We start from the raw sequence: 115,343 nt of genomic DNA, 5'->3' as shown, positions 1-115,343 counted from the left end.
ATGATCGCCAGCCCGATCGAGATGACAACGCCCACGCCCATGTTGATGCCGAGCTGCGCGAGAAAATAGCGGGACAGCCGGCGCGCGGCTTCGTCCATGGCGGTGGTGGCCCGGTGAAGATCGCGCGAACCGAACAACCGGATCAGCCGGTCGCGGAGATCGCCACGCTGCAGCAGGATAAAGATGGCGACCACGAGCACAATGCCGGTGGTTTCCAACGGACTGATCACCGGCGATAAAAACCGCTGCGCTAGCTCCACGGGCGACGGCGACGGTTCGTGGACTTCAACCGGCATGGGTGAATCAATGGGCGAGGCGGCGGGGTTCTCTTCGCTCTTGCGAATCTCGTCCTGGCGATTCGGCGAAAAACGCTTGAGCGCTGCCGCGGTCTTGCCCAGAAACTCGTCTGCCCGGCCGATCGTCTTCTGCTGCACGGCGTCGATCTTGCGTTCCACCGTGACCTGGTACTGCGGCAGGTCACCCGCCAATTGCGCCACTTGGGCACCGATCAGCGCACCCACGGCGGTCAGTACCGCCAACGCCGTCAGCACCGCCACGATCACCGACGGCACCTGTCCGAACTTCAGCCGCCGTAACAAGTCGACGAACGGCGCGACGAGGAAGCTCAGCAAAATGGCAAGGATGATCGGAATCAGCACCGCGCGGCCGAAATACAGTGCGCAAATCACGACCACGCCGATAACCAACGATGTCAGCGTCCGCAACCCCGGTGCTTCGGGTGGCAAGACCGCGGCTAACGGCCGGCGGGGCACGGGATCTGGATTCATGACATCGTTCTCATTGATAACGGCGTAAGGACATAAGGAACAGCGCGGGATTGCAGGCAATAACGCACTCGCCACCCTGAGCGGGATTGTGGCACGCGTACGTTTTCGGTCTCGACGGCCGCAAGCCAGTGTCCGGCAGCTCGGGTATCGAAGGAATGTTGTGTAGTCGCAGCAAGCGACGTGCCATTTGCACCGAAAGGTGAGTCAATACAGGAGCAGCAAAGTGAGCCTTTACGGGAGCACGGGTCATGCCGTAACGGTCAGTCGTCCAGCGCGCCCAGCGTGACCATCCTGCGGATCCGGCTTGCCATGGATTCGAGCGTGAACGGCTTGGTAATCATTTCCATGCCGGTATCGAGGAAACCATTCGTCCGGGTAGCCGCTTCGGCATAACCCGTCATGAACAACACTCTCAGCCTGGGCCGCGTCGCCCGCGCGGCGTCCGCCAGTTGCCGGCCGTTCAGCCCGGGAAGCCCGACGTCGGTGACCAGCAAGTCGATTCTCGCATGCGAGTTCAGGATAGCCAGTCCGGATGGGCCGTCGAAGGCTTCGAGCACCTTGTAATCCAGATCGCGCAGGATCTCGCACACGAGTTCACGCACGGACGCGTCGTCTTCCACCACCAGGATCGCGTGCCGCCCGGCCGCCCGATGCGCGTCGTTGAGTTCGCTCGCGATTTCCTGCTCGCAGGCGTCACCGGAAAAGCGCGGCAGGTACAACCGGATCGTGGTGCCGGCGTGGGGCGCGCTATCGATTGTTGCAATCCCGCCCGACTGTTTCGCAAACCCGTAAGCCATCGATAACCCCAGCCCCGTGCCCTGGCCCAGCGGTTTGGTTGTATAGAACGGATCGAAGGCGCGTGCCTTGACGTCAGCGGGCATGCCCGCGCCCGTGTCCGACACCGATACCACCACGTAAGACCCCGGGGTCACATCGGGATGGCACGCGGCAAAGTCGTGGCCGAGTTCCACGTTGTCGGTTTCAAGGGTCAGGCGGCCGCCTTCCGGCATGGCGTCGCGCGCATTGATCGCAAAATTCAGCAGCGCGTTTTCAAGCTGGTTCGTGTCGCAGCGCGTGAGCCAGAGATGCGGGTTCGGCACGACGCGTGTCTCGATCGCCTCGCCCATCGTGCGCTTGAGCAGATCGTCGATGGAATGCAGCAGTTCGTTCGCGTTCACCGGCTTGGGGTCGAGCGGCTGGCGCCGCGAAAACGCCAGCAGCCGATGGGTGAGCGATGCCGCCCGGTTGGCTGCACCGGTCGCCATTGAAATGAACCGGTCGATGTCGTTCGTGCGGCCGAGCTGGGTGTATCGGCGAATCAGTTCGAGCGGTCCCGTGATGCCCTGCAGGAGATTGTTGAAATCGTGCGCAATTCCCCCCGTCAGTTGCCCGAGCGCCTCCATTTTCTGCGCCTGGCGCAACGCTTCCTCGGTTTGTTGAAGCGCCCGCTGGGTTTCCTTTTCGCTGGTGACGTCGCGGCCGTTGCCGTAGAGCGTGTCGCCTTCGGGCGCGGCGACCCACGATACCCACCGGTACGATCCGTCCTTGTGGCGGTTGCGGTTCTCAAACCGTACCGGTCCCGACCGCGACGCCGACAGCAGCGCGGCTTCGGTGGCTTCCACGTCGTCGGGATGCACGATTTCCGCGAAAGACTTGCCGATCAGTTCGTCCTCGCGAAAGCCGAGAATGTCGGTCCAGGCCGGATTGACGGCGCGCAGCACGCCCGCACTGCTCGCGACAATGAACAGGTCGCGCGAGTTGCGCCAGATGCTGTTGCGCTCGCGGGTGCGGGCGTCGACTTCGGCGGCCAGCGAATCGTTCAGGCGCCGCAATTGCGCCTCGCTCACCCGCAGGCGTTCTTCGAAGCGCTTGTGCCCGGTGATGTCGTAAGTCACGCCCAGATAACGCAAGCCGCCCGCGCTGTCTTCAATCGCCTCGCCACGGCGCGCCATCCAGCGCTCCTCGCCGTTGTCCGGGCGGCGAATCCGGTACTCGAGATAATCGAGCGCACCGGCAGGCGTGTGGAGATGACCCGCGCGCACGCGGTCGCGGTCATCGGGATGCACGAGTTCCAGCAGGTCGTCGAGATGGTACTCATGACGCGGCGTCAAACCCCATTGCCAGCACAGCTCTTCGGATACCGCCAGGCGCCCGCTATGCGGAAACATCTCGAAGGTGCCGATCCCGCCCGCCTGCTGTGCAATGCGCAGACGCTCTTCGCTTTCGCGCAACGCCCGGTCGCTCGCATGGCGTTCAATGGCGAGCGCCGTGACGCTCGCCACTTGCGCGATGTCGTCCAGCTCCTCTCGCGACGGCGCTTTCGGCACAGCGTAATAGTTGGCGAAGGTGCCGAGCAGGCGGCCATCGGCCGCGCGTATGGGCATGGACCAGCAGGAGCGCAGGTCATACTGGCGGGCGATATCGCGGAAAGCCGCCCAGACCGGGTCGGTCTGGATATCTTCCACGATCACCGGCTCGCCCCGGAACGCCGCCGCCCCGCACGACCCCATGAGCGGCCCGAATTCGAGGCCGTCCACAATGCGGTTGTAGTCGTCGGGCAAACTCGGCGCGGCGCCGTGGACAAGGCGCTTCCCCGTGACATCGACAAGCAGCACGGAGGCCCGCAACGGCTGTTCAGAGCGGTTTTCCACGCGACGAACCACGTGCTCGAGCACCTCGCGCAGCGGCATGCCTGCAACGACGCGCCCGAGCACGGCCCGCTCGAATTCGAGCTGGTTCAGCGTGGAAAACAACAGGGGTTGTTGCATGGTCGGAAGCAAAAGCCGGTCAGTCAGGCAGCGCGCGACGAGCGAAATGTTCCAAATCTTAGCACTCGGTATGCCTACGTTCCGGTTTGCAAAATTACGCCTTCACGTAGTGCGCCTATTGCCCCCATCCAGATTATGTTTTAGGTCCGCGGCATGCATCGTGCGAGATTGGAGGGATTGAAATAACGCGCATGCGCAATGGATTTGTAATGGCTGTGGAGTCACCCTGTATCAATCTCTGCAAATTCGATGGAAAAAACTGAAGAACAGGACCCGCGCAAAAATTATCGATGAGCGGCCCAAGCGCGAGGCTAAGCTAAAGAAGGCGAACAAGCGACGCGACCCGCACATTGACGTGAAATCGCGCGTTTCCGACGCTCTCTCGACACTGTTTTGACACCACAAAAAACGCGTGCCTGATTGACGCGATAAGGCGGCAAGGACACGAAAATCCCACCCACTCAGCGAGTTCAGTCATGACCCTCATTGTTAAATCGAAACGCGTTTTATCAATATCCGCCGCGGTGCTCGCCACGTCGTTCGCCGCTCACGCTGTCTATGCGCAAAGCATGGGCATGAGCATGGGTTTGAGCCCCAACGACGACATGCACGCACCGGCTAACAGCACGAAATTGATGCCGAATGCGCCGCTTGGCAGCGAGTATCCGACGCACGGCAATCAGCAAGCGGGCGAGCTGAACCTGAATCCGACCGATCCGCGTGCGCAGTTGATCAACGGCTTGCCTAATAACACGCAAAGCGGTGGTTATGGCTCGCCGCTGGCGGGGAACAAATCGAATGTGCCTCAGGGGTATTAGGTCGTACGGTTCGACGTTGAAAACCACGGTACTTCGCGCAGGCAGTCAGTTCACGCGTGTGCAAGCACGTTGACGAGCTTGCCGAACGGATCGCGGACGTAGAAACGCCGAACGCCCCAGGGTTCATTGGCGGGTCCGTATTCAATCGGGAAACCCGCTTCTTTCATGCGATTGAAGGCGGCGTCCACGTCATCCACTTCAATCGACAGGTCAGGCACCGGCGTGCCTGACCCGCCTTGCGACGCCACGCTGACCTGGACGCTCATGTTCACATCGGAACCAAACGTCTGAATCCAGCCGTGGTCCATCAGCAGGTCCAGACCCAGCACGTCCTGATAGAACCGCCGGGCTTGAGCCACGTCTTGCGTGCCGATGTTGGCGACTATTCGCTTGACCTTCATCTTTACCTCCTCGCCTGGCTTTCGGGTACATACGGTAAGGGCTTCGCCTCAGGATGGGTGGTCGTGTTGTCGATAACCTTGTCCACGTCCGCCGTTTTCGCGAGTTCGGACAGGAACTTATCCTTATCGAAGCTGGGCAACACACAACCTTGCACGTAGATAAACCTGCGCTGCAACATCAACCATAACGACGATTGCTCGCGCCAATGCGTGGCCATATTGATCGTGCTGAGCCGACGCTGAACCGCTTCGGCGATCTCGGCATCGTAGCGATACGAGTTGGACAACCTGCAGCGCCCCTCCACCCAGCAGCTATTGCCCCGTTCGATCCGGTAGTGCGCTTCGCTTTGCCATTCCTGCTCCGTCTCCATTGGCCCCAAAGGTGCCGGGCACTGCGGTATCGCTTTGGAGATCCGGAAAAACGGATCGTTTCCGCGGTTGCTGCGCAGGTCATCGGCAAGCGCCGGCTGGCTCGCTATCGATGCCAGCAAACACCATGCACAGCGCCGGATGAACGGTCCCATAGTCTTGGCCTGAAGCGGTTCCTGAGCGGTTGCGCCAAACGTCTTGACGAATATAACCGATGGAGTCAGGCCGGCGAAAGCGCGTCTCAGCACACGATCCTGCGCCCTCCAGGGACTTTCCAGCCGGCATCCTTCAGCGTTTTCCCTAAGTCGCTCCGCGTTGACATTCTTCCCGGCAGCGACCAAACTTGCCCTCAAGTGTGATCACACATCACAGTTAGTTTTATCGACGATACGGCGCGGTCGGCGCGTCCCCGTCGTGAATGCCCGCGACCCTGGAACGTCGGGTAGCTGACGTAATAATTAGCATGGCTAATTTAATGGAGCGGCGCGGGACTGCCTGACGTCGCCCGAACCATGACTGCAGAGGAAGAGTAATGAGCGTTCTAAACATGCTTCAACCGCGTTCGGGCTTGCGCGTATTGGTGACCGGCGGTGGTTCGGGCATCGGTCTGGTCATCGCCCGTGCCTTTGCCGAAACGGGCGCCCGCGTGCATGTCTGCGACGCAAGCCAGCAGGCGCTCGACACGCTGCGAGCGGACCCAGCCAATGAAGCCATTTCCACCACACACGCGGACGTTGCCGATAAAACTGCTGTGGCCCGCGTCTTCGCCGAGGTGGAAAGCAAGCTCGGCGGCCTCGATGTGCTGCTCAATAACGCGGGGATTGCGGGGCCGACTGGCGGTATCGACGAGATGGATGTGGAGCAGTGGGAACAGACCGTCGCGATCAATCTGAACGCACAGTTCTACTTCGCGCGCCTCGCGGTGCCGCTGCTCAGGAAATCCGCGGACGGCGGCTCGATCATCTCGATGTCTTCGGTGGCGGGAAGGCTCGGTTATGCATTCCGCACGCCTTATTCCGCCACCAAATGGGCGCTGGTCGGCCTCACCAAGAGCCTCGCGATCGAACTGGGACCGCACGGCATTCGCGTCAACACGATCCAGCCGGGCATTGTGCGCGGACCCCGCATGGAGCGCGTCATTGCGGCGCGCGCCGAGCAGCTCGGTTTGTCCTACCCCGAGATGGAAGCGAAGTACCTGGAAAAGATCTCGTTGCGCCGCATGACGACGCAAGAGGAAATCGCGGCAACCGCCCTGTTCCTGTGTTCGCCGGGCGGCAGCGGCATCTCCGGCCAGTCCATCTCCGTGTGCGGCAACGTCGAAGTGCTCTGACGCGCTGAATCACTCATTCGCACTCCTCATTCGCAAAGGAATTCACCTTGGCTTCAACTCGCAAAGTCATCATTACCTGCGCGCCGACAGGCGCCATCCACACGCCGTCAATGTCCCCATACCTGCCGGTCACGCCGCAGGAAATTGGCGATGCCGCGCTGGCCGCCGCCGAGGCCGGCGCCGCGATCCTGCATCTGCACGCTCGCGATCCGAAGGATGGCCGGCCGACGCAGGACCCGGCGGTGTTCTCGGAATTCTTGCCGCGCATCAAGGCGAACACCAACGCGGTCATCAACCTGACCAGCGGCGGCAGTCCGCACATGAGCGTGGAAGAACGGCTTCGGCCCGCCCATCATTTCAAGCCGGAAATAGCATCACTGAACATGGGCTCGATGAACTTCGGCCTGTATCCCATGCTCGACCGGTTCAAGGACCTCAAGCACGACTGGGAGCGCCAGCACCTCGCCAACAGCCGCGACCTGGTCTTCAAGAATACGTTCAAGGACATCGAGTTCATCCTGACTTCTTGCGGCGCGAACGGCACGCGCTTCGAGTTCGAGTGCTACGACATTTCGCATCTGTACAACCTCGCGCATTTCGTCGAACGCCAGCTCGCCAAACCGCCGTTTTTTATCCAGAGCGTATTCGGCTTGCTGGGCGGTATCGGCGCGCACCCGGAAGACCTGATGCATATGCGCCGCACCGCGGATCGGCTGTTCGGCAAGGATTACGTCTGGTCGATCCTCGGCGCCGGCCGCAACCAGATTCCGCTTGCAACGCTAGGCGTAGCACAAGGCGCGAACGTTCGCGTGGGCCTTGAGGATTCGCTGTGGATCGGGCCCGGACAGTTGGCTGAATCGAGCGCTGCGCAGGTGCGAAAGATCCGGCAGGTGATTGAAGGGCTGTCGCTGGAGGTCGCGACGCCGCAGGAAGCCCGCGCCATGCTCGGACTCAAGGGCGCCGACAACGTGAATTTCTGAGCCGGGTTTCACCGGGCTTTTACACGCTTTACAACAAAAAAATCAGCAGGAGACAACGACGATGCGGATCGAAGGAAAACACACCGGCGGCAAGCGGCCGCTTGAGCGCGGTCCGGATGTGCATGCCCCATGCACGCCAGGCGAGCAACGCTTGTTCCCCGGACGCCCGGCGTCCCGTCGATCCTGATCGGAGTTTCCCATGTCAAGACCTCAAGCAAAACCGCAGACCGCCGCACCACTCGCGCACGCGGCCGTCACGCAGTTGATGATCCGCAAGCTGATGCCGCTGCTTGTCATCGTGTATGTGATCAGCTTTCTCGACCGTACGAATATTGCGCTCGCCAAGCATTCCATGAGCGTGGACCTGGGCCTGTCCGCTGCCGCCTATGGGCTCGGCGCAGGTTTATTTTTCCTTTCGTATGCGCTCCTTGAAATCCCCAGCAACCTGATCATGCATCGGGTAGGCGCACGCCTCTGGATCACGCGGATCATGATTACCTGGGGCCTGCTCTCCATTGCGATGGCGTTCGTCCGTGGCGAGACATCGTTCTACGTGCTGCGCCTGCTGCTCGGCGCCGCCGAAGCCGGCTTGTTTCCCGGCGTGATGCTGTACCTCACCTACTGGTTCAATCGCGAGGAACGGGCACGCGCCACCGGCTATTTCCTGCTTGGCGTGTGTCTGGCCAACATCGTGGGCGGACCGCTTGGCGGTGCGTTGCTCGAACTCGACGGCCTGCTTGGCTGGCACGGCTGGCAATGGCTGTTCGTGATCGAAGGACTGCCTGCCGTGTTGCTGGCGTTCGTCGTGTGGAAGGTGCTGCCGGACGGACCTGCGTCAGCGCGATGGTTGTCGAAGGAACAGGCCGACGGGCTTGAACGCCGCCTCGCGGCTGAACGCGAAAGCCAGGCAAGCGGCGGCCGCGGCAGCCACTCGCTGCGCAGCGTGATAGGCGACAAACAGGTGTGGCTCGCGATCTTCGTATACTTCTGCCATCAGCTCACCATCTACACGACCATCTTCTTTTTGCCGGGCATCATTGGTGCATCGGGGCATTTTTCGCCGTTTGTCATCGGCGTGCTGACAGCCTTGCCGTGGATCGCTGCGGCTATTGGCGCCGCGACGCTGCCGCGCTTTGCCAGCACGTCTTCACGCAGCCGGCAAATCCTGACCGGCGGGTTGGTCGTGATGGCGGCCGGCCTCGTGATCGCCGCGTATTCAACGCCGGTCATCGGACTGCTTGGCGTGTGCCTGTCGGCGTTCATGTTTTTTGTCGTGCAATCGATCATCTTCACGTTTCCGTCGTCGCGCTTCAACGGCCCGGCGCTGGCCGGCGGCCTGGCGCTGGTCAACTCATGCGGCTTGCTGGGAGGCTTCGTGGGACCCACGGTCATGGGAATGATCGAGCAGTCGACCGGGAACCCCATGAACGGCCTTGGGACCCTTGCAGGGGCACTATTTATTGCCGCGCTATGCAGCCTGCGGTTGCGTCACGGCGCCGAGGACCGCGTGAAGTCCGCCGATGGCAGGCCACCGCTGGCGGAATCACACTAAGTCGTGGCCGACTGGCCCATGGATATCGTTAGCGTCCCTAACCCTTTTACATCGCGCCCGATCGCATTGCGTCGGCACGTGAAGCGCGTTAACGATTTCTTCATCTTGCGTCGATGGAGTTCCTTACAGCGGCGCCGCAACATGGCCAAACGCGATCCCGACTGTGCAGCGCCCAAGCGTTGAACCTCCCGGTATCGCCTTTTTCGGCCAGCGGCTTGCTGACCGGACCGATCTTGGCTTTTGGGAGAAATCAACATGAAGACGCTTAGAATCGTGGCGGCATGCGCGGTCGCCCTCGTCGCCGGACAGGCATGGGCGCAAGCTCAGCCAGCCACCACAGAAACCGCGACCGTACAGCCTGCTCAGGACGTTGGAGGCGTGACGGACATGTCAAGGAGCGCTGCAGGCGCACCGATGGGCCTGACGCGGCAACAGGTCTATCAAGACCTGCTCCGTTCACAACAATCCGGAGAACAAAGCCGGTTGCAGGACCTCTATCACGGTCAGTGACCGCGGCATGGACTCGTGTTCTGCATGACGGGGCGAGCCGGCGCGCTGAGTTTCAACAAGGCGCTCAGCGTGCCGGGAATCCAAGCCGAGGCTCGCGGCGCCATGCATCAATAGCCGATTCTCTTTTCTACGTTACGAAAGCGCCCTGTTGACCGATAGCGATTGAACCACGCGTTGGTGCGCAGCTCGGTCAGCCGGGAAGATCGTTCTGCCAGCGCGATGTCGAGCCAGTGAAACATTTCGTCCGGCTGTCCCAGCCGGGCGTAGATCTCCGCAAACAGCAACGGCGACGTATAGCTCCTCTGCCGCCTCGCCAGCAAGTCCTGCAGATACCATTGAAGCACCCCGTCGTGCCCGCCCGCTTCCCACGCGGTCCGGATCAACTCTGCCCGGGCGAACTCGTTGCAACGCGTCAGCGCCTCGACGGTCGCTTCGACCGCTTCCTTGTACGAGCCCTGCGCTTCGAACGCGATCGACAGCATCTGGTAGACCAGCGACGACCGGTTGCCATGCCCCTCGGTCAGAAACTCCCTGGTGACCTCCTGGTACCGTCCGGCCAGTACCAGCCCGAAGATCCTTGAGCCTTCGAACGTGAGCGGGTCGAGTCGCTCCGCACGCTCGAACTGCGCACGCCCCTCCGTCTCCCGCCCAAGCGACATCAACAGGCGCGCATAGAGGCGGCTGGTTTCGGCGAGGTTGGGATTCAGGCGCAGCGCTTCGAGAAATTCCGCCTCGGCCTTGCGCCAGTCCCAGTCGTAGAAATAGTGCACGCCCGCCATTGCGTGATGCGCTTCCGGAAGGTCCGGGTCCAGTTCCAGCGCGCGATGCGCGGTTTCCCTGGCTTTCGGATAACCTTGCGACGGTACGAAGAAGCCATGCGTCACGGTCGATCCATAGATATTCGACAAGCCGACATAACCGAGCGCGTAAGTCGGATCACGCTCGATGGCGTTCTCGAAATAAGCGAGCGCACGCGTGAAGTCCTCGCCGCTCAGCCCGTGATGCGCGGCGAACCCCGGGTGAAAATGAACCCGGCGCAGCCAGTAATACCTTCCGTGCAGGTAGGCGTCGTGCGCCGCCGGATCGAGGGGCAGACACCTTGCCAGCATACGCCGCTGCTGCTCCGCGAGCGTCGGCAATACGTCCCGGGCCAGCGCGGTGCCAACCTCCTTCTGCATATCCAGCGAACCGCTTGCCGCCGGCTCATAAGCGCGGCCCCAGACCTGCGTCTGATCGGTGCAGCGAATAAGCTGCGCCAAAACGCGAACGCGTCCGCCCTCCCGCGTGAGCGAGCCTTCGAGGACATAGTCGACCGCCAGTTCATGCGCCATCTGCCCAATGCTCTTGTTGGATCGCCGGTAACTCGCGGCGGTGGTCCTGGCGATGACGTTGATCTGGTCGACATGCAGCACGCCGATATTGGCCGAGGTCTCGTCGGCGAGGGCATCGCAGAAACCGTCCTGGCTCAGGTCACCGCTCTTGTTCTCAAAGGGCAGCACCAGCACGCGAACGGCGGCGGGCGGGGCGGCTTGCGGTTCCGCCGGCGACGTCCGCACACCGTCGAGACGATACCCCTTGCCTTTGATAGTAAGCAGATACTTCGGGTCGTCGGGATTCTCACCAAGCGCAATGCGGATTTTCCGGATCGCTGTGTTAATACTGTTGTCGGTGTCACGGAACGCGTTGCCGCTCCATAGCACCCTGACAATGTCGGCGCGCGTCACCAGTTCGCCGCCGCGCGATGCCATGAAAATCAGCAGTTCCATAGGCAAGCGTTCCAGTCGGATGTGCTGCCCCGCACGGCGCAATTCGTAGCGCTCCACATCGAGCTCGATGTTCCCGATCCTGATGGCTCCCTGCGTCTTCATGTGCCCTCCCAGCGAGATCTGTTTTTATGTGCGCTCCCTATCAAGCGCTAATGCCTCCGCTTGCATGTTTCATCCCGAAAGACGCCACGAAGGCGAGCGTCGCGCACAACACCATGAATCCGTGGATAACAAAGTCAAAGGTCTCGAGCGCTCCCCCCATGCTGACGAGCAAGATCGTCCAGCGCCGGCGGGTGGCCATCATCTCGTTTCGGATCGGGAGCGAATCGTCGAGCATAGCCTTCCTCGAATCATCAGGCTCGCACGGCCGCGCAGGGACCAGAGCGGGTGGCGTCATTTTCTGCGTATGAGCGCTAACCCTCTACTATCCTAGAACGCGAGAACATGCCGTATCCGCCATTCTTGTAAGAATGTTGGCCGACGCTCGGGGATGGTGCATGGAGTGGAATATGCAGAGTGGAAGCGTGGAGCGATGCAGTTGCGAGTGGCCAATTACCAGGTCATGTTCTTACTAGTCCGGCATGCCCGATTCCGTTTTTCAAAAAACGATCTGGTTAGTACGCCGGTGCCTTTCTCGATCACGGGAGTAGCGTGGGAGATTTGAATGACGGTCGTCTCGAGCCGAGCAATAAGCTAAGCATCCCGACGCATATTGGCCGGAAAAACGCGGTTATTCCCGCGTTCGCATTAATGCTGCACTCGCCGGGGACCGGCAATTGCTACCCGGCGGAAGGCCGGTCCCATGCAGGACCGCGGACTATTTCACCAGCAGGCGGGTTCGGATAAAGCCGGGCTCCCTGGCCAGTGCCTGTATCAACTCGCTGGACGGCGTTCTATCCAGGTCCGTCACTACATAGCCGGTCTCGCCCTGTGTTTGCAGATGCTGGGCCACAATGTTGGCGCCCTCCCCCGCAAGCCGCGTGTTGAGCGTTGCAAGCGCACCCGGTGCGTTGCCGTGGACGTTGAGCAGGCGCGCGGGTGCGTCCAGCGGACCGGGATTGACATGCGGAAAATTGACCGATCCCACGGTGTCGCCGGTCGTCAAGAACGAAATGAGCTTCGTTGCGACTTCGGTTCCGATGTTCTCCTGCGCTTCCTCCGTGCTGCCGCCGACATGTGGCGTCAGGATCACATTCGGCAAATGCTGAAGCACGCTCTTGAAGACGTCGGCATTGGTCTTGGGCTCTTCCGGGAATACGTCGATAGCGGCTCCCCCCAGCCGCTTCGCCTGCAGCGCTTGCGCGAGGGCGTCGATATCGACGACCGAACCGCGCGATGCATTGATCAGGATCGCACCGGTTTTGAAACAAGCCAGTGTTGCCGCGTCGATCATGCGCTTCGTCTGGGCCGTTGCGGGCACGTGGAGCGTCACCACGTCGGCATGGGAAACCGCGTCGGCAAGCGATTGCGCCGCTCGGGCAGAACCCAGCGAGAGCCGTGCCTGCACGTCGTAATACACAACCCGCATGCCCATGGCTTCCGCCAGCACGCCGACCTGCGAGCCGATATTTCCATACCCTACGATCGCAATGGTCTTGCCACGCGTCTCGAACGATCCGCTTGCTCCCTTGGCCCACGTTCCGGCATGCGCCAGCACGCTCTTCTCCGGCACGCGGCGCAACAGCAGGATAGCTTCGGCGATCACCAGTTCAGCGACCGAGCGCGTGTTCGAAAACGGCGCGTTGAAAACAGGGATTCCTACATTCGCCGCTGCCTTCAGATCGACCTGCGATGTTCCAATGCAGAAACAACCGATTGCGAGCAGATGACGCGCGGCATCGATCTCCTCGCGCCGGAGATGCGTTGCCGAGCGAATTCCGACCAGGTTATGGGCCTGGAGCGCGCTCATTAAATCCCCACCGGCGAGCGCACCCGCGCGGCGCTCGACCTCCAGTTTCGCTTCGCTGAAACGCGCAACAGCGGTGTCGTGGATATTTTCGAGTAGAAGAACAGAGGTCATAGAACGCTTATGTGTCAGTGACGTGGGCCATGCAAATGCCCAGCAGGGGGTGTCCGGGTAACGCCCGCCATATTGGCGCGCTCGATCACGCCGGACAGATCAACGCCCTGGCTTCGGACGTCACAACGATGTTACCGCTTGCCGGACATTCGTATTTTCCACCCTACTGCCCATGTGGCTTTTGAGCCGTCGTGTATTTTCGATCATCACGCTGTCTGCTGGCTCAGGGCAGGTCTTTGGGCGAACCGGTATGCTTGACGCTTGTTTCTTGCGTTTCTTGCGTTTCTTGCGTTTCTCGTGTTTCTTGCGTTTCTTGCATACCCGACGCTAATGCACCTGCCAGGACAAAACACCGTTATTTTTCTTGCGATGACCCAAACGTATTGCTTACTCATGATTGCGGTAGTCCGTCATGAGCCGCCCGCAAAGGTAAGTCGTACTGCCGCAGGGAGCTGCTTTATAAGTGGCGGTCCCCTTATCTCACGCGAAGAAGTGTTGAGAGCGCCGGCCTTCACGCATAACCCGGGCAGGAGTTCATGCCAGTGAACGCATTTTCGAAACGCACGTCCCGCACCTATGCGATGCCCGAGCGCAGCGATCGGCTCGACTTCTACATTCGTGACCAGACTTTGCGCTCGGCGATCAGGGAACCGCACAAACACGATTACTTCCAGATTCAGATCAACCTGGGTGGTGACACGAAGCAGCAGATCGGCAATGTCACGCGTCCGTTCCCGACCGGTGCAGTTGCGTTCATCGCGCCGCACCGGCTTCACATGATTCCGCACCCTGAACACTCGCGGTTCATCGTGATCAACTTTGCGCTGGACTTCCTTGGCCTGGATGTCGATGCAGTCGATGGCCGGATCGACCTCGGCAGTATTCCCATCGTCCGGTTTCCGGAGCTGGCGCCCTTCCGCTTTCAGGACGAAACGGATTTCACGCTGACCGGGTCCGATCTCGCTGAAGTCGAACGCATCGTTCATCTGATGATGGAGATAGACGGCGCGCGCGGCTTCGGCGCGACCAGCCGGCTTCGAGGCTATCTCCTGCAATTGATCGGGCTGGTTTGCGTACGGTACGCCGACCCGCTTATGCGGCTGGCGGCACTCGGAGAGCGTGCGGTCAGTCGCCGCGACTCCATCAGCAAAGTGATGCGTCATGTTCTGGCGAACCTGGAAGACGACACGCTTTCGTTGAGGTCAGCGGCGCAAGCGGTAGCGTTGACGCCCGGCTATGTGGCCCGCCTGATGAAAAAAGAAACCGGCAGGACCTTTGTGCAATGGGTGACGGATCAAAGAATCAGCCGGGCAAAGGCGTTGCTTGCGGACGATACACGCCGCGTCAAGGACATCGCATTCGTGGTCGGCTTTCGCGACGAGGCTTATTTCACCCGACGCTTTCGGCAAGCTGTGGGGACGTCGCCTACGGAATACCGGGCGTTGCAATTCGAGCTATCAACTCTTGCCCGGCCTTTGGAAGGGGCGGCCCGGGATAGGGCAATTTAATCCAAGGCGTAGGACGGATTTGTCCTGCATGGAACGTTGCTCGAAGCATATCGTTTGCGGGTGTCGCGGTGATCCGCGCCGAACAACCTCCACCTTCGAGTTCGCCGATATGACCGAATACGTATTCCCCGCCCCTCAGACTGTTACTGTGCCCGTCACCGGATCGAGCGCCGCCTTTCCGGTCCGCCGCGTTTTTTGCGTAGGACGCAATTACGCGGATCATGCACGCGAGATGGGCGCCAATCCCGACCGCGAGCCGCCGTTCTTCTTTACGAAACCCGCGGACGCCGTCGTGCCCGCAACGGGAACACTGGCGTACCCGATGCTTACCGAGGATCTGCACCACGAGATAGAGATGGTCATTGCCATCGGCCAGGAGGGTCGGCAGATCGACCCGCAGGACGCGTTGTCGTATGTATTCGGCTACTGCGTGGGCGTTGACCTCACGCGTCGCGACCTGCAAGCGGTCGCAAAGAAGATGAGCCGCCCGTGGGACTGGGCCAAGGGTTTCGACGAATCCGCGCCGGTAACACCTATCCGTCGTACGGCGAACATCGGTCATCCGGGCAGTGGCCGCATCTGGTTATCGGTGAATGGTGAAACGCGCCAAACGGGTGATCTCGGCGATATGATCTGGCCGGTTGCGGACATCATCAGCCAGGTTTCACAAGCGGTTGTCATCAAGCCCGGCGATCTTATTTTTACCGGCACGCCTGCGGGTGTAGGAGCGTTGAAGCCCGGCGATAAAGTCGCCGGCGGTGTCGACGGGATTGCCGAATTTCATTTTGAAATTGGCAACGCTCAAGGCTGATTTTGCCCTTCACTATGCCAGCAGCTTCTTCCGTACGCTGTACTTAGCAACGTGCGGTTTTTCGGTTTGGGCCCAGGGCGAATCCAGCAAAAGTATGGGTGGATTCGCCGCTTCCTGGCCCGCTTCCTGGCCCATCTCCAGCCAGCGCGCAACGCTCCCGAATAACCTCACCTATAGGTCGTCGATAAGGATCCTGGGTTTGTACTTGGCGCCGCGACAAACTCATTGCGCGACTCATTGCGCGGCTCGGCCAGGCCTCTCGTGTGATGCCGGTAACGACTCCGCATGGCAAACGTCCTTTTCGTCTGGCGTTATTTTATCAAGCCGCTGTTTTTCATCGCTGCAACGCGTGCGCCGACTGTGTATAACATCGACACACAGTTCCATTCATCGCAACGGAGACAGCGAAACATGAACAGCCCTATTCCGCCTCGCGAGCAGCATAAAGACGAGCATCACCACTTTCGTTTTCATCTTCCATACACGCACCTTTCGTCGGTATTCGGCGACGACTGGTTCGCACTAAAGGCCGAGCGTTTTGCTCGTTTTTTCGGAACACCGACATTCCTGGTCGGACAAACAATTATTGTCGCCGGCTGGATTGGCATCAACGTCGCGGGACTGACGAAGTTCGACGTTTATCCTTTCATTCTTCTCAACCTCGCCTTCAGCCTTCAGGCGGCTTACGCCGCGCCGTTGATCCTGCTTGCACAAACGCGGCAAGCGGATCGCGACAAGGTCAATGCCGACGCTGATGCGCGGCATCGCGAAGACCTGGCCTCCGCGAATGAGCAACGCCAGTTGCAAGCGGCACGACAGACGGATCAGCTCGTAGCCCTGGTCGAGCAAAATACCAAATTGACCGAGATCACCAAGCAAATGAGCGAACGTATTGAAGCGCTCACGCGCGAGGTGCATAACCGGATAGAGCAAGGAAACATCAAACCGTGAGCAGACAGAGGGCTAGCCTCCTGATCGCCGCCGCTGTCTTTCAGCAAGGTCGCAAGATGGCAGCGGCGAGCAGGCTATGAGGAGAGATCGGTCCCATTGCAATATCATCTGCAATCCGAATTAAAACCTGATTTCACCGTGGGTTTAGGCACTTCGCCCTTGGATTCGGGCGCGGGCGCAATGGTCGCTCGAACAAACACGTTTCGGAATAGTCAATTCAGCACGCAAAAGCCGGAAGTAAGGATCCGTTAGTTCGCTGGTCGACGATAAAACCTCGCAAGACTGATTAACCTCCGCTCGGGGTGTGCAATCCAATGCGCTTCCAATAGATTCTGGTCCCGGTCGGCCCTCCATGCGGCTTGAGCGCGTAATCGGGTATCTCTCCCGCGAGAGTGAATCCGAGACGCTCATAAAACGTCGATGCTCCGCCGTCGGTAGCGGTATCCAGAACCAGCAGCGTGCGTCCGCGCTTTACGGCCAGTTCCTCGGCTGCGCGCATCAGCGACGCCGCCACACCTCGCCCGCGATGGCTGAGACAGGTCATCAGTTTTGCGATTTCCGCCCGGTGCGGCTGGTTGGGCGGACAGTCGAGCAACAGGGTAACCGTTGCGACCAGTCTCTCATCGTCCCAGGCCCCCAGAACAATTCGTTCGCCACGAGCCGCGGCCGCCAGCGCCGTGGACCAGAACGCTTGAGCCGCGTCAGGCTGCAGTGGATGCATGAAGCTGACCGAGCCGCCATTGGCGACCGTCTCGATCAATAGATTGCTGAGCATCCCGAGGATCGCCGGCGAAGCACATAGTTCGTTGATTTCAATTTTTGACATGACGGCTAGGTCCGGGAGAGAACGACAAGGTAGGTACACGTTGAAGTGGTTTCGTTAGCCAGGGTCACCTCCGAGGGCGGACCAAATCCCAGGCAATCGCCCGCTCCCAGATCGTGCCGCTCGCCGCCCTCCACAATGACGAGATCGCCCACCAGCACCCATACAACCTGACGGATATGCGCGTAAGACGAGGATGGCAACACCACTTCCCGTCTGGCCGGCAGATCGACCTGAACGATCTCCACTGGGTGGTCCGGATTGTTGAATACCTGCCTGCGGAGATAGCCGGTCTTCGGATCACGCCAAAGCGGTTGATCGGCTGCCCGTGACAAACGGTCCCCATTGCCTTCGGCCCTCACCAGAAGTCCCGCGAGCGTCAAGTCGAAGGCAGCAGCCAGTCGCACCAGCGTGACCGCGGTGGGACTTATCTCCTCGCGTTCAATCTTGCTGATCGTGGCCTTGGCGACGCCGGAGGATTCAGCCAGATCCGCCAATGACCATCCACGCGCGCTTCGTTCCAGCCGAATACGGCGAGCCAGGCGAGGTCCGGTATCGTCTATTGATGATTTCATGTCGTCCATCATAGTAGACGATGGGGTCGCGCGCAAGACGCGCACAAAACGCAGGCATCTGCGCTTTGAAGGTCTGAGGGTTGGGAACCGCCTGTCTGTCTGAGCGGTCCGTCAGCGATTGCAACAACGCCTGTGGCCACGAAACCAAGGCCCGGAAGAAACCGCGCTTGCCGAGTTAATTCATTCAGCAATTGCCTTCTTGTGATCAGTTCCATGCGCGCCGGCTAAAGCCGGCGCGGCCTGTCGTCGATACTCGTCAGATTCAGACAGGTTTCGTAACCGGCACTGTGGCAGCCGGATCGCTCGTGCCCACGCGACCGGTTTCAACGTGCCCTGCCACGCGACGCTGGAATGCCGGGTTGGAAGGCATGGTCACCTGCAGGTCGTACCAGTTACTGCTGCACGACAGGTCCCAGTGATCCTCCGCGGTCTTGACCGCGGGCACCGTGATTGATCGCGGCGGCTGGCCGTAGGCAAGATCGGTGACCGTGAAGACTACCGGCGCGGCGCCCTGATTGCTGAGCGTCAGATAAACATTGCCGTTGGCCACGTCGTAGCACGTCACCATCTCGGGTTGCACGGCCGCTTCGGCTGTGACCGCGCCGGTGAAACGCCGGAAGTAACCGTTCGGACCGAATACGCTCAACGAGTATTGACCATTGCTGCCGACGGGCCAGGTATCGGAAAGCTGCTTGCCTGCTTCAACGGTATAACGCTTGGGCATCGCCGTCGGGTCGGCCGTGTACACATAGAAATTCGCGCCCACGGTGCCAGTATTCGCGAAGGTCAGCGTGTACGTCTGGCTTTGCACCTGCAGCGTGCCGTTCACATGCAGTTCATAGGGCAACGGGCGCGCCGGACGCGTACCCGGCTCCTGCGCGGCAATCACCTGCGGAGCGGTGGCGGCGGGTGCGGTCTGGTTGGTCGGCAACGCGCATTGCATATCGGCCGTTGCAATATATCCCGCCGTGCTTGGCAGTGCCGGGACGGTAGCATCGGCCTTCGAGAAATCGAACGCCGAGGTCAGGTCGCCGCATATCGCACGACGCCACGGCGTGAGGTTCGTCTCGATCACCCCAAAACGCTTCTCGATGAATTGCAGCACCGACGTGTGATCGAACACTTGCGAGCAGACAAAACCGCCCTTGCTCCAGGGCGAGACAACGGTCATCGGCACGCGGGGGCCAAGGCCGTAAGGCAGGTTGTCAGCGGTATAAGTACCGGCTTGCGCAGCGGTCACCACGGTATGGCGTTCGAGCGTAATGTCCGCTGTGCTCAGGCCCGAGCCCGGCAACGTGGGCGCTTGCGGCGGAACCATGTGATCAAAGAAGCCATCGTTCTCGTCATACATGATGAACAGCGCCGTCTTGCTCCAGACATCCGGGTTCGCGGTCAGGGCATCGAGAATCGACGAGATATATTCCGCGCCGTAGAGCGGCGTAAATTTCGGATGCTCGGAGTAGGCGGCGGGCGGCAGCAGCCAGGAGACCTGCGGCAACGCGTTAGCGACCACGTCGGCCTTGAGTTGCGTAAGCGTGCGCGCGACCATCGCCTTCGTGTTCAGCGCTGAACCGGCCGGCGCGTTCACGTAGTTCTGGAAGTTCGCCAGCACGTTGGTGCCGTAGTTGCCGCTGTAGTTATCGAAGTTCGTTCCCTGCTGATAGATCTGCCACGAAACGCCTGCCGCTTCCAGGCGCTCCGGATAGGTCGTCCAGTTGAAAGGCGCCATCTGGAGTGTGTCGAACTGGTTATCGACATAGTCCGTGTTGTCGAGCAGCGGACCGCCGCCGGCTCCGGTCGGGTCGACCATGCCGGTCATCAGGTACATTCGGTTCGGATGCGTGTTGCCGGGGATCGAACAAAAATAGTGATCGCAGACGGTGAACGCATCAGCAAGCGCGTAGTGAAACGGGATGTCCGCACGCACGTGATAACCCATCGTCATGTCGGTCTTCTGCACCGCCCATTTGTCGGCGCGGCCGTTATCAATCGCGCCATGCGTGGTCGCCCATGTATGCGGCAGCCCGCCAATACATTGCGCGTTGACGGCCGGGTTCGTCGTGTCGTAACGGAATGGGGTGATGGTCTGGGCCTGATTCTCCTGACGCGGCTGGAACCATACCGGCAACCCATTTGGAAGCGTCACGGGGAAGCGGTCGTTATACCCTCGCACGCCGCTCAGGTGTCCAAGGTAATGATCGAACGAGCGATTTTCCTGCATGAACACGACAATATGCTCTACGTCGTTGATCGTGCCGGTAACGGAATTCGGCTCGATCGCCAGCGCCTTGCGGATCGAGTCCGGAACGAGCGACGCTGCAGCGCCGGCACCCGCCAGGCTGGCGGAAATTTTCAGAAAATCGCGGCGGCTCTTCGTGACCATGCGCTTACCTTTTTTATGTTCTATCGGGAGTGATTGGCCGCTCGCGAGCCTAGAGGGCGACAAGCAGCCGTTTCAACAAACTATGGATGCAGTTTTCAGGACGTTCAGGATGACGAAGCAGGTGTGGCAGCTGGCGGACAGCTCATCTTGGCCGATACGGATGCACCACCGCACGCGGATTGACTCGGGGAATCCGAACTACCACAGGCGGACAGCAACAGTCCGGGAAGTATCGACGCGACTATGAGCGCGCAGAGTCGAAGTTTCGACGTTTGCATGGCTTTCTCAGGAGGGATCGGAGTGAACGGGTACGCTCGGCACGCACCCATTGATGCAGTACGCCAAAACGATGGCGCTGAGAATACAGACGGTTTATGACAGAGCGTTGGAAAGGATTGAAAAGATAAGATAAGGATTGCCGAGAGGCGGATGTCCTGGATCAGCTTCGATTCGGGGTGGTGCCATTGATGGATTCCGAGTCCGGCTCCGGCTCCCGAAAACACTCACCGATAAAGGTTGATGACGTCAGAGCGACGCTTCTATCAAGCCGTTTTCGAGCGCGAAGTCCCTAAACGTATCCGGTATCAAGGTGAGCTGATACGGGAGCAGGCCTGGAGCGCGGTCAATCGCTCCGGCGAGCCTCGTTTTGCACGCAGATTTAATCTGGACTCCATAGCAGACCGGGAATTTGAATATGCAGCGGAATGGGCGTCGACAGACCAAGTCCGTGGACCTTATGCGTGCCGGGACTGGAGACGATTGAAGCGCTTCAGACAGAGCACACGGTATTGTCTACGGTTCGACATCACCCGCGCGAACTCGACGGCGCGAAAACCAGCGTCTCAATGTCCGTGGCGAGATGTCACCAAAATCGGACTCGTAGCTGAAATCCTAGCGTGAAGGGCAGATCGCTGGAGGGGATGGGCGGAATCAGAATGATGTTCGCGCCAATACGGCCGTACTCCGCCATGATGACCGGCGCGAGGACCGGACCCAGTTTGTGATCGTGGCCTATGCCCCATTTGCCATAGTCGTATCCCGATATCAAACCGCCCATTGCAGCCAGCCGGACGTAACCCCAATGCGCGAATTCCGGCGCCCAGACACCGCCGCCATAAAACGAAGGCGCGGTAAGTGAGTTTCGAAAGTAGCCGCCTGTCAGTGCCCACTGCGGAGCAACCCAGCATTCAACGCCAATACCGGGGTTGAATTGATCAAAGTGTTTTTTGGGATGGACGTGATACGAACCGATCATCGCGTCCGCCCATAAGCCGTCGCTGCAAATCTCGGCGGCCGAGACCTTCGGTGTCGCTCCCAATGCCATCAGGGCCGCCAGCATGAGCGGAACATGGATATTTTTTGAGACAGTCGCTGACGTTTTCATTCGGCTCAAACCCGTGCGTTTCGCCGTCGCAGTCTCGCCGACCACGCCTTTTATATGAAGTTCGAGCGGAACTTTACATGAACGTCATGTGCATTTGTGTGAAATTGGGGAACGAGTTTTTAAGGACACAAACCGACGGTGGGTTTGTTTTTTTAGCTAATTCTTCTGGTTTCGATCGGTTTGATCGAGAATCGACACATGTCGTTGTTAACTTGTACTTCGCTGAGCTCCACATCGCCGAGTACCGGTAAATGAGATGTGGAAGTGCGCCGTTTGCGGTTAGCGTGATCAAAGCCGCATCGACTTGGCTCAGGGCCTGCCACCCATGCCCGGAACTTGATGCGCATAAAGTTTCCCGGCAGCCCACCGTCAAGGCGCGGAACCGTCGACAGGCAAGGGCTTTGTTTTCAAAACGCCGAACGCGCAAAAATTAAGCTTCGCACCTGGTTCGTATAAGAGGCTGGATGACAGTTCAAATCTGGCCGGACAATTCAAAACCCAACAAACATTTCCAACAAACCGCTTGTCTGTAACCAGTCAGTCGGAGCATACGAACCGTTCACGGTCACGAAGTAAGCACAAAAGGCCGTTCCAACTCGCATTGGAACGGCCAATCGTTTCAAACGGAACGCCCAGTGCGCGGGATAGCCCGCTAATCGCAGCAACCCGTCACAACCGTTCAATGTTTCTTGATCGCATCCTTTACGTCTTCGCGCGCGTCACCAACGCCTTTTTGCACCTTCCCGGCTGCCTGCTGCATGTCGCCCTTGGCTTCCCGGGCCTTGTTGCCCGTTACCTTGCCAACGGCCTCGTTGACTTTGCCCTTGACTTGATTCGCCACGCCGTCCTTCTGATCCTTGTTCATCTTGATCTCCTTTCATATTGAAGCGCGAGTCCCGATTTCGTGGGAGTCGCGGCGCCATGTCAGGGAAACCGCCCTGAACTGGTACCAGAATGGCGATTTCGACCGCAGCAGAACAGCCGCGCACGTCTGATTCCCACGTAGGCGGAATCGCACATACGCGCGCGGCGCTCAGCGCGACGCTAGAGGAACATTGCGATAAATACTGTATGTTTGTACAGTACATACCTTGGTGCAATGGCATGAATGGAGGAGACAGCAATGGACTTCGACGAAGATCGTATGGACACCCCCGAATTTGCACGCGTGGTGCGCGACCTTGAACGAATCACGCGCGATATAGCCGCGCGCTATATCGTGCAAGGCGTGCCCTTGACCTGGCGGCTGTTGCTCGCAATTGAGGCCGAAGCGCTCGCAGACCTGGGTTTTGCCGGGCGACATGAATCCGCACTGCGCGCGCTGTTTGCGCGGCCGGACGACATGGTTTTTCCTGAAACCGATGACCTCGTAGATTTCGGGGCATCGAATGCATTACCACCGGTGTTTGTATTTGCCGTCGATGCCTACGACTGTGCGGCGCGTGCTGGACATCCCGAGCTGGCAATAGCTGTTGCACATTGATAGCTAACCAGGTGATCGAGTGAGCTTCGAGCATGGCCGCCGGGAATCGACGGCCACGCCTTTGCCAATAACCATTGGAGTTTGCAGCGAAACTCCAATGCACAAATGCCAGGTCGCGATTTATGCGCCGGTTGCCGCACACCCATTGCCAGGACGCCGGCACCTGTTACTCGTCATGCAATAGCTCCGTCCGTGCTCAACAAGCGCAGCGTTCAAATGCAATGCAATGGACATTGCTTCCAGCTATCGCGTAATCTCCTATCTGGCAAATTCACAACTAACGGATTAACAAATCAATGACTGCTCCCGCCGAAAGCCACGGGATCTTCGATCACGAGCGCGCCAACTGGTACGCCGATCCGCGTAGCGCGTTCGACTCATGGATGGCGAAACAAGCATTCAAGGCATCGTCCGCCGACGTGTATCGAGCTCAATGGGGACTCTTCCTCGAGTGGCTGACAGTCAAACACGTCAATCTCCGCACGGTTGATAGGCTGGCAATCGAACAGTTCGTCACGCAGCTGGAAATCCGAAAACCACAACGCGTTCGTTATCTGCGCCTTATCGAGCGGGTACTCGACCATGTGCGCGAGATAGAAATGGCATCGACGAACCCGGCTCGCTTCATCGCCCAGGACGGCGAGGCTTCGTGGCGAGATGCCCGGGAAAACGAGCCAACAGGATTTCTCGCCCACGGTGAACGAGCAGCTCTGATCAGTTATCTTTTTTCCGCGATCGGTGATTTACCGGCAGGGCAGCGTTGGCGGGAGCGCCGTGATCGTGCCCTGGTCGGCACTTTTTTGGGCGGTGGTGTCAAAACGGGCGAAGCAGCAGCATTGACCGTTAGTAACTATGTATGGAATCAGCCATGGTTAGCCATCGAGGCGACGAATCCCGCGTTGAATCGGGAAACCCGGCTCGCGCCATTTGCGATCGCACTACTCGACAGTTGGGTCAGCGAGCGCAAAACAGTACGGTTACTCGGCAAACTTATGTTTCCATCCGCTCCCTCCGGGCGCCCGATGCATAAGGCGACGATGCTGCGCGCCGTCGATGCCGTAATCGAAGCCGCGGGCATTGCCAATTCCCGAACGGCGCGCGCGAGTCCGCAAACCTTGCGGAACACATTCGCAGCCGAGTTATTCGAAAGTGGCACGGCACCCAAGCGCGTGGGCCAATGGCTGGGGTTCCAGCAGCAGATCTCGGCGCACCGGTTGCATCGAGCATGGCAAAACTGGACAGGTGAGGAAATACGGGAGCGCGATTTAGCAGAGGCCCAGGCAAGCGGCCGCCAAGAAACCCACGGACTCGAATAGCATTCACCTCCCGAAAAGTCTCACCTCTCGGTTTGCTCACGGGCGTCGACCTTATCGGCGGAGTGGAAGCGGGCCACTGCAAGCAACCTGGACAAAGCCGTCCCTGACGAGCACTCACAATCCGGACAGGACAACTCGAACTCGTCATCGTGCTGCGCAAGTTCGGGCTCGCCGGTGACGCACGTGGGGCAGCGGGCCGGCACCGTGACAAAACCATCGATGTCCGCTCCCAAAGTCCGGATTTCCTCCATGGATAACCGTCCTCCCTCAACCATGGTGCAGATCAGCCGGGCGACGTTTTCGCTCGTTCCGCTTCGCCCGAGCAGCGCATCGCGCTCAAGGGCCAGCATGTCGAGTTCGTCCGATTGCTCGCGAATTTTCAGTTCCAGCCGGTCCGCGCGCGCCTTGGAAATGCTAAGTTGTTGAATAAAATCGAATTCCTTCTGGCTTGCCTGACGTACACCCGCTTGATAGGTCGCAGCCATGCCACGTAAGGAGTCAAGTTCCACGAGCATTGGTTTCACCCGCCGCTCGGCCTCGCTGATTGCGTCCTTGATCTGTTGCGCGTAATGCTCGGTGTTGTGCCTCAGTTCACCGTTTAACGTATCGACGCGGTCGCGTAGTGTGGCGTTGGCTGTTTGTTCTGTTTCAAGCCGTTGAGTCAGCGCGGCGTGTTCGCTTTCCAGCCGATGAATCGATGCATGCAGGCTGCTTTGCGCCTCCAGTTCGCGGCCACGAAGTGAACCCAACTCAATCTCCAGCGAGGAATTACGGGCTAATGCAGTATCGGCACGCGCTTCACTGCGGCGAAGCGCCTCTTCTACCGTCGCGCAGCGCACTTCGGCATCGCGAAGCCGGCTCATTGCCTCATCAATGTCATCTTTTGCTGCGTGGCGCTCGTCTTCGAGTGATCGAATCGCAAATTCCTGCGCTTCCTGGAAAAGTTGGCCGAGCAGTTCGCCGGCTCGTTCCTGCAGTCCTTCCGGAATCGCTCCACCTTCGATCCGAACGCGCGAAGCGGATCTGATCCGTGCCCAGAATGTGTCGATATCCTTTGGAATATCGCTTGCGCTACCGGTTTGTGTCAGGTCTCTGACGGTGGCCATTGAAGGGCGAATGCCGAAATCGAAGAAAAGCCGCTTGCACGCATGCTGCGACAGATCCTGCCGACGCGCACCATTGGTCCGCATCGCAGCGAGTTCAGTCCGCAGTACGAGACGTTCTGCGTCGTTCATGGGAAGCTCCGAGTCAATTTCGTTCGTATAATAATACTTTACGTATCAAATGCTACATTTTTAGGTTGAGCGGATGGGGTACCAGCTGTCGCTACTCTTTTTTTGGCTGGATAGTTGATATCACACAAGCGCTGCAGTGGCATCCGTGAAACATGTCGAGGTTAATCCCTCAAGCTGTTGATTACTAGCGTTTTTTTCAAACTTACGCCTTTCTGCCGATGTTCCACGGAGTCTTTGTTTCACGGCTCTCTTTCTTGGATCACTCAGCTGCTTGAGAGTATTAGAAGTAAACACCTTTGAACCCTAGTTAAAGACGTTAACGCCACGGCAAAGCCTTACCAGATAAGGCTTTCCGAGCTGATCGGTGAGTGTCTGCGGGATAGAAGGTGAGAGAACGCGGGGGTGATCGGTGTATAGGTTCGGGACCTAGCGTGAGGAGTCACGGGAGCAAGCGTGAGCGAGTTCGGGAGACAGGCGTTTTAGGAAGGTGAGGAAATACAGGGGCCATTCAGACGATGGACCATACACAGCAGTACGGCGCACTTCCGATTGTCAATCTGAGCAGTGAGCGTTTGCAGGATAACGAAAATTCGAAAATTTCAATCTGAAATAGGTAATTATTACCTATAGGTGAGGCTTTGCAGGGGCCAAACCGGTTCCAGGGTGAGACTATCCGGGCGTGAGGGGTTCGGAGGCCGTAGTTTGCAAAGCGAGCAATCCCTCTACGGTGAGGAAATACGGGAGAGGTGCGTGGCTCGGTTCGAGCCCTCCTATTTTGACGATGGTGCTGGTTTTAAGGGGTATTTCGAGAGAACTGGGCTAGCGGTGAGGGTTTTCGGGAGCAGCTTGAGGCCACTCCTGGACCGCGTCAGCGGCATTGGGGGATCTCAAAGGTGAGGCTTTTCGGGAGGGTATCGTTTCCATCGTAAGGCTTGAGGATCTCGTTCAGCAGATAGCTTGTCAACCAATGTTGGATTAAGTGTCTGATTTAAAAAGATTTTGTGCGGGCTCAATGTGCTTGTATCGCGACAAAGGTGAGTGTTTCCGGGAGTGTTGGCCTGGAGTACGAGGCTGTCTTTGCTGTGTTGAAAAGAGGCAAAGGTGAGCTTTTACAGGACCATATTTAGCTGAGTTTGGGTGCCGAGAGGGGGTCCACAGTGCTGAAATCGAGCAAATCGTCCGTTTGTGAGCCTAAAGGTGAGTGTTTGCGGGGGCCGATGGGGGACATCTATCGATGCAGCTACCCGCGCGACAGTCTAAAGGTGAGGTTATGCGGGACCGTGGATGTGGGGTGCGGAACCCTGTTTTGAAACGGCAACTCGGCTGAATAGGGCTCTCCGGCGGGTCTAAGGTGAGCTTTTGCGGGATCAATTGCGCGGCAACTGGCGTGCCATCGAGGGTTAAAGCTTTGATAACTCGACGATTACCGCAATTTCTCCGCGTTTTCGTGAGTTTTTACCGCGCAGGGAGAATTTCGTAAAAACCACAGGGACGCGTAAAAAATTTCAGGTGAGGAAATACGGGACCAGGTTTGAAGCACCTTGATGCGACTCCGCAGGCGCTCAATCCGTTTACCCGCATGGCACGGGGCATAAATGAGATGACGCATGACGGTGAAGGTGAGAGTTTTCAGGAGCGCACCTCAGTGAGTTTTGCGTGCTACATCCCCTTCACCACTACAGGGTGAGGGCGCACCTGTAGACGAGCTTCACCGTCATGAGTATGCTTTCCCAAAATTCTCCTGACTCCAGCATGGCAACCAAACGCGCGAAGAAGACCGATGTAGTGAGTCCGAGCTCGGCTGAGCTGCGAAAAGCCGTCGAAGCCATCGCTATCCAGCCAAAGAGCGGCAAGATCACGCTCTTGACCCGCAAGTTGTTCAACGTCCTGCTGGCTGTTGCTCAGCAGGCGGACGAATCGGGGGACACGTACCGCGCGTTGTTATCGGACATTGTCGCGAATTCAGCGTTCGATTCCAACGATACCGCGCTGGTGAAAGAGCATTTGCGCCGCATGGTGTCGGTTCAGGTTGAGTGGAGCACGGGCACGTCGAGTCAGAAGCCTGGACGTAAGTGGGGCATATCGACATTGATCGCAGACGCCGAAATTCTCGAAGACCCCGCCACACGCCGGGTGTGGGTCGAGTTTTCCTTTGCGCCGAAGATCAAGAAAAAGCTGCTCGACCCGGTGCAATATGCGCGACTGAGTCTGCAGTTTCAGAGCCAGCTTCGCAGCAGCGCGGGTCTCGCGCTGTACGAAATCTGCGTTCGTTATCTGACGAACCCGAGTCATCTCACCATGCGCGAGACCTGGGAATGGTGGCGGCCTATCCTCTCGGGAACGCCCGACACCGAAGCGGGCGACGAAGCCAAGCGCGAATACAAATATTTCAAGCGCGACTATCTTCGGCCCGCGATCGCGGAAGTTAATGCCGTTACCAACATTTTTGTCGAACTGATCGAGCATCGGGAAGGTCGGCGCGTGGCTGAAATTCAGTTTCGCGTAACGGAGCGCAAGCAGCCCATGCTGGCACTCGATGAACATCCGAACGTCTTCGACAGTACGCTGGTCGACCGCATGGTCAAGATCGGGATTCCGTTGAAAGATGCGCAAACGCTTTACGCGGACAGCGAGGAAAACCGGATTCGCGCAGCGTTGCAAATGACCGAGCAGAGAATGCGGAGCACGTCGCTGCCACCGGTACGAAGCGCCGCCGCACTTTTCAAGGACGCTTTGAAGAAAGGTTATGCGCCGCAGCTTGAAGCGCTGCCGGCCGCGGCGGCTCCAGCGAAAACCAGCGGAGCACCGGCCGACGACCTGAAGGCGCGTTTGCTGAGCGAATACTCCGTGTTTCGCCGGAAGGAAGCACGTGCGTTGTACGAGGAACAAGGTGAGTCTGAACGGGAGCTGGCGCGTCAGACCTTCGAGGAAGATGTATTGCCGGAACTCGGTGCCCACATGCGTGAAGATTGGCGCAAGCGGGGCCTGGATTCAAAGATGGGAGAAACCTCGTTTTTCGACTGGCTTGCACGGAAAACTTGGGGAGAGCCGACTGACGGTGACTTGCTGGCTTTTACGTTGAATCAAAGCCGAGTCGCGTGAGGCCCCGATAGAGGGACGGCTTGTCGCTGCGCTGTCCCTGCTTTCGTTTGCCCGTTTGCCCGTTTGCCGCTATCCCGCTTGCTTTATCGCTTTACCGTACCCGCTTGCAGTATTTTCTCTATCTGTTGAAGAATTTCGTCGCGTTTGTCTTTCGACAAACCACGCAAGCGCAACTCCAGCCTGTCGTCTCCATACGTCTTGAGATCACCCACGGCTAGCCCGTCCAGCTTGATTTCCAAACGTTGCGCGTAGCGTTGACGGCCCGCGGGCTTCGGTGTTTCTTGTGCGCTTGCACGGCCTTTCACAATGTCGGCGACTTGTCGTGTGCTCAGGTCATCCGAGGCAATCTTGTTGATCAACCGCAACGTGGCATCGGCGCCGCGCGCCGTATGAAAACGTGAAACCTGGTAAGCCATGTTGGACCCGAATCTATCCGGACGGGCGACCATTTCATGCATGACGTTCTCGGGTAGCTTGGCGATAGCCAAAGCCACGGCGATTGTTGATTCGTCCAGGCCTAGGTGGTCAGCGAGTTCCCGCTGGCTCTGGAAGTGCTTTTCATCGAGGAAACGCTTCCAGACGATGGCGTTATCGAAGACGGTCTGCGAGTCCCGCTGTACGTTCAGGTCATAACCCAGCTTGTAGCTTTCGATACCAATAGGAAGGTCGATGACGATTGCCTTCACCGTTTCCTTGTTGGCTTCCTTCAACGCCCGCACGCGTCGGCCACCGTCGCTGACGAAGAAAGTGCCGGGGTTTTCGTGATCGGGGATCACGTGAATCGCTTGCTGCTGGCCCTGTTTCGCCAGATTGACGGCCAGTTCTGCGATGGACGCCTTCAGATAGAAATGCCTGGGGTTGAATGGGCTCGGCTTGATTGCCTTTAGCGGCAACTCAATGACCTGGCCATGTACGTATCTGTTTTGCCGGCGCCACGCCTTGAACTGTTCCGACTCTTGCGTCGCTGGGTCAGCGTGAAACTCTTCTTCGGTGTAAGCGCTGGAACGACCGGTGACTTGCTTATCGTTGCCGGCCTCTTGATTGACGATTTCGTCGATAGCGTTGATCCGATCAAGGGCCGTGCGCTTTTCGCTGCTGGTGGTATCCGGCCGGGCTTTAAAGCCTTTTGCGAACTGGGTAGGTTTCATTCAGGATCCTTTATGCGCATAAAGTCAGGGAAGCATGGCGAGAACTTCGTCTGCGCACGCACGTATTTCAATGGCAGCCAGTCGCGCTCCCCGGTCGCTCATCTGAAGTACCGTCTGCCCTAGCGCCATTGCCTGCTTGTAGCACTCTCGGGTCGGAATCTGCGTTTTCAGCAAAGGAAAACCCAATTCTTCCAGCGCACGTTTCAGTTCGCGCGTCAGCATGCGTTTTTCCTCAGTTTTGTTGAGGAGAAACACGGCGCGCAGATCTTCATTCATGACCTGTGCTTGCTGAATGAGTTTGACGAGGCCCACGCTGGACCAATAGTCGGCGGGTGATGAGGATGTCGGGACGATCGCAACCGTCGCAGCGAGAAGGACAACGCCCGAAACCTTTTCCGTAATGGAGGGTGGGCAATCGACAACGATGATGTCGTAGTCGTTGACGAATTTCTTGATCTCTCGATGAATCTGGGCTCCTGCTTCCGACAGGTTCACGATAGGAAAAGGGATACCGCTGGCCTCGTCGGCCGCCGCGCTGGCCCAGTGAACCAGCGTGTTTTGCCCGTCTGCGTCAACGACAAGCACCCGCTTTCCTTTCTCGTGAAACGCCGCGCCTAGATGCATTGCTATCGTGCTTTTCCCTACTCCGCCCTTCTGCTGCGTGATTGCAATGATTTCAGCTGCCACGTTTTGCTCCCAAATTTAGCTTTGCGAATTTTACATTGAAAACTCAATTTTTCTAGAGATAACTCAGCTAGTTGGCTGTTCGGCCGGTTTTCCGTGGGGTTTATGCGCATAAAGTCCCCGCGTGCGGTTGCTTGGTCTCGCCGCGATGGTGTTCTCGAGCATTGAAGATGCGGATGGGCTGGCTAAGAGTGCGAAGTAGCGCAGCGCAGATCCCCTATGCCGCAGTCCAGCTATCTATATTCGGTCTGCGTGCCAGCGCGATTCCAGTCGATCCGGAAGCAATTCGTGCTCTGAGCGCCAGTCAGATTGATCGGGAAAACTTGGCTTTGGCTTTGGCTTTGGCTTTGGCTTTGGCTTTGGCTTTGGCTTTGGTCGAAGGTCTGCAGTCTGTTCTCTGGGTATTTCCGCAGCGCGTCGGCGTCCTCAACTTTGGCAGGAACGTGAGGCTTGGCCTCGGCATCGCCTTTTTCACCTCGATAATCTTTATCTGTGGCACAGCCCGCGGGAGTTCGGCTCCCTCCTGCTCGCAACAAAAGTCGTGCGATCTCCGGCTTGACTGAAAATGTCCCGGATCAAGGCACAGTGTCGGGCCTTATGAGAATTGAAGTTCAGTTGCGCCGTAATTACCGCAGCCGCGGCTGTGACGGTTGCGATATGGGAGCAAGCAACGCCGAGCCGGGAAGCGTACCGAGGCAAGCCAGCTTTATGCGCATAAAGTCGGGTATGACGACGCTTGGCGCGACGTGAGGCTATTCGTCGAGAAAAACGCTGGCCCCCTCCGGCGATATGACAAACCTCCAATACTCGTATCCGATTCAGTACCCCACACGTGGAGTCTCGGATACGTGAGCCGGTGTATCGCTCGACTGTCTACTGCGGGTGGTTATCGAGGTCTCTCCAAAGGCCTCCAAAGTCTGCTAGACCATGTGGTGTTCTGAACACGTGTAGTCCCGGTACAGATCCCAGCGGACTTCAGGTTCGCTGCAATTACCGGGCTAAGTTGAATTTATAGTAATTAAATTTATTAAATATGATCAACGCCATACATGGCGACCGCCGTTCGCCATCTTGGGAACGACCGCAAACCAGTGCACGCGACCCTATCCCGTATCCGCTACACACAAACCAACCCGACTGCCTCAAGCCTGGCTCCCGACTTGAAAGCCCAGCCCAGTCCAGCCCCCAATCCCGCCGCCCTAAAAACACCTCTAAACCCCTACGGCCTGAAAGCATCCCAAGTATTCTGTAAGCCATCGCTCGTAAAATCCGGCGACCGTACGGTGCCTGCGACTTATCGGCACCGACCGCGGCACCGACCGTCGCCGACACACGGAAAAACGGAAAAAAACGGACAAACGAGTCACTCCCTCCACTTAGCCAAGGGCATTTCAGTGCATCTGACCTCGACTCTCGCCGCGTGGTCCGCCCACGACACGCGTCTTCTCATTGCATGCGCGCTCGGTCTGGCGTCAATCATCGTTCTCATCAGCGCGCTGAAACTGGCGCCATTTCTCTCAATACTAGTCGGCACTTTTGTCGCGGGTTTTACGGCGAGCTTGCCGCTGGAGGCCGTCGCGAGCGCGTTCAGCAAAGGGGCGGGCGGCATTCTGGGGGACGTCGGCATCATCATTGCGCTTGGCGCGATGCTCGGCGCGCTGATGGCGGAATCGGGGGCGGCGGACCGGCTGGTGTCCACCATCCTCGACCACTCCACGCCGCGCACGTTGCCATGGCTGATGGCGCTGGTGGCGATCATCATCGGCTTGCCGCTGTTCTTCGAGGTCGGTCTCGTGATGATGGTGCCGATCATCTTCGTGATGGCGCGCCGCTCGAAGCAACCGATCCTGCGTATCGCGATTCCCGCGCTAGCCGGCATGACGACGCTGCACGCGCTGCTGCCGCCGCATCCGGGTCCGCTGATCGCGGTCAGTGCGCTGCACGCTGACCTCGGCATCACCATGGGACTCGGTTTCATCATCGCCATTCCCGCCGTGATTCTCGCCGGGCCGGTCTACGGCATGTGGCTGTCGAGCCGCATGCACGTGGAGGAGCCGGAGGAGATGGGCAAGCTGTTCTCATCGAAAGTCGATGCAAACGGTACGCTTGACGCGCCAGGCTTCGGCATCTCGCTGCTGACCATTCTTCTACCCGTCGTCCTGATGCTTGGCCGAACGGTGGCGAAACTGGCAATCCAGCCCGAAACCCTTCTCTTCGATACCCTCAATTTCCTCGGTGAGCCGCTTATCGCCCTGGGACTCACCGTTCTTTTTGCGATTGTCGCGCTCGGCTGGACGCGTGGCATGCCGCGCGACCGCGTGGGCGGCATCCTGCGTAAAAGCCTGCCGCCGATCTGCGCGTTGCTGCTGACCATCGGCGCGGGCGGCGGTCTCAAGCAGACGCTGGTCGCAGCCGGCATCAGCACGACGATCGGCAAGATCGCCATTGGCTCGCACATGCCGCTGATCCTGCTGGCCTGGCTGATCGCGGTGGCCTTACGCCAGGCGACCGGCTCGGCGACGGTCGCGACCACGACCACCGCGGGCATCATCGCCCCGGTCGTGGCGGGCTTGAGCGCGACCCACAACTCGCTGCTGGCACTGGCGATTGGTGCGGGTTCGGTGTTTTTCTGCCACGTCAACGACGCCGGTTTCTGGATGATCCGCGAGTATTTCGGCCTGCAACTGAAGCAGACGGTCTATGTCTGGTCGGTGTTGCAAACTATCGTCTCGGTGGTTGGCCTTGCGTTGACGCTGGTGATGTGGGGCGTGCTGACGTAAATCGTGGGCGAATTGGCAAGGCAAGGTCGAGCTCCGACTCTAAACTGCAAAAAAGGAGACATCGACCATGCTTGCCTTGCGCCCGTCTTGTGAATGCTGTGGAAAAGCGCTACTGCCCGACGCGCGTGACGCGATGATCTGCAGCTTCGAATGCACGTTCTGTGAAGCTTGCGCGCTGTCCCGGCTCAGCAACGTGTGTCCTAATTGCGGCGGCGGCTTCCAGCCCCGTCCGATCCGCCCGAAAGCCATGCTCGAGCGCCGGCCGGCCTCAACCGACATGCACCCGGCCGGCGTGAATGAACAACAGCATCGAACATTCCTCGATCGCTACAGCACGATCGAACCTTCCGAGCGATAAACGCCCATCGCGGCACGGGGTCACTGCGGCAATGTCGGCCTCAGGGCATTCCCCAATCTGAGCGGCGCTCATACCCGTACGCACGAATCGTCGATTCCTCTTCATCGATGCGCGCTCGCACAATCTGTTCATCGATCCACTCCATGAACGGAAAACACCATGCCAGCACCCCAAACCGGCCGCACCCTCCATATCGGCGAGGGCTTTGAAGGACCGGGCGTCAATCTCGCTCACATCAACGTGCTTGTCGGCCCGCGCAATGGCCCCGCGGGCCAGGCGTTCGCCACCGCGCTTGCTACGCCTTCAGCTGGCCACGCGCCGTTCGTCGTCATTGCGCAACCTGGCGTGCCGACCAAACCACTCACGCTGTATGTCAACAAAGCCCCCATCGCCGGCGAATTTCACGGCAATGCAACCTGGGGTGCATCGCAGGCGGGAATTGCGAAGGCGGTTGCTGAGTCGCTCGAAGACGGGACGTTGCCACCCGAAGCGGAAAACGATTGGGTCGTGGTATCGGCGAACTGGGTGAACCCGTCCACCGACGATCTCGACGCCGTCTTCCGCAACAACTACCGCGCGGCGAAAAACGCGATCAAGGCCGCCATGCTCGGCTTGCCGTCGAAGGAAGACGTGTTCGCCGCGGCGCGCGAAGTATCGAATCCCTTCTACACCCCCCGCTTGCCACAGGCAGCCCTCTAAAAAATCAGCGCGCCGGTGCCGTGCTCGGCAACCGTCGCCATGTGTCATGGAGACTCAAAGAATGGAATTCGTCCGTCTGGGCCAGTCAGGCCTGAAAGTGTCGCGTCTGTGCCTCGGCACAATGAACATGGGCACGCCGCAATGGAAGCCGTGGATTTTTGACGAGCAGAAGAGTGAGCCCATCGTTCGCCATGCTTTGGAGGCGGGGGTGAACTTCATCGATCTGGCGGATTTCTATTCGGCAGGCGCCGGCGAGGAAGTCGTCGGCCGCATCCTCGGACGCCTTGCGCGGCGCGAGGAAATCGTGGTGACCACCAAGGTGGGCTACGACATGGGCTCGTATCAAAACGCCGGTGGTCATTCTCGCAAGCACGTGCTTGACGGTATAGACGCTTCGTTGCGGCGGCTGGGAATGGACTATGTCGACATCTACATGCTGCATTACTTCGACACCGCTACGCCCGTGGAGGAAACCATGGGTGCGCTGAACGACATTGTCCATTCGGGCAAGGCGCGCTACATCGGGGTATCGACCATGTACACGTGGCAACTGGCGAAGATTGTCCAGATCTGCGAGCGGCATGGCTGGCACAAACCCATCAACATGCAGTTGCAGTTGAACCTTGCATACCGCGAGGAAGAACGAGAAATGATGCCGTATTGCGCCGATCAGGGACTGGGCGTGTCGGTTTTCAGCCCGCTGGCGCGCGGTCTTCTTACATGCGACACCGCGTCGACGCGTAACCAGACCGACTTCTTCACCTCGCAAATGTACGGCGACGCGGCGTCGCGCGAGATTGCGGCGTCGGTAGCCCGTGTAGCCAGGCGACGTGGCGTGAGCGCGGCGCAAATTGCGCAGGCTTGGGTGCTTCAGCGGGAAGGCGTCGCCAGCATGCTGGTGGGTGCGGATTCGCCTGCCCAGTTCGATAGCGCGCTCAGTGCGCTGGGAACCCGCCTGGACGCTGAAGAGTTGTACGAACTCGACCGCAACTACACGCCGTGCGATGTCATCAACGACTACACGGCAGCGTGTCGTACCGCACGTGAACCTCGCGCCCCGAAAGGCGACTTCGTTCAACCGATCAAGGACGCAGCATGAATCTGCTTCGCAAAGAGCATTACATCAACGGCGCCTGGCACAAAAGTGCCGAAACGTACGCCGTTCGCAATCCGGCCACAGGCGAAGTCATTGCCGATGTCGCGAAAGCCGGCGCAGAGCAAACGCTTCAAGCGATCCGCGCGGCGGAGATGGCGTTCCCCGTTTGGCGCGCACTCACCGCGAAAGAGCGCGGGGCCCGGGTCCGGCGTTGGGGAGAGCTGATGCTCGAGCATCGTGATGCACTCGCTGAATTGCTGACGCGAGAGCAGGGCAAGCCGCTCGCGGAAGCAAAAGGCGAGGTGGCCTATGCGGCGAGCTTTCTTGAGTGGTTTGCAGAGGAAGCAAAGCGCAGCTACGGAGACGTGATCCCGAGCCCGAAGCCGGGCTCGAAGATTATCGTGACGCGCGAGCCGGTCGGCGTGGTCGCGGCCATCACGCCGTGGAATTTTCCACTCGCAATGATTACGCGCAAAGCCGGTCCCGCATTGGCAGCAGGTTGCACGATGGTGCTGAAGCCGTCGGAGGAAACGCCGTTGAGTGCGTTGGCGCTCGCCATCCTCGCAGAGGAAGCCGGCATTCCTCCGGGGGTGTTCAACGTCGTATCCGGGAACGCCGTTGCAATCGGCGCGGCGTTGACCGCATCGCCCGTGGTACGCAAGCTGTCGTTCACGGGATCAACGCGCGTAGGCAAGCTGCTCGCCGCGCAATCCGCGGACACGTTAAAGAAGCTCTCGCTGGAGCTTGGCGGCAACGCGCCGTTCATCGTATTCGACGACGCCGATCTCGACGCAGCGGTACAAGGTGCGATGGCATCGAAGTTTCGTAACACAGGCCAGACCTGCGTCTGCGTGAATCGCTTTTTCGTCCAGGCGAGCGTGTACGGCGAATTCACTCAGCGCCTGACCGACGCCGTACGCAAGCTTCGCGTGGGTAACGCACTCGAACAGGAAGTCGATCAGGGACCGCTTATCAACGAGGCCGCTTTCACGAAAGTCGGCGATCACGTCGCAGACGCACTAAGCAAGGGCGCGATGGTACTAACAGGCGGGCGTCGCCATGCGCTGGGCGGGACATTCTACGAACCAACGGTACTCGCTCACGCCAACCGCACCATGTCGATCGCTCAGGAAGAAACGTTCGGACCGGTGGCCGCGTGTTTCCGTTTCGAGACGGAGGCCGAAGCAATCACGCTTGCCAACGACACCCCGTTCGGACTCGCCGCCTATTTCTATACACGTGACCTGGGCCGGGCGTGGCGGGTTGCCGACGCACTCGAGACAGGAATGGTGGGTATCAACGAAGGAATCATATCGACGGAGGTCGCGCCGTTTGGCGGGGTCAAGCAATCGGGCCTGGGACGCGAAGGATCGAAGTATGGCCTCGATGAATACACCGAACTGAAATACATGATGATCAGCGGCCTGACGGGCATTGAACGCTGAACACGAAACGCCGAACGCCTGAAGCCGATGGACACGCGCAAGCGTGCTAGCGGCGTGCGCCATTAGAGAACGTATAAGCAAGGAGACGCAGTGAGTCACCAGGACACATCAAGTAGTGCATTCCCGATCAGTCCACCGCTTCATGCGGGCACAACACCCATTCACCCGCAAGATCCACAGACGCCGAAACCCGTTTTACTCGACGACATTCCGCTGAATCGCTTCCACGTGAAGATCGCGGGCCTTACCTTTGGCGCTCACTTTACGGAAGGTTACGCGCTCGGCACGGTGGGATATGCGCTGGCGTCGATGAACCGGCAGATGCCGCTCGATTCATTCTGGATGGGTGCGATCGGCAGTTCCGCGCTGATCGGGATTTTCCTGGGCAGTCTGGTGTTTGGCCGGCTTTCCGATCGACTGGGTCGTCAGAGCATTTTCCTCAGCAGCTTCGTCATCATCACGGTCGCGGCATTCCTGCAATTCTTTGCTACGTCGCCCATGGAATTGTTCGCGTTGCGGGTGTTGATCGGCTTTGGCATGGGCGGTGACTTCACGGTCGGACATGCCATCCTCGCCGAGTTTTCTCCCCGCAAGCATCGCGGTGCGCTTCTCGGCTCATTCAGCGTGGTATGGACGATCGGCTATGTCGTGGCGAACGTGCTCGGCATGTCTTACGGAGACGCCGCGCCTGACGCCTGGCGCTGGCTGCTTGCTTCCGCGAGTCTTCCCGCGCTCATTGTGCTGCTGTTGCGCATTGGCACGCCGGAATCGCCACGCTGGTTGCTTGGCAAGGGACGCGTGAAGGAAGCGAATGACATCGTGCGCAAGCATTTCGGTCCTGGCGTGACGCTCGACGTCGAGGATGCAATGGCCGGCGCCAACATGAAATACGGTTACGCACGCCTGTTTCAGCCGGACCTGATCCGTCGGACCCTGTTCAACTGCGGCTTCTTCGTGTGTCTGGTTATTCCATACTTCGCGATCTATACGTTCCTGCCGGGCATCCTGAAGGTGATCGGGCTGAGCAATGGTTTCGGCGCGGACCTGCTGTTGAACGCCGTGCTCGTCATTGGCGCGGTGCTGGGAATCTGGCTGACCATCAAGTTGCCGCGTCGACACTTCCTGATCGGATCGTTTGCGCTCACTTGCGCGATGCTTGTGACCATGAGCTTGCTGCCGTCGTCCGCAACGCTCGCCATGATTGCTGCATTCGCCATCTTTACCTTGACGATGTCGGCGTTCAGCAATCTTGTGGGTGTCTTCCCTCCCGAATGTTTTCCGACGGAAGTACGTGCGTCGGGTGTCGGGCTCGCCATTGCGTGCAGTCGGCTCGGTTCGGCGATTGGTACGTTCCTCTTGCCCGTTGGTATTGCGGAGATCGGGTTTCATTACACAATGATGGTGTTAGCTGCTGTGCTGCTGATCGGCATGATCGTATCAATAGCCTGGGCGCCCGAGACGCGTAACCTCACATTGCGTGCCGCGAGCGGTTCCTCATAACCCGCTCGCCCACATAAGCAGTACCTCCCGAAAACCCTCACCTTTCTAAAAAGGCGTCCGCCCCGGACGCCTTTTTCGCATTCAAAGCCCCGCCAGCGCCTCCGTCCCTCCGCACCATTTCACTCTTAGTAATTCTCAATTTTGTCCTAATTCTTTAAGAGAGTTCCGAGGGTCATCCGAAGCTTGTGGTCTTAATATTCATTCACTCGCAGACGAACCAGTTCATCGCCTCTCACACGAATCCAGACGATGAAATAAATGGTGGCTCGCACTGCGCGGTCGGCATCAACTGGGATAGGAATCCTAAGCGCCGCAAGTATCTACATAACCCTTATTCATTTCTCTATTGGAAACGTTCATGAAATCCTTCCTCTCCACCGTCGCCGCTGCTGCAACCCTCGCTACGATCGCTCTGGCTTCAACCGGCGCCAATGCCGCTGACGGCACGATCACCTTCACCGGTTCGGTCACGGACACGACCTGCTCGATCGATACAAAAACAGCTGGCTCGGCTGACAAGAACGTCAAGCTGCGGCCGGTGACGGCCAGCACATTGGCTTCAAAGGGCGCAACCGCCGGCACGACCGATGGCACCGACATGACCTTCGTGTTGAGCGGCTGCTCGACCGAAACGAAGGCCGTGGCTCGTTTTGAAAACGGCCCGACGGTCAACTCGGACACCGGTTATCTGGAGAACCAAGCACCTGCTGGCGCCAAGAACGTTCAGGTTCGTTTGCTCAACGCATCACGTCTGCCGATCAACATCGTTACCGGCGAGAACAATGACATTGCCGGCAACGGCGTGCAGCTTGTTACGGGCGCAGCAGACCTGAAGTACTACGCCGAGTACTACGCCACGGGCAAGGCAACAGCCGGTCCGGTGAACACCTCGGTGCAGTACACGGTCGACTACCAGTAAGCCGTACGAGCAGGCATCTGCGGGTGCAGGTGCCTGTTTTTGATCGAAATTTCGAGATACGTTTTTCACGGAGAAACATCAATCATGAAGTCCCTGAGTCGAATTGCATGTGGTTTGGGTCTGGTTGCGGCGCTCGCGGCCGGCAGTGCGGGCGCGAGCGTGACCGTGGGCGGCACGCGTGTGGTGTATCCCCTTGAAAATCGTGAGGTGACAGTCAAGCTGACGAACGATCGGGCCGAACCGTCGCTGGTGCAGGTCTGGATGGACAAGGGCAACGCGGATGCGAAGCCGGGCGAGGCGAGCGCGCCGTTTGTGCTGACCCCGCCGATCTTCCGCATGGATGCGAAGAAATCGCAGACGATCCGGATGATGTACACGGGCGATGCGTTGCCGCAGGACCGCGAGTCGGTATTCTGGCTGAACGTGCTGGACGTGCCGCCGAAGGCGGCGAAGAGCACCGGTACCGCCGATGTCAACTCGCTGCAGTTCGCGTTTCGCACCCGCATTAAGGTGTTTGCACGCCCGAAGGGTTTGCCAGGCACGCCCGAGGAAGCGGCGGGAAAACTGACCTGGAAGCTGGTGCCCTCGGCTGACAGCAAGGGCTACGACGTGAAGGCGACCAATCCGACGGCGTACTACGTGTCGTTCAGCAAGATCGACGTAGTGGGTGCTGGCCAGACCTATACGAATGATATTGGCGGCATGGTCGAGCCACTCGGCACGGCGCAATTTCCGGTGAAGAACCTCAAGACGGTTCCCGCCAACGCTCACGTGAAGTACTCGGGTATCAGCGATTTCGGCGGCGCGCTGCCGTTCGAGGCGCCCATCGCACCGTAAGGCTCGCAAGGCTGCGTCCCCCACGGGGGCGCACTGAAGACGTCGCGAGCCGTACCCAAGCCGACGCCTTCCTCAACACCAAACACTCAACACGCGTTTTACCGAGCGGACTGTTTCTACAGCCCGGTGGGTCAAGTCGCGTCCGAATCGACCGAACCATCGCAGGCTACATCATGAAATTCGTCGCTCAACCCGCTTTCTCTAGTCAAGGCCAGGACCTGTTCCGACTGCGTCTGAAGCCGCTGGCCGCGATCGCTTTCTCGATGATGGCGTGCGCGGCGATTCCCCAGGCCGTGGCCGATGCCGCGGTTACACCGCAAACCCAGACGGGCGCAGTCGATGAAGTCAGTTTCGACAACATGTATCTGCGGGGCGAGGCGGGCAGTGCGGTTGACACGAGCCGTTTCACGCGCGGCAACGCGGTGTCGCCGGGAACGTACCCGGTCGACCTGATCGTGAACGGGAACCGTCTGGCGCGCGAGGATATCCGCTTTGCTTCGACTAACGGCAAGCTCGGCTCGAAGCCGTGTTTCAGCCGTGCGCTGCTGCAGCGCGCGGGGGTGGATCTGGCGAAGGCCGATGCAGCCGCCGGACGCACCACGACCACAGCCCATGCCGAAGCCTGCGATGAAATAGGCACCCTGGTACCGGGCGCAACGGTTGACTTCGACTTCACGCAACAGACGCTTGAACTGAGCGTGCCGCAGGCCTTCATGAAAAATTCCGCGCGTGGCTATGTGTCGCCCGAGCAGTGGGACCAGGGCGTGAACGGCGGTTTCATCAGCTACAACGCGAACACGTACCACACGGAAGGTTCGGGTGTGGGTTCGAGCCAAAGCTACCTGGGCCTGAGCGCCGGCGTGAACATTGGCGCGTGGCATATCCGCCACCAATCGTCGGTGTCGGCCGGCACGGGTCAGAAGACGCAGTTCGACAACATTGCGACGTATGCGCAGCGCGACGTGACGAAGCTCGGCGCGCAACTGACCGTGGGCGATGCCAGCACGACCGGCGAGATCTTCGACAGCATCTCGTTTCGCGGCGTGCAACTCGCCACCGACGACCGCATGCTGCCTGAATCGATGCGCGGTTACGCACCGGTCGTGCGTGGTACCGCTGAAACGAATGCACGCGTGACGATCCGTCAGAACGGCCAGGTGTTGCAGGAAACGAACGTCGCACCGGGTCCGTTCGAGATCAACGATCTGTACTCGACCGGCTACGGCGGCGACCTCGTGGTCACAGTGACTGAAGCCGATGGCCGCAGCAAGGAGTTCACGGTGCCGTTTGCATCGGTGGCGCAACTGCTGCGCCCCGGCGTCACGCGTTTCAGCGCGACAGCGGGCCAGTTGCGCAACGATTCGCTCGACACGAAACCCGTGTTCGCGCAGTTCACAATCCAGCGCGGCTTTACCAACACGATCACCGCCTATGGCGGCGTGGTGGCATCGACCGGTTATGGGGCGATGAACGTGGGCGGTGCGTTGAACACGGGCATGGGCGCGTTCTCGATGGACGTGACGGGCGCCTTCACGAGCATCCCGAACGCGCAGTCGATGCACGGCACGAGCTTGCGCGTGGGCTACAGCAAGTTTATTGCGGCTACCGACACCAACATCTCCGTGGCGGCGTACCGGTTCTCGACAGCGGGTTACATGAACCTGAACGACGCCGCGTCAGTGAGGGATATTGCGGACCATGGTGGCGATATCAACTCGATCTATCGGCAGCGCAATCGCATGCAGGTGTCGGTGAATCAAAAGCTGGGTGACCATGGCACGATGTTCGTGACGGGGTCGTCGCAGAACTACTGGAACCGGGGCGGTGCCGACACGCTGTTCCAGGCCGGCTACACCAACTCGTTCAAGTACGGCACGTACAGCCTGACGGCTGGGCGCACACGGTCGATGGACGGCACGATGTCCAACGACTTCATGCTGAGCACCACCATTCCGCTGGGTCACACGGCGCATGCGCCGATGCTGACCACGAACGCCTCGCACAACTCCGATGGCGCAACGAACATGCAGGCGAACGTGAGTGGTTCGCTAGGCGAAACGAACCAGTTCTCGTACAACGGATATGGCACGTATAACGCGGGAGGCACGTCGGCGAACAACGGCAATGCGGGGGTGAGCGCCACGTATCGCGCGCCTTACGCGACGTTGAACGCGTCGGCGAGTGGCGGTGCGGGCACGCGCCAGGTGTCGGCCGGTGTGCAGGGTTCGGTGGTGGCGCACCCGGGTGGGGTGACGTTCTCGCAGACGGTGGGCGATACGATCGGCATTGTGGAAGCACCTGATGCGGCCGGTGCAATGGTGACGAGTTCACCGGGCACGAAGGTGGATGGGCGTGGATATGCGGTGATTCCGTACCTGTCGCCGTACAGCATGAACGTGGTGGATCTTGATCCGAAGGGCACGTCCACGGATGTGGAATTTAAATCGACGTCAGCGCAAGTGGCGCCGCGTGCAGGCTCTATAGTAATGGTGAAGTACGAGACGGTGAGCGGGCGCGCGGCATTGATTCAGGCGCCGAAACTGGGTGGTGGAACGTTGCCATTTGGAGCGAGTGTGGAAGACGAACAAGGTAGGAGCGTGGGTGTGGTCGGTCAGGATAGCAGAATATTTGCACGCGGTCTTGAAGATCAAGGGGCGCTGACGGTGAAATGGGGCAGTGGTCCGGTCGAGCAGTGCCGGATCAGCTATACGTTGCCGAAGAAAGAGGCGAAGGCGTATAACCCCGGGTATTTGTCGCTGCAGTCGCATTGCGTGGCGGGGAGTGGCACGGGAAGTGAAACGGTGGCGAGCGGGGAACAACGTGTAGCGGGTACGGCCCAGCCGGCGACTGTTGCACGCTAGAGCGGGGTCACGCTGATGTCCGGTTGAGGTCCATATCGAACTTCAATCCTGAGCCGAGACTTGTGTTCAAACTGGCAGGACCGCTTCATGGCGCAGCCATTCCGCAAAGGCGGTCACGGTGCTGGCGTCGCGATGTGCTTCTGGCACGTCCAGCCAGTATCCGAACGGCCCGATGATATCGACGTCGGACATCCTCACGAGTGCACCCTCGGTCAGCTCATCGGCAATCATGTTCAGATCTACCACGGCGAGTCCCACGCCGCGTCGCGCCGCATGGATCGCCTGCTGCAGATTTGAAAATTCAATACCATTCTCGGCATAGCGCGGCGGTAGTCCTGCTTTCGCCAGCCAGTCCGGCCACAGGTTGAGGCGCACATCTTCGTGCAGCACGTGAAGCGCGGGCAATCGATCCAGCAGGATCTCGACCGGTGTCCCGGCGAATGATGCCGACCCCACGAGCGCGTGCCGCTCCACCGTCAGCAGTTCCGACCACCCATGCGCAGCAGCGTCGCGACCGAAGCGCACGCTGCAATGACACTCGTCGCTTTCCTGCGTCCGAATAGACAGATCGACGTCCGGCAACTGCTCCGCGAGTGCGCCTAGCCGCGACGAAAACCACTGCGTTGCGTAGGTGGGCGGTAACGACACAATCAACCGCTTGCGCTCGACCGTTCCCGTCAGGTGACGCGTTCCGCGCTCGATCACGTCAAATGCCTCGGTCACCGATGGCATCAGCAACACGCCGGCCTGCGTCAAGCGGATTCCTTTATGGTCGCGCTCGAAAAGCTTCACGCCCAGTGACTCTTCCAGTAGCCTGATCTGACGGCTTACAGCCCCTTGTGTGACGCACAACGCTCGCGCCGCGCGATTGAAACTCAAATGACGCGCGGTTTCTTCGAAGAAACGCAGCGCAATCAACGATGGAAGGTGTCGCATAGTGATTCCTTACCGCCCAACTTTCCCGGTTTTCTTTATGGCCGAGTAAACGTGCCTCCTGGATTGCGAACCAGAATCGCTCCTGCCCCGCGTTCGATCAAATTACCTTGGTTCCCGGTGCGAAACAATAGCCCGTTCGGTTGACGCTGAAACAAAATGAATTCTCATACTGGGCATCAGGAAACGTGAGAGCGGTTGCTGGAACAGGCGGGACATAGGCCATCCGGCTAGTGGTTGGGGGCGCGCGAATCGCCTATGCTCGATACATTCCCGATATGGAGGCCGCATGACCGTACGTAATCTCGACGCACTGTTCAACCCGAAGTCGATCGCCGTGATCGGGGCGTCGCTGCGTGTTGGCAGTATTGGCGAAATGGTGTGGTCGCGACTGAGCGCCGCCAACTTCGCGGGCCCCGTCTGGCCAGTGAATCCGAAGCATCGTCAGTTGAATGAGGCCGCGGTTTTTGCGGGCATCGAAGACTTGCCCGACGCGCCGACCGTGGCGGTGCTGTGCACACCGCCGCATACGTGGCCGCAGATCGTCGGGCACCTGGGGGAGCGTGGCACGCGGGCGGTCGTCATAATCGGGCAGGCGGGGGACCTGGAGGGTAAGGACTGGACGCGTCGCACGCTGGCGGCCGCTCGGCCGTTTTTGCTGCGCGTGGCCGGTCCCGCGAGTGTCGGCGTGATGACGCCCGCTTTGGGCGCTGTGCTGGGCGCGCCGTCATGCGCCATCGCGGCGGGCGGGGTGGCCTGGGTATCGGCGTCGAACGCGCTGACCAACGGCGTGATGGGCTGGGCGAACGCACGTGGCCTGGGTTTTTCGCGGGTGGTTGCACTGGGCGACGAGGCCGATGTCGACGTGGGGGACATCCTCGATTTCCTCGCAAGCGACTCTCGGACGCGCGCGATCCTGATGGCCATCGAATCGGTGCAAATGGCGCGCAAATTCATGTCGGCGGCACGGGCGGCGGCGCGCAACAAACCCGTGCTGGTGTTACGCACAGGCCACGACGATCCTTTCGACGCGCTTTATAGCGCCGCGTTCCGGCGCGCCGGCCTCGTGCGCGTGGATTCCCTTGACGACCTGCTCGACGAAATCGAGACCCTCGGCGTGGGTCGTGTGGCTGCGAGCGACCGGGCGACGGTTATCACCAGTGATTGCGGCGTGGCCGCTCTCGCGGCCGACGCTTTTGCCGCGGCCGGCGACGCGCTGGCGCTCTGGCCCGAGGCCGCGCGCGTATCGGTCGGCGCCGTTTTGCCGCGCGCCCGGCTTGAGAATCCGCTGCAACTGGGAGATACCGCAACTGCCGCGGACTTCGGCGCGGCGCTCGAAGCGCTAGCGCCGCATCGCGACACCGGCACGGCGTTCGTGGTCCACGCACCAACGCACACCGCGCCTGTCGCAGAAGTCGCGCGCATGCTGATCGAGCAGCAAAGCCACGCGTATCGCGGTTTGCTGACCTGCTTTTTCGGCTGCGTGGACCAGGCCACACGCGATGCGTTGCACGCCCATGGCATTCCTGTGCATACCACGCCCCAACGCCTGGCGCGGGGTTTCGCGCGGCTCGTAGACTATCGGCAGGGACGCGAGTTGTTGATGCAGACGCCCGACGGGCCACGTCCTCAGACGGTGGTCGCGCTGGACAGCGCGCAGGCTCAGGTCATGGCCGCGTTGGCGGCGGGCGTCGCGGAACTGGACGGCGAGCGGGCGTCGCGGGTGCTGGCGCAATTCGGCGTGATGGTGAAGGCGGGATCGGCGGGGCCGCGGAGCGAAGACGCCATCCAGATCGACGTCCGCTTGCTGAACCATCGTGTGTTCGGACCGGTGTTCGAGTTCAAGGCCGTTGGCGCGCTCGGGCTGCCCGACGCGCCGCACGAATTCGCGCTTCCGCCGCTCAACCCGGTGTTGGCACGCGATCTCGTGATGCGTTCACCTAGAGCGCGCGAACTCCCGGCGGAGAACTTGCTAGCGGCGTTGACAGCGTTGTCGCAGGCCGTCTGCGAGATCGAGCAGATTGTCGCGCTGCGGTTGACGGTATGCGTGACCCGCCAGGCGGTCCTGGTCTATGAACCGCATCTGACGCTCGCCGCGCATCGCACGCCGCTCGCCATTCAGCCGTATCCGCGGCAACTGGAGGAGATGCTCGACTGGAACGGCTTATGTATCACCGTGCGGCCTATCCGCCCCGACGACGAAGCCGCTCACAGCGCCTTCGTCGCCGCGATGACACCGGACGATTTGCGTCTGCGGTTTTTCAGTTCAGTGCGCAGTTTCGATCACACGCAACTTGCCCGGATGACGCAGATCGACTACGACCGTGAAATGGCGTTTATCGCGGTCACGGGTGAACACGACGCGATCGAGACGCTTGGGGTGGCGCGCGCTGTTGCAGATCCGGACAACGAGACGGCCGAATTCGCGGTCGCGGTGCGCTCGGATCAGAAGGGCAAGCGGCTGGGACTGTTGTTGTTGACGCGGATCATTGCGTATTGCCGGGCGCGCGGGACACGCTGGCTGGTCGGCGAGGCATTGCGCGAGAACACCGGCATGATCGGACTCGCGCGCCGTTTGGGATTCGAGATAACGGCCACTGAGGACCCTGGCGTGACCGGTTTCAGGATGCGCCTGGCCGCAGCCGATACCAATACCGAAGCCGATACCAACGGCAACGCGCTGCCGTCATGAAGGCCATGAAGGGGATCGGCGTTGAAAACCGGCCGCCGCAATGAGCGGCCGGAATGCGGTCGCGGTTCGCTTATCCGCGACTGCCGCTGTTCGAATCAAGCTGGCAGCTTGGCGAGCGCTTCGTCGACTTGCGCGCGAGATACGGCGAGTTCTTCCAGCCACGCATCGGCGTAGGCGCTGCCGGTTTCGCGCTCAAGACGTGCAATAGTCGCCGCGCAACGCGTAGTGTCCTTGGGCGTGGCAATAAACGCTTTCACCGACGCACCCGACGTGAACGCTTCGAACAACGGTACGCGAATGTCGTCCGGCAGTGCGCGAGCGGTCCATTGGTACGGCTTGCCGTTGAACGACAACTGCGGGGGCAGCACGCGCTCTTTCTTCGCTGCGGGAATCAGGCCGAAATTGCGTGCTGCATCGGCAATCTGGTCGGCTGTAAAGAGTTCGTCCGCGCCAATGTCGAACTGCGAGATAAACGTTTCGATCGACTGCATAGCGGCCGCGCGGTCGTCGCGCTTTTGCTGCGCGCGAGCGACGATATCGCGCAACTCGTCCGCTTCCTCGCTCGTGATCGTGAAGCTGGACTGCTTTTGCTGAAGTTCGGAGAAGCGCTGGAATTCGGGATCGGAGAGGAGTTTCGCCATTGCCTTGCGTAGAAAAAAGACGCGAAACGTCACGGGAAGCGACGATCCGCTTTTTGAGAGGGTCGCCATTCTAACGCGTTGCGCGAATCTGCAGCCTGCCGAATCCCGAACCGGATCTTTCAACCGAATCCGGCCGGTGAATCTTCCGCCTTCTATCCGCCGCCTTCTGCTACGTCCATGCCGCGCTCGAATCGCGCGAATCGCCGAACTCCACATCCGGTTCGCGAAACATCGACAGAGCCGCCGCCGCTTCGCCCAGCAGCGCGCTCACCTCGCTAATGGAAGGCGCCACGTATTCGTCGATACGCCTGAGATACGGACACGTCAGCGTCGCAATCGCCTGGCCGGACGGGCCGAGCAGCGGGAAACTCACGTCCATCACGCCGAAGGTTTGCTGACTTTCCTTATGGAGAAACCCATCCGCACGAATCTGCCGGTACGCATTTTCCAGCGCGAGCGGATCGAGCGCTGATTCACCCTTCACACGTGTGTGCTCCGCAAGCATATGGGCCCGCTGTTCGGCGCTCTGGAACGCGAGGATCACGCGTCCCGAACCGGTATCGATCAATCCAACCCGTGCGCCGAGCCGCACTGAAATCCCCCATGTTCCCGGCCCGTCGACCTGGGCGATCACAAGCAGATTGCCACGGTCATAGGCGGCGAGATGACACGACTGCTCTGCGCGATCGGCGAAACGCTGCATGATCGGCAAGGCTTCCGCGATCAGACGGTTCATCGGCGGGTGCCGGTGCGCGAGCGCATACAACTTCAGGCTCAGCGAATAACGGTCGCCCGCGGGCGAGCGCACCACGTACTGCCGCGCGACCAGCCGCTCGAGCATCCGGTACATCTCGCTGGCGTTGCGCCCGAGCGATTTCGTGATCTCGGCACGCGTGAGTCCATCCTTTTGCTCCGCGAGCAGTTCGAGGATATCGAGACCTTTATCCAGCGCGGGTGCTCGGTACCGGTCGGCGTCGGTGGGATCGTCTGCCTGCATGATGGCCTTCAGTTAGGTCGCTTAAAAGCAAGATGCTAAGGGAAAACACGGACCGCTCAACGGCGCACTTAGCTTGACTTCGACTTGTCCGCATATGAATAATACGTTCACTGATAAATGATTGTACTGATGCAAACCCGCGGCATTGCTCATACAACCGCCTGAATGCCGCCCGAATGCCGTCCGTTCTCAAGGAAGTTTCTGTGCAGCAAGTCCCTCACAAGCCCACTGACGCCCGGCTCATTCTGCAAAGCCCGCAGGACAATTGCCTGATAGCGGGCGCTCGTCTGGAAGCCGGGGAGCGTGTGCAGATCGAAGGGGAGATCGTCACGCTTGCGAAGACCATCGACCTTGGGCACAAAGTCGCACGGCGCGCGTTGCGGACCGATGAAAAAGTGCTTCGGTATGGCGCGATCATTGGCCATGTGACGTCGGACGTTCAGTCTGGCGAACATCTGCATACCCACAATCTCGAGAGCGACTATCTGCCGACGTACACCCACGACGCCGGCCATGCGTTCGTGGATCACCGGGACCGCTAAGCCAATGACGGCCACCACCCCTCCGCTGCTTCAAGGCTTCCTGCGCGCCGATGGCCGCAAGGGCATCCGCAATGTAATCGCGGTCGCTTATCTCGTCGAATGCGCGCATCACGTCGCGCGGGAAATCGTCACGCAGTTTCGTCCGGCGTTCGACGCCTTCGACGACCCCACGGCCGAGCAGGAACCACCGGTCCACTTGATCGGCTTTCCGGGTTGCTACCCTAACGGTTATGCCGAAAAGATGATGGAGCGGCTGACCGCGCATCCGAACGTGGGCGCGGTCCTGTTCGTCTCGCTAGGCTGCGAGAGCATGAACAAGCACTATCTGGTCGACGCCGTGCGCGCGAGCGGCCGCCCGGCCGAGGTCCTGACGATCCAGGAAAAGGGCGGGACGCGCAGCACGATCCAGAATGGCATCGACTGGATTCGCGAGGTACGCGCGACGCTCGCGCAGCAACCGAAGGTGCCAATGGCGCTTGACGAATTGATCGTCGGCACGATTTGCGGCGGCTCGGACGGCACGAGCGGCATTACGGCGAATCCCGCTGTGGGCCGCGCGTTCGATGCGCTGATCGACGCCGGCGCCGCCTGCATTTTCGAGGAAACCGGGGAGCTGGTCGGCTGCGAATTCCACATGGAAAGCCGGGCCGCGCGCCCCGAATTGGGTCGCGAAATTGTCGCGTGCGTAGACAAGGCCGCCCGCTATTACTCGACCATGGGACATGGTTCATTCGCGGTCGGCAACGCGGATGGCGGTCTCACCACGCAGGAAGAAAAGTCACTCGGCGCGTATGCGAAAAGCGGCGCATCGCCCATTGTGGGAATCATCAAACCCGGTGACATTCCGCCCGTCGGCGGTTTGTATCTGCTTGACGTCGTTCCCGATGGCGAACCGCGTTTCGGCTTTCCGAACATTAGCGACAACGCGGAAATCGGCGAACTGATTGCGTGCGGCGCGCATGTGATCCTGTTCACAACGGGACGTGGGTCGGTGGTCGGCTCAGCCATTTCGCCCGTCATCAAGATTTGCGCTAATCCGGCGACATATCGCAATCTCTCGGGCGACATGGATGTGGATGCGGGCCGCATCCTGGAAGGTCGCGCGACGCTCGATGAAGTCGGCCGTGAAGTATTCGATGCCACCGTGCGCGTGGCGTCCGGCGCCGCGTCGAAGTCGGAGTCCCTCGGTCATCAGGAGTTCATCCTGACCTACAAGACTTTTGAGCCGGTTGGTCCGGCGTGCCTGCCGGCGAACGCGACGCCGCGGTATGCGGTAGCGATTACTTCGATCTGAACCTGACTTATTGGCCCCAAGCAGCAGTCCAACGCAGCAGTCCAACTCATCAGGCGGACCCAATGAACCCGATCACAGGAAATCCCGTTGTGAAAAAGCGCAAAGTGGGCAAAACCTCGCTGGAAGTCACGGCGTTGTCGCTGGGCACTGCACCGCTGGGTGGCCTGTATCACGATCTTTCCGAGGCTGACGCGCAAGCGACCGTGGACGCAGCGTGGCAAAGCGGCATCCGTTTCTTCGATACCGCTCCGCATTACGGCCACACGAAAGCCGAGCACCGGCTCGGCGATGCGTTGCGCCGATACCCGCGTGAAGACTACGTGTTGTCGACGAAGGTCGGCCGTCATTTTGTCCCGCGCACCACGCCTTACGATGGCAGCGAAGGCTGGTCGGACCCGTTGCCATTCCAGGCAATTTTCGACTACACCTACGACGGCATTCTTCGATCGTTCGAAGATAGCCAGCAGCGCATGGGTATTGTCAATATCGACATCGTGCTGATCCACGATATCGGCCGCGCCACGCACGGCGACAACAATGCGCGCTACTGGCGGCAACTGACGGATGAAGGCGGTTTCCGCGCGCTGGATGAACTGCGCACATCGCGTGGCGTAAAGGCCGTTGGACTCGGTGTGAACGAAGGCGCGGCCATCCTGGACGTGATGGCTGAATTCAACATCGATTGCGCGTTGCTGGCGGGACGTTATACGTTGTTGGAGCAGGCGGTACTCGACGACTTGCTGCCTGAATGCGAGAAGCGCGGCGTCAGCCTCATCTTGGGAGGTGCGTTCAATTCGGGCATTCTCGCGCGAGGACTGACGTCCGATACAGCGCCAAAAGCCGACAACCGAAAGTTCAATTACGTCGATGCGCCGCCGTTGATTATCGAACGAGTCGATTCGCTGGAACGGATATGCCATGCGCATGGCGTCGCCTTGTCGAGCGCGGCCCTGCAGTTTCCTTATGCGCATAAAGTTGTGGCCACGGTCCTGATGGGCGCACGAAATCCAGAGGAAGTGCGCTTGAACGCGGCTTCGTTCGCCGATCCGTTGCCTGATGCTTTGTGGGACGAGTTGCGAGCGGCTGGTTTGTTGCATCGTGCGGCGCCTGTGCCGCACCTGGATCAAGCAGGCTCAGATCACGCTGACGCAGGCAAACCATGAGCGCTGAACGTATTGATGCGCATCAGCATTTCTGGGATCCGTCGCGTGGTGACTATGGCTGGTTGACGCCCGAGCTTCAGACCTTGTACCGGGTTTTCGGTCCTGATGACCTGAAGCCGCTTCGCGAAGCGGCGCACGTTGCGCGGACGGTGGTGGTGCAGGCTGCGCCTACGGTCGATGAAACGCGCTATCTGCTTGATCTCGCTCGCGACGACGCGTCTGTCGCCGGTATAGTTGGGTGGGTACCACTTGACGCGCCGGATAGCGTGGAGCTGATCGACGAACTGGCGCGCGAACCCAAGTTCAAGGGCGTGCGTCCGATGCTGCAGGACCTGCCGGATGACCGCTGGATCGAAAGTCCAGCTCTCGCTCCGGCAATTCGCGCACTGATCAAAAACGATCTCGCCTTCGATGCATTGATATTTTCGCGCCATGTCCCTTCGTTGAAGGTGTTCGCGGCGCGCTTTCCTGAGCTGCGAATTGTTGTCGATCATGGTGCGAAGCCGCAAATCAAGGACGGTCATGCGGCCTGGCAAAGCTGGGCGGACGGTATAGCGGAACTGGCCGCGCTGCCACAAGGGCTCGTTTGCAAATTGTCCGGTCTCGCGACCGAAGCCGCGCCCGGCTGGGCTGTCGCTACGCTGAAGCCTTATGTCGATCATCTCCTCGATCGTTTTGGGCCTGAGCGGCTGATGTGGGGCAGCGACTGGCCGGTGCTGAACTTGAACGGTGACTATTCACACTGGTTTGACGCGGCGCGACAGTTGACGTCACACCTTGACGCGTCTGCGCAGCAGTGGATCTTCGGGGACACCGCGCGCGAGTTTTATCGGCTGTGAAAGTTGAGCAAAACGCATGAAGAATGAGCGCGGTATACCCGGAATTCCTCAACTGCAATTGCAACGAAAGCAGAGGATGGTAAAAAGATTGGCGACAAAGCCGCGCGGGATTCCGTGACTCCGCACGCAGGAATCGCGATGCTATGGTTGTAACCCGCATCCGTTGAATCGTCGCTCACGACCGGCCGATTCATTTAACCGCAAGCGATCGAAAGCAAGCTCGAGCGACTTCACCCGATCAAAACAGCCGCTCAAGCTGAATATCTCGAAACCGAATCAAAACCTGAAAACTGAAGGATCACTCACGATGAAACTGCTGCGCTATGGGCCGAAGGGTCAGGAAAAACCGGGTTTGCTGGATCAGAACGGCAAGATTCGCGATCTGTCGAAGGTAGTCGACGACATCGCCGGCGCGGCGCTGTCCGACGCCACGCTGGCCAAGTTGCGCGCGCTCGATCCGGCCTCGCTGCCCGAAGTGCCGGGCGAACCGCGCATTGGCCCGTGCGTGGGAAGCGTCGGCAAGTTTGTCTGCATCGGACTGAATTACGCCGATCACGCAGCAGAATCGAATCTGCCTGTGCCGACCGAGCCGGTGCTTTTCGGTAAATGGACGAGCGCTATTTGCGGCCCGAACGACGACGTTGAAATTCCGCGTAACTCGAAGAAAACGGACTGGGAAGTCGAACTCGGCGTGGTGATCGGCCGTGAAGCGAAGTACGTCAGCGAAGCGGACGCGCTGGATTACGTCGCCGGATATTGCGTGATCAACGACGTCTCCGAACGTGAATGGCAGCTCGAGCACGGCACGCAATGGGACAAGGGCAAGGGTTTCGATACCTTCGGCCCGATCGGCCCGTGGCTGGTCACGAAAGACGAAATCGCCGATCCGCAGCAACTCGATATGTGGCTCGAAGTGGACGGGCATCGTTACCAGAATGGCAGTACCAAGACGATGGTATTCGGCGTGGCCGCGCTGGTGTCGTATTTGTCGAAGGTGATGAGCTTGCAACCGGGCGACGTTATTTCCACCGGCACGCCGCCGGGCGTGGGCATGGGCGTCAAACCGGCGCCGGTCTACCTGAAGGCCGGACAGACAATGCGGCTCGGGATCCAGGGCCTGGGCGAGCAGCAGCAGCGTACCGTCGACGCGAAATAAGCCGTTTATTGCGACGCAACCAGCCAAGCCGGCGAGCAAATTAACGCCGGGCCGGCGCGCTTAAAAAAAGGTCGTTCCAACGGTGGTTGGAACGACCTTTTTTACAGCAGGTTCACGGCGATAGCTCCGCGGTCAGGGCCGCAATGTTGCCACCGAATTAACCTTTAAACGCATAAAGCCAACGCCCCAACCCCCATTCACTCGTTAAACACCGGCTCAAGCTCCGCAGCCATTTCGCTGATCCGGTGAATGGTTCCCTGTGCGACCGCCACGAGCCGTTCGGCGCCGCCGTCGGTGACGTACACGTCGCATTGGCAGGTCGCCTGCGTCATCCCGGCGTAGACCACGCGCGCACGCGCCATCAACGTGCCGGAAACCGCCGGCCGCAAATAGTTGATCTTGTATTCGCCCGTGACCACTTTCGGTCCCAGGCGCAATGCGCCAGCGAAAGTCAACGCATTATCGACGAGATAACTCACTACGCCGCCGTGCACAAAACCGTGTTGTTGCCTGAGTTCGTCGCGGATGGTCAGACACAGCGTGAGACTCGAGGAGTCGACCTGCATGAGCTTCGTACCCAGCAAGGCGCTAAACGGCTGCGCATTCAATGCGCCCCGTGCGATATCGACAATTTCGGCCATTCGGACACTCCTACACTTGGTTTCGGTCCAGTCAGCGTGAGTCCCACAATCCGCACCGAGGCAGGAGCCTTCGTCGCGGTCCTGCACAAGACTGTAGGTAGCGCATGGTCACTCCGCAAGGACGATCTCAAAATCGTGGAGAAATTACCGGGTTTGCACGAACTTTCTCCGCGATTTGAAACGAAAGCGCGCAAAGCGTTCGGCATCGCGCTGATTTCTCCAGCCGCAATAAAAAATGCCTCGCGGCTTGGCGAGGCATTTGATTCCGCGAGAGCGCCGGGCGGCGGGCGCTGGACGTGCGTTGTCAGGGCAACGCGGCGTAGGCGGTAGCTAGGTGATAAGGCGTTGTCGACGGCAATTCCGCACGCATGACCAGACCTTCCGCCGACTGGCTCTCGATCCACCCTTGCGGTCGCAGAAAACGTCTGGCAAAACGCGCGATCTGCGCTGGCAGTTGCGCGCGCGCGGACTCATCCGCATGCGTCGCGAGAGCCCGCAGATATTCGGTCTGGGCCCAGATGCGCTGCGTCGAATCGATCACGCCGCCCTGTTCGTTCAGCGACGCCGCTACGCCGCCGGTCACCGGATCGACTCCGTGCCGCTGGACGAAATCGAACCCGCGGACTAGCGCCCGATTCAGGCCCGCTGCATCGAAAGCCGGGTGCCGGCTGGCTTCCGCGAGAAACAGCCACTCGAACTGGTGACCCGGTTCCAGCCAGTTATTGGCGCTGCCGATCGTCAATTCCGCGATGCAACCGCTTTCGTCATGCACAAAAGCCCGTGCGAATGCGGCTGCAAGCTTTTCCAACCGTCGATCGAACCGTGGATCCGCAGTCGCCTCACGGGCGGCGAGCCACGCTTCGGTCAGATGCATCAGCGGGTTTTGCAGCGGCGGCCCAAGCACCGTCGAAAAATCTTCCGCCATGGCCGAACTGAACAAGCCGTCAATGCCACCGCCACTGATTGCCATCCGCTCTTCAATCACCACCGACGTTTCCTCAAGCACCGCCAGCGCTTCCTCGGCCGCCGCCGCACCGGCCCGTTTCGCGTACTCCGCGCACGCAAAAATCACGAATGCGTGCGTGTAGAGGTCCTTGTGTCGCTCACGCGGCGCGCCGCTTGCGTCGACGCTATAGAACCAACCGCCGTTCTTCGTGTCCTGAAAATAGGTCCGAAGCGAAGCGAACAGCGTATCGGCGTGATCGATATCGCCTGCTTGCGAGAACACGAATAGCTGCCGCGCGCAGGCCATGGCGCGATAACGCTGTGGCGACAAGGGTGTGCGGCCGTCCTCGGCGACCGCCTCGAACGCCAGCCGCAACACCGTGTTGAAGCCCGGCCCACGCCAGATTGGCAGCACGACGTGGTGATAGTGCGCACGGAGGGCGGCGGCGCTCGGGGGTGTGGCGGCGGTTGGATCTGGGTCGTGCATACGGCTTACCGATGGTGGTTGCGTTTGGCAGTTGCGCGCGGCGGCGCGCGTGGAACCTGTCCGGTGCGCCGCCCGATGCGGGGCACCAAGGATAAATCAAAACGCGCGCGCTTCGGCACAACGGCGGTTTATCTGCGGCCGCTTTTGCATGGACGCCGCGCCATCATCCCATCACAGAACACTTATAAGGAGCAAATCCACTCATGTAGGCAACGTAGAACTCATTTCCCGCCTGGTGCTGGCCGCGGCGCTCGGCAGCGTGATCGGTTTCGAGCGCGAACGGCTGTCGTGGGCCGGCAGCGTGCGTGTGAAGCAGTTCGTGGTGCAGCAAAGCGACGATTCCCCCGATCCCGATGAAGTGCAGGTCGAGCTTTCGCGAGTATCGTCGAATGAATACGAAGCGATCTGCACACGGCTGCGCGCGCTCGAAACCGTACGGGAATTCAAGGAAGAAGGCCCGGCCTGAGACTGTGCGCATCCGCAGTCCGGGCGTGCAGGCATGCGACAATGCGGCCTCGAAAACCCATGCAGCCGCTTTTCCGTTGCGAGGCGCCAGGCCGGGCCGCTTCATCGGGCGTGTTGTTAGCCGCCCGGGTCGCGTCTGACCGCGTGCTGTCAATCATCGACTTATGCCAGATTCCGCCGTCAATCCCGCTCGCCAAGTTGCTGATCCTGCCGATACCGCCGGGTCGCGTCGTAACGCTCCTGCTTCTACGTCTGCTTCCGCCGGTCGTCCGGCTGAATCGGATGCCGATGCCAAGCTCGCCCGTGCCGCGCGCTCGGCGCAGCGTCTCGCGCAGCTGAGCCGGGCGCCCTACGGCGCGCCCACGCTCGACCTGTTTGCCGAAGACGCGGAGCGCGCCACGCTCCAGGCGTTGAATACCGATATCCGCCAAACTTCGTTACCCGGCTTCGAATTGCCCGAAGTATTCATGGCGGCTGTGCCTGCCGATGACAGCGTGTCGGCGTCGGCGCGGCCGTTGCGCGGCGGGGCGTTATCGAGCGTCGCAGCGCTGCGCGACGACGTGGAGGCGATGCAAACGGACAACCAGACGGCCGACGCTGCAACGCTGGACCTCATGTTCGACGATGTCGTCGCAACCCATGACGTGGTTGCCGGCCCGGTCCAGCCCGAACCGCTGGACGATGGTTCGCAAGGAACAACGGCCATGGCGGTATCGGGAGAAGGGCGTGGGCAAGGGTCCGGCAAGCGCGCATCGGCGGCGCGCGCCAGGAGTGCTGCGCGGAACGTGTCGATGACTGGTCCGTCACCGGTCGCCGTCGCATCCGAAGTTGAGACGGCGGCAGAGAAGGGCGAGCCGAGCGGGGCCGTCGCGCAAGTTGTGCCCGGGTCGCCGGGAGCACAGGGCACCACACCCGCCACGAAGCCGGCGAACGCCCCGTCCGCCACCCTCCGTGAAACTGCCCGCGCCGCAGCAAACCCGCACCGCGAGCCGCCGCAATCGCTGGCGGCGGCATTGATCGACGATGATCGCCGAACCCGCCCAACCGCCTCAAACACCCCTCAGGCGGCCTCCCGCGAGGCCTCGGAACTCGATACCGCTCGCGCGACCGCGTACGCGGACACCATCGACGCGTTGTATGCCGTGATAGCGGACCAGCGCGGCGCGGCGGCGGTCTTGTCGCGGCGGGTAAAAACCGTCTTGATGATCGTGATCTGCGTGCTGCTTGTGAGCGTCGCGGCGGGTGTGGCGCAGACCATTGCGCTGACTCGCCTGGCGCGTGAAAACACGGTGCAGCAACAGCGCATCGAGCAATTGATGCTGACTCAGCAGGCCACGCTGGCGTCTTTCTTCGATACCGATTCGGCCACCGTCGAGGTTCCGAACCGGGGCAATGCGAGCGCAGCCGCCGTCAACAAGAACCCGGACTCCGTGCCATACAGCCGTGCCGCGAAGCGGGCTCAAAGCAAATCGCATTGATAGTCAGAACGCGCATGGGCAAACCCACCGCGCGCCGAACACCGGTATCAGCGTTTCAGACCGTCGGCGTGTTCAATCAACAAGCGGCGCAGCAACACCACCTGATTGACGGCGTCCGCTTCGAGCAGCGAGAGACCCTGTTTGGGAAAGACTTCCTGAGCATCGGGTCCAGCGCTGCCCGCATCACTCCCGATCCGCTCTTCGATACCCTTGCCGACGCTTTCAATCCACGCCGCAAGATCCCGGTTCGGAGCCGCACCCGCACGGCCAAAGCGAGCCCGGGTCGCCGTGCCCGCCACCCGCCGCAACAGCGCGAGCGCCGTTGAGCCGGTGCGGTCGTCGTGACTCGTATCGAGTTTTTCCAGCCTCAGGCGAGCCAGCACCTCTTCCGCGTTATTGCTGGCCAGCCCCGCTGCACGACGCAGCCGTTCCAGCTCGATCTCACTCTCTTCACCCCGTCCCAGCGATGCGCCAAGATAATCAAGGTTCGCGGACACGGCCTTTGCCAACCGATCGCTGAAGCGGCTGGGTTCGCGGCTTGGCCATAGCAGGAAGGTGGCGAGCAGCGCGATCACGCAGCCGAATACATTGTTCTCCAGGCGTATCACGGCGTAGGTAAGCTCGGCGCCACCCGGTGCCGCAAAGTCGGCGACCAGCACGAAGGCCGGTGTGATGAACAACACGAACAAGCTGTAGCTGACGGGCCGCAAGGCCATCGTTGCGCAGACCAGCGGGAACACCACCAGCGAGATCGCTATCGGTGAATGAACGACCAGGCCTATGGCGGCCGCGAGCAATCCGCCTACGATGCTCCCCGCCGCACGCTCGATGCTGCGCGGCCAGCTGGTCGCAATGGACGGCTGCAGGATCAGGAGCGTGGCCATCGTCGCCCAGTAACCGAAGGGCAGATGCAGCAGCCTGACGGTCAGGAAGGCTGCTGTCGCGGCTACCCCGACGCGAGCGGCATGGCGCGCGCCTATCGATTGCGTCGATGCATTCGCCTTCAAGGTTTCCACGCCACGTTTCAAGGTCGTGAGTGCAGCCGGCCACATGCTTGCGCGTCGCCGAGCCGGGGATTCAAGCTCGCTGAAGTCGATATCGAAGCGCAACGACACGGTCTCGCTCAACGCAACTTCAAGCTGGCGCGCGAGCGCCTGCAGCCGGTCGCGCAGGGCGGTGGGCGGCTCCCAGGGTTGATCGGCAATGGACCGTGCGAGCCGCGCGAGAACTTCGGCGAAGGCGTCCAGCACACGCACTGCACGCGGCAGATTGGGCAAGCGATGATGGCCGCGCTCGCAGGCATCGGTGACAGCAATCAGGTACGCGAAGATCCGTTCGCTGTCGGCGAGCGCGAGCAGCAGCATGTTGTACGTGTCCCGCCGGTCTGTCTTCGATGACGGCACGCGTGCAAGCGCCTTGCGCGCCAGTTCGATGCCGCTGCGGGCCTGGCCCCGGAAACGCGCAGCATGCGAGGCCCATTCGCCGAAACCGGCGCTTTCTCGCTTGAGCAACCGGGCGCTGTCGCTCGCGATATCCGAGAGGCTCGCATAAGCCGATCGCATGGCCGCGCGGCTGGCGCCGAACGGATGGATCCGCCACACGGTGAAGCTGAGCGCAGTCGCGAACAGGCAGCCCACGAAGTAGAGCGCGAGGAAGCGCAGTTCCCCGCGCGATCCATGGATGGGCTTGTCCACCATCACTGCGCAGGCAGTCGCGGCAAGAATGGAGACCTGGGCGGACGCCGCACCCCACACACGCCCCAGTGCGCCGAGAAACGAAAAGACCAGGACGGCGAGCGCCGCAGCCACGATGCCCACGCCGGACGCATACGCGGTCAGTCCCCCGCAGACGGTGGACAGCACGGCGAAGCCTGTCATGGACGCAAACCGCATTCGATTTGAGCCGGCGGCATCGGCGAGACAGGTCCAGAACGCCCCAATGGCCGCCCACGAGAACTCGGGCATGTGCAGCAGGTTGCCGAGCAGCAGCATGGCGGTGGATGCGAACGCGGCCCGCAGCCCTTCGGACAAATCGGCCTGGCTTAACGCGAAGGAAACCATCCAGACGGGCCGGTGGCGCGTGATGGAATCGAGCGTCCGGGAGAACGCTTTTGAGCGGCGGCTTGCCGCTTGTCGAGACTGCCGGTGGAAGTTGCGAAGGCGGAACATGGCCTGGCTTATCAAGGGGTGAGTGCCGGTAATCGGGTGGTTGCTGCGTGACCGGGTGGTTGCTGCGTGACGCGCGTGAACGGTTCTATCCGGGGCGCGTGTGGATCCTGAACACCGGTTCGGCCGCGCGGTGGTTGCGCAACAATTTTCGAAGAACAAAAATCCGAGCCCAAAGAGTCAATGTAGAAGTCGATGTAAATCCAGCCAAAAATATCAGGTGCCCGGTGTTTTTCGCGAACACGCGGTTCCCGGCCGTGGTCCCGTTTCCAGTCACCCCCGGAATCCAGTAATTCCTGCTGATTTCAGGCCCTGGATCCGGTTCGGATGTGGCGAAAACGCAATTATGTAGAAAAACTACCAAAGAAATGTTGCGTTGCACTAGGAATAAATTAGTGAAAACCCTATAATGACATCTAAGGGATAACCCTTGAACAACCATCAGGAGTTTGACATGAGCTACCTCTTCGCATTGCTGCAAAAATTCGCATCGCTGTTTGAATCGCCGCATCTTCCGATGGACTCGGACTACTCGTACCAAGCCCGTCAGCAAGAAGCAGAGCGCATCCGCAAGTCGCGCGGCACCATCATGGGTATTCGTCTGTGAGCTGCAGGGAAGACAGGCCGGACGGCAGAAAAAACTGAAGTGTTGTTGCTTTGTGCTTGACAAGGTTTTTTCGTAGTGCGGTCCGCCTGTTTTTATTGTTGTAGATTATGTAGTTTTTCTAGCTTTAAGTTTTACCGATCGCCACGCTTGAGTTCCCACGACTCTGCGGCCATCACGTCGCTTTTGCGCGACACTCCTCTCCAGCGCCGCTCGGCGCATGTCTCCCAGATCGTTCCCCGTTTTTCTCTCCTGCCGTCTGCCCCAGCCAAATACCCGCCGCATATTTTCGTTGCTTACACGCCGACGGACGAAAGAGTGCCAGGCTGCCTCGTTGGACCGGCGTAAAGGCGAATGAAATCAGGGGTTTGAAAAATTTCAAGTCAATCCATACGCGCCAGGTTCATTGATACGAACTCTTACAAGCGCTCACGTCGTGCAATATGGCGCCCAGCTAAAGTGGTTTCAACGACGCGGCACCTGACGGCACATCCGCCAACGGCATATTGTTCCGGCTGGCCGCGCGTCCTGAAACGAAATCAAGCTGAAAAGGGAGAATAGTCATGAACACCTCACGCTCGATCATTGCCGCGCTGCTCACCGGCGGCGCGCTTTTAACTGCTACGACCGCGTTCGCGCAGGTCGATAACGGCATGATCCACGGCCCCGTGCCCCAGCAAGGCTATGCGCAACCCCGCATGGTGCAGGCCGACGTGGTGATCAACCTCGGCTGGCATGGCGACCGCTATTGGGACGGCCACCGCTACTGGCAGCGCGACGAATGGATGCGCCACCATCCGCATGATTCGGGTCCTCCGCATCATCCGCAGCATGGATACAACCACGACGACCACGGTCCGGATCACGGTTAAGCGCTGGCCACAGGGCCTCGCCGCAAAAGCCGGCTTCCCGCAAGGGAAGCCGGCTTTTTTTGGTCTTGGCCTTCTCCGTGGAGGGCGGAACAGGACGATCAGCGTCAAGTCATAGGTCAGTCCTAGGCCATTCGCTGCGCGGCGCGATATGAGGCGCTGCGCTATCCTTCCTGACGCGGCCTTGAGAGCCGCATCGAACGGCTTTGGTGCGACCCTTCGGGACCGGAACCGGCTGTCAATCGCAGCTCGGAATTCAAGCATTGCGGGGAAAATTTGAATCAAATCACTATCGGCGTGGTGGGCAGCGGCTTGATGGGTGTCGGCATTGCGACGCAAGCGGCGCTGCACGGCTATCCGACTATCGTTCACGACATAGACGCCGCGCGGCTTGCGTCGGTGCATGGAAAAGCAGAGGCGATCCTCGACGAATTGATCGACGCCGGCGTATTCAATGCGGACCATAAACAGGACGTACTCGCGCGTATTGAAACGACAGACCAACTGGAGCGGGTGGCCACGGCGGGTTTCATCGTGGAAGCCATTCCGGAAGTGCTCGAACTGAAAAACCGCACCTACCGGGCTCTCGAACCGCTGCTGCGCGAGGACGCTATTTTCGCCAGCAACACGAGCGGCTTTCCGCCCGATCTGCTTGCGCAAGTACTGCAAAACAAGGCGCGTTTTGTGATCGCGCATTTCTGGAATCCGCCGCACACCATTCCGCTTGTGGAAGTGGTGCCGGGCACCGAAACGGCTCCGGACGTCACGCGCCGCACGGCTGAACTCATGACGGCCATTGGCATGGAGCCGGTTGTGCTGACGAAGGCCATTCCGGGTTTTGTGGGCAACCGGCTGCAGTTCGCCGTATTGCGTGAAGCGCTCGCCATTGTGCGTTCGGGAGCCGCAACGCCGGCGGTGGTCGACGCCGTGATGAAGGCGTCGCTCGGACGCCGCTATGGCATGGTCGGGCCGCTGGAAAGCGCGGATCTCGGCGGGCTGGATACCTTGCTGGATATCGGCTCGCACCTGATGCCGGAGCTGGCGAAGGACGAAGACGTGTTGCAACTGATGCGCGAACACGTGCAGAAAGGGCGGGTGGGCGTGCGCAGCGGGCAGGGGTTTTATGAATGGAATGACGCGCACCATGCGCGCGTGAAAGAAGGGCGCAAGCGCCTGATTCACCACACTGCAAAGAAGACCGGGAAGCACTCATGAGCGACAGCAACGCCGTACATTTCTACAACCCTGACGAGGGCCACCAGCTACGCCATGATCCATTCAAGGCGATTGTCGCGCCGCGGGTGATCGGCTGGATTTCGAGCTGCGATCCGGATGGCCGCGTGAACCTCGCGCCCTACAGTTTTTTCGGCGCGTTCGCTTCGTTCCCGCACATCATCGGATTCTCGAGCGAGGGGTTCAAGGACAGCATCGCGAATATCGAGACCACCGGCGAATTCGTGTGGAATCTGGCGAGCAAGCCGCTTGCCGAAAAGATGAACCGGACGTCCGCGACGGTACCCCGCGAAATCGATGAATTCGAGCTGGCGGGACTCACCAAAGCGCCGGGCGTGAACGTGGCCGTGCCGCATGTGGCGGAGTCGCCGGCCGCGCTTGAATGCAAGTTGTTGCAGATCATCCGGCTGAAATCGCTGGACGGCACGCCCATGAATAACTGGCTCGCGCTCGGGCAAGTGGTTGGCGTGCATATCCGGCGCGAGTTCCTGAAGGACGGTCTCTTCGATACCGCCGCCGCGCAGCCCATCATGCGCGCGGGTTATCGCGGGGACTATGCGGGTATCGGCGAAATGTTCGAGATGATCCGGCCATCGTGATGAGCGGTTCCGCGATCAGCGCCGCGATCTCCTTGACCGCTGCGACGCTGCGCTGAGCCAGTCCGCGCACCTCCGACGCCACCACGGCCAAGCCCCTGCCATGCTCGCCGCCTCGCGCAATGCCAGGATGTCGTCCATGCGTTCGAGCGCCTGCGCGTCGATTTGCTGACCAGCCAGATGCCCGGGGGGCGTTGGGATGTTGAATAGAGGCATGGATGAACCGGATGAGCGAAATGTAGGGAAAATGAAGGGTTAACGGCGTCGGCTTGCGATTCCTGATCGCCCGGGTTCCGCCGCGTCCTGTTCGCAAGCGCTGCAAAGCAGCCAAAAGCCGACATCGTCCAGACGGCTACATTCGTGGAATATGATGGGCTGGACGGCAAAAGCGCTCGGAAGCGCTTGCAACCCCGACGACACCTCCGGGAAAACCCGGGAACTCCCCAAAAAAAACTTTACGAAAAGGTCGTCCACTTGCTCTGGCGCGACATGTGAAAAAACGCCGAAATCAGGTCGGCGCGGCTCGCAAACCCTTGCCCAGCAAGCCTCCCACTTTCCATCAGCCAAAAAAGGAAAAACGAGGTGTCGTATTTCCACATGTGCCTGTCGGAAATAGTCGGCAACCCGCACTTTTTTCTGGCAACTATGTATGCAGAGCGCGGACGCACGTCCGCCAACCAGGAGAGCGTTCGATGAATTCCCACAAGGTCGTGGTCGAAAACCTGTGCAAGGTGTTCGGTACGAGCCCGAAGCAGGCGATCGACATGCTTGCCGGCGGCGCAACGAAGGAAGAAGTTTTCTCCCGCACCGGACAGATTGTCGGCGTCCATAACGTGTCCTTCGAAGTGAAGGAAGGCGAGATTTTCGTGTTGATGGGTTTGTCGGGTTCAGGCAAGTCGACACTGATCCGCCTCATCAACCGGCTGGTGGAACCGACCGCCGGCAAGGTGCTGATCGATGGCCGCGACGTGGCCTCCGTGCCGCGTTCCGAACTCACGTCGCTGCGTCGCAAGGACATGAGCATGGTGTTCCAGTCGTTCGCACTGATGCCGCAGCGCACCGTGCTGTCGAACGCGGCGTTCGGGCTCGAAGTGGCGGGCATCGGGCGCAAGGAACGCGAGAAACGTGCGATGGCCGTGCTCGAGCAGGTCGGTCTTGCGCCGTTCGCGCAGAAGCTGCCGGCGCAGTTGTCGGGAGGGATGCAGCAGCGCGTGGGCCTTGCACGGGCGCTGGCCGTGAACCCGTCGCTGATGATCATGGACGAGGCGTTCTCCGCACTCGATCCGTTGAAACGCAAGGAAATGCAAAACGTGCTGCTCGATCTGCAACGCGAACAGCAGCGCACGATCATGTTCGTGTCGCACGACCTGGAGGAGGCGCTGCGCATTGGTACCCGCATCGCGATCATGGAAGGCGGCAAGGTGGTGCAGATCGGCACGCCGCAGGAAATCATCTCGAACCCTGCCGACGACTACGTGCGCGCGTTCTTCGAAGGGATCGACACCAGCCGTTACCTGACCGCCGGCGACCTGATGCAGACCGATGTGGTGCCGTTGATGAAGCACGGTTCGCAGATCGATGCATCGAGTGTCTCGCAGGCGCTCAACGGCAGCGCCGACTACGCGTTCGTGATGGACCACGAGCGCAAGATCCGCGGTTTTGTGTGTCGCGACGCGATTGGCCAGGCGTCGCCGGAAATCAATCTGATCGAATGCATTCAGCGCACCACGCCGCTTGACGTGGTCGTCAGCCGGGTGGTCGCGAGCCGTGCACCCTTGCCGGTGGTGGAGGCGGACGGATCGTATTGCGGTTCGGTCAACAAGTCGAATGTTCTCAAGGCTCTGACTCGGCATCGAGGTTCCCATGTCTGAAATTATCCCGCTCGGTACGTGGGTCGACCACGGTGTCAAATACCTGCTCGACCACGATGCAAACACCTTCGACGCAATCGGCAAAGTCATCGAGAGTTTCGCCGCGCTGATTGAACACGGCCTTCAGTCCATTCCGATGTGGCTGATGATGGCGATCTTCGTCGGTATCGGCTTGTGGCGCGTGGGCTGGCGCTTCGCGCTATTCACGTTGCTGTCGTTGCTGCTGATCTATGCCACCGGCTTCTGGGACGAGATGGTGATCACGCTCGGCCTCACGCTGTCTGCCACCTTGATCAGTTTGCTGCTCGGCATTCCGCTCGGCATCTGGACGGCGAAGAGCAAGACGATCGAGACAATCGTGCGTCCCGTGCTCGACCTGATGCAGACCATGCCCGCTTTCGTGTACCTGATTCCGGCAGCCATGCTGTTCGGTCTAGGCCGGGTTCCGGGGATCCTGTCGACGGTGATCTTCGCGATGCCGCCCGCTGTGCGCCTGACGTCGCTCGGTATCAAGCATGTCAACCGCGAGATCGTGGAGGCGGGTCAGGCATTCGGCTGCACGCCGTGGCAACTGCTTTACAAGGTGCAGTTTCCGAACGCGTTGCCGTCCATCATGACCGGCGTCAACCAGACCATCATGATGGCGCTGTCCATGGTGATCATCGCTTCAATGGTGGGTGCCGGCGGCCTGGGCAACGACGTGCTGGCGAGTATCCAGCGGCTGGATATCGGGCTGGGATTCGAGAGCGGTTTGTCGGTGGTGCTGCTCGCGATCATTCTTGACCGCATCACGGAAAGCTTTGGCCGCTCGCCAGGCATGGCGCGGGCACCGCTGTTGTCGGGGCTTCGCAGCGTGATGCGCGTGCGCCGCGCACCGGCTGCACAGCAAAGTTAATTAGCAAAGTTAATTAGCAAAATAAGCAGCAAAGCCAGGTAGCAGATCAGCGGTTAAATCAGGCAGCGAAATAAAGCCACGCCCAAGGATAAAAACCCGATGAAACGCGACGCGATGGTGCCGGACCGGATTCATCCTGTTGAGAATTCACCGTTGTCTAAGCTCGCGCACTTCGGGTTCCTGACGCTGCCTAACTTTTCGATGATCGCGTTCACCAGCGCGATCGAAGTGCTGCGCATGGCGAACTACGTTGGCCGGGCTGAGCATTACACGTGGTCGGTGATCACCCCGGACGGTGAACCGGCACGCGCGAGCAACGGCATTACCGTGAAGCCGACGAAAACGCTGGCCGAGGCGGGCATGCCGGACGTGCTGATCGTGTGCGCGGGCTGGCATGTACGCGATTACGTCGACGAAAAGGTGATCACGCTGCTGCAGCACGTCGCGGCGCAAGGCGTGCCGCTTGGCGGCGTGTGCACGGGCGCGTATGCGTTGCTGGCGGCGAACTTGCTGGACGGGTATCGCTGCACGGTGCATTGGGAGGACATGTCGCCGTTGCACAAGCGTTTCCCCCACGTGCGATTCGCCGATGAACTCTTTGTGATCGACCGTGATCGCGTGACTTGCACCGGCGGGACCGCGCCGCTCGACCTGATGTTGAACCTGGTCGGCCAGCGGCTTGGGCAGGCGCATGCGGCGCAGGTGTCCGAGCAATTCATTGTGGAGCGGATTCGCGGCACGACTGATTACCAGCACATTCCTGTTGATGCCCGCGTGGGGTTTTCGCGGGCCGAGTTGATCGAGGTCGTGCGGCTGATGGAGGCGAACATTGAAGAGCCGTTGTCGCTTGAAGAGCTTGCGAGGCTGGTGAAGCTTTCGCAGCGTCATTTGCAGCGGATGTTCAAGATGTTCCTGAGTGTTTCGCCGACGCATTATTACCTCACGTTGCGGCTGCGCCGGGCACGTGAGTTGTTGCGTAATACCGATGCATCCATTTCGCGTGTGACGGCTGTTTGCGGCTTTCATTCGCCGTGTCATTTCAGCAAGGCGTACCGCGCGCAATTTGGCCACGCGCCGAGTATTGAGCGCAGGCAGTCGGCTTGATGATCCATTTTTAGACGTGGTGCGCTCATTGGGGCGCGGCATCGTCGTGTCTGGCAGTTTCCAAAACAGGGAGAAAACATGAAACTTCACGGAATCGCGTCATCGTGCGCGCTGGCTGTCTTGCTCAATGTCACGATGTCCGGCGGCGCGTTTGCGGCTGATCCGGCCACGTGCCAGAACGTCCGTTTCGCCGATGTGGGCTGGACCGATATTGCCGCGACCACGGGTCTGGCGACTACCGTGCTGCAGGGCCTCGGATACAAGCCGACGAAGACGATTGCGTCGGTGCCTATTACGTTTGCGGGTATCAAGAGCAAGCAGATCGATGTGTTCCTCGGCTATTGGTCGCCGACAATGGACCCCATTGTCGAGCCGTTCCAGAAAGCCGGGCAGGTCAAGGTATTGTCGACGCCTAACCTGACGGGCGCGAAATACACCTTGGCGGTGCCGGACTATGCGTATAACGGCGGCCTGAAGTCATTCGCCGATATTGCCAAGAACTACGACAAGCTTGACGGCAAGATCTACGGTATTGAGCCGGGTAATGACGGCAACGCGTTGATCAAGAAGATGATCGATTCGAATCAGTATGGGCTTGGCAAGTTCAAGATGGTGGAGTCGAGCGAAGCGGGCATGCTGGTGGAAGTAGGCCGCGCGATTCGCGAGAAGAAGTGGATTGTGTTCCTCGGCTGGGAACCGCATCCGATGAACGTGACCATGAAGATTGATTATCTGAGCGGCGGCGACGATGTATTCGGGCCGAACTATGGTGAGGCCAAGGTGTTGACGGTGACACCGCCGGACTATGCTGCTCGCTGCCCGAACGTGGCGAAGCTGGTCGATAACCTGCGGTTTTCGACGGACATCGAGAATCACGTGATGACGCCGATCATGAACAAGACCGATCCGAATGTCGCTGCGAAACAGTGGCTGAAGGCGAATCCGGCCGTGCTGGACAAGTGGCTGGCAGGGGTGAAGACGTTTGACGGAAAGGATGGGCTGCCGGCTGTGAAGGCTTATGTAGCAGCGCAGTAAGTTTTTGTTCGCGCCGGTGGGCCAAGCGGCCGGCCGGCGCGGGTGCAACGCTCCAACCTAGATAGCCTGGGCCCGCCCCGGAAAAGTCTCATCGAAATCCGCGGCAAGGTCGAGTGTCGCCGCGCTCGCATCGTCCGGTGCTGCCGTGCCACGCTGCTCGCGGTACATCATTGGCGGAAGCCCGAACTGCTTCCTGAACTCGCGCCCCAAATGCGACGCATCGGAAAAACCGCAACTCGATGCAATGTCCGCCACCGTCTTGTCGGAACTCGTCAGCAGCCAGGCGGCCGTGCGCAACCGGACCTGCTTCGCGTAAGCCTGCGGCGCCTTGCCGGTCTCCGCCTTGAACAAACGCTCCAGCTGCCGTGTAGATAAATCCAGCTTGTGCGCAAGCTCATCGAGCGTCAACGAACGCCCCACATGCTGCTCCATCAGCAAGATCGCCCGCTTCACTTTCGGATGCGTGGCGGGCGCCAGCCCCGGCGGATGCGGCTGCGGAGCGTTGCCCTTTTGCATGTCGTCCACCAGCAGGATGCGCAACGCCTTTTGTACCGTGGCAGCCTCGAAATGACGCAGAAGGATGGCTGCGGCAACATCGATCGACGCCCGCCCGCCCGAACACGTAATGCGCCGGTGATCCATCACGAACAAACGGTCTGCGACCAGCATCTCCTCATTCACACCCGGAAAACGCTCGACGAAATCCCAGTAGTGGAACCAGCTCACACAAATGCGATAACCCTCCAGCACGCCCGCCCGCATCAGGGAAAACACACCCGTGCAAATGCCGACCAGCGTGGCGTCCGTGGTCGCGGCGCGGCGGATGAATTGCAGCGTGGCGTCGCTCGCGCCCGCGCCGGAATGCAGCAAGCCACCCACGACTACCACGTAGTCGAAGGGCTCAGCCTTCTCGAAGGTTTCCCAAGGCGTGATCTGGATGCCGCAACTCGCCCGCACCGGCGCCAGCGTTTCCCCGATCACGCTCCAGGAGCAGCGCACCGGCTTGCTGAAATCGCCTTCGTCAGCGGACAGGCGCAATAAATCGACGAAGCCGGAAAACGCCGTCAGCGTGAAATTCGGCAACAACACAATGCCAAAACGAATGCGCTGTTTGGACGGCGTGTCGGGCGATTGAGCGGGAAGAAGGTCAGCGGGATTCATGCGCTTGCCGTTGATGTGCAGCCGTCATTCGGGCCATGGGTGATGGGCGACAGACGACCCGGTAATCAATCAGCATATCACCGTCATTAACCGGTTTGAAATACCGGAATGTACGCGGGTTTTGCGGCACTCCGGATTTTTGACCCAGGCGTGGTGAGCGTTGAAGGCAGCCCGGAACGGAAAACGGCTTGCCCTGGAAAGGACAAGCCGTCTCCGATAACCGGCTCCCTGCCCGTTTTGGCCGCTGATCATCGCTAAAGCGTCTCACCACCCCCGCGCGTTGTCGTGCTGACGCCGCCATCCCACGTGCATGCCGTTTTTGTTCTATCAGCGGAAATTGGCGTGCGGTGCAATGGCTACCTAGTGAAATCCCATGCAGTCCACCGACAAGGCACCCCATGAACGTCAGCGTTTTCGATCTGTTCAAGATCGGCATCGGTCCGTCAAGTTCGCATACCGTCGGCCCGATGATCGCAGCGTGCCGTTTTGCCTCGCACATCGAGGACGCCAACCTGCTCGCGTTCGTGCGCCGCGTCCGGGTGGATCTGTTCGGCTCGCTGGGTGCGACCGGAAAGGGGCACGGTACCGACAAAGCCGTGCTGCTTGGACTCGAGGGCAATCTCCCCGACTCGATCGATCCGGATGCGATCGAACCGCGTCTGCGGGAGATCCGCGAGTGCAAGAGCCTGAACCTGCTCGGCAAGCACACGGTCAAGTTCGACGAGCGCGAGCACATTGGTTTTTTTCGCAAGCTGATGCCGGGTGCGCCCGGATCGAGCGTCGTGCATCCGAACGGCATGCGCTTCCAGGCCTTCGATGAAAACGGCCAGCTCGTCGTCGAAAAAGAGTACTACTCGGTCGGCGGCGGTTTTGTGATCAACAGCGAGGGCACGCGCGTGAACGGCGTGCAATCCGGCGGCGAGGTGACGCACCCATTCCGCACGGGCGACGACCTGATGCGCGTGTGCCGGGAGACGGGGTTATCCATCGCTGAAATTACGCTGCGCAACGAATGCGCATCGCGCCCGGAGCGCGAAGTGCGCGACGGCCTGCTTGCAATCTGGCGCGTGATGGCAGCGTGTGTGGAACGCGGCTGCAAGGTACGCGGCGAATTGCCCGGCCCGATGCACGTGAAGCGTCGTGCAGCCGATCTCTCCGCGCAGTTGCGCAAGCACTCGGAAGAGTCGTTGCGCGATCCGCTCTCCATGCTCGACTGGGTCAACCTCTACGCAATGGCCGTGAACGAGGAGAACGCCGCCGGTGGCCGCGTGGTCACCGCACCCACGAACGGCGCGGCCGGCGTGATCCCCGCGGTGCTGCACTACTACGTGAAGTTCATGCACAACTCGACCGACGAGGGCATTGTCACGTTCCTGCTGACGGCGGCGGCTATCGGGATCATCTACAAGGAAACGGCGTCTATTTCCGGCGCCGAAGTCGGCTGCCAGGGTGAAGTCGGCGTGGCGTGCTCGATGGCCGCCGCGGCGCTCGCGGCTGTCATGGGCGGCACGCCGGCGCAAGTCGAGAACGCCGCCGAGATCGGCATGGAACACAACCTCGGCATGACCTGCGACCCCGTTGGCGGGCTTGTGCAGATCCCGTGCATAGAACGCAATGCGATGGGCGCGATCAAGGCGCTCAACGCGGCGCGCATGGCCATGAAGGGCGACGGTACGCACTATGTGTCGCTAGACAACGTGATCAAGACCATGCGCGAAACCGGCGCGGACATGAAGACGAAATACAAGGAGACGTCACGCGGCGGGTTGGCCGTGAACGTCATCGAGTGCTGATTTTCAAGCTTGGCAACCGCGTTTGCAACCGCTTTTGCAACATCAACAAGTTCAAGGAAACACCATGAGCCGCTATTCAATATTCAGCCTGTTGCGCAACGGCATGTCGTATCACGAGAACTGGGAACGCCAGTGGAAAAGCCCGGAGCCCAAGCAGGAATACGACGTGGTGATCGTCGGCGGCGGCGGTCATGGGCTCGCGACCGCCTACTATCTCGCCAAGGAACATGGCGTGCGTAACATCGCCGTGCTCGAGAAGGGCTGGATCGGCGGCGGTAACACGGCGCGCAACACGACCATCGTGCGCTCGAATTACCTGTGGGACGAATCGGCAGCGCTGTACGAAAAAGCGATGCAGTTGTGGGAAGGGCTCTCGCAGGACCTGAACTACAACGTGATGTTCAGCCAGCGCGGCGTGATGAACCTCGCGCATACGCTGCAAGACGTTCGGGATACTGAACGTCGCGTGAACGCGAACCGCCTGAATGGTGTCGATGCCGAATTCCTCACGCCGGAACAGATCAAGCAGATCGAGCCGACCATCAACCTGAATAGCCGCTACCCGGTGCTGGGCGCGTCCATCCAGCGTCGCGGCGGCGTGGCGCGTCACGACGCCGTGGCATGGGGGTTTGCGCGCGGCGCGGATCAGGCAGGCGTGGATATCGTGCAGAACTGCCAGGTCACGGGCATTCGCCGTAACGGCAGCCAGGTGATCGGCGTGGATACCACGAAGGGTTTCATCAAGGCCAAGAAGGTCGCGATCGTGGCGGCAGGCAACACCTCCACGCTCGCCGACATGGCCGGCATCCGGTTGCCGCTGGAAAGCCATCCGTTGCAGGCGCTTGTGTCCGAGCCGATCAAGCCGGTGGTCAACACGGTGGTGATGTCGAACGCGGTGCACGCGTATATCAGCCAGTCCGACAAGGGCGATCTCGTGATCGGCGCCGGGGTCGACCAGTACACGGGCTTTGGCCAGCGCGGCAGTTTCCACATCATTGAAGGGACGCTGGAGGCCATCGTGGAGATGTTCCCGGTGTTCTCGCGTGTGCGCATGAATCGTCAGTGGGGCGGGATTGTGGATGTGTCGCCGGATGCGTGCCCGATCATCAGCAAGACCGACGTGAAGGGCCTGTACTTCAACTGCGGCTGGGGAACGGGCGGCTTCAAGGCGACGCCAGGTTCCGGTTGGGCTTATGCCCACACCATTGCGAAGGATGAGCCGCATCCACTGAACGCGCCGTTCTCCATCGACCGTTTCTACACGGGTCACCTGATCGACGAACACGGCGCTGCGGCCGTCGCCCACTAACCTGAGCAACCAAGGTTGCATGGGACCAAAGTAAGGCGCTGAAGCGCCAACTCTGGTCGACACTGGAGAAGAGACATGTTGCTGATTGAATGCCCCTGGTGCGGGCCACGCGCCGAAAGCGAATTCTCGTGCGGCGGCGAAGCCGATATCGCCCGCCCGCTGGACACCGAAAAACTCACCGACAAGGAATGGGGCGACTACCTGTTCATGCGCAAGAACCCGCGTGGCGTGCACCGCGAGCAATGGATGCACACGCAGGGTTGCCGCCGCTGGTTCATGGCGCAACGCGACACCGTGAGCTACGCGTTCCAGGGCTATGAAACGTTCGCCCGGCCGCTCGCCGTGATGGAACAGAAAGAAGAAGGACAATCCAAATGAGCCAGAAAGACCGACTTTCCACGGGCGGGCGCATCAACCGCGCCATCTCGCTCACGTTCACGTTCAACGGCAAGACATACCAGGGCCATCAGGGCGATACGCTCGCTTCCGCGCTGCTCGCGAACGGCGTGCATTTCGTCGCGCGTAGCTGGAAGTATCACCGGCCGCGCGGCATTGTGACGGCCGATGTGGCGGAGCCGAACGCGGTCGTTCAGCTCGAGACCGGCGCTTATACCGTGCCCAATGCGCGCGCTACCGAGATCGAGTTGTATCAGGGGCTGGTAGCCACGAGCGTGAATGCCAAGCCGAGCATCGAGAATGACCGCATGGCGGTGAACCAGAAGATCGCGCGGTTTATCCCGGCGGGCTTCTACTACAAGACCTTCATGTGGCCGCGCAAGTTCTGGCCGAAATACGAGGAAGTGATCCGCGACGCAGCGGGTCTCGGCAAGGCGCCCGAACACGTGGACGCAGACCGTTACGACAAGTGCTTCGCGCATTGCGACGTGCTTGTGGTCGGCGCCGGCCCTTCGGGTTTGGCTGCGGCGCATGCGGCGGGTTTATCGGGTGCACGCGTGATTCTCGTTGATGACCAGCCGGAACTCGGCGGTTCGTTGCTGTCGTATCGCACCGAAATTGATGGCGCTCCGGGCTTGAAGTGGGCGCAAAAGATTGAAGCCGAACTGCGCAAGATGCCGGACGTGAAGATTCTGTACCGCAGCACGGCGTTCGGTTATCAGGACCACAACCTCGTCACCATCACGCAGCGCTTGACCGAGCATTTGCCGGTTTCCATGCGCAAGGGCACGCGGGAACTGCTGTGGAAAGTGCGTGCCAAGCGCGTCATTCTCGCCACGGGCGCCCAGGAACGGCCGATCGTGTTCGGCAACAACGATCTGCCGGGCGTGATGCTGGCGTCGGCGGTGTCGTCCTATTTGCATCGCTATGCGGTGCTGCCGGGACGTAATGCGGTGGTCTTCACGAACAACGACAGCGGCTACCAATGCGCGCTAGACCTGAAGGCTGCAGGCGCGCAGGTGACGGTAGTGGACCCGCGTCTCGCCGACGACAAAGGTGCGTTGCAAGGTCAGGCGAAGCGTTATGGCGTGAAGGTCCTGAACGGCTCGGCGATTACCGTGGCGCACGGCAAGTTGCGCGTGGCGTCGGTTGAAGTCAGCGCTTATTCGAACGGCACGGTTGGCGCGAAGCAGGCCGAGCTGCCTTGCGACCTGCTCGCGGTGTCCGGCGGCTGGAGCCCGATCCTGCATCTGTTTGCGCAGTCCGGCGGCAAGGCGCACTGGCATGACGAGAAGCTCTGCTTCGTACCCGGCAAGGCGATGCAGGCCGAGAGCAGCGTAGGCGCATGCGCCGGCGAATTCACGCTTGCCCGGGCGATCCGTTTCGCAGTCGACGCAGGCGTTGACGCAGCGCGTGCCGTGGGTTTGATCGTGGCGCGTCCGACAACCGTGCAAGTGGCCGAAGTCAGCGAGGCACCGGTCATGCCGTTGTGGCTGGTCGGCGGCCGTGAACTGGCAACACGGGGTCCTAAACAATTCATTGATTTCCAAAACGACGTATCCGCAGCCGACATTTTCCTCGCCGCGCGTGAAGGGTTCGAGTCGGTCGAGCACGTGAAGCGTTACACCGCGATGGGCTTCGGTACGGATCAGGGCAAGCTTGGCAACATCAACGGCATGGCGATTCTTGCTCAGGCGCTGAACAAGACGATTCCCGAAACCGGCACCACGACCTTCCGTCCGAACTACACGCCGGTCACGTTCGGCACGTTCGCCGGCCGTGAGCTGGGCGAATTCCTCGATCCGGTCCGCAAGACCGCCGTGCATGAATGGCATGTGGAAAACGGCGCGGAGTTCGAGGACGTCGGCAACTGGAAGCGGCCCTGGTATTTCCCGAGAAATGGCGAGGACCTGCACGCGGCGATTGCGCGCGAGTCGCTGGCGACGCGTACCAGCGTTGGCATTCTCGACGCATCGACGCTCGGCAAGATCGATATCCAGGGCCCCGATGCCGCGAAGCTGCTGAACTGGGTCTACACGAACCCGTGGAGCAAGCTGGAAGTGGGCAAGTGCCGCTACGGCCTGATGCTCGACGAAAACGGCATGATCTTCGACGACGGCGTGACTGTGCGCCTGGCCGACCAGCACTACATGATGACGACCACCACCGGCGGCGCGGCGCGCGTGCTGACGTGGCTCGAGCGCTGGTTGCAGACCGAGTGGCCCGACATGCGGGTGCGGTTGGCATCGGTGACGGACCACTGGGCCACGTTCGCGGTCGTCGGCCCGAATAGCCGCAAGGTGTTGCAGAAGGTTTGCCGCGATATCGACTTCGCCAATGCGGCGTTTCCGTTCATGAGCTATCGCGAAGGGACGGTGGCGGGTGCGGCGTCGCGCGTGATGCGCATCAGCTTCTCCGGCGAACTTGCCTACGAAGTCAACGTGCCCGCGAACGTCGGGCGTGCCGTGTGGGAGGCGCTGATGGCCGCCGGCGCCGAGTTCGACATCACGCCTTACGGCACGGAAACCATGCACGTGCTGCGTGCCGAGAAGGGGTACATCATCGTCGGGCAGGATACCGACGGTTCGATGACGCCGTACGACGTCGGTATGGGCGGGCTGGTCGCGAAGTCGAAGGACTTCCTCGGCAAGCGTTCGCTGACGCGCTCGGATACGGCGAAGGCCGGGCGCAAGCAACTCGTCGGCTTGCTCGCCGAAGATGCGTCGTTTGTGATTCCCGAAGGCTCGCAGATCGTGCCGGGTCCGTTCACCGGCGACACCGCGCCGATGCTCGGTCACGTCACATCCAGCTATTTCAGCCCTATTTTAAAGCGCTCGATCGCGATGGCTGTCATCAAGGGCGGTCTCGACAAGATCGGTGAGTCGGTGATGATCCCACTCGCGGGCGGCAAGCAGATGCCGGCAAAAATCACCAGCTCGGTGTTCTACGACAGCGAAGGAGCACGTCAACATGTGGAATGAAAACAGAAGCAGCCAGACGGTCGTGGATCGCGCAGTCGGGCAGGGCGTGTGGCAGGAATCGCCGCTGGTGGGGATGACCGCGCTGCTGAAAAAACATCAGGTGAGTGCATCGAAGGCGTTTCGTCTTGTCGAGCGGCCGTTCCTCGAACTGGTCAACGTGCGAGGCGACCTGCGCGACGCCGCGTTCGTTGCGGCGGTGGAAAGCGTGATTGGCTGCAAGCCGCCCGAGAAGCCGAATACAAAGGCGACGGGCAACGGCTACGACCTGATGTGGCTCGGTCCCGACGAGTGGCTGGTGCGCTCGGTCGCCACGCATTCCGCGACGCAACCCGCGCCGATGGAAGCCAGGTTGCGCGAGGCGTTCAAGGGTTTGTATGCAGCCGCCGTCGATATCGGCAGCGGCTACACCGTGCTCGAGATCAGCGGTCCGCGCACGCGTGATGTACTCGCGCGCGGTTGTCCGCTTGATCTGCATCCGCGTTTGTTCGGTGTCGGCCAGTGTGCGCAGAGCCATTACTTCAAGGCCTCCGTGACGGTGCTGCCGACGGGTGACGACAGCTTCGACCTCGTGATCCGCCGCAGCTTCGCGGACTACTTCGTGAAGATGATGCTTGACGCGGCCGAGCCGCTGATGTCGTGAAACCGTACGAACCATTCGGAACATTAAGCCCGGGCGGGCGCGGCTGGCGCATTGTTATCGATGAGCTTGTCGTGCCAACGCGCATAGGCCTGCATGCCCGGGAGTATCTGGCGCCGCAGCCCGTCGCCATTGATGCGAGCCTGCATTACCGGGGCGTACCGGCCGAGGAGAACGCGCACGAGCTGGTTGACTACGAAGCGTGGTGCGCGGCGGTGCAGGGCTATCTGGAGAGCAAGCCGCATACGCGCTTGCTCGAGACGCTGGCGGTGGAAATAGCTGCGCTGTCGTTCACGCAATGGCCCGCTCTCGATGCGCTGACGCTGCTGCTTTACAAGCCGAAGATTCGCGAAGGCACGCGGCGTGTGGGCGTTGAGCTCGACTGGCATCGTGCGGATTTCGATGCCTGGCGAGCGTCCGCGGGGTTGCATGCGGCGCATATGGCGCAACTGGCAGTCAAGCGCTGAATCCGCCATGACGTCGACGCGCGTTCAAACAGCCGGACTGTCACATCGTGCGTGCGAGCAGCATGATCCCCATGCAGCGCTCGCTTTGCTTGATCACAGCCTCGCGCTCGGGCACCGGCGGATTGCGTTGATCCGCTATCTGCATGCGCAGTATCTGGGTGCGCCGCTCGAGCCGCGCCATCATGAGTATGTCCACAAGGTGGCGGAGCGCTTGAGCGCCGAGACCATCGCGCGCATAGCGACGGCCGCACGGGCGCGGCTCGAAGGCTGATTCAGGGTGCGGTCCGGATGCTGAACGATCGCCCCACGACCATCAGTGACGAAGCCAGCACACACCCGCACGACACCGCGACCGACAACGCGGCCCCCATCACACCAAAGACCACACAGAGCGCAGAGAGCAGCGAGAGCGAGCCGGCGACCTCCATGGTCGAGAGGATCAGGAATGATCGCTTGCTGATCGAGAACACCATCAGGGAGGTGATCCGGCAGGCGAACATGAGCGCGGCGCCTGTGAAGATCAGTAGTAGAAACAGCCATTGATCCAGGGGTGCGCCAAGACTCGCCGTAGGAAATAGCTTGATCTTGCAGGCGCACAGTGCGGCTACTACCAGCAAGCTTGATACCGCTGCACCCAGCGTGAATGCCGATGACACGGAAAGGCGCTGCGTCGATGCCAATAACCAGTCCCTCATGCGCGAATGCACGACAAGCGCTAGCGCTTGGCCCAGGTTGAACGCAACGTTATGCACGCTTTTCGCCCCGCGATACAGCGCCGCGCCGGCAGGCCCGAGAAGCATCGCCGCGATGATGACATCAATATGTTTTGCCCCCGAGAAGATCGCGTTCGAATACCAGCTGCTGACTAGTTCCTTGCCGCCGAGCTTGGCCAGTTGAGGGAATGCGGCCAATCCGTAAGCGTCGTGCCGAGCGCGCTTGTCTTGCCGGCGCAAGACGAGATAAGTTCCCAGCAGTATGGCGCCATAGGAACCCTCGACCATCAACAGCAAGTCGGGAAGATACGGCGACAACGATGCATGCTTCGCAACAAGCCATACCACCGCGCAACGGCTTAGCGCCGACACGGTGGAGACGGCGCATATCGCGCCATTGCCGCCATTCAGACGCAAATAGCCGAGTGCGAAATGCGACAATGCGTACCCAACTGGAGCGATAAGCAGCACGGGCAAAAAATGCGGGATCGCGATCGCGCCAGAACGCGACAGAATGCCTGCTGCCGCGATAAAAAACAGCGCTGACCCGGTTGCGCTGAGCGTATCGAGGAACAGCAGGCTCGGGAAGCGATCGCGAATCTTTGCGACGCTGTAAAGCCGCGCCGAGCCGAAGTTGAAGACATCTATAGACACGAAGAACAACGCCAGCAATGCGTATGAGCGGCCCAGCCAAGCGGCGTCGAGATATCTCAGCGCGAACACGACCGCAACGAAGTTGCCGACGGCAGGCAGTGCCGAGCCCAGTGTGACGTACACGAGATCCTTACGCATGGACATGAGCCCGGGCGAGCGCCGCACAGTACGTGATATAGCGCGATTGCAGCGTAGAGTAGCCATAGGGCCGCGCTGCCTCACGATCAGCTTCAGCGCGAATAGCCAGTAGCGTCGGGTCGCGGGCGAGCGTTTCAATGCGCGTTGCCAACGCGATCACATCGCCCGGAGACACCATGCCCGTCTCGTCCAAGATCTCTGGAATGCCGCCCACGTTTGATGCGATGACCGGAGTGCCGGCAGCCATGGCTTCCAGCATCGCACGGGGCATACCCTCCTGATACGAGGGCAACACGAACAGGTCATGTTGTGCGACATGAGCGGCTACGCTGTTTGCATCGACGAGGCCGAGGAAACGTATGTTGTCGAAGAGCCCCAGCTTTGCCGCCTGCGCTTCCAACTCACCACGCAGAACGCCATCGCCTATCAAGGTCAGCGAAAATCCGACGTCGCGCCGACGTAGCTCCGCCATGGCTTCAAGCAAGACCAGGTGACCCTTGCTGTGGTTGTGCATCATCGCGGTGTTGATGATTCGCAGGTGTCCATCGGGCTGCCCGGCGCGTACGCTGGATGTCTGGAACAACGCATCCTGCAGATAGACATCGCTGAATCCGAACATCTTGTCCGGGTGCCATGCCGGATAGCGGACCTGCAGGTAATCACGCGTGACGTAGCGAACGGTCACCGCATGCCGTGCTGCAAAGCGCGTGGTCCAGCGATGAACGAATCCCGCAATTGAACGCAATGGATGCTTCGACGCCGATGCGCTGAAATAATCGGTGGGATCGGCGACCACTTCGACCGAGAAGCGCTTGCCGCGAAGCAGGCATAACAGCAAGGCCAGGGACGCGATGTTGCCGGGGAACCGGATCAACACGATGGATGCCGCCGAGATTTGCCGGTAGAGCCGAATCAGCAAGCGCGGCATGCTCTTGACGAGCCCCAGCGCGCCGCGGTTGGCACCCAGGTCGACGAATGAAACACCTTCGCCTACGACGCTTTCGCCAACCGCTTCAGTGGCAGGAAATGAACGCGCGCCGATGACGACTTTATCGAAACATTCCGCAAAGCGCGCGCCAAAACGTACATGGCCCATATGCGGGCTGACGATCTCACTACCGACCTCACTAACGACCCGACGGAAGTTACCGTCCATGATCAGCGTGATCGAACTCTCGCAGTTCATGCTTGATAGCCTCCACAAAAAGTTGATGACCGCGTTGCGTGCGGCTCTCGACGCGCGTCCAGTACTGCTCCTCATCGAGCGCAATCGATCGCACTGCATCGGCGACTGCTTGCGGGTCGAAGTCGCTTGCGTGAAACGCGAAGTCATCGAGACCAAGATCGGCGAATGCAGCGCGGCCCTTGCGCTCGTACGCCAGATGGACGCTTGGCACGCCCGCCAGAATGCTCTCCAGACTGCCGTGCAGCCGCACAGAAACAACTATCGCGTTGCCCTCGGCGAGCACGTCCTTGAGCAGCACCGCGTTGTCCACACCCAGATGCTCGCGATAGAACACGTCGTCGCTGTTGCCGCGGCCGCGCGCCTGAACCGCCAGCTTGGCATCGGGAAGAAGCGCCATGAGTGCGCGAATGCGCTGCAGATACGCATTGCGATACGGCTTTCCCTGCAGGTCGCGAAACACCAGGTAGACCTACGGATCGACCGCAACAGGGCGGCGTACCGTACCCGCCATCACGTCCCTGGCAATCTCCAGCACCACAAGGTCGCCGGTGCGCGTCGCACCCGGATGCGCCAGTTCGAGTACGCTCTTGTCGTCGCGCAGGAAAATACGTTCAACATGGCGGCGCACGAGAGAAGCCAGCATCTTCCCGGGGCGTGTATCGAACGGTCCCACGCTCTGGGGGAAATAGATTCGACGGCTATGACCACCGAGGCTCGACATGAAGATCTGGCTGCCATGAGCGATCAATGACTTCCAGCCTTCCGACTTGCTCGATGCGCGCAGGTAACCACCACCCACGCCGAAGTAGATCGTCCTGCGACGCGAGAACACCTGACAAATCCGGCTCCTCAGGAATTCGCCGAGCGAGATCAGCTTGATATTCGGGTCGTCCAGATAGCCGGCAAACGAGGCCTTGTCGAGACACACTACTGTGATCGTCCGGGTCACGCCCGCAGCACGGATTGCCTTCAGGCTCAGTTTGACCAGCAGTCCGTCGCCGCTGTTGTGCGAGCTATACGCGTGCAGCAGAAAGTATTCAGGGGCGTTCATAGCAACTCATCATGGTGTTGAGAAAACGGTCGATCTGGAACGTGCTTTCGAAGACGTGACGCGCATTGGCGCCCATGCGCAGGCATTCGTCCAGCGTGAGCCGGTTGAGGTTGTCGGCGAGACACTGGCCAGTCAGTTCGCGCAGGATGACGCCGTTGTAACCATGGATCACCTGCTCGGGCAACGAGCTTTCTCCAGATACAACAATGACCTTGCCGGCGCGCATGGCTTCAATAGGGACAAGCGCAAGCCCCTCCCAGCGCGAGGGCACCACGATCACATCCATCTCCCGCATCGCGTGTCCGATTCCGGCAGTGTTCAGCCAGCCGTGATAGGTAATGCGGGTGTCATCAATGGTTCCTGAACCTGTGTTGACCCCGCCGCGAACCGCCGCGCCGAACGCATGAAGTTCAAGATCTGCATTGAGTAGCGGCAATGCTTCAAGAATCACGTCAAACCCTTTTTGATAATCAAGGCGTCCGAAATATCCAACATTGATTGGATGGGTTTCGTCTCTTTGTTTCGCAACGTGGACACAATCATCAGGCGCAATGCCTGTATAGATGAACTCGATCTTCTCAGCCGGAATCCGGTATCTGCGCGCGGCGCGAAGTTCATCGAACGACATACAGAGAATCTGGTCGCAGCGTCGCGCGAGCACGCGTTCGACGAGACCATACCCCCACTTGGCGGGTGTCGTCACGTCCGTCTTGAGGAATGACCAGGCATGCGGCGTATAGATGATCCTGACACCCGCATGGTTTCGCATCCGCACATACATGCCCGGAAACGAACTGTGGCAGTGGACAACATCCGCATACAACGATGCGACGCTGCGTTGCAGGCTTCGCGAGATCGACCAGAATCGGACGGGGTTGCGGCTTGACCGGTAATGGACCACGTCCACGCCCTCTATATGCACGCCCCCATCCACCTTGCTGACGTCGCAAAGGAGCGTTACGTGGTGGCCAAGATCACGTTGCCTGATTGCCAGCGATTGAACGTAAGTTGCAATGCCGCCGGTCCATGTTTCAACCACGTGAACGATTTTCATGATGTGCGCCCTCCCGAGGCAACGGTGTCGTTGCCCGGCTTGGAGAACCTCAACACGAAGGCCATCGGCAAAGCGAACAAGACGATCCAGCGCACGACGTAATAAGCAATGACGTTGGAATCAAATAGAAAGAATAAAAATGGCAATGGCATCAGGACGATTCTCAGCGGCAGCCATTTACGGTTGCGCGAGTTGCTTAATGCATTGACCGCTACCAGCAGCACCGCCGGGATTCCGAATGCGAGCACGTAGCCGATCAAGCCGAAGTTGGCGAGAAATTCGCCGGGCATGCCAAACAAAAGCGTGGTTTCGTCCCCTCCGGACGACTGCACGTAGCTCACAATGTCGCTCTTTTCCTGAGCGAAAGTAGCGGGACGGTCATCCCAAAGCACCTTGGGCACGATCGATGCCGCGGCACCGGCAAAGCTTCGTCCCAGCGGCAGGTCGTAGGAGGTCTTCATCACCGTTTCGATCGTCTGTGCCTGCACGTCAAAGCGTGAGAGATCGCGAAACAGGAAGAAGCTGACCGGTCCCATGCTGAGCTCGAGCGCGCGTTGATCCGCGAATCGTTCGCCGATTTTCCCCAGGTCCGAATAGTCGACGCCAAACTTCAGCGGCATCAGGACCAACGCGATTACCGCCAGCAGCACAGCCGAGGTTTTCGCCGCACGCCGGCTGACGGGTGCAATCAGGAAGTGGTAAAGCAACGCGGCAAAGAGGTAGACGAAGATGATGCCCTGGCGATTTCCAAACACGCCCGACGCCAGCCATCCGAGCACGCCCAACTGGGTGAAGGCGAAGACCGTCATGAGCTTGCTGCAGCGCGGGCGCAGCGTCAGGCAAACGAAAATCCACAGGGGAGCCGTGTTGGCGAGCGCCTGGACAATGCCGAGACCGCCCAGCGGATCGTAGCCGGTGACCGAACTCTGCAGTCTTTCGTCGTAGAGCTCGACAATGTTCGCGTAGCCACCCAGCTTCACATAAATGAATACGATGGCGGCCACAGAAGCGAGCGCGAAAAAATACACCCATCCCGTGACGCCCGTACGCCCATAGCTTGCGGGCTCGTGCGTCACCAGACGGCGCTGTGCGACGTCCAGCGCCAGCTTGAGAAACCAGACCCCGGCGATACTCAGCAGGAACCACAGCATGACCGCTGCGCTGTCCTGCGGCAGCAGGTTGAGATAGATCTCGTCGCCGGCGGCAAGCTGCCAGGCCGGTAGTACGCAGAACGTGGCGAGCAGGAAGAGCTTGAACAGGCGAAGCAATTCATTGCGCGCACGGATGGCGAGAATGCTCACCGCAAGGATGGCCGCAAGCATCGCGGTCACGCCGGTGATCTTGCCAAGAAACAAGGCGACGATCGCGATCAGGATAGCGGCGGCTGCGAGCAGAAGCATCGGAACTGAGGCCTGTTCGCGGCGTTGCAGCAGGTTGGCGGTCATTTTCCCGACCTCTTTCCCTTGCCCGGCTTGTCGTACTCGTACGCTACATAGCGGTACTGACCGTACTTGGAGCCGTAACGCAAACCCTTGGCATCGAGGCCATTGAAGATCACGCCCTTCACCGCTACGTTCGCCTGCTCGAGTTGCTTCGTTGTTTCAAGCAGCTCACCAATAGTCGTGTGCTTGAAGCGTCCGACCAGGAACACCGTTGCGCAATGCGAGGCTATGTTGGCGGTGTCCGACACGGCGAGGACGGGCGGTGTATCTACGATCACCAGGTCATAGCGTTCGCTCAGCTGTTCCAGCAAATGCGTCATGCGCTCACTCTGCACCAGAGCGGCGGGGTTGGGCGGCAAGGCGCCCGTGCTGATGAAGTCGAGTCCGGTGGTCACATCGCGATGAACCACGTCGTCTATGGTCGCGGTTTCTATCAGGAGATCGGACAGGCCCGACGTGCGTTGTTTGCCGAAGTATTGGTTCAGGTAGCCCTTGCGCAAGTCTGCGTCGACCAGCAAGACACGCTTTCCGGCGGCCGCGAGCACGGCTGCGAGATTGGCAGACACAAACGACTTGCCGATTGACGCGGTCGGGCCGGTGATCACCACGCGGTTATTCGTGGCGCCAAGCATCCCGAACTGCAATGCGGTCCGGAAACTGCGGAGGCTTTCGATCGGAGCGTCATTGGGTCCCGACGCCGCCAGCAGATGCAAACCCGGCAGACGCGCATGAATGGCCTTGGCGTGCGTGAGTTGCGCCGGCGAGAACGGCACCGTGCCATACACCTTCATGCCGGTGTGCTGCTCGATTTCGTGCGCATTGGTCAGGCCGCCAAAGAGACTGTCGCGAACAAACGCGGCAATAACACCGAGCATCAGTCCGATCATCGCGGCCAGAGCCAGCACCATCGCTTTACGCGGTTTGACCGGTTCTTCGGGGATGGTGGCGAAGTCGATCTGACGGACGGTTCCGACCTTGCCGGCTTTCACCAGCTTGAGGCGCTCGACGTTGTTCACCACGTTGACGTAGGTGTCGCTATCGACTTGAAGATCGCGCATGAGCCGCAAGGAATTCTGTTCAATGTCCGGCAATGCCTTCATGCGTGTTGCAACGCTGCTGCTTTTCGCACTCACGGCAGAGATCTGCTTGTCGAGCGCCCGCAACGCCGGATGACCGGGAGCAAAGCGGGTCATCAACTCCGCTTGCTTTTGTTTCAACTCGAGCAGAGTGGTCTCTGACGCGACGCTTTCCTGCAGATATGTCGTGCCTTCCTGGCTCAGGTTGAACGTGCCGCTCTTGTTACGGAGCGCGTTGTAGCGCTCTTCCGAGGCGCTCAGCTTCGCCTTGAGGCGCGGCATCTGGCCTTCGAGGTAAGAGAGCGAGCTTTGCGCTTCCGCTGTCTTGCGTTCGACGTTCTGCGTCACGTATTCCTGGCCGATCTGGTTCAGGATCGAGGCCGCGAGCGACGCGTCGGTACCACGGAGTGTTGCGCCGATAATGCCGCTTTGCTTTCCTTTCGGCGTGATGTTCAGGTCCTGCTGCAGGCTCGACACCGTCTTGGGCTGCGAGTTGCGCACGAGGATGAACTGAGCGCCGGGTTTGCCGTGCAGTTCGGTGACCAGCAGGCGGAACGTGCCGACGTCCTGGGTGACCTGCAGAGGTGTTCCAACGTGACCCTGGATGGGCTGCGAGAGATCGGGGTTATCGAGTTGGAAAGCGCCGCCGCTCAGCACGGTCAGTGTGATTTTTTCGCCTTCGATTGACTTGGGGACGTCGAAGGTCGCGAGTTGCAGCGACTCCGAACCCCACACGTAACCACCCTTGCCGAAGAGGCCCGGGTTGGAGAGGTGCTTGTTGCGGCTGGCGATCCACGAGCCGATGACCGGAAGATATTTCGGCTTTGCATCGATGTAAAGTTGCAGCGTATCCACTGCTTTTCCAACCACCATGCGCGAGCGCAATATTTCAAGTTCGGCTGCGGCCTGTGTCTTGACGTCGAAGAGTGACGATGCGTCACCCAGCAGGCTGCTCGCGGTCATGCCGTTGTCTTCGACCTGGATCAGCATGTCGGCTTCGTACACCGGCGGCGTGATGATCGCGTAAGTCGCGCCAATCGCGAGCGTAACGGCGGTGACCACGCCGATCACACGGCGGTTGGCAAGCAGGACATCGAGATAGCGAACAAGGTCGAGCTCTTCGACCGGCGACACTGCAGCCGTTGTTTTTGTAATTTCGGTTTTCATCAGGATTACTCTTTATTTGGTTCTTGTAGCGCCCGAATCGGGGGCACCCAGTTGTTCACGCCCAGCTCGATCAGATGGAGCGCGTGTTCAAAGGAAGCGCGAGCCTGGGTGTAGGGGTCGGGGATGTCGGTCCCTTCGTGCTCTCCGAGACAGAACACCTTTCCCGCCGACGTCGGATAACGTCGATGCATCTCTTGCTTCTGCCGCCGGTCCATCACGAGGATCAGGTCCGCATCCGTCACCAGCGCGGAGTTGACCTGTTGTCCACGATGCCTGCTGATGTCCAGACCGGCTTCGGCCATCAAGGCGATCGAGGTCGGGTCGGCGGGCGAGCCAATCACGGCGTCGAGACCGGCGGAGCGAACCGTCATGGCGGGTAACGCTCGCGACAGCAGCGCCTCGGCCATCGGGCTTCTGCAAATATTGCCGATGCACAACACGAGAAGGGTTTTCATGTGACCGACCCTTGGATGAGATTTACTGCGGCCATCATTTCGCTACCACGGCTGCCGTGAGGCCGGCATTCACCGCCGGCATCAGGAGGCTGAGAATGCGGCTGAAGCGCACCAGGTTGCCGCTGTCGACGTAGACCACGTCGCGTGGCTGCAGGTCGAACTGATTGGCGAGGACCATCGAAACAGGTGATTTCGCGTCGAGATGGAAAACCTGCGGCTCTGCGCTGATCGAGCCACGGATCACATACAACTGACCCGGGTCCGATGAATTCGCGGTCACGCTGCCGGCTTGCGCAAGCGCGTCGGCGAGCGTCAGCTTGCCGTTACGCATGGGCACGGCAGTCGATGGCTTGTTCACTTCGCCCATGACGAAGACGCCGCTTTCGTCGCGCGCCGGAACGCGCAATACGTCACCGCTCCTGAGCACGATGTCCGACGGGTTTTGCCCACGCTCAAGCAACTGGGACAGGTTGATGGAATGCGAAACGCCTTCGCGCACCAGCACCATCCTGCTTTGATCTGCAGCGGGGCTGAAGCCGCCTGCCCGGCTGATGGCTTCGTAAAGGCCCATTGGAATGTCGTTGATCGACTGGGGTCCCGGCGTATGAATCTCACCGTCGACATAAACCTGGGCCGCGCGATAAGACGCCACACGCAGAGTCACTTGCGGTTCGACGAACGACTTGGTGAGCGCCTTGGCCAACACAGCTTGAGCATCTTCCGCGCGCAATCCGGCTACATGGACGCGCCCGGCATACGGGAACATCAGGTCGCCTTGCTGGTCGATCACAAAACCCGCAACCGGATCGGCCGTACGGGTTGCCGTCTGCGATGTTCCGACTTGCGCGGCGGCAAGCTCGGGATGATCCCAAACGGTGATGTTCAGAACGTCGCCCGGGCCGAGCACGTACGGCGCCGGGGCGGTGATCAGCGACGCGGCGGAAGGCAATGTGAGACGCTCGGCTTCGCGCATTTGCCTGAGCAGCGCCACGTCGATTTCATTGATGGCAACCGGCGGCTCGTTCTGCTGCGCCGTGTCACCCGTCTTCACGACCGGTCCAGGGTCGCTCCAGCTCATGTTCAGGCCGGGCGCGAGTGCGCAGCCGGACAATACCGTGCTGGCAGCGCCCAAGGCGATCAGACGGCGCAAGCTGGTACGGGGTTTGGTAATCGATGAGTTCATCAGGGCCTTCCTTGATTGATTGGGGTATGGCTTGCGTTTCCGTTCATGAGAGGCGCCAGCGCTTGAATACAACTTCCTTGGGCGGCGTCAGTAAGCATTGCTATGCTTCAGCCCCTTCATGACGGTCGCGGCGACGATTCGCATGTCGAGCGCAAACGACCAGTTGCGCAGGTAGTACAGATCGAGGTCCACCCGGCCCTGCATTTTTTCGATGCAATCCGTTTCACCGCGAAAACCGTTGACTTGTGCCCAGCCGGTAATGCCGGGCTTGATGCGGTAGCGATGGATGTAGTCATCAACCACCGTTTGATACAGCGCGTCATGTTCGATCGCGTGAGGTCTCGGACCGACAACGGACATATCGCCGGTCAGCACGTTGAGGAATTGCGGCAATTCGTCCAGACTGGTTCGACGCAGAAAGGCCCCGACCCGGGTCACGCGGGGATCGTTACGGGTTGCTTGCCTGAGCACTCCGAGCTCCGATGCGTGCACGGTCATGGAACGGAATTTGAAGATCCGGAAGACTTGGCCATCCGCGCCTTTGCGAAGCTGGGTGAACAGCACCGGTCCACGTGAGGAGAGCTTTACCGCGGCGGCAATCACGAGCATCAGCGGGGCCAGCGTGAGGAGGGCGAGTGCGGCGAATGCGCGATCGAAGATGTCCTTCCTCGCCAGCGCCAGGGGCGACAGCGGCGATGCAACCAGGTTGATCGCAGGTACGCCGAGCAGGTCGATGACGCCGCCGTCGAACAGCGCGAGGCTGCGCACATCGGGGAAGAAGCGGATGTTGATCAGGTCGTTCCTGAACTCATCTACTAGCGCCGCCATCCGCGGCTGTTCCGACAAAGGCAGCGCGAGCCAGAGTTCGCGAACGTTTTCAGAACGCACGCGCTGCACGAACGCCTGCGTTGATGCATAGCGCGACACGGCCGCGTCCGGCACATCGCCAGTTGCGTGGGGGTCGAGCATCATGACCGCACGGAAACCCGACTCAGGCGCTGCTTCTATCCCGCGCAACAGGCTGGCACATTGCTCACCGGCACCGACGATTGCAACGCGTCTCAGGTTCGAGCGGGCGTAGCGGGTTCGGCGAAGCACGATGTGCGCAACCAGCCGTGACGTCATCAACGCAACCGCGGTGGCAACGCTCCAGTATCCGAACCAGAGACGCGACACGAGATCGACACGATGGATCGAGAACATCACGAGCAAGGTGAGGATCTGGGTGGCGAGCCACGCGAACAGGATCTGTCCGGCGAGGGTGGCCAGCGATCTCGCGGGTCGGGTCTCGTATGCGCCCGCAGCGGGAAACAACGCGAGTGAGATCGCCGCCGAGAACGCGACGGTTGACGCCGCGACTGCCGTTGCCGATGCCGACGGCATGAGGTCGCCGGCGCGGATAGTCCAGCCGAGCGTCGCACCGCCGAGGATCAGTGCGACATCCAATAGACGGGCGAGCAGTCCGTTGAGTGTCAGCATGATTGCCTCCAGCCGAGGCGATGGCGAGTGCTGATTTCGGAGGAGAACGCAATCGACCTCGCCACCAGAGCGAGGCTCGCGCCATGCCTTTCGCGCCCGCTTTTTCGTCCTGTATTTTTGAAAGTCATTGTGATCACTTCAAGTGGAATGGCTGAAACAATTAACGGGTTAATGCTTGCTTTCGTAACGCGCTTATCAATGGCGAAATGATCTGAACCGGAATTCGGGTCATGTCGCGCGAGATGAAAAGCGCAATGCGAGTGTTGTCAGTACTGACGGTGAAAAGCTGCGGGAGCGGGATGCAACGAATTAATCGGGCCTTGGTAGGCCTTGCTGCCGAAGGAAGTGCGCCGTGCTATTGAGTGATCGTATTGTCACTGCGCAGCGGCTGTGTGCTGATCAGATGAGTCTTAAATGGAAAGGGCGCACTCTTAAACATTGCGTTGATGAAGCGCGAACAGGAAAACCAGGCCTGGATTTATATAATTTAAATAGCCCTGATCCTAATAATTTCTAGCAACACGAATAGCGATATAAATCTCGGCGAACCACCAACTGGCGAAATAAACAAAAAAGGCATCGCGGCCGCTAAGCCGGGATGCCCCAGGATACGAATTGAATTGCAATCAGCCTTGCGGCTCAGACAGTGGCAATTGCCTCCGCATGACGCGCCTTCGCCCCATGCGCGACGAAATACGGCGTATCAACACGAGCCAGCGGCTCACGGCCCCGGATCTTGTCCGCGATCTTTTCGGCCAGCATGATGGTCGGCGCATTGAGGTTGCCGGTCACAATCAGCGGCATGATCGACGCATCCACCACGCGCAGCGATTCGAGTCCGTGCACGCGGCCTTCGGTATCGACTACGGCCATCTCGTCGTAGCCCATCTTGCACGAGCACGATGGATGGTAAGCGGTCTCCGCACGTTGCCGGACGAACGTATCGAGTTGATCGTCTGTGGTGAGGTCAGCGCCCGGATGCAGTTCGCGTCCGCGATACTTCTTGAGCGCCGGCTGGTGCATGATCTCGCGTGTAATACGGATGGCATCGCGGAATTCGCGCCAATCGAGCGGGTCCGACATGTAGTTGAACAGGATGCTCGGGTGCGCATTCGGATCGCGCGACTTGAGCTTGATGCGCCCGCGGCTTGGAGACCGCATGGACCCCACGTGCGCCTGGAAGCCGTGCATCTTGATCGGGTTCGAGCCGTTGTAATTGATCGCGACGGGCAGGAAGTGGTATTGGATGTTGGGCCAGGGATCGTCGTCGCGTGTACGGATAAAACCCCCGGCCTCGAACTGATTGCTCGCGCCAATGCCCGTACCGTTCAACATCCATTCAAGCCCGATCTGCGGTTGGTTCCACCATTGCAGCGCTGGATAAAGCGACACCGGTTCAAGGCATTCGTATTGCATATACATCTCCAGATGATCCTGGAGATTCTCACCCACGCCGGGCAGGTCCAGCACTAAGGGGACATCGAGTTCGCGCAGCCACGTCGACCGGCCGACACCCGAGCGTTGCAGTAATTGTGGCGATGCAATCGCGCCGCTGCACACCAGCACCTCTCGACGCACATGCGCGGTGACGCGTTCGCCACCGTGCAGATACGCCACGCCGATGGCTCTTTTGCCGGAGAACAAAACGCGGTCGGTGACGGCATGCGTAACGATTGTGAGATTCGGCCTGCCCTTCGCCCGGTCGAGATACCCGCGTGCGGTGCTCGAGCGGCGGCCCTGCGGCGTCACGGTCCGGTCCATTGGGCCGAAACCTTCCTGGCTGTAGCCGTTGAGGTCGTCCGTACGGGGATAACCCGCCTGCACACCCGCTTCGACCATCGCGGCAAACAAGGGGTTGTTGCCGGGCTTGGAGGTCGTCACATGCACCGGGCCGTCACCGCCGTGATACGGATTCGGTCCGGCATCGCGAGTTTCGGCTTTGCGAAAATACGGCAGGCAATCGGAATAGGTCCAGTTTTCAAGGCCTTTTCGTTCAGCCCAGCCGTCGTAGTCGAGCGCGTTGCCGCGGATGTAGCACATGCCGTTGATCAGCGACGACCCGCCCAGTCCCTTGCCGCGTCCGCATTCCATGCGGCGGTGGTCCATGTACGGCTCGGGATCGGTTTCGTAAGCCCAGTTATAGCGCCTTCCCTGCAGCGGAAACGCCAGCGCGGCCGGCATCTGGGTGCGGAAGTCGAAGCGATAGTCCGGACCGCCTGCCTCAAGCAGCAGCACGGTTACGTCGGAGTCTTCGGTGAGGCGCGAAGCGAGCACGTTGCCCGCCGAACCCGCGCCCACGACGATGTAGTCGAACTCGTTCGCGCTCATCGCGTCGCTCCTTAGAATACGGGTTGGTAGGGGCCCAGCTCGACCTGTACAGATTTAATACTTGTGTAGTGCTCAAGCGTGGTGATGCCGTTCTCGCGGCCGACTCCCGACTGCTTGTATCCGCCCACGGGCATTTCGGCGGGCGATTCGCCCCACGTATTGATCCAGCAGATGCCGGCTTGCAGTGCATGAATGACGCGGTGCGCACGGGACAAATTCTCCGTGACCACGCCCGCGGCGAGGCCGAATTCGGTGGCGTTCGCACGCTCGATCACTTCGGTTTCCTCATCATAGGCCAGGATGCTCATGACGGGTCCGAAAATCTCTTCACGCACAATGCGCATGTCGTCGCGACAATCGGTGAAGATGGTCGGCTCGACGTATTGCCCTTGAGCGAACCCGTCATGCACGATCCGTGATCCACCCGCGATCAGTCGGGCGCCCTCCTGCTTGCCGCTTTCGATAAAACCCAGGACCTTATGCAGTTGCGCCGCGCTGACGAGCGGACCGAAGTTGGTGTTTACGTCCGCTGGCGAACCCACGCGAATGCGCTTCACACGCTCCAGCACGAGTTTTTCGAAGCGCTCATACACCGTTCGCTGGACAAACACGCGCGTGCCGTTCGTGCAGACCTGTCCGGAGCTGAAGAAGTTGGCGCTCATCGCAATGTCGGCGGCGCGTTCGAGATTGGCGTCGTCGAAAATGACGAGCGGTGATTTGCCGCCCAATTCCATGGTCACTTCTTTCAGCGACGAACCACCGGCCATCGACATCACTTTCTTGCCGGTCTCGACGCCGCCCGTGAACGATACCTTCGCAATGTCCGGATGCGAGGCAAGCAACGCACCCACGCGGCCATCGCCCTGCACGACGTTGAACACGCCTGGGGGAACGCCGGCTTCGGTATAGATTTCAGCGAGCTTCAACGTGCTCAGTGGTGTGATTTCGCTGGGCTTGAAGATCATCGCGTTGCCGGCGGCGAGCGCGGGCGCCGACTTCCAGCACGCAATCTGGATCGGATAGTTCCACGCGCCAATGCCCGCGCACACGCCAAGCGGCTCGCGCCGCGTATAGACGAACGAGCTGGGTCGCAACGGGATCTGCTGGCCTTCTATGGCCGTTGCAAGCCCCGCGTAGTACTCGATCACATCGGCACCAGTGACAATATCAACGGCGCGGGTTTCGGAGATCGGCTTGCCGGTATCGCGGGTTTCGAGCGCGGCGAGTTCGTCGTTGCGCTCGCGCAGGAGATCCACCGCGCGACGCAGGATACGCGAGCGTTGCATCGCGGTCATGGCGGCCCATTCGCGCTGGCCTTCGCGCGCCGAGCGCACCGCGCGGTCGATATCCGCGGCGCTTGCCTGTTGAACGCTGGCGAGCGTTTCGCCCGTGGCGGGATCGAGCGTGTCGAAAGTTTCGCCGCTGGTGGCGTCAACGTAAGCGCCGCCAATGTACAAACGCTGCAATTCGAATACGGGCATCACGTAGTCCTTTAGGTGAGGGTCCGGCCGCGTGTGTCGAGCACGAGGTCGATGTAGTCGTTGGCGAGACGCATGGCCGCCTTGGTGTCGAACGGCTCGCCGGAGAGCGCGCCGCGCAGCCACAAGCCGTCGATTAAAGCAGCCAGTCCGCTTGCCGCGCGACGCGCGGCGGCACGCGGCAGGATCTTGGAGAAATCGGCGCACAGGTTGGAATACAGGCGGCGGGTGTTGACGTTTTGCAGCCGCCGCAATTGCGGTTTGTGCATGCTTTCCGACCAGAACGCGAGCCAGGTCTTCATGACCGGATTGCTGACCTGCGCGACGTCGAAGTTCGCCGCCACCACGGCGCGCAAACGCGCGCGCGGTTCATCTTTGGCGACCCGGCGCCTGCGCGATGTCGCGTTCCACAGGTCTCGAAGCACATGGCGCATGGTGGCTTCGAGCAGGCTGTCTTTGTCGCCGAAATAATGACTGACGATACCCGTGGAAATGCTCGCACGCTGCGCGACCGACGCCAGCGTGGTGCCGGCAAGACCGGCATGGTCGATGGTCAGCAGCGTGGCGTCGATCAACTGCGCGCGGCGTATTTCGCGCATTCCAAGCTTCGGCATGGGTCCAGTCCAGATAGCTTCAAGAAAACCAGGATTGAATCCTAGGTATTTTATATTGATTGGTCAATCAATATAAAACCGCCATGTCGGTTTCTGCCAAACCCATGTCGCGTTCAATGCACGTCAGCGGTGCGGCACAGGACTACGCTCGTTAGGCGGTGCATGGCTGTGTTTTGCCATGCGGATCGTCCACGAGACAAGGAGACAGGCAATGAGCAGTAATCGCGGCGTCGTGTATCTGGGGCAGGGCAAGGTTGAAGTGCAATCCATCGACTATCCGAAGATGGTCGATCCGAGCGGCCGGCAGATCGGCCATGGCGTGATTCTCAAGGTGGTCACCACGAATATTTGCGGGTCGGACCAGCATATGGTGCGGGGGCGCACGACCGCCCAGGTCGGCCTCGTGCTCGGGCACGAAATCACCGGCGAGGTGATCGAGATTGGGCGCGACGTGGAGACACTCAGGATTGGCGATCTGGTTTCCGTGCCGTTCAACGTGGCCTGCGGCCGCTGCCCGACCTGCAAGGCGCAGAACACGGGTGTGTGCCTGAACGTCAATCCGTCGCGCGCGGGCGGCGCCTACGGTTATGTGGACATGGGCGGCTGGATCGGCGGTCAGGCCGAATACGTGCTGGTCCCGTACGCCGACTTCAATCTCCTGAAGTTTCCCGATCGTGATCAGGCGATGTCGAAGATCCGCGATCTCACGTGCCTTTCCGACATCCTGCCCACGGGCTATCACGGCGCCGTAATGGCGGGCGTGAAGCCAGGCTCGACGGTGTATATCGCAGGGGCAGGGCCCGTCGGCATGGCCGCGGCGGCGTCGGCACGTTTGCTGGGCGCGGCCTGCACGATTGTCGGCGACATGAACGAAGAGCGCCTCGCGCACGCGCGCAAGGTGGGCTTCGAGACGGTGGATCTATCGAAGGATGCAACGCTCGCCGATCAGATCGCGGCCATTCTGGGCACGCCGGAAGTGGATTGCGCGGTGGACTGCGTCGGCTTCGAAGCGCATGGTCACGGCAGCAGTGGAAGCCATCAGGAAGCGCCTGCCACGGTGCTGAATTCGCTGATGGAAATCACGCGGGTAGCGGGCGCGATCGGGATTCCGGGGCTGTACGTCACGGACGATCCGGGCGCGGCCGATGCAGCCGCGAAGAAGGGCGCGCTGAGCATTCGCTTCGGTCTGGGCTGGGCGAAGTCGCACTCGTTCTTCACCGGGCAGACGCCGGTCATGAAGTACAACCAGAACCTGATGCAGGCCATCTTGTGGGATCGTTTGCCGATTGCGGATATCGTGAACGTCTCGGTGGTGACGCTCGATCAGGCGCCGGACGGATACCGGCAATTCGACGGCGGTGCGCCGCGCAAGTTCGTGATCGACCCGCACGGGATGTTGAAGGCAGCTTAAGGGGCTACTAACGCTCAACGGGGCTAACGCTCAACGCGCCGCTTGCAGCTTGATTTGAATCTCAAGCGGCGTTTTGAGCAATTGCCATAGAAGGAGCCGCGACAACGGCAAGCGGTGGCAACTGGCGCCGGCGTTCCCGCGTGGGCGCGGTGCCGAATGCATCGCGGTAGCTCTTGCTGAAGTGGCAAGCCGACTGAAAGCCGCAGGCCATGGTGATATGCATGATCGACATATCGGTTTGCAGCAGCAATTCACGCGCGCGCCGCAGCCGCAGCGTCAGGTAGTAATGCGTAGGCGTCATGCCGAGATGTTCGCGGAACAGCCGCTGCAATTGCCGCTGCGACATCCCCGCCAGCCGCGCGAGTTCTTCGCGCGACAACGGCTCTTCTATGTTGTTCTCCATCAGCGAAATCACTTCGAACAGCGACTTGTTCGCCGAGCCCAGCCGCGCGACCAGCGGCATGCGTTGCTGCGCGCTGGTATCGCGAACGTGCTCCACGATGAACTGTTCCGCAATCTGCGTGACCTTCGCCGAACCCACGCGCGTAGCAATGAGGTTCAACATCATGTCCAGCGGCGCGACGCCGCCCGTGCACGTCACGCGGTCCCGGTCGATCACGAACAGCTCTTTGAGAAAGCGTGTTTCCGGGAATTCCTCTTTCAGCGCCGACATGTTTTCCCAATGGATCGCGCACGCGTATCCGGCGAGCAATCCAGCGCGGGCGAGGGCATAGGTGCCGGTGCAGAGGCTGCCGAGCACGCTGCCGAGCCGGGCAAAGCGGCGCAACGCGGACAGATGCGCGGGCGTGGTTTCGCGCTGGACGTCAATGCCGCCGACCACGAACACAATGTCCGGCTGCCCGACGCACTCTACCGGCCCGGTATCCACGGACAGGCCATTGCTTGCCGCCACGGGACCGCCTTCCGGGCTTACGATCGACCACGTGTACAGCTTTTGCCCGGTCAGGTAATTCGCCATGCGCAGCACTTCGATAGCGTTGGTGAACGCGATCATCGTGAAGTTAGGCAGCGGCATGAACGCGAAATGCGCGAGCGACGCGGTTCGGTCGGGGGACATTGAGGAATGATTCCTTCGAATCTAGGGTGTGGCTGTGTCGTGGGGACACGACTTTGAACATTTTGTAGATGTTTGCAACATGCATGCCATCAGGCTAAACCCTATTGGCGCCGAAGTTTACGGAGACGTAAGCGCACCGGGAAGGGGATCATCTCCGCCATTCGCACCGCGCGGAAGCGAGAAATGTCCGCCGCAGTGCAGCATTGGATGGGCGTTCGGGGCGAGCGTCCGGCGACTTGTGTAAAACGGACGCGAATGTCGGAAAAGGCCAAGAACACGTCTAAATTCATAAATTGGCGTGGTGGGTGAAAGTCAAGAATAGACGCATCGGAAAGCGGTTGTGAGCATGGTTTCCAGTGCCTTTGCAGGTTGGCCTCAGAAGCAAACCGCCTTTCAAGAACCGACTTGTCCCCGAACCCACGGATGCCTCAATGTCAAATTCCCCGACTCGCCCCGCCGCCCCGTTCTTCGAAGAACCTCTTGCCACGCGCGACGCGCCAGTACGCAGCGCCATCCTGAAAGAGCTGGAACGCCAGCAGTCGCAGGTCGAACTGATCGCGTCGGAAAACATTGTCTCGCGCGCCGTTCTTGAAGCGCAGGGCTCGGTGCTGACGAATAAATATGCGGAAGGTTATCCGGGCAAGCGGTATTACGGCGGCTGCGAATTCGTCGATGAAATTGAAACCCTCGCGATCGATCGTGTAAAGCAGATCTTCAATGCGCAGTTCGCCAACGTGCAACCGCACTCGGGTGCGCAGGCGAACGGCGCCGTCATGCTTGCATTGACCAAACCCGGTGACACCGTGCTCGGCATGTCGCTCGACGCAGGCGGTCACCTGACGCACGGCGCGAAGCCGGCGCTGTCCGGCAAGTGGTTCAACGCGATCCAGTACGGCGTGAATCGCGAGACCATGCTGATCGATTACGAGCAGATTGAAGAGCTCGCGATGCAGCACAAGCCGACGCTGTTGATCGCAGGCTTCTCGGCGTATCCGCGTGAGCTGGACTTTGCGCGGCTGCGTGCCATCGCGGACAAAGCGGGTTCCAAGCTCATGGTCGACATGGCGCACATTGCCGGCGTGATCGCGGCAGGGCGGCATCAAAACCCGGTCGAGCACGCACATGTGGTCACGTCCACCACGCACAAGACGTTGCGCGGCCCGCGCGGCGGTTTTGTCCTGACCAATGACGAAGACATTGCCAAGAAGATCAACTCCGCGGTGTTCCCGGGCCTTCAGGGCGGTCCGCTGATGCACGTGATCGCTGGTAAGGCCGTGGCCTTCGGCGAGGCGCTGCAGCCCGGTTTCAAGACTTATATCGACAACGTGCTGGCCAACGCGAAAGCGCTCGGCGAAGTGCTGAAGGCCGGCGGCGTGGATCTTGTCACGGGCGGCACGGACAACCACTTGCTGCTCGTCGACCTGCGTCCGAAGGGCCTGAAGGGTAACCAGGTCGAGCATGCGCTGGAACGCGCCGGCATCACCTGCAACAAGAACGGCATCCCGTTCGACCCGGAAAAGCCCACGGTCACCTCAGGCGTGCGCCTCGGCACGCCGGCTGGCACCACGCGTGGTTTTGGCGTGGCAGAGTTCCGTGACATCGGCCGCCTGATCGTGGAAGTGTTCGACGCACTGCGCGACCACCCGGACGGTCACGCCGAGACCGAACATCGCGTGCGCCGCGAAATCTTCGCGCTGTGCGAGCGCTTCCCTATCTATTGATTACGCCCTCCCTTCATGGAGCATGAGATGAGCACACTGCACGACAACAGCATCATCATCGACGGCCTGAATATTTCGAAGTTCGAGCCGTCGGTGTTCGAGGACATGAGAAAGGGCGGCGTGACCGCGGTGAACTGCACGGTGTCGGTCTGGGAGAGCTTCCAGAAGACCGTGGACAACATTGCTGAAATGCGTCAGATGATGCGCGAGCACAGCGACATACTCACGCTCGTGCGCACGACGGACGACATTCGCCGCGCGAAGAAAGAGAACAAGACCGGCATCATTTTTGGTTTCCAGAACGCCCATGCGTTCGAGGACAACCTGGGCTACATCGAAACGTTCAAGCAGCTTGGCGTGAACGTGGTGCAGCTTTGCTACAACACGCAGAACCTCGTGGGTACCGGCTGTTATGAGCGCGATGGCGGTCTTTCGGGTTTCGGCCGCGAAGTGATCCAGGAAATGAACCGCGTGGGCATCATGGTCGACCTGTCGCACGTGGGCGGCAAGACGTCTTCCGAAGCCATCGCTTTCTCGAAGAAGCCGGTGTGTTATTCGCATTGCTGTCCTTCGGGCCTGAAGGAACATCCGCGCAACAAGACCGACGAGCAGCTCAAGGAAATTGTCGATGCAGGCGGGTTTGTCGGCGTCACCATGTTCGCGCCGTTCCTGAAGCGCGGCCCGGATGCGACGGTGGAAGACTACCTCGAGGCAATCGAGTACGTGGTTGACCTGATCGGCGAAGACAACGTGGGTATTGGCACGGACTTCACGCAGGGCTACAGCACGGAATTCTTCGACTGGATCACGCACGACAAGGGCCGTTATCGTCAATTGACGAATTTCGGCAAGGTCGTGAATCCCGAAGGTATCCGAACGATTGGCGAATTCCCGAACCTGACCGCTGCGATGGAACGCGCCGGCTGGGGCGAGTCGCGTATCAAGAAGATCATGGGCGAGAACTGGGTACGCGTGTTCGACAGCGTCTGGAACGTCTGACCCGGCTCACCCAATAAAAAGGAACCCACACGATGCAACCACAACTGCCTATTGACGTCGATCCTGAAACCGGCGTCTGGACGACCGACTCGCTGCCCATGCTTTATGTGCCACGTCATTTCTTCACGAACAACCACCTGGCTGTTGAAGAAGCACTGGGTCGCGACGTGTACGCGAAGAGCCTTTATACGGCGGGCCACAAGTCGGCGTATCACTGGTGCGATAAAGAAGCCAAGCAACACGGCATCAGCGGCATGGCGGTGTTCGAACATTACCTGAAGCGCTTGTCGCAACGCGGCTGGGGTTTGTTCTCGATCGTGAAAAGCGATCCGGCTGCTTCAACGGCAACCGTGCATCTGCATAACTCGTCGTTCGTGCTGGCGCAGCCGGGCAAGGAAGGCAAGCTTTGCTACATGTTCGCAGGCTGGTTCGCCGGGGCGATGGACTGGGTCAACGACACCGCACCGGAAGGCACGAAGAAAGGTCCGAAGTCGTTTTCGGTCGAGACGCAATGCGCGGCCGAAGGCCATTCGCATTGCATATTCGAAGTGACGCCGCTGGCAGCGTGAACGAGTCATAAAGCAGCGTAGTACGTAGATAATTCCGAGGTCGACCGCGATGCGTTACCCCAACCTTTTCAAGCCTCTTACGCTGAACAAGCTGACCTTGCGCAATCGCATTGTCAGCACCGCGCACGCGGAGGTCTATGCGGAACCGGGCGGTCTGCCCGGCGATCGGTATATCCGTTATTACGAAGAGAAGGCGAAGGGCGGGGTGGGCCTTGCCGTATGCGGCGGCTCGAGTCCGGTGTCCATTGATAGTCCGCAAGGCTGGTGGAAGTCGGTCAATCTCGCCACCGACAAGGTCATCGATCCGCTCTCGCGCCTGGCCGAAGCCATGCACAAGCATGGCGCGAAGATCATGATCCAGGCAACCCACATGGGCCGTCGCACGGCGTATCACGGTGAGCACTGGCCGCATCTGATGTCGCCGTCGGGCGTGCGTGAACCGGTGCATCGCGGCAATGCGAAGATCATTGAAGTGGAAGAAATCAAGCGCATCATTTCCGACTTCGCGGTGGCCGCGAAGCGCGTGAAAGATGCGGGTTTGGATGGCGTCGAAATCTCGGCGGCGCATCAGCATCTGATTGACCAGTTCTGGAGTCCGCGCACGAATTTTCGTACCGATGAATGGGGCGGTTCGCTCGAAAACCGCCTTCGTTTCGGCAACGAAGTGCTCAAGGCCGTGCGTGAAGCGGTAGGTCCGGACTTCTGCGTCGGCCTGCGCATGTGCGGCGACGAATTTCACGAAGACGGTCTCGATCACACGCAGTTGAAAGAGATCGCCCAGTCGATGTCGGAGTCGGGTCTTATCGACTACATCGGCGTGATTGGTTCCGGCGCGGACACGCACAACACGCTCGCGAACTGCATGCCGCCCATGGCGCTGCCGCCCGAGCCGTTCGTGCATCTCGCCGCCGGAATCAAGTCGGTGGTGAAGCTGCCGGTGATGCATGCGCAAAGTATCCGGGATGCAGGCCAAGCCGAGCGTCTGCTGGAGTCCGGCATGATCGACCTGGTCGGCATGACGCGTGCGCAGATTGCCGATCCGCACATGGTCATCAAGATCCGCGATGGCCGCGAAGACGAGATCAAGCAGTGCGTGGGCGCGAATTATTGTATTGACCGGCAGTACAACGGTCTCGATGTGCTGTGCGTGCAGAACGCGGCAACCTCACGTGAAGAGACCATGCCGCACGTGATCGAAAAATCGCGTGGCCCGAAGCGCAAGGTCGTGGTCGTTGGCGCGGGTCCTGCGGGACTCGAAGCCGCGCGCGTGGTGAAATCGCGGGGGCATGACGTCGTATTGTTCGAAAAGAACGAGTACGTGGGCGGCCAGATCATGCTGGCGGCCAAGGCGCCGCAGCGCGAGCAGATGGCGGGCATCGTGCGCTGGTTCGACATGGAAACGAAGCGCCTCGGCGTGGACCGTCGTCTGGGTGTGGCAGCCGACGAAAAGATGATCATGGCCGAGAAGCCGGACATTATCGTGCTGGCTACGGGTGGTTCATCGTTCACGCAGCAGGTGCCGGCGTGGGGCGTTTCGGAAGGTCTTGCCGTGAGCTCGTGGGACATCCTCTCCGGCAAGGTCGAGCCGGGCAAGAACGTACTGGTTTATGACGGCGTCAGCACCCATGCCGGCGCGGGCGTAGCCGACTTCATCGCGAGCCGGGGTGGAAACGTCGAGATCGTGACGCCGGACGTGAAGGTCTCGGACGATGTCGGCGGCACAACCTTCCCGATTTTCTATCGGCGTCTGTACGCGCAAGGTGTGATCTCCACACCGAACTACTGGCTCGACAAAGTGTATGAGGAAGACGGCAAGAAGATTGCCGTTATCCGCAATGAGTACACGGAGGAGCAGGAGGAGCGCGCGGTCGACCAGGTGGTGATCGAGAACGGCATTACGCCGAACGACGAGCTCTACTGGAAGCTCAAGCCGGAGTCGTTGAATCGCGGACAGGTCGATGTGCACAAGCTCTTCGCTTCCGAGCCGCAACCGTCCTTGAGCGAAGAACTCGGCAATGGCCGCTTCCTGCTGTTCCGCGTTGGCGACTGCATCTCCATGCACAACATTCATGGCGCGATCTATGACGCGCTGCGCCTCGTCAAGGACTTCTGAAAATGAGCCCGGTGTTTGTCATTACCGCGTTGTTGTGGTTGTCGGTGGCGGGTCTGGCATTCGCACTTTTCAAACGTGCCGCGTATTGGCGCGAGGGTCGCGCGACGGCTGCGGGTGCGTACGGCTGGGGCAATTTGCTATCCATCCCGAAGCGCTATTTCGTCGATCTGCACCATGTAGTCGCACGCGATCCGTATATTGCGAAGACGCACGTGGCGACAGCCGGCGGTGCGATTGCAGCCATGGCGCTCGTGTTCCTCAACTACGGGCTGGCTATCTATTCGCCGTGGCTCGACAAGCTGATCTTCCTGGCGGCGCTCGTGATGCTGGTTGGTGCGGTGTTCGTATGGCGCCGCCGGCATGGAGCGAAGGCCGTGCCGGTGCGGTTGTCGCGCGGGCCGTGGGATAGCTTGCCGCTGCTGCTGGGTTCGTTTGCGCTTGGGCTCGTGCTGTTCATCGTGTTACCCGCTGCGGCAATGTCCGGCGCATTGGCGATCATCGTCGCGCTGCTGATTGCCGCGGGTGCTTTCACGATGACCTTCGGCGCAGCCCGTGGCGGTCCGATGAAACACGCGCTCGCGGGGTTGCTGCATCTCGCATTTCATCCCCGGCAAGAGCGCTTCACCGGACGCAACCACGAGCATGATGTCGTCCCGCCGACCGCGCTCAAGATGCCCGTGCTGGATGCGAAGGAATACGGCGTGGGCAAGCCGGTTGAATTCCGCTGGAATCAATTGCTGAGCTTCGATGCCTGCGTGCAATGCGGCAAATGCGAGGCGGCATGTCCCGCGTTCGCAGCGGGTCAGCCGCTGAACCCGAAGAAGCTGATCCAGGACCTGGTGACGGGTATGGTCGGTGGGTCGGACGCCGCGTATGCCGGTAGCCCGACGCCCGGCATCCCGCTTGGCAAGCATTCGGGCGCACCGTCGAAGCCGCTGATTTCCACGATGATCGAAGCGGACACGATCTGGTCCTGCACCACCTGCCGCGCCTGCGTTCAGGAGTGCCCTATGCTGATCGAGCATGTGGACGCTATTGTGGATATGCGGCGCAACCAGACGCTGGTTGAAGGCATCGTGCCGGGCAAGGGTCCTGAAACGCTCGCGAACTTGCGCGAGACGGGTAGCGCGAACGGCTTCGATATCGGTGCGCGTTACGACTGGTCCGTCGATCTGCAGGTGCAAGTCGCGCAGCCGGGGCGTCCGGTCGATGTGCTGCTTATTGCAGGCGAAGGTGCATTCGACATGCGCTATCAGCGCTCCCTGCGCGCGCTGGTCAAGGTGCTGAACAAGGCCGGTGTCGACTACGCGGTGCTTGGCGGCGTGGAGACGGATACCGGAGACACCGCGCGTCGTCTCGGCGATGAAGCCACGTTCCAGCAACTGGCGACGCAACTCATCGCGACGTTGTCGAAGTATTCGTTCAAGAAGATCGTCACCGCCGATCCGCACGTGATGCACAGCCTGCGCAACGAGTATCGCGCGCTGGGTGGCCTTTATGAGGTACAGCACCACACGTCGCTGATTGCTGAGCTCGTCGCCAGCGGCAAGCTCACGCCGGCTGCTGAAAGCGCGCTCGCCGCCGGCAAGACGGTGACGTATCACGACCCGTGCTATCTAGGCCGCTATAACGGTGAAACGGAAGCGCCGCGCAAGTTGCTTAAATCGATCGGCATCAAGGTGGTCGAGATGGAACGCAACGGCATGCGCGGACGATGCTGCGGCGGTGGCGGCGGCGCGCCGCTCACCGACATCCCCGGCAGGCAGCGTATTCCTGACATACGTATCAACGACGCCCGCGCGGTCAACGCGGAGATTGTCGCGGTCGGATGCCCGAACTGCACGGCGATGCTGGAAGGCGTAGTAGGTACTCGGCCGGAAGTGCTGGACGTGGCTGAACTCGTTGCAGCGGCGCTGGAGTAAGCAATGCACACCATCAAACGAATCGATCCACGCCGGCCGTTTTCCATCACGGCTGAAGGGCTCAAGCGCATTACTTTGGGTTTTGTCGGCGTGGCGGGCGACATTCACGCTGGTGCGCTGGGCGGGCATCGTGAACAGGTGAAACCGCGTCGCACGACTACGACTACGCAACGTACCTTGCTCGTGGCGGCGCACAGCGACCGCGGTTCCCTCGATGACCACGCGCGCCAGACGCTTGCGGCAGCCGCGCTGCTTGCAGACTCGACAACGCAAGTCGTATTGCTTGTCCTGGGCGAATTGAAGGACGACGCGGCCACGCTCGGCGCGGACAAGGTGATCGAGATGCCTGCATTCGATCGTCGTGCGTTCGCACCCAATGCCGCGCTGGACGCGCTCGCCGCCTGTGTCGGGGCGTATTCTCCCGCGCATGTTTTCCTCCCGGACAACGCGACGGGCGACGGTGATCTCGGGCGCCGGTACGCGGCGCAAGCGAGAGCTTCCGTGGCCGCGCAGGTGATTGAAATAGACGCCGCGCACGTGGCGGTTTATGCCCATGCGCGCAAGGCGTTTGCCGTGCGTTCGCTTCCCGACGTGATCCTGCTGGCCCCGAATGCAGTCGATGCAAGGTTGCCGTTCGTCGGCGCAGGCGAGCGGGTTGCAGCGGAGCAGTTTTTCGCTGACGGCCACCCGGACACGAGTCCCTACAAAGACTTGGGCATCGAAGAAATAGATGCCGCGCAAGTGGCGTTGGAAGAGGCCGATTTCATCGTGTCAGCGGGTAATGGCGTGACGGATGTCCCCGCGTTCGAGCGTCTCGCCAGCACCGTAGGCGCTGCGATTGGCGCGAGCCGGGTGGCGGTGGACGACGGCAAGTTTCCCCGCGACAAACAGATCGGGGCAACGGGCAAGACGGTCGACGCCAGCCTCTACATCGCGTTCGGTATCTCCGGCGCGGTGCAGCACTTGCAGGGCATCAAGGATTGCCGGCACGTGATTGCGGTGAATCTCGACGCTAGCGCGCCGATCGCAAAACGCGCGAACCTGACGATCATCGGCGACGCGCAGGAAACAATCGCGGCATTGACCGAAGCCGCGGCCGCGGCGCGTAACGCACGTGCCAACCCGGGCGCAATGGCCGCGTCCGGCGGCGCAGCTTCGAGTACAGCCAAGCTGGAAGGAGCGCTCGCATGAGCCAGGCATCGACCACGAAGCGCTTAAGCAGGATTGCCGTCCTCGTCTCGGTCGGCCGTCATCCGGTGAGCGGCACCGCGCGCTATAGCCGTAACGACGCCGCCGCGCTGACGTTGGCGATGCGGCTCGCCGCCCAGCATCAGGCGACCCTCGACGTATTGCACGCAGGCGATCCCGCCAATCCCGCATTGCGCGAATATCTCGCGTTGGGTGCGGCAAAGGTGGAAGTGCTGGCCGTAGCCGCGGGAGATGAAATCGCGCCGGCGCTCGCCGCACGCTTGAAGGGTTGCGACCTCGTGCTGACCGGCACGCGTGCGGAAGGCACGGAAGACAGCGGCATGTTGCCCTACCAGCTCGCCGACGCCCTGGGCGTTGCGCTGCTTGCATCGGCGGTGGATATCGACATTGAAGCGGACGTTGAAGCGGGAGTCGATGCCACACAAGTCACCGTCCGGCAATTCTTGCCGAAAGGGTTGCGCCGGCGTGTGCAGGCAAGCTTGCCTACGCTGGTTGTGGTGCATCCCATGGCCAACGCCACGCCGCGATACGCGTACGCGAAACTGCGCGAAGGCGCGATCGAACCGGTGCTGGTGAGTGCCGCCAACTCGGCGGAAGGCGTGCGCTGGTCGATCAAGCCCGCGACGGCGAAACCCGTGCGGCTGGCGGCGGCCGAAAAGCGTTCGGGCCACGCGCGCATGCTCTCGGCCACGACTACGGAAAGCCGGGGTGGCAGCGTCGTAATTGAAGGGACTTCCGTCGAAAAAGCACAAGTGATCCTGGCGTATTTGCGCGAGCATCAACTCGTCGATTACTGATTTCCGATACGAAAATTCCCGCCCGTTCAAGGTCGGGCGGGGCACCAAAACACGGAGCACACGATGAAAGTTTCCGCAGACGTTCGCGCAATGATCGAACGCCGCAAGAAGGGCCACACGCTGGAAGCGCCGTTCTACACGAGCGAGGAAATCCACGCGCTCGACATGGACGTGATCTTCCGGCGGCACTGGATCCAGGTCGCGGTCGAACCGGACGTGCCGGAAGCGGGCGACTACATGACCGTGGAACTCGGCAACGATTCCATCCTGATCGTGCGCGACGACGACATGCAGATCCGCGCGTTCCATAACGTCTGCCGGCATCGCGGTGCACGCCTGTGCAGCTCGGAGAAAGGCTCGCTCGGCAATATCGTGTGCCCGTATCACAGCTGGACCTACAACCTGAACGGCGACCTGATGTTCGCCGAGCACATGGGCGAGCAGTTCGACAAGTGCAAGCACAGCCTCAAGAAGGTCCACCTTGAAAATCTCGCGGGCCTGATTTTTGTCTGTCTCGCTGAAACACCGCCGGCCGATTTCGCCGTATTGCGCGCTTCGATGGAACCGTATTTGCTGCCGCACGGCCTGGCCGACTGCAAGGTGGCCGCCGCGATCGACATCATCGAAAAGGGCAACTGGAAGCTCACGATGGAGAACAATCGCGAGTGCTATCACTGCGTCGCGAACCATCCGGAGCTGACCATCTCGCTCTATGAATATGGCTTCGGTTACCAGCGTTCCGCCGACAACGAAGAGGCCATGGCGGCCTTCGACAGGACCGTCGAAGAACGCACGAAGCAATGGGAAGCGATGAACCTCCCGTCGAAGGAAATCGACCGGCTGGCTGACCTTGTCAGCGGTTTTCGCACGCAACGTTTGCCGCTCGACCGCAGCGGCGAGTCCCAGACGATGGACGCCAAGGTGGCATCGAAGAAATTGCTGGGCGGTTTCCAGCAAGCCGATCTGGGAGGTCTCTCGTTCTGGACGCAGCCAAATTCGTGGCATCACTTCATGAGCGATCACATTGTGAGCTTCTCGGTGATTCCATTGTCGGCAGACGAGACGCTCGTGCGCACCAAATGGCTCGTGCACAAGGACGCAGTGGAAGGCGTTGACTACGACGTCGACAACCTCACCGCCGTCTGGCGCGCGACGAACGATCAGGACCGTGCGCTGGTGGAATTCTCGCAACTCGGCGCGACGAGCAGCGCGTATGAACCGGGTCCGTATTCGCCGTTCACGGAAGGGCTCGTGGAGAAATTCTGCGAGTGGTATATCGCTCGACTCGACGATTACGCCAACACGCCGGATGAAGCGAGCGTTACCGCGCACGACGAGAAAGTCGTGTCGTTCAAGCGGTAACTGACCGCACAAACAACGTCGCACTCAAAGCTATAGCGGAGAAACAGATGATGCGCGATCAGGCGACGTTCGAGCCTGCCCCGAACCGAGTGACCCAGCCCGAGTTCTGGGGCACGCTTCCCGCTCGTTGGGACAGCGACACGGACGACACGCTCGTCTGCTGCCACGTTCGTCAGGAAACGCACGACGTAAAGAGTTTTTTCTTTCGTGCGCCGGTGGAACGGACCTTTGCTTTCGAGCCCGGCCAGTTCATCACGCTGGAGCTGGAGATAGACGGCGAATCGATCAATCGCTGTTATACGATTTCCTCGCCGCCTACGCGTCCGCACACGATCTCCATCACGGTGAAGCGCGTGCCGGGCGGCAAGGTGTCGAACTGGCTGCACGATAATCTTCAGACAGGCGGCAAGGTAAGGGTGTTGGGGCCCGCCGGCGAGTTCACGTGCGCGCGGCATCCGGCGCGCAAGTTCCTGTTTTTATCGGCGGGATCGGGTGTCACGCCGTTGATGTCCATGAGCCGTGCCCATCACGAACTCGGCGAGGACCGCGACATTGTGTTCGTGCACAGCGCGCGCACGCCCGACGACATCATCTTCGCGCGCGAACTCGACCTGATTGCTTCGAACCAGGCGAACTTCCGCACGGCGTTTGTATGCGAACGAGTCGGCGCGCGTACGAACTGGCCCGGCGTGACGGGTTTCCTCACGCTGCCCTTGCTCAAGCTGATCGCACCGGATTTTCTGGAGCGGGAAATCTTTACCTGCGGTCCGGCGCCCTACATGAAGGCAGTCCGTGATCTGCTCGCCGAAGGCGGTTTCGACACCACCCATTATCACGAGGAAAGTTTTTCCTTCGAGACGATCGCGGAGGTCGCGGCGCAACTGACGACTGCTCATGTGGCCGATGCATTGCAGTCCAACGGGACATTCGCCGAGATGCGGGAAAGCGCGGTTGGCTTCGACCTGTCGCCTGAACTCGTCCCCGCGCCTGTCGAGACCACGTTCAAGGTCAGTTTTGCCAAGAGCAATCGCGAGATCGAATGCGGCAGCGCGCAGCATGTGCTGGACGCAGCGAAGAAATCGGGCGTGCGTTTGCCGGCGTCGTGTACGCAAGGCATGTGCGGCACTTGCAAGGTCAAGCTGCTGTCCGGTGAAGTCGAGATGAAACATAACGGCGGCATCCGTCAGCGCGAGATCGACCAGGGCATGGTTCTCTTGTGTTGCAGCAAGCCGCTGACGGACCTTGTTGTCGATAAGTAGGGTATTCATCAGGGTCGGCGACGCCCCGGGATAAAACGAGGTCGCATCCAGACAACTGGGTGTCGAAAAATAACCAGTCGGCGCTTTTCTGGCCGGTGATTCTAAAGCCTCAATGGTGTGGACCGCAAAGGGGAGTACGACAATGAGACTGATCAAAAAACTGCTTGTTTTAAGCACCTTAAGTGCTGCGCTGGCTGCAACCAGCGCGGGTGTGATCGCCGCCGATGCGAAACCGACCATCAAGATCGGTTACGTGGAAGGCTGGGACGACAGCGTGGCGACGACGAACGTGGCGGCGCAGATCATCGAGAAGAAGCTGGGTTATCCGGTGCAGCTCGTACCGGTCGCGGCGGGCGTAATGTGGCAGGGCGTGGCGCGCGGCGACCTCGACATGACGCTGTGCGCCTGGTTGCCGGTCACGCACGGCGCCTACTGGGAGACCTTCAAGTCGAAGGTCGTCGATCTTGGCACCAACTTTCCTGACGCGAAGATCGGCCTGATCGTGCCGGAAGATGTGGACGTCACGAGCCTGTCGGATCTTGAAGCGAAGAAGGCGGAGTTTGGCGGTCGGATCGTTGGTATTGACGCAGGTGCCGGCGTGATGCAGAAAGCGGGCGAGGCGATCAAGGCCTACAACCTCGACTACACGTTGATGCCGAGCTCGGGCAGCGCAATGACGGCAGAACTGGCGCGCGCGGAAAACGCGAAGAAGCCGATCATTGTGACAGGCTGGAAACCGCATTGGATGTTCGCGAAGTACAAGCTGAAATTCCTGGAAGATCCGAAGAAGGTGTTCGGTGAAGCGGAGCACGTGGACAACATCGTCAATCCGCAACTTGAAAAGAAGGCGCCTACCGTGGTCGCTTTCCTCAAGAAGTTCCAATGGCAACCGGGTGAGATCGACAGCGTGATGCTTGCAACGACGAACGGCGCCAAGCCGGCCGCCGCTGCCGATGCATGGATCAACGCTCACAGCGACCGCGTGGCGAGCTGGACGAATTAAACGTCCGCGCTTCAGCTTTAACGAAACGACAAAACGCCGCTTAGCGGCGTTTTGTCGTTTTCGGAGGATTTTTCAAAGGGCTGATTACAGCACCACCGTCCGGTCACCGTTGATAAATACGCGCCGTTCAATGAATGCCTTCACCGCACGCGCGAGCGTGATGCATTCCACGTCGCGTCCTGTTGCGAGCAGGCGCTCCGGCTTGTAGGAATGATCCACGCGCTCGACCACTTGTTCGATGATCGGACCTTCATCCAGGTCGTCGGTCACGAAGTGGGCTGTTGCACCGATCAGCTTCACGCCGCGCGTATGCGCCTGGTGATACGGCTTCGCACCCTTGAAACCGGGCAGGAACGAATGATGGATATTGATCGCGCGCGCGGCCAGTTTCCGGCTCGTCTCGCCCGACAATATCTGCATGTAGCGCGCGAGAATCATCAACTCCGCGCCGGACGACTCGAACAGATCGAGCAGGCGCGCTTCCTGTTGCGGCTTGGTGTCCGCGGTGACGGGGAGGTGATGGAACGGCAGGCCATGCTGCACGGCAAGCGGTTCAAGATCGCGATGGTTCGACCCGATTCCGACAATGTCCATCTTCAGCTCGCCCATGCGCCAGCGGAACAACAGGTCCGCGAGACAGTGCTCGAGCTTCGACACCATGATGAGCACCTTCGGCCGCGCCGCCACCTTGTGGATTGCCCACGTCATGGAGAAACGCTCGGCGATAGGCGTGAATTCCTGCTGCAACGCGGCGATCTGGAGCGTTTCATCGTGATCCACGCCGTGGAAGACGCAGCGTACGAAGAAGCGCTGGCTGAGGTCGTCGTCGAAGACGGTGAGTTCATCGACATAACACTGGTGCCGGTCGAGGAAGCCGACCACGGCTGCGACTTGTCCTGCGGCGCTGGGGCAAGCGACCGTCAGTACGAGTTGATGAGACAGGGTGTCAACGACGTTATTACCGGTCATGCGGTTCTCCACTATGCAAATCGCGACGCCGCGAACGCGGCGCGCATGCATTGCAGTAGAACAAATTGCACGGGGCGGCGGCTAGAAGCTAAACGCCGTGACGCTGGTATCTGAGCGTCAGGCGGGCTCACGGGAGCTCAGGCCGCTACGCCGCACTCAACCAGCAACCAGTCGCGAAACGCACAGACGGCCGTGGTTTGAGCGCGCGGCGCATTCAAAAGGTATCCGCCGTCCGTCGTGACCGGCGTGTCGAACAGCCGGATCAGTTGACCGCTCGCAACGAGTTCATCCACCAGCGGCGCCCAGCCCAGCGCCACGCCCTGGCCCATGATTGCCGCGTGCGCGACGAAGCCATAGCTGTTGAATGTAATGCCGCGATGCGCGGGGGGCGCCGCGAGCCCGTGCGCCGCGAACCAGCCGTGCCACGACAGCCAGCGCTCCGGGTTGGTCGGCTCCAGATGAAGCAGCGGCAGGCTGACGAGGTCCGACGGATGGGCGGGTTTGCCGTGTCGCGCGAGAAACGCGGGGCTGCACACCGGCGTGACTTGCTCAGGAAACAATTTGACCGTGCCGCGTCCCGCCCAGTCCGTTGCCGCATGACCGAAGGCGATCACGATATCCGCGTGATCGTGATCGGCGGCGAGCACGTCTTGCGCGGTGGTGATCCTGACGTCGACGTCGGGCATCAGCGCCTTGAATTGCGACAGGCGCGGCATCAGCCAGTAAGTCGCGAAGCCGAAGTCGGTCAGGAGATTGAGTGAGCGCTGCGCGGGCGCCGCGTGGCGTGCGCGAATGTCGTTGGTGGCAATGCGGATGGTGTCGAGGCTCTGGCGCACTGCTTCGAACAGGCGCACGCCGTCCTCCGTGAGCGTCACGCCGCGGTGTCCGCGCTCGAACAGCGCCGCACCAAGGTTCTCCTCGAGCTGTACCACGCGCTGGCTGACCGCCGGCTGCGTGGAGCCCAGTTCGCGGGCGGCGGCGGTGAAGCTGGCGAGACGCGCGGCGGACTCGAACATCGAGAGCGCCTGCATGGGCGGCAAACGATCCTGTCTCGGCATAAGTGCCCCTTATGAGCTCATAACGTTTTGCTCTCTTCACAGCCGCGAATTGAACGGCAATAGTGGTGCGCGACACGAGCCATTCGCCGTGCGTACTGCCCATGATGCGCCACTTTCCTGATTCTATTCGAGCCTCGCTCCGATGCTTAAACGCAAACAAAATATCCTGATTCTGATGGCCGATCAAATGACGCCGTTCGCGTTGTCCGCGTACGGCCATCACGTAACGAAGACGCCGAACATGGACGCGCTCGCGGCCCGTGGCGTGGTGTTCGATTCGGCGTATTGCGCGAGTCCGCTGTGCGCACCGTCGCGCTTTTCGTTCTTGTCGGGCAAGCTGCCCTCGGCAATAGGCGCCTACGATAACGCCGCCGAATTTCCATCGCAAACATTAACGTTCGCGCATTACCTGCGCGCGGAGGGGTATCGGACGATTCTCTCGGGGAAGATGCACTTTTGCGGCCCGGACCAATTGCACGGTTTCGAGGAGCGCCTGACCACCGACATCTATCCGGCGGATTTCGGCTGGACGCCGGACTGGGACGACTTCGAGACGCGCCCGAGCTGGTATCACAACATGAGTTCCGTGATCGACGCGGGGCCGTGCGTGCGCACGAATCAACTCGATTTCGACGATGAGGTGACCTACACCACGCGTCAGAAGTTATTCGACATTGCGCGTGAGCGGCAAGCGGGGAAGGACGAGCGGCCGTTTTGCGTGGTGGCGTCGCTCACGCACCCGCACGATCCCTACGCGATTCCGCAGAAATACTGGGACATGTACCGCGACGAAGACATCCAGATGCCTGCGTACCGCGACACGCTGGATGCTGCCGACCCGCATTCGAAGCGCCTGCGTTACGTGTGCGAGACGGACAAGACGCCGCCGACCGACCAGCAGATCCGCGACGCTCGCCATGCGTATTACGGCGCGATTTCCTACGTCGACGCGCAATTCGGCGCGATCCTCGAAGCGCTCGATCAGGCGGGACTGGCCGACGACACCATTGTGATAGTGACGTCCGATCATGGCGAGATGCTGGGCGAGCGCGGCCTCTGGTACAAGATGACATTCTTCGAAGGCGGCTGCCGCGTGCCGCTGATCGTGCACGCGCCGGGGCAATTCGAGGCGGCGCATGTGAGCGCTTCCGTGTCGCATCTCGACTTGCTGCCGACGCTTGTGGAGCTGGGCCGTGGCCAGCCGCGACCCGCATGGCCCGATACGCTCGATGGCCGGAGTCTCGTGCCACATCTGCGCGGCGAGGCGCAGGCACACGATGAAGCCATCGGCGAGTACCTGGCCGAAGGTGCGGTTGCGCCGATCGTGATGCTGCGCCGCGGGGACTTCAAGTTCATCCATACGCCCTCGGACCCTGACCAGCTCTTCAATGTCACCGCTGATCCGCTGGAGCGCACCAACCTTGCGGCGCTGCCGGAACATGCGGCGAGGGTCGCAGCGTTTCGCGAGGAAATCGCCGCGCGCTGGGATCTCGACGCGCTGCGCGAAGAAGTCGTGCAAAGCCAGCGGCGCCGGCAATTTCACTTCGAAGCGACCACGCAAGGGGTGATCGAATCATGGGACTGGCAACCGTCGGTAGATGCCAGCCAACGTTATATGCGCAATCACATTGACCTCGACACGCTCGAAGCCATGGCGCGTTTTCCCGCTGTCACGCGCTAAAGCCCAAGCTGCTGAATTACAACCGAAACCACAGAACCAAAACCACACACTACCCACAGGAAGCCAACATGAAAAAGCCCTTCAAGCATGCGTTATTCTGCATTGCGGCACTCTGCGCATCCATCGGTACGGTAGTCGCCGCCGAGCCCGAAAGCTGCCTGCAGGTCAAGATGGCGGACCCGGGCTGGACCGATATCGACGCCACCAACGCCATGGCCGGTGTCGTGCTGAAGGCGCTTGGCTATAAGCAGAGCGTCTCGAACCTCTCAGTGCCGATTACCTACCAGGGCTTGAAGAAAGGCCAGGTCGACGCGTTCCTGGGTAACTGGATGCCCGCGCAAGGGCCTTTGGTCAAGCCGTTCGTGGATGAGAAGTCGATCGACGTGGTGCACCCGAACCTGACCAACGCGAAGTTCACGCTGGCCGTGCCGGACTACGTGGCGGCTGCGGGCGTGCACACATTCGCCGACCTGCAGAAGAACGCGGACAAGTTCGACGACAAGATCTACGGCATTGAACCGGGCGCGCCGGCGAATCAGAACATCAAGAAGATGCTCGATGAAAAGGCTTTCGGACTGAATGGCTGGAAACTGGTGGAGTCGAGCGAGACCGGCATGCTGACGCAGGTCGAACGCTCGGTGCGAGACAAGAAATGGATCGTGTTCCTTGCATGGGAACCGCATCTGATGAACACGAAGTTCCATCTCACCTACCTCGATGGCGGCGATAAATACTTTGGCCCGAACTTCGGCGGCGCGACGGTCAATACGGTCTCGCGGGCTGGTTACGCGAATGAATGCCCGAACGTGGGACGTCTTTTCAAGCAGATGACATTTAATGTCGACCTGGAGAACGGCATCATCACCGACGTCCTTCAAAACAAGACCAGCGTGGATACCGCTGCTGCAGCAGCGCTCAAGCGCAACCCGGACCTGGTGAAGGGCTGGCTTGACCGCGTTACCACAGCTACGGGCGCAAATGGATGGCAAGCGGTGCAAACAGCGCTTGGTTCCAAATAACAACAGTGAGTCGCAACTGGACAGATTTGCGTCGCAAAAGGTCGAGCCCCACTAAATATGGCCTCTTACTTTTGCAAGGCTGGTGCATGCGCTTGAAGCTCGGTGCATGCACCCGCATCCGATGTGACAGATCACTGTAGTACGCCGGTCTCTGCAATAAAAACTCGAGCGAGCAGCGTTGCGCGATGTCAACCCATCGCCGGAGCAGCGCGGACCTCGCTTCGTCCAACGAAATGTGCAAACGGGTATCAGGGAGAATCAACGATGAAGAAGCGAAATGCCGTAAAGCTGGCGGCCCTGGCGTTGAGCGCAGGAGCCGTCTCCGCACCTGCTTTGGTTCACGCGCAAAGCAGCGTGACGCTGTACGGTATCCTCGACGCCGGCATTACCTACGTCAACAACACGGGTGGCTCGCACGTCGTCAAATTCGACGACGGCGTCTCCTACGGCAACCGGATTGGTTTCAAGGGCACGGAAGATCTCGGCGGCGGAATGAAGGCGATCTTCGTGCTCGAGTCAGGCTTCCACCTCGGTAATGGCCAATATGGCTTCGGCGGCGCGGAGTTCGGCCGTCAGGCGTATGTGGGCTTGCAGAACCAGTGGGGCACGATCTCGGCGGGTAACCAGCTCGACCTGACGAACGAATTCATGGAGGGTTACAACATCTCTTCGTTCGGCAGCGGCTACGCGATCCACCAGGGCGACTTCGACCGCATGAACGGCGACCGCTTGCCGAACTCGATCAAGTACATGTCGCCCGATATCAGCGGCCTGACGTTCGGCGGCCTGTATTCGTTCGGCAACGTTGCGGGTGACTTCCACGAGAAGAGTGCCTACAGTTTGGGCGCGCACTACGCGCACGGCGACTTCACGATCGGCACGGCGGTCACGCGCCTCAACAATCCGAACGGTATCTACGCATTCGACCCGTATGCAATGATCGGCACGAAGACCTTCCTGGGCCAGACCGTCGCAACCACGAACCCGACAACGGGCGCCGTGACCGACCTGTTCAGCAGCACCGCGTTCAACGTCGACAGCCAGATGACTTACGGCATTGGATCGTCGTACGCGCTCGGCAACCTGATGCTGTTGGGCAACTACACCTACACCACGATCAAGGGTTTCGGACAGTCGTCGCACATGCACGTGGGTGAAGGCGGCGCGTCGTATAACTTCACGCCCGCGTTGATCCTGTACGGCGGTTACCAGTTCACGGCGTTCGAAGGCCACAAGTGGAACATGGGCTCGCTCGGGCTGCACTACCTGTTGTCCAAGCGTACCGATATCTACGTGTCGGGCGACTACCTCAAGGCATCGAGTGGCGTGAACGCGGTGATCGGCTATAGCTTTACGCCGTCGACGTCGAGCACGCAAAGCGATGTTCGCATTGGTATGCGGCACTCGTTCTAAGCGTTATCAGTTGTTTCAGCTGGTCGCGACGGCATCCTCAACGGATGCCGTCGCGCGTGGCGAACTGCGGTCCTGGCGCGGGCTTGAGCCGAAGCGTGTACGGTAGGTGCGTGAAAAGTGCGAGGGTGATTCGAAGCCGCACGCCACGCAGACCGTGGTAATGGACATGTCGGTTTGTTGCAGTAATTCGCGGGCGCGTGCAAGGCGCAGTCCGAGATAGAAGTGGGTGGGTGTGTCCTTCATCGCCGAGCAAAACAGGCGTTCCAACTGACGCCGCGTCACGCCGATTGCCTCTGCCAGTGCATCTGGCGACAGAGGTTCCTCCATGTGTTGTTCCATCACGCCGATCACCTGGATCAGCTTGCGATTGTGGATGCCGTAGCGCGCTGCGATCTGCATGCGCTGGTGGTCCGAGCGCTGCCGGATGCGGCCGAGCACGAACTGCTCCGAGACCTGGGCGGCGAGTTCCGCGCCGTGGCGGCGTCCGATCAGGTCGAGCATGAGGTCGATGGAGGCGGTGCCGCCGGCGCACGTGATCCGCCGCGCGTCGATTTCGAATAGCTCCTGGCTGACCGCGAGTGACGGATAGCGCTCCTGGAACGCCGATGCGGCTTCCCAGTGCAGTGTCACGCGCTCGTGCTGGAGCAGGCCGGCTTCTGCCAGGACGAAACTTCCTGTATCAATACCGCCTAGCGTTGCGCCTTGGCGATCCATCCGCCGAAGCCAGTCGCCCAGTTCGCGTGTGTAGCGGCTTAGCGGGTTGAAGCCGGCGACGACGATGACGTTGGTGGCCGAGCGGACGTCGGTCAGGGCGCTTTCTGCGTTGAGCGAGATGCCGTTGCTGGCGCAAACCGGGCCGCCGTCGAGGCTCAGGATGTGCCAGCGGTAGAGTGCACCCCGGAAGCGGTTGGCGACGCGTAGCGGCTCGATTGCCGACATGAAGCCGATGGACGAGAACTCGGGCAGCAGCAGGAAGTGGAAGTCTTCGGTGGCGGGCATTACACGATGGGGGCGATTTGCAATCGGACTAGCAAGCTAACAAGCGGAAATTACCGGCGCAATGGGGCCAAATCCTTAAAGGCCAGTTCAAAAAGAGCTCGGAAGGGCTGTTTACTTTTCCACGAAACGGTTAACCTTGGATACCTGAACAACG

Annotated in this window: 97 protein-coding genes and 1 pseudogene (1 of these 98 running past the window's edge); 58 read left to right on the top strand and 40 right to left on the bottom strand. The window is 60.4% G+C overall.

All coding sequences use genetic code 11. From position 1 onward, the window contains the following. A protein-coding gene (locus tag AWB69_RS13010) for an AI-2E family transporter (protein WP_062085318.1) crosses the window boundary here: on the bottom strand, positions 1-788 show its 5' portion. The gene continues 1,228 nt to the left of window position 1, outside the view; 788 of the gene's 2,016 nt are visible here — the first part of the coding sequence; it begins with the start codon at positions 786-788; its stop codon lies beyond the left edge, outside the window. Positions 789-1,048: 260 nt separating this feature from the next. Then, positions 1,049-3,556, bottom strand: a complete 2,508-nt coding sequence (locus AWB69_RS13005) for a PAS domain-containing protein (protein ID WP_156528827.1) — start codon at positions 3,554-3,556, stop codon at positions 1,049-1,051. Between the two features lie 476 nt (positions 3,557-4,032). On the opposite strand from AWB69_RS13005, the gene AWB69_RS13000 reads away from it, so the two are divergent. Further along, a complete protein-coding gene (locus AWB69_RS13000; RefSeq protein WP_062085316.1) occupies positions 4,033-4,374 on the top strand; it encodes a hypothetical protein in 342 nt (113 codons plus the stop codon). A 50-nt stretch (positions 4,375-4,424) separates the two neighbouring features. Here the strand turns inward: AWB69_RS13000 and AWB69_RS12995 are convergent, their stop codons facing one another. Continuing rightward, complete coding sequence (locus tag AWB69_RS12995) at positions 4,425-4,775, bottom strand: VOC family protein (RefSeq protein WP_062085315.1); 351 nt, start codon at positions 4,773-4,775, stop codon at positions 4,425-4,427. A 2-nt stretch (positions 4,776-4,777) separates the two neighbouring features. Further along, positions 4,778-5,299: a hypothetical protein gene (locus AWB69_RS12990; protein WP_156528830.1), complete on the bottom strand. Its 522-nt coding sequence runs from the start codon at positions 5,297-5,299 to the stop codon at positions 4,778-4,780. 377 nt (positions 5,300-5,676) lie between these two features. Here AWB69_RS12990 and AWB69_RS12985 point away from each other — a divergent pair, with 377 nt between their 5' ends. From AWB69_RS12985 to AWB69_RS12970, 4 genes are all read left to right on the top strand, one after another. Then, positions 5,677-6,474, top strand: coding sequence for an SDR family oxidoreductase (locus AWB69_RS12985; RefSeq protein ID WP_062085314.1), 798 nt, complete (start codon positions 5,677-5,679; stop codon positions 6,472-6,474). Positions 6,475-6,521: 47 nt separating this feature from the next. After that, positions 6,522-7,454 (top strand): BKACE family enzyme, encoded by a 933-nt coding sequence (locus AWB69_RS12980; RefSeq protein ID WP_062085313.1) that lies wholly within the window; start codon positions 6,522-6,524, stop codon positions 7,452-7,454. A 199-nt stretch (positions 7,455-7,653) separates the two neighbouring features. Then, complete coding sequence (locus AWB69_RS12975; RefSeq protein WP_062085312.1) at positions 7,654-9,006, top strand: MFS transporter; 1,353 nt, start codon at positions 7,654-7,656, stop codon at positions 9,004-9,006. A gap of 255 nt (positions 9,007-9,261) precedes the next feature. Then, complete coding sequence (locus AWB69_RS12970; RefSeq protein ID WP_062085311.1) at positions 9,262-9,516, top strand: hypothetical protein; 255 nt, start codon at positions 9,262-9,264, stop codon at positions 9,514-9,516. A gap of 107 nt (positions 9,517-9,623) precedes the next feature. Here AWB69_RS12970 and AWB69_RS12965 read toward each other — a convergent pair whose 3' ends face one another. The 3 genes from AWB69_RS12965 to serA form a co-directional block, all read right to left on the bottom strand. Beyond that, entirely contained in the window at positions 9,624-11,384 is a 1,761-nt protein-coding gene (locus AWB69_RS12965) for a winged helix-turn-helix domain-containing tetratricopeptide repeat protein (protein ID WP_062085310.1), read from the bottom strand. A gap of 40 nt (positions 11,385-11,424) precedes the next feature. After that, on the bottom strand, positions 11,425-11,619 hold the full coding sequence (locus AWB69_RS12960) for a hypothetical protein (protein ID WP_062085309.1): 195 nt from the start codon (positions 11,617-11,619) through the stop codon (positions 11,425-11,427). A 480-nt stretch (positions 11,620-12,099) separates the two neighbouring features. Next, positions 12,100-13,320 carry a phosphoglycerate dehydrogenase gene (serA, locus tag AWB69_RS12955; protein ID WP_062085308.1) on the bottom strand — a complete coding sequence of 407 codons (1,221 nt, stop codon included), beginning with the start codon at positions 13,318-13,320 and terminating at the stop codon, positions 12,100-12,102. A 563-nt stretch (positions 13,321-13,883) separates the two neighbouring features. Here serA and AWB69_RS12950 point away from each other — a divergent pair. From AWB69_RS12950 to AWB69_RS12940, 3 genes are all read left to right on the top strand, one after another. Beyond that, complete coding sequence (locus AWB69_RS12950; protein ID WP_407923037.1) at positions 13,884-14,810, top strand: helix-turn-helix transcriptional regulator; 927 nt, start codon at positions 13,884-13,886, stop codon at positions 14,808-14,810. Between the two features lie 109 nt (positions 14,811-14,919). Then, positions 14,920-15,621, top strand: coding sequence for a fumarylacetoacetate hydrolase family protein (locus tag AWB69_RS12945; protein WP_062085347.1), 702 nt, complete (start codon positions 14,920-14,922; stop codon positions 15,619-15,621). 411 nt (positions 15,622-16,032) lie between these two features. Beyond that, positions 16,033-16,572, top strand: coding sequence for a DUF1003 domain-containing protein (locus tag AWB69_RS12940; protein WP_062085346.1), 540 nt, complete (start codon positions 16,033-16,035; stop codon positions 16,570-16,572). Between the two features lie 286 nt (positions 16,573-16,858). Here the strand turns inward: AWB69_RS12940 and AWB69_RS12935 are convergent, their stop codons facing one another. The 5 genes from AWB69_RS12935 to AWB69_RS12915 form a co-directional block, all read right to left on the bottom strand. Beyond that, on the bottom strand, positions 16,859-17,398 hold the full coding sequence (locus AWB69_RS12935) for a GNAT family N-acetyltransferase (RefSeq protein WP_062085307.1): 540 nt from the start codon (positions 17,396-17,398) through the stop codon (positions 16,859-16,861). 5 nt (positions 17,399-17,403) lie between these two features. Continuing rightward, positions 17,404-17,970 carry a helix-turn-helix domain-containing protein gene (locus AWB69_RS12930; protein ID WP_062085345.1) on the bottom strand — a complete coding sequence of 189 codons (567 nt, stop codon included), beginning with the start codon at positions 17,968-17,970 and terminating at the stop codon, positions 17,404-17,406. A 262-nt stretch (positions 17,971-18,232) separates the two neighbouring features. Further along, positions 18,233-20,353 carry a phosphocholine-specific phospholipase C gene (locus AWB69_RS12925; RefSeq protein WP_062085306.1) on the bottom strand — a complete coding sequence of 707 codons (2,121 nt, stop codon included), beginning with the start codon at positions 20,351-20,353 and terminating at the stop codon, positions 18,233-18,235. Positions 20,354-21,215: 862 nt separating this feature from the next. Further along, positions 21,216-21,677, bottom strand: coding sequence for a hypothetical protein (locus AWB69_RS12920; protein ID WP_156528829.1), 462 nt, complete (start codon positions 21,675-21,677; stop codon positions 21,216-21,218). 739 nt (positions 21,678-22,416) lie between these two features. After that, positions 22,417-22,602: a CsbD family protein gene (locus AWB69_RS12915; RefSeq protein ID WP_062085305.1), complete on the bottom strand. Its 186-nt coding sequence runs from the start codon at positions 22,600-22,602 to the stop codon at positions 22,417-22,419. Positions 22,603-22,860: 258 nt separating this feature from the next. Between AWB69_RS12915 and AWB69_RS12910 the strand changes: the two genes are divergently transcribed. Then, positions 22,861-23,220 (top strand): DUF2471 family protein, encoded by a 360-nt coding sequence (locus AWB69_RS12910; protein WP_062085304.1) that lies wholly within the window; start codon positions 22,861-22,863, stop codon positions 23,218-23,220. Positions 23,221-23,516: 296 nt separating this feature from the next. Further along, positions 23,517-24,536, top strand: coding sequence for a tyrosine-type recombinase/integrase (locus tag AWB69_RS12905; protein ID WP_062085303.1), 1,020 nt, complete (start codon positions 23,517-23,519; stop codon positions 24,534-24,536). 20 nt (positions 24,537-24,556) lie between these two features. On the opposite strand, the gene AWB69_RS12900 is transcribed toward AWB69_RS12905, so the two are convergent. Further along, a complete protein-coding gene (locus tag AWB69_RS12900; RefSeq protein ID WP_062085302.1) occupies positions 24,557-25,771 on the bottom strand; it encodes a DNA-binding protein in 1,215 nt (404 codons plus the stop codon). Between the two features lie 1,752 nt (positions 25,772-27,523). On the opposite strand from AWB69_RS12900, the gene AWB69_RS12895 reads away from it, so the two are divergent. Continuing rightward, complete coding sequence (locus AWB69_RS12895) at positions 27,524-28,873, top strand: replication initiation protein (RefSeq protein ID WP_062085301.1); 1,350 nt, start codon at positions 27,524-27,526, stop codon at positions 28,871-28,873. Positions 28,874-28,956: 83 nt separating this feature from the next. On the opposite strand, the gene AWB69_RS12890 is transcribed toward AWB69_RS12895, so the two are convergent. Both AWB69_RS12890 and parA read right to left on the bottom strand, forming a co-directional pair. Continuing rightward, the gene (locus tag AWB69_RS12890) at positions 28,957-30,021 is read right to left on the bottom strand and encodes a ParB/RepB/Spo0J family partition protein (protein ID WP_062085300.1); all 1,065 of its coding nucleotides are present in this window, start codon (positions 30,019-30,021) and stop codon (positions 28,957-28,959) included. Between the two features lie 24 nt (positions 30,022-30,045). Next, positions 30,046-30,708, bottom strand: coding sequence for a ParA family partition ATPase (gene parA, locus AWB69_RS12885; RefSeq protein WP_062085299.1), 663 nt, complete (start codon positions 30,706-30,708; stop codon positions 30,046-30,048). Positions 30,709-30,881: 173 nt separating this feature from the next. Here parA and AWB69_RS47640 point away from each other — a divergent pair, with 173 nt between their 5' ends. The 10 genes from AWB69_RS47640 (at position 30,882) to AWB69_RS12830 (ending at position 43,200) form a co-directional block, all read left to right on the top strand. Beyond that, a complete protein-coding gene (locus AWB69_RS47640; RefSeq protein ID WP_156528826.1) occupies positions 30,882-31,268 on the top strand; it encodes a hypothetical protein in 387 nt (128 codons plus the stop codon). 831 nt (positions 31,269-32,099) lie between these two features. Next, positions 32,100-33,485: a GntT/GntP/DsdX family permease gene (locus AWB69_RS12875; protein ID WP_062085297.1), complete on the top strand. Its 1,386-nt coding sequence runs from the start codon at positions 32,100-32,102 to the stop codon at positions 33,483-33,485. 67 nt (positions 33,486-33,552) lie between these two features. Then, the gene (locus tag AWB69_RS45705; protein ID WP_075643904.1) at positions 33,553-33,843 is read left to right on the top strand and encodes a DUF1272 domain-containing protein; all 291 of its coding nucleotides are present in this window, start codon (positions 33,553-33,555) and stop codon (positions 33,841-33,843) included. Between the two features lie 159 nt (positions 33,844-34,002). Further along, positions 34,003-34,542, top strand: a complete 540-nt coding sequence (gene fae, locus AWB69_RS12860; RefSeq protein WP_062085294.1) for a formaldehyde-activating enzyme — start codon at positions 34,003-34,005, stop codon at positions 34,540-34,542. 61 nt (positions 34,543-34,603) lie between these two features. After that, complete coding sequence (locus AWB69_RS12855; protein WP_062085293.1) at positions 34,604-35,641, top strand: aldo/keto reductase; 1,038 nt, start codon at positions 34,604-34,606, stop codon at positions 35,639-35,641. After that, positions 35,638-37,083: an NAD-dependent succinate-semialdehyde dehydrogenase gene (locus AWB69_RS12850; protein ID WP_062085292.1), complete on the top strand. Its 1,446-nt coding sequence runs from the start codon at positions 35,638-35,640 to the stop codon at positions 37,081-37,083. The genes AWB69_RS12855 and AWB69_RS12850 overlap by 4 nt, the downstream gene beginning before the upstream one ends. 159 nt (positions 37,084-37,242) lie before the next feature. Further along, positions 37,243-38,583, top strand: coding sequence for an MFS transporter (locus tag AWB69_RS12845; protein ID WP_407923036.1), 1,341 nt, complete (start codon positions 37,243-37,245; stop codon positions 38,581-38,583). 358 nt (positions 38,584-38,941) lie between these two features. Beyond that, positions 38,942-39,502, top strand: coding sequence for a fimbrial protein (locus tag AWB69_RS12840; RefSeq protein WP_062085290.1), 561 nt, complete (start codon positions 38,942-38,944; stop codon positions 39,500-39,502). 84 nt (positions 39,503-39,586) lie between these two features. Then, complete coding sequence (locus AWB69_RS12835; RefSeq protein WP_062085289.1) at positions 39,587-40,339, top strand: fimbrial biogenesis chaperone; 753 nt, start codon at positions 39,587-39,589, stop codon at positions 40,337-40,339. Positions 40,340-40,512: 173 nt separating this feature from the next. Further along, positions 40,513-43,200 carry a fimbria/pilus outer membrane usher protein gene (locus AWB69_RS12830; protein ID WP_062085288.1) on the top strand — a complete coding sequence of 896 codons (2,688 nt, stop codon included), beginning with the start codon at positions 40,513-40,515 and terminating at the stop codon, positions 43,198-43,200. A gap of 66 nt (positions 43,201-43,266) precedes the next feature. Here the strand turns inward: AWB69_RS12830 and AWB69_RS12825 are convergent, their stop codons facing one another. After that, positions 43,267-44,136, bottom strand: coding sequence for a LysR family transcriptional regulator (locus tag AWB69_RS12825; protein ID WP_062085287.1), 870 nt, complete (start codon positions 44,134-44,136; stop codon positions 43,267-43,269). 286 nt (positions 44,137-44,422) lie between these two features. Between AWB69_RS12825 and AWB69_RS12820 the strand changes: the two genes are divergently transcribed. Next, positions 44,423-46,825: a bifunctional acetate--CoA ligase family protein/GNAT family N-acetyltransferase gene (locus tag AWB69_RS12820; RefSeq protein ID WP_062085286.1), complete on the top strand. Its 2,403-nt coding sequence runs from the start codon at positions 44,423-44,425 to the stop codon at positions 46,823-46,825. Between the two features lie 95 nt (positions 46,826-46,920). Here AWB69_RS12820 and AWB69_RS12815 read toward each other — a convergent pair whose 3' ends face one another. Continuing rightward, positions 46,921-47,466, bottom strand: a complete 546-nt coding sequence (locus AWB69_RS12815) for a hypothetical protein (RefSeq protein ID WP_062085343.1) — start codon at positions 47,464-47,466, stop codon at positions 46,921-46,923. Between the two features lie 169 nt (positions 47,467-47,635). After that, positions 47,636-48,463, bottom strand: coding sequence for an IclR family transcriptional regulator (locus AWB69_RS12810; RefSeq protein WP_062085285.1), 828 nt, complete (start codon positions 48,461-48,463; stop codon positions 47,636-47,638). Between the two features lie 203 nt (positions 48,464-48,666). Between AWB69_RS12810 and AWB69_RS12805 the strand changes: the two genes are divergently transcribed. From AWB69_RS12805 to AWB69_RS12785, 5 genes are all read left to right on the top strand, one after another. Then, positions 48,667-49,005, top strand: coding sequence for a UxaA family hydrolase (locus tag AWB69_RS12805; protein ID WP_231937082.1), 339 nt, complete (start codon positions 48,667-48,669; stop codon positions 49,003-49,005). Next, positions 48,977-50,299, top strand: a complete 1,323-nt coding sequence (locus AWB69_RS12800) for a UxaA family hydrolase (protein ID WP_231937081.1) — start codon at positions 48,977-48,979, stop codon at positions 50,297-50,299. Before AWB69_RS12805 ends, AWB69_RS12800 begins: the two co-directional genes overlap by 29 nt. A 62-nt stretch (positions 50,300-50,361) precedes the next feature. Beyond that, complete coding sequence (locus tag AWB69_RS12795) at positions 50,362-51,462, top strand: aldo/keto reductase (RefSeq protein WP_062085282.1); 1,101 nt, start codon at positions 50,362-50,364, stop codon at positions 51,460-51,462. Beyond that, a complete protein-coding gene (locus tag AWB69_RS12790; RefSeq protein ID WP_062085281.1) occupies positions 51,459-52,301 on the top strand; it encodes an amidohydrolase family protein in 843 nt (280 codons plus the stop codon). The genes AWB69_RS12795 and AWB69_RS12790 overlap by 4 nt, the downstream gene beginning before the upstream one ends. A gap of 307 nt (positions 52,302-52,608) precedes the next feature. After that, positions 52,609-53,457 carry an ureidoglycolate lyase gene (locus AWB69_RS12785; protein WP_062085342.1) on the top strand — a complete coding sequence of 283 codons (849 nt, stop codon included), beginning with the start codon at positions 52,609-52,611 and terminating at the stop codon, positions 53,455-53,457. 197 nt (positions 53,458-53,654) lie between these two features. Here the strand turns inward: AWB69_RS12785 and AWB69_RS12780 are convergent, their stop codons facing one another. Beyond that, positions 53,655-54,098: a PaaI family thioesterase gene (locus AWB69_RS12780; RefSeq protein ID WP_062085280.1), complete on the bottom strand. Its 444-nt coding sequence runs from the start codon at positions 54,096-54,098 to the stop codon at positions 53,655-53,657. Positions 54,099-54,402: 304 nt separating this feature from the next. Next, positions 54,403-55,530, bottom strand: a complete 1,128-nt coding sequence (locus tag AWB69_RS12775) for an AGE family epimerase/isomerase (protein ID WP_062085279.1) — start codon at positions 55,528-55,530, stop codon at positions 54,403-54,405. Between the two features lie 148 nt (positions 55,531-55,678). Here AWB69_RS12775 and AWB69_RS50560 point away from each other — a divergent pair, with 148 nt between their 5' ends. Both AWB69_RS50560 and AWB69_RS48645 read left to right on the top strand, forming a co-directional pair. Beyond that, the gene (locus tag AWB69_RS50560; protein ID WP_082913376.1) at positions 55,679-55,996 is read left to right on the top strand and encodes an MgtC/SapB family protein; all 318 of its coding nucleotides are present in this window, start codon (positions 55,679-55,681) and stop codon (positions 55,994-55,996) included. Positions 55,997-56,159: 163 nt separating this feature from the next. Beyond that, entirely contained in the window at positions 56,160-57,473 is a 1,314-nt protein-coding gene (locus tag AWB69_RS48645; RefSeq protein ID WP_062085277.1) for a hypothetical protein, read from the top strand. 47 nt (positions 57,474-57,520) lie between these two features. Here AWB69_RS48645 and AWB69_RS12760 read toward each other — a convergent pair whose 3' ends face one another. Beyond that, the gene (locus AWB69_RS12760; RefSeq protein ID WP_062085276.1) at positions 57,521-59,641 is read right to left on the bottom strand and encodes an FUSC family protein; all 2,121 of its coding nucleotides are present in this window, start codon (positions 59,639-59,641) and stop codon (positions 57,521-57,523) included. A gap of 451 nt (positions 59,642-60,092) precedes the next feature. Between AWB69_RS12760 and AWB69_RS48640 the strand changes: the two genes are divergently transcribed. From AWB69_RS48640 to AWB69_RS12745, 4 genes are all read left to right on the top strand, one after another. Further along, positions 60,093-60,245 (top strand): hypothetical protein, encoded by a 153-nt coding sequence (locus tag AWB69_RS48640; protein WP_165101877.1) that lies wholly within the window; start codon positions 60,093-60,095, stop codon positions 60,243-60,245. Between the two features lie 560 nt (positions 60,246-60,805). Further along, positions 60,806-61,114 carry a hypothetical protein gene (locus AWB69_RS12755; protein WP_062085275.1) on the top strand — a complete coding sequence of 103 codons (309 nt, stop codon included), beginning with the start codon at positions 60,806-60,808 and terminating at the stop codon, positions 61,112-61,114. Between the two features lie 273 nt (positions 61,115-61,387). Next, positions 61,388-62,326: a 3-hydroxyacyl-CoA dehydrogenase family protein gene (locus AWB69_RS12750; protein WP_062085274.1), complete on the top strand. Its 939-nt coding sequence runs from the start codon at positions 61,388-61,390 to the stop codon at positions 62,324-62,326. Beyond that, the gene (locus AWB69_RS12745) at positions 62,323-62,943 is read left to right on the top strand and encodes a flavin reductase family protein (RefSeq protein WP_062085273.1); all 621 of its coding nucleotides are present in this window, start codon (positions 62,323-62,325) and stop codon (positions 62,941-62,943) included. Before AWB69_RS12750 ends, AWB69_RS12745 begins: the two co-directional genes overlap by 4 nt. On the opposite strand, the pseudogene AWB69_RS45700 reads toward AWB69_RS12745, so the two are convergent. Next, positions 62,939-63,061: pseudogene (locus tag AWB69_RS45700) on the bottom strand (methyl-accepting chemotaxis protein); the annotation flags it as partial. The gene AWB69_RS12745 and the pseudogene AWB69_RS45700 sit on opposite strands and share 5 nt — an antisense overlap. A gap of 571 nt (positions 63,062-63,632) precedes the next feature. On the opposite strand from AWB69_RS45700, the gene AWB69_RS12740 reads away from it, so the two are divergent. The 4 genes from AWB69_RS12740 to AWB69_RS12725 all read left to right on the top strand — a co-directional run bounded on the left by AWB69_RS12740 (position 63,633) and on the right by AWB69_RS12725 (position 67,845). Then, positions 63,633-64,811: a quaternary amine ABC transporter ATP-binding protein gene (locus AWB69_RS12740; protein ID WP_062085272.1), complete on the top strand. Its 1,179-nt coding sequence runs from the start codon at positions 63,633-63,635 to the stop codon at positions 64,809-64,811. Beyond that, on the top strand, positions 64,804-65,706 hold the full coding sequence (choW, locus tag AWB69_RS12735; RefSeq protein ID WP_062085271.1) for a choline ABC transporter permease subunit: 903 nt from the start codon (positions 64,804-64,806) through the stop codon (positions 65,704-65,706). The genes AWB69_RS12740 and choW overlap by 8 nt, the downstream gene beginning before the upstream one ends. A gap of 99 nt (positions 65,707-65,805) precedes the next feature. Next, positions 65,806-66,810 carry a GlxA family transcriptional regulator gene (locus AWB69_RS12730; protein ID WP_062085270.1) on the top strand — a complete coding sequence of 335 codons (1,005 nt, stop codon included), beginning with the start codon at positions 65,806-65,808 and terminating at the stop codon, positions 66,808-66,810. Between the two features lie 135 nt (positions 66,811-66,945). After that, positions 66,946-67,845, top strand: a complete 900-nt coding sequence (locus tag AWB69_RS12725; RefSeq protein ID WP_407923035.1) for a choline ABC transporter substrate-binding protein — start codon at positions 66,946-66,948, stop codon at positions 67,843-67,845. 57 nt (positions 67,846-67,902) lie between these two features. Here the strand turns inward: AWB69_RS12725 and AWB69_RS12720 are convergent, their stop codons facing one another. Then, complete coding sequence (locus AWB69_RS12720; RefSeq protein WP_062085268.1) at positions 67,903-69,006, bottom strand: GlxA family transcriptional regulator; 1,104 nt, start codon at positions 69,004-69,006, stop codon at positions 67,903-67,905. A 398-nt stretch (positions 69,007-69,404) separates the two neighbouring features. Here AWB69_RS12720 and AWB69_RS12715 point away from each other — a divergent pair, with 398 nt between their 5' ends. The 7 genes from AWB69_RS12715 (at position 69,405) to AWB69_RS12685 (ending at position 76,860) form a co-directional block, all read left to right on the top strand. Further along, positions 69,405-70,799: an L-serine ammonia-lyase gene (locus AWB69_RS12715; protein ID WP_062085267.1), complete on the top strand. Its 1,395-nt coding sequence runs from the start codon at positions 69,405-69,407 to the stop codon at positions 70,797-70,799. A gap of 64 nt (positions 70,800-70,863) precedes the next feature. After that, positions 70,864-72,108 carry a sarcosine oxidase subunit beta family protein gene (locus tag AWB69_RS12710; RefSeq protein ID WP_062085266.1) on the top strand — a complete coding sequence of 415 codons (1,245 nt, stop codon included), beginning with the start codon at positions 70,864-70,866 and terminating at the stop codon, positions 72,106-72,108. 75 nt (positions 72,109-72,183) lie between these two features. Beyond that, entirely contained in the window at positions 72,184-72,486 is a 303-nt protein-coding gene (locus AWB69_RS12705; RefSeq protein ID WP_062085265.1) for a sarcosine oxidase subunit delta, read from the top strand. Next, a complete protein-coding gene (locus AWB69_RS12700; protein WP_062085264.1) occupies positions 72,483-75,485 on the top strand; it encodes a sarcosine oxidase subunit alpha family protein in 3,003 nt (1,000 codons plus the stop codon). Before AWB69_RS12705 ends, AWB69_RS12700 begins: the two co-directional genes overlap by 4 nt. Continuing rightward, the gene (locus AWB69_RS12695) at positions 75,475-76,125 is read left to right on the top strand and encodes a sarcosine oxidase subunit gamma (RefSeq protein WP_062085263.1); all 651 of its coding nucleotides are present in this window, start codon (positions 75,475-75,477) and stop codon (positions 76,123-76,125) included. The genes AWB69_RS12700 and AWB69_RS12695 overlap by 11 nt, the downstream gene beginning before the upstream one ends. Continuing rightward, on the top strand, positions 76,122-76,589 hold the full coding sequence (locus AWB69_RS12690) for a dihydroneopterin aldolase (RefSeq protein ID WP_062085262.1): 468 nt from the start codon (positions 76,122-76,124) through the stop codon (positions 76,587-76,589). The genes AWB69_RS12695 and AWB69_RS12690 overlap by 4 nt, the downstream gene beginning before the upstream one ends. A gap of 7 nt (positions 76,590-76,596) precedes the next feature. After that, on the top strand, positions 76,597-76,860 hold the full coding sequence (locus AWB69_RS12685) for a hypothetical protein (protein WP_062085261.1): 264 nt from the start codon (positions 76,597-76,599) through the stop codon (positions 76,858-76,860). Position 76,861: 1 nt separating this feature from the next. Here the strand turns inward: AWB69_RS12685 and AWB69_RS12680 are convergent, their stop codons facing one another. From AWB69_RS12680 to betI, 13 genes are all read right to left on the bottom strand, one after another. Continuing rightward, the gene (locus tag AWB69_RS12680) at positions 76,862-78,094 is read right to left on the bottom strand and encodes a hypothetical protein (protein ID WP_062085260.1); all 1,233 of its coding nucleotides are present in this window, start codon (positions 78,092-78,094) and stop codon (positions 76,862-76,864) included. Continuing rightward, on the bottom strand, positions 78,087-79,280 hold the full coding sequence (locus AWB69_RS12675) for a glycosyltransferase (RefSeq protein ID WP_231937080.1): 1,194 nt from the start codon (positions 79,278-79,280) through the stop codon (positions 78,087-78,089). The genes AWB69_RS12680 and AWB69_RS12675 overlap by 8 nt, the downstream gene beginning before the upstream one ends. Further along, complete coding sequence (locus AWB69_RS49295; RefSeq protein ID WP_231937079.1) at positions 79,240-79,740, bottom strand: hypothetical protein; 501 nt, start codon at positions 79,738-79,740, stop codon at positions 79,240-79,242. The genes AWB69_RS12675 and AWB69_RS49295 overlap by 41 nt, the downstream gene beginning before the upstream one ends. Before the next feature lie 9 nt (positions 79,741-79,749). Continuing rightward, positions 79,750-80,331: a polysaccharide pyruvyl transferase family protein gene (locus tag AWB69_RS49290; protein WP_231937078.1), complete on the bottom strand. Its 582-nt coding sequence runs from the start codon at positions 80,329-80,331 to the stop codon at positions 79,750-79,752. After that, entirely contained in the window at positions 80,318-81,385 is a 1,068-nt protein-coding gene (locus tag AWB69_RS12665; RefSeq protein ID WP_062085259.1) for a glycosyltransferase family 4 protein, read from the bottom strand. Before AWB69_RS12665 ends, AWB69_RS49290 begins: the two co-directional genes overlap by 14 nt. Further along, on the bottom strand, positions 81,382-82,830 hold the full coding sequence (locus AWB69_RS12660; RefSeq protein ID WP_062085258.1) for a hypothetical protein: 1,449 nt from the start codon (positions 82,828-82,830) through the stop codon (positions 81,382-81,384). Before AWB69_RS12660 ends, AWB69_RS12665 begins: the two co-directional genes overlap by 4 nt. Then, positions 82,827-85,070 (bottom strand): polysaccharide biosynthesis tyrosine autokinase, encoded by a 2,244-nt coding sequence (locus AWB69_RS12655; protein ID WP_062085257.1) that lies wholly within the window; start codon positions 85,068-85,070, stop codon positions 82,827-82,829. Before AWB69_RS12655 ends, AWB69_RS12660 begins: the two co-directional genes overlap by 4 nt. Before the next feature lie 5 nt (positions 85,071-85,075). Next, positions 85,076-85,525, bottom strand: a complete 450-nt coding sequence (locus tag AWB69_RS12650) for a low molecular weight protein-tyrosine-phosphatase (protein ID WP_062085256.1) — start codon at positions 85,523-85,525, stop codon at positions 85,076-85,078. A gap of 34 nt (positions 85,526-85,559) precedes the next feature. Further along, positions 85,560-86,708: a polysaccharide biosynthesis/export family protein gene (locus tag AWB69_RS12645; RefSeq protein WP_062085255.1), complete on the bottom strand. Its 1,149-nt coding sequence runs from the start codon at positions 86,706-86,708 to the stop codon at positions 85,560-85,562. An 87-nt stretch (positions 86,709-86,795) separates the two neighbouring features. After that, complete coding sequence (locus tag AWB69_RS12640; RefSeq protein WP_062085254.1) at positions 86,796-88,187, bottom strand: undecaprenyl-phosphate glucose phosphotransferase; 1,392 nt, start codon at positions 88,185-88,187, stop codon at positions 86,796-86,798. Positions 88,188-88,826: 639 nt separating this feature from the next. Continuing rightward, positions 88,827-90,515, bottom strand: coding sequence for a choline dehydrogenase (gene betA / locus AWB69_RS12635; RefSeq protein WP_062085253.1), 1,689 nt, complete (start codon positions 90,513-90,515; stop codon positions 88,827-88,829). 11 nt (positions 90,516-90,526) lie between these two features. Further along, positions 90,527-91,996, bottom strand: coding sequence for a betaine-aldehyde dehydrogenase (betB, locus tag AWB69_RS12630; protein ID WP_062085252.1), 1,470 nt, complete (start codon positions 91,994-91,996; stop codon positions 90,527-90,529). A gap of 11 nt (positions 91,997-92,007) precedes the next feature. Beyond that, positions 92,008-92,607 (bottom strand): transcriptional regulator BetI, encoded by a 600-nt coding sequence (gene betI, locus AWB69_RS12625; RefSeq protein WP_062085251.1) that lies wholly within the window; start codon positions 92,605-92,607, stop codon positions 92,008-92,010. A 211-nt stretch (positions 92,608-92,818) separates the two neighbouring features. Between betI and fdhA the strand changes: the two genes are divergently transcribed. Then, a complete protein-coding gene (fdhA, locus tag AWB69_RS12620; protein WP_062085250.1) occupies positions 92,819-94,018 on the top strand; it encodes a formaldehyde dehydrogenase, glutathione-independent in 1,200 nt (399 codons plus the stop codon). 61 nt (positions 94,019-94,079) lie between these two features. Here the strand turns inward: fdhA and AWB69_RS12615 are convergent, their stop codons facing one another. Then, positions 94,080-95,096: a GlxA family transcriptional regulator gene (locus tag AWB69_RS12615; RefSeq protein WP_062085249.1), complete on the bottom strand. Its 1,017-nt coding sequence runs from the start codon at positions 95,094-95,096 to the stop codon at positions 94,080-94,082. A gap of 431 nt (positions 95,097-95,527) precedes the next feature. On the opposite strand from AWB69_RS12615, the gene AWB69_RS12610 reads away from it, so the two are divergent. From AWB69_RS12610 to AWB69_RS12565, 10 genes are all read left to right on the top strand, one after another. Then, positions 95,528-96,817, top strand: coding sequence for a serine hydroxymethyltransferase (locus AWB69_RS12610; protein ID WP_062085248.1), 1,290 nt, complete (start codon positions 95,528-95,530; stop codon positions 96,815-96,817). Between the two features lie 27 nt (positions 96,818-96,844). Beyond that, the gene (locus AWB69_RS12605) at positions 96,845-97,816 is read left to right on the top strand and encodes a dipeptidase (protein ID WP_062085247.1); all 972 of its coding nucleotides are present in this window, start codon (positions 96,845-96,847) and stop codon (positions 97,814-97,816) included. Positions 97,817-97,848: 32 nt separating this feature from the next. Beyond that, the gene (locus tag AWB69_RS12600; RefSeq protein WP_062085246.1) at positions 97,849-98,385 is read left to right on the top strand and encodes a DUF5943 domain-containing protein; all 537 of its coding nucleotides are present in this window, start codon (positions 97,849-97,851) and stop codon (positions 98,383-98,385) included. Positions 98,386-98,434: 49 nt separating this feature from the next. Further along, positions 98,435-100,498 carry an NADH:flavin oxidoreductase gene (locus AWB69_RS12595; RefSeq protein ID WP_062085245.1) on the top strand — a complete coding sequence of 688 codons (2,064 nt, stop codon included), beginning with the start codon at positions 98,435-98,437 and terminating at the stop codon, positions 100,496-100,498. 2 nt (positions 100,499-100,500) lie between these two features. After that, positions 100,501-102,420, top strand: coding sequence for a (Fe-S)-binding protein (locus AWB69_RS12590; RefSeq protein ID WP_062085244.1), 1,920 nt, complete (start codon positions 100,501-100,503; stop codon positions 102,418-102,420). Positions 102,421-102,423: 3 nt separating this feature from the next. Continuing rightward, the gene (locus AWB69_RS12585) at positions 102,424-103,611 is read left to right on the top strand and encodes an electron transfer flavoprotein subunit alpha/FixB family protein (protein ID WP_062085243.1); all 1,188 of its coding nucleotides are present in this window, start codon (positions 102,424-102,426) and stop codon (positions 103,609-103,611) included. Continuing rightward, a complete protein-coding gene (locus AWB69_RS12580) occupies positions 103,608-104,426 on the top strand; it encodes a drug:proton antiporter (protein ID WP_062085242.1) in 819 nt (272 codons plus the stop codon). The genes AWB69_RS12585 and AWB69_RS12580 overlap by 4 nt, the downstream gene beginning before the upstream one ends. A 63-nt stretch (positions 104,427-104,489) precedes the next feature. Further along, positions 104,490-105,788: an aromatic ring-hydroxylating oxygenase subunit alpha gene (locus AWB69_RS12575; protein WP_062085241.1), complete on the top strand. Its 1,299-nt coding sequence runs from the start codon at positions 104,490-104,492 to the stop codon at positions 105,786-105,788. A gap of 47 nt (positions 105,789-105,835) precedes the next feature. Continuing rightward, on the top strand, positions 105,836-107,047 hold the full coding sequence (locus AWB69_RS12570) for a hybrid-cluster NAD(P)-dependent oxidoreductase (protein WP_062085240.1): 1,212 nt from the start codon (positions 105,836-105,838) through the stop codon (positions 107,045-107,047). A 142-nt stretch (positions 107,048-107,189) separates the two neighbouring features. Beyond that, a complete protein-coding gene (locus tag AWB69_RS12565; RefSeq protein ID WP_062085239.1) occupies positions 107,190-108,050 on the top strand; it encodes a glycine betaine ABC transporter substrate-binding protein in 861 nt (286 codons plus the stop codon). A gap of 84 nt (positions 108,051-108,134) precedes the next feature. Here AWB69_RS12565 and purU read toward each other — a convergent pair whose 3' ends face one another. Continuing rightward, positions 108,135-109,019 carry a formyltetrahydrofolate deformylase gene (gene purU, locus AWB69_RS12560; protein WP_062085238.1) on the bottom strand — a complete coding sequence of 295 codons (885 nt, stop codon included), beginning with the start codon at positions 109,017-109,019 and terminating at the stop codon, positions 108,135-108,137. A 137-nt stretch (positions 109,020-109,156) separates the two neighbouring features. Further along, complete coding sequence (locus tag AWB69_RS12555) at positions 109,157-110,077, bottom strand: choline sulfate utilization transcriptional regulator (RefSeq protein ID WP_062085237.1); 921 nt, start codon at positions 110,075-110,077, stop codon at positions 109,157-109,159. Positions 110,078-110,219: 142 nt separating this feature from the next. Between AWB69_RS12555 and betC the strand changes: the two genes are divergently transcribed. From betC to AWB69_RS12540, 3 genes are all read left to right on the top strand, one after another. Further along, a complete protein-coding gene (betC, locus tag AWB69_RS12550; protein ID WP_062085236.1) occupies positions 110,220-111,758 on the top strand; it encodes a choline-sulfatase in 1,539 nt (512 codons plus the stop codon). 68 nt (positions 111,759-111,826) lie between these two features. Next, positions 111,827-112,777, top strand: a complete 951-nt coding sequence (locus tag AWB69_RS12545; protein ID WP_062085235.1) for a choline ABC transporter substrate-binding protein — start codon at positions 111,827-111,829, stop codon at positions 112,775-112,777. A 264-nt stretch (positions 112,778-113,041) separates the two neighbouring features. Beyond that, positions 113,042-114,190, top strand: a complete 1,149-nt coding sequence (locus AWB69_RS12540) for a porin (RefSeq protein WP_062085234.1) — start codon at positions 113,042-113,044, stop codon at positions 114,188-114,190. A 15-nt stretch (positions 114,191-114,205) separates the two neighbouring features. On the opposite strand, the gene AWB69_RS12535 is transcribed toward AWB69_RS12540, so the two are convergent. Further along, positions 114,206-115,189, bottom strand: a complete 984-nt coding sequence (locus AWB69_RS12535) for a GlxA family transcriptional regulator (protein ID WP_062085233.1) — start codon at positions 115,187-115,189, stop codon at positions 114,206-114,208. Between the last annotated feature and the right edge of the window lie 154 nt (positions 115,190-115,343).

The organism is Caballeronia udeis (genome assembly GCF_001544555.2).
GTDB lineage: Bacteria > Pseudomonadota > Gammaproteobacteria > Burkholderiales > Burkholderiaceae > Caballeronia > Caballeronia udeis.
The sequence above is the reverse complement of the archived record's forward strand: the minus strand, read 5'-3'. Positions and strand labels throughout refer to the sequence as shown.

Coding starts and splice junctions, on each gene's coding strand:
- AWB69_RS13005 (WP_156528827.1), bottom strand. CDS start 3,556: ATGCAACAACCCCTGTTGTTTTCCACGCTGAACCAGCTCGAATTCGAG.
- AWB69_RS13000 (WP_062085316.1), top strand. CDS start 4,033: ATGACCCTCATTGTTAAATCGAAACGCGTTTTATCAATATCCGCCGCG.
- AWB69_RS12995 (WP_062085315.1), bottom strand. CDS start 4,775: ATGAAGGTCAAGCGAATAGTCGCCAACATCGGCACGCAAGACGTGGCT.
- AWB69_RS12990 (WP_156528830.1), bottom strand. CDS start 5,299: ATGGGACCGTTCATCCGGCGCTGTGCATGGTGTTTGCTGGCATCGATA.
- AWB69_RS12985 (WP_062085314.1), top strand. CDS start 5,677: ATGAGCGTTCTAAACATGCTTCAACCGCGTTCGGGCTTGCGCGTATTG.
- AWB69_RS12975 (WP_062085312.1), top strand. CDS start 7,654: ATGTCAAGACCTCAAGCAAAACCGCAGACCGCCGCACCACTCGCGCAC.
- AWB69_RS12970 (WP_062085311.1), top strand. CDS start 9,262: ATGAAGACGCTTAGAATCGTGGCGGCATGCGCGGTCGCCCTCGTCGCC.
- AWB69_RS12965 (WP_062085310.1), bottom strand. CDS start 11,384: ATGAAGACGCAGGGAGCCATCAGGATCGGGAACATCGAGCTCGATGTG.
- AWB69_RS12960 (WP_062085309.1), bottom strand. CDS start 11,619: ATGCTCGACGATTCGCTCCCGATCCGAAACGAGATGATGGCCACCCGC.
- AWB69_RS12950 (WP_407923037.1), top strand. CDS start 13,884: ATGCCCGAGCGCAGCGATCGGCTCGACTTCTACATTCGTGACCAGACT.
- AWB69_RS12945 (WP_062085347.1), top strand. CDS start 14,920: ATGACCGAATACGTATTCCCCGCCCCTCAGACTGTTACTGTGCCCGTC.
- AWB69_RS12940 (WP_062085346.1), top strand. CDS start 16,033: ATGAACAGCCCTATTCCGCCTCGCGAGCAGCATAAAGACGAGCATCAC.
- AWB69_RS12935 (WP_062085307.1), bottom strand. CDS start 17,398: ATGTCAAAAATTGAAATCAACGAACTATGTGCTTCGCCGGCGATCCTC.
- AWB69_RS12930 (WP_062085345.1), bottom strand. CDS start 17,970: ATGAAATCATCAATAGACGATACCGGACCTCGCCTGGCTCGCCGTATT.
- AWB69_RS12925 (WP_062085306.1), bottom strand. CDS start 20,353: ATGGTCACGAAGAGCCGCCGCGATTTTCTGAAAATTTCCGCCAGCCTG.
- AWB69_RS12920 (WP_156528829.1), bottom strand. CDS start 21,677: ATGGCATTGGGAGCGACACCGAAGGTCTCGGCCGCCGAGATTTGCAGC.
- AWB69_RS12915 (WP_062085305.1), bottom strand. CDS start 22,602: ATGAACAAGGATCAGAAGGACGGCGTGGCGAATCAAGTCAAGGGCAAA.
- AWB69_RS12910 (WP_062085304.1), top strand. CDS start 22,861: ATGGACTTCGACGAAGATCGTATGGACACCCCCGAATTTGCACGCGTG.
- AWB69_RS12905 (WP_062085303.1), top strand. CDS start 23,517: ATGACTGCTCCCGCCGAAAGCCACGGGATCTTCGATCACGAGCGCGCC.
- AWB69_RS12900 (WP_062085302.1), bottom strand. CDS start 25,771: ATGAACGACGCAGAACGTCTCGTACTGCGGACTGAACTCGCTGCGATG.
- AWB69_RS12895 (WP_062085301.1), top strand. CDS start 27,524: ATGGCAACCAAACGCGCGAAGAAGACCGATGTAGTGAGTCCGAGCTCG.
- AWB69_RS12890 (WP_062085300.1), bottom strand. CDS start 30,021: ATGAAACCTACCCAGTTCGCAAAAGGCTTTAAAGCCCGGCCGGATACC.
- AWB69_RS47640 (WP_156528826.1), top strand. CDS start 30,882: ATGGGCTGGCTAAGAGTGCGAAGTAGCGCAGCGCAGATCCCCTATGCC.
- AWB69_RS45705 (WP_075643904.1), top strand. CDS start 33,553: ATGCTTGCCTTGCGCCCGTCTTGTGAATGCTGTGGAAAAGCGCTACTG.
- fae (WP_062085294.1), top strand. CDS start 34,003: ATGCCAGCACCCCAAACCGGCCGCACCCTCCATATCGGCGAGGGCTTT.
- AWB69_RS12855 (WP_062085293.1), top strand. CDS start 34,604: ATGGAATTCGTCCGTCTGGGCCAGTCAGGCCTGAAAGTGTCGCGTCTG.
- AWB69_RS12850 (WP_062085292.1), top strand. CDS start 35,638: ATGAATCTGCTTCGCAAAGAGCATTACATCAACGGCGCCTGGCACAAA.
- AWB69_RS12840 (WP_062085290.1), top strand. CDS start 38,942: ATGAAATCCTTCCTCTCCACCGTCGCCGCTGCTGCAACCCTCGCTACG.
- AWB69_RS12835 (WP_062085289.1), top strand. CDS start 39,587: ATGAAGTCCCTGAGTCGAATTGCATGTGGTTTGGGTCTGGTTGCGGCG.
- AWB69_RS12830 (WP_062085288.1), top strand. CDS start 40,513: ATGAAATTCGTCGCTCAACCCGCTTTCTCTAGTCAAGGCCAGGACCTG.
- AWB69_RS12825 (WP_062085287.1), bottom strand. CDS start 44,136: ATGCGACACCTTCCATCGTTGATTGCGCTGCGTTTCTTCGAAGAAACC.
- AWB69_RS12820 (WP_062085286.1), top strand. CDS start 44,423: ATGACCGTACGTAATCTCGACGCACTGTTCAACCCGAAGTCGATCGCC.
- AWB69_RS12815 (WP_062085343.1), bottom strand. CDS start 47,466: ATGGCGAAACTCCTCTCCGATCCCGAATTCCAGCGCTTCTCCGAACTT.
- AWB69_RS12810 (WP_062085285.1), bottom strand. CDS start 48,463: ATGCAGGCAGACGATCCCACCGACGCCGACCGGTACCGAGCACCCGCG.
- AWB69_RS12800 (WP_231937081.1), top strand. CDS start 48,977: ATGCGTTCGTGGATCACCGGGACCGCTAAGCCAATGACGGCCACCACC.
- AWB69_RS12795 (WP_062085282.1), top strand. CDS start 50,362: ATGAACCCGATCACAGGAAATCCCGTTGTGAAAAAGCGCAAAGTGGGC.
- AWB69_RS12790 (WP_062085281.1), top strand. CDS start 51,459: ATGAGCGCTGAACGTATTGATGCGCATCAGCATTTCTGGGATCCGTCG.
- AWB69_RS12785 (WP_062085342.1), top strand. CDS start 52,609: ATGAAACTGCTGCGCTATGGGCCGAAGGGTCAGGAAAAACCGGGTTTG.
- AWB69_RS12780 (WP_062085280.1), bottom strand. CDS start 54,098: ATGGCCGAAATTGTCGATATCGCACGGGGCGCATTGAATGCGCAGCCG.
- AWB69_RS12775 (WP_062085279.1), bottom strand. CDS start 55,530: ATGCACGACCCAGATCCAACCGCCGCCACACCCCCGAGCGCCGCCGCC.
- AWB69_RS50560 (WP_082913376.1), top strand. CDS start 55,679: ATGGACGCCGCGCCATCATCCCATCACAGAACACTTATAAGGAGCAAA.
- AWB69_RS48645 (WP_062085277.1), top strand. CDS start 56,160: ATGCCAGATTCCGCCGTCAATCCCGCTCGCCAAGTTGCTGATCCTGCC.
- AWB69_RS12760 (WP_062085276.1), bottom strand. CDS start 59,641: ATGTTCCGCCTTCGCAACTTCCACCGGCAGTCTCGACAAGCGGCAAGC.
- AWB69_RS48640 (WP_165101877.1), top strand. CDS start 60,093: ATGAGCTACCTCTTCGCATTGCTGCAAAAATTCGCATCGCTGTTTGAA.
- AWB69_RS12755 (WP_062085275.1), top strand. CDS start 60,806: ATGAACACCTCACGCTCGATCATTGCCGCGCTGCTCACCGGCGGCGCG.
- AWB69_RS12745 (WP_062085273.1), top strand. CDS start 62,323: ATGAGCGACAGCAACGCCGTACATTTCTACAACCCTGACGAGGGCCAC.
- AWB69_RS12740 (WP_062085272.1), top strand. CDS start 63,633: ATGAATTCCCACAAGGTCGTGGTCGAAAACCTGTGCAAGGTGTTCGGT.
- choW (WP_062085271.1), top strand. CDS start 64,804: ATGTCTGAAATTATCCCGCTCGGTACGTGGGTCGACCACGGTGTCAAA.
- AWB69_RS12730 (WP_062085270.1), top strand. CDS start 65,806: ATGAAACGCGACGCGATGGTGCCGGACCGGATTCATCCTGTTGAGAAT.
- AWB69_RS12725 (WP_407923035.1), top strand. CDS start 66,946: ATGTCCGGCGGCGCGTTTGCGGCTGATCCGGCCACGTGCCAGAACGTC.
- AWB69_RS12720 (WP_062085268.1), bottom strand. CDS start 69,006: ATGAATCCCGCTGACCTTCTTCCCGCTCAATCGCCCGACACGCCGTCC.
- AWB69_RS12715 (WP_062085267.1), top strand. CDS start 69,405: ATGAACGTCAGCGTTTTCGATCTGTTCAAGATCGGCATCGGTCCGTCA.
- AWB69_RS12710 (WP_062085266.1), top strand. CDS start 70,864: ATGAGCCGCTATTCAATATTCAGCCTGTTGCGCAACGGCATGTCGTAT.
- AWB69_RS12705 (WP_062085265.1), top strand. CDS start 72,184: ATGTTGCTGATTGAATGCCCCTGGTGCGGGCCACGCGCCGAAAGCGAA.
- AWB69_RS12700 (WP_062085264.1), top strand. CDS start 72,483: ATGAGCCAGAAAGACCGACTTTCCACGGGCGGGCGCATCAACCGCGCC.
- AWB69_RS12695 (WP_062085263.1), top strand. CDS start 75,475: ATGTGGAATGAAAACAGAAGCAGCCAGACGGTCGTGGATCGCGCAGTC.
- AWB69_RS12685 (WP_062085261.1), top strand. CDS start 76,597: ATGACGTCGACGCGCGTTCAAACAGCCGGACTGTCACATCGTGCGTGC.
- AWB69_RS12680 (WP_062085260.1), bottom strand. CDS start 78,094: ATGCGTAAGGATCTCGTGTACGTCACACTGGGCTCGGCACTGCCTGCC.
- AWB69_RS12675 (WP_231937080.1), bottom strand. CDS start 79,280: ATGAACTGCGAGAGTTCGATCACGCTGATCATGGACGGTAACTTCCGT.
- AWB69_RS49290 (WP_231937078.1), bottom strand. CDS start 80,331: ATGAACGCCCCTGAATACTTTCTGCTGCACGCGTATAGCTCGCACAAC.
- AWB69_RS12665 (WP_062085259.1), bottom strand. CDS start 81,385: ATGAAAATCGTTCACGTGGTTGAAACATGGACCGGCGGCATTGCAACT.
- AWB69_RS12660 (WP_062085258.1), bottom strand. CDS start 82,830: ATGACCGCCAACCTGCTGCAACGCCGCGAACAGGCCTCAGTTCCGATG.
- AWB69_RS12655 (WP_062085257.1), bottom strand. CDS start 85,070: ATGAAAACCGAAATTACAAAAACAACGGCTGCAGTGTCGCCGGTCGAA.
- AWB69_RS12650 (WP_062085256.1), bottom strand. CDS start 85,525: ATGAAAACCCTTCTCGTGTTGTGCATCGGCAATATTTGCAGAAGCCCG.
- AWB69_RS12645 (WP_062085255.1), bottom strand. CDS start 86,708: ATGAACTCATCGATTACCAAACCCCGTACCAGCTTGCGCCGTCTGATC.
- AWB69_RS12640 (WP_062085254.1), bottom strand. CDS start 88,187: ATGCTGACACTCAACGGACTGCTCGCCCGTCTATTGGATGTCGCACTG.
- betA (WP_062085253.1), bottom strand. CDS start 90,515: ATGAGCGCGAACGAGTTCGACTACATCGTCGTGGGCGCGGGTTCGGCG.
- betB (WP_062085252.1), bottom strand. CDS start 91,996: ATGCCCGTATTCGAATTGCAGCGTTTGTACATTGGCGGCGCTTACGTT.
- betI (WP_062085251.1), bottom strand. CDS start 92,607: ATGCCGAAGCTTGGAATGCGCGAAATACGCCGCGCGCAGTTGATCGAC.
- fdhA (WP_062085250.1), top strand. CDS start 92,819: ATGAGCAGTAATCGCGGCGTCGTGTATCTGGGGCAGGGCAAGGTTGAA.
- AWB69_RS12615 (WP_062085249.1), bottom strand. CDS start 95,096: ATGTCCCCCGACCGAACCGCGTCGCTCGCGCATTTCGCGTTCATGCCG.
- AWB69_RS12610 (WP_062085248.1), top strand. CDS start 95,528: ATGTCAAATTCCCCGACTCGCCCCGCCGCCCCGTTCTTCGAAGAACCT.
- AWB69_RS12605 (WP_062085247.1), top strand. CDS start 96,845: ATGAGCACACTGCACGACAACAGCATCATCATCGACGGCCTGAATATT.
- AWB69_RS12600 (WP_062085246.1), top strand. CDS start 97,849: ATGCAACCACAACTGCCTATTGACGTCGATCCTGAAACCGGCGTCTGG.
- AWB69_RS12595 (WP_062085245.1), top strand. CDS start 98,435: ATGCGTTACCCCAACCTTTTCAAGCCTCTTACGCTGAACAAGCTGACC.
- AWB69_RS12590 (WP_062085244.1), top strand. CDS start 100,501: ATGAGCCCGGTGTTTGTCATTACCGCGTTGTTGTGGTTGTCGGTGGCG.
- AWB69_RS12585 (WP_062085243.1), top strand. CDS start 102,424: ATGCACACCATCAAACGAATCGATCCACGCCGGCCGTTTTCCATCACG.
- AWB69_RS12580 (WP_062085242.1), top strand. CDS start 103,608: ATGAGCCAGGCATCGACCACGAAGCGCTTAAGCAGGATTGCCGTCCTC.
- AWB69_RS12575 (WP_062085241.1), top strand. CDS start 104,490: ATGAAAGTTTCCGCAGACGTTCGCGCAATGATCGAACGCCGCAAGAAG.
- AWB69_RS12570 (WP_062085240.1), top strand. CDS start 105,836: ATGATGCGCGATCAGGCGACGTTCGAGCCTGCCCCGAACCGAGTGACC.
- AWB69_RS12565 (WP_062085239.1), top strand. CDS start 107,190: ATGAGACTGATCAAAAAACTGCTTGTTTTAAGCACCTTAAGTGCTGCG.
- purU (WP_062085238.1), bottom strand. CDS start 109,019: ATGACCGGTAATAACGTCGTTGACACCCTGTCTCATCAACTCGTACTG.
- AWB69_RS12555 (WP_062085237.1), bottom strand. CDS start 110,077: ATGCCGAGACAGGATCGTTTGCCGCCCATGCAGGCGCTCTCGATGTTC.
- betC (WP_062085236.1), top strand. CDS start 110,220: ATGCTTAAACGCAAACAAAATATCCTGATTCTGATGGCCGATCAAATG.
- AWB69_RS12545 (WP_062085235.1), top strand. CDS start 111,827: ATGAAAAAGCCCTTCAAGCATGCGTTATTCTGCATTGCGGCACTCTGC.
- AWB69_RS12540 (WP_062085234.1), top strand. CDS start 113,042: ATGAAGAAGCGAAATGCCGTAAAGCTGGCGGCCCTGGCGTTGAGCGCA.
- AWB69_RS12535 (WP_062085233.1), bottom strand. CDS start 115,189: ATGCCCGCCACCGAAGACTTCCACTTCCTGCTGCTGCCCGAGTTCTCG.